We start from the raw sequence: 112,829 nt of genomic DNA, 5'->3' as shown, positions 1-112,829 counted from the left end.
TGAAGCATCCCGGGTTTCATGCACCCTCGGGGTTCTGTGAGCCGGCCGGTTGGTCGGTCACGTGCTGGGAATAGTACTGGGCTTCGGCTTCGGCGGGTGGGACTCGGCCGAGGCGGTGCATGAGGCGTTGCTGGTTGTACCAGGCGACGTAGTCAGCGGTGATGTACTCGACGTCGCTCAGGGTGTTTAGTGGGCCGCGATGGAACGGGGAATCAGACCGGATGCACTCGGTCTTGTAGAGTCCGATCGTGGTCTCGGCCAGAGCATTGTCATAGGCATCGCCGACACTGCCCACGGATGGCCTGATGCCCGAAAGGCTTAGTGTTTCACCGAATCTCACGCTGGTGTACTGGGTGGATTCAACTGGTCGTCGCAACACCTTGAGTGCGGAGGTGTCAGATGGGCAGGCCTGCGGGGTGGATGACGACGTTGACTGGGCGGCCGGCGATGCGCTCACCGGGGTGCCCGCCGATTCGTCGTGATGTGGAACGGGCGTTTTGGGTCAAGATCGCTGATGGGTTGACCAGTGAGGACGCTGCGGTGGCGTGCGGCGTGTCGGGACCGGTCGGCTCGCGGTGGTTCAGGGAGCGTGGCGGCATGCCGTCTATCCAGCTCACTGCACTATCAGGCAGATATCTGTCGTTTACCGAACGCGAGGAGATCGCGTTGCTGAAGGCGCAGGATCTCGGTGTGCGCGAGATCGCCCGCAGGTTGGGTCGATCCCCGTCGACGATCTCGCGCGAGCTTCGGCGTAATGCCGCTACTCGCAGTGGATATCTGGCTTATCGGGCTTCGATCGCGCAGTGGAAGGCTGAGTTGATGGCGCGTCGCCCCAAGCCGGCCAAGCTGGCGGCCAATGCGGCGCTGCGCGAGTACGTGGCCGATCGGCTCACTGGAGTGATCCGCCTGGCCGGCGGATCGCCGGCCCCGGGGCCTGCTGCTCCGCAGTGGAAGGGCCGCAACAAGGCCCGCCGACAGGACCGACGATGGGCCACGGCGTGGAGTCCCGAGCAGATCGCCCACCGGTTGCCGATCGATTTCCCCGATGATGAATCCATGCGGATCTCTCATGAGGCTATCTACCGGTCGCTGTATGTCCAGGGGCGCGGCGCTTTGCGGCGAGAGTTGGTGGCGTGCTTGCGGACTGGGCGTGCGCTGCGGGTTCCCCGTGCTCGTGCCCGTCAGCGGGCCAACGGCCACGTCACGGATGAGGTGATGATCAGCGCCCGGCCTGCTGAGGTCGCCGATCGCGCCGTACCTGGGCATTGGGAAGGCGACTTGATCATCGGCTCGGACCGCTCGGCGATCGGTACCTTGGTGGAGCGCACCACCCGCTTCACGATGCTGCTGCATCTGCCGCGGATGGCCGGTTACGGCGTCATCGCGCCGGTCAAGAATGGCCCCGCTCTGGGCGGTTACGGCGCCCACGCCATGAAGGACGCGATCGCCGCCAAGATCACGACATTGCCGCAGTATCTGCTTCAGTCTCTGACGTGGGACCGCGGCAAGGAGATGGCTCAGCACGCCCAGTTGACCATCGACACCGGGCTGCCGGTGTACTTCGCCGATCCGCACAGCCCCTGGCAACGAGGAACAAACGAGAACACCAATGGCCTTCTGCGGCAGTATTTTCCGAAGGGAACCGACCTATCGCGTTGGGATGCCGACGAGATCGATGCCGTCGCGATGGCTCTCAACAACCGACCTCGCAAGACACTCAGCTGGAGAACACCCGCCGAAGCCTTCAACGACCATCTAATATCGGTTCAATCAGCCGGTGTTGCGACGACTCATTGAACCTGGGCTGCGATCCGGCGTCGCTGTGATGGATGGCTCCCTCGATCGGATGACCCTGACGCGACCGCAATGCGACGGCCTGACGGATCGCTGATTCCACGAACCGGGTCTGCTTGGAGGCCGAAGCCTCCCATCCCACGATCGCTCCGGCGTAGGCGTCGATGACGAATGCGACGTAGACGAACACCCCTGTGACGAGCTTGACGTAGGTGAAGTCCGCGACGAGCAGCTGGTTGGGTGCGCCCACCCCGAACTGGCGATCCACCAGATCCGGTGGCCTCACCGCCGCCGGGTCGGCGATCGTGGTGCGTACGGTCTTCTGGCGGCGCACGCCCTGCCAGCCGTTTCGGCGCATCAGGCGTTCCACCGTGGATTTGGCCACCGGGATGCCCTCGCGCTGCAGGTGCGCCCACATCTTCAGCGACCCATACAGCGACTCGGGCTTGCGCCGGCCGTGCTCATCGGGTTCGTAGTAGCCGGCCAGGATCTCGGTGATGGTGGCGTCCCACAGGGACCGCTTCGAGGGCGCCCGCTTGACCCAGGCGAAGAACGTTCGTGGGGCAATCGGCACACCGTGCTCGGTCAGCACGCGGCAGATCGGAGCGACCCCGAAGCGGTCCCTGTTCTCGGCAATGAACTCGCAGACCGAACCGGTCAGCGGCGGTTGCGCGGGTCGCTCTCCCGCACGAAGAAAGACGTTGCCGCCTTGAGGATGTCGATGGTCTGCTCGAGCTCGGCGTTGCGGCGCTTGAGGGCGCGGATCTCAGCAGCCGCCGCCGAGGAGACACCGTCACGCTGCCCGTCGTCCACCTGCTGCTGACGGATCCAGCTACGCAGCGTCTCGGCCGTCATCCCCAACCGCTTGGACACCGCCGTGATCGCCGCCCACTCGCTCGAATAGTCCTCACGGTGCTCCAACACCAGACGGACAGCCTTCGCCCGCGTCTCCGGGTCGTACTTGCTCGCCATGACATGCACCTTCCCAAGGAAGGAGGTGCGCATCAAACGCGGGACGGTTCACCCGAGTTCTGATTCTTTGCCCAAGTTGGGTGAATGTCAGGGGCCATTTTTGGCTTCGACACTGTTTTCGGGGGCCGGCGGAGGTGCCCGGTAAACCAGCAGAAGCTTCCCGTCGCAATGAATCTTGCCGGCGTCGCCGGTGCCAGTCCGGCCATGCCTGCCAAAGCACAAGTGCCTCAACAGAATGCGAGCATTGCCATGAAAATGACAGCGATTCAGGCGGTGTCGATGGTGTCGGCCGCCACCTTGATTGGATTCCCGGCAACCGCATACGCTGGCGGGCCCCCAAACCCGGCACCATCACCGTCGCCCACGCCTGCGCAGTTCCCCCAATTTCAAAACTCGTCACAGAACATCTCATGCAACCTGGGCAGCGGCGGCGCCGTCTGTGAGATCGGCAACCGCGCCTACACGATCTCCACGCCGCCACCACCATGTGTCCCAGCACTCCGCGTGGGGGGACCGCTTCTCGCTTGATCATAGTGGCGTCACGATGGACTGTCACAACGACAAAATTCACGTGCAGGGCGAGCCAGTCGTCAACAACGGGCAAACACAGTCCGCTGGGACCTTCAGCTGCACCGCCGACACCGAGTCGGTCAGATGCACGGACTCGAGCAGTGGCCACTTCTTCTTCATGTCACCGAATTCCTACCAGGTGGGGTGACGGGCTGCGTTAGAAGAAATTCTGCTGCGCAACCGATTCGGCTGGCTTAGCTTGGCCGAATGTCAGGCAGCCGCATCCTTGTCTCGTCCGGGACCGATTTCGAGTCGACACTGGGCTATTCGCGGGCGGTCCGAGTCGGCCCACACATCGTCGTAGCCGGGACAACCGGCCCTGGGCCTGTAGATGACATCGGCGCCCAGACGCGAGAAGCGTTGCGCCGCATCGAGGTCGCTCTCAATCAGGCGGGAGCGACGCTCAGCGACGTGGTCCGCACTCGCATCTACGTGACCGCCATATCCCGTTGGCGACAGGTCGCGGCAGTCCATTCCGAGGTTTTCGGTGAGATCCGCCCCGCGGCCACCATGGTGGAGGTGGCCGCGCTGATAGCGCCCGAGCTGTTGGTGGAGATTGAAGCCGACGCCTACTCGACAGCCGATTCGCCGACCGGCGGGAAGCTGCCGTCAGCGCCCGGCCGGTAGCTAGTGACGCTGATCACAGCAGCGACCGGCAGTGCTCCGTACAAGTGCGGGAACAGCATCGACTCCGGATCCGTTGCCACTCCCGGTTCCCACCGAATGGGTGAGTCCAGACGGTCCGGATCGATGTGCAGCAACACCAGGTCGTGGCGACCGCGGTAAAGACGGTTAGCCGGCAGGTGTACCTGCTCCGGCCTGGACAGATGGACGAATCCGACGCTGGCAAGCGACTCGGGTCGTAACTCGCCCTGAACCCTGGCGGACGACCACTCGTCAGAGGGACATAGGTGCACCAGCACCGCCGGACGGTGGCCCATACCGCCATCCTGCACGGAGCGCCAAACGCACAGACGTGAGGAACGACACAGCGGGTAAACGCGTGGTGAAGACGACCAAACGCGTTGATATCTGAGACAGTGGATTACGGCCAGAAGGAGTAGCCATGAACGCGACCCTGACCACTCCAGAGTTAACCAGGGCTGATCGGTGCGATCGGTGCGGCGCTGCTGCCCGTGTACGCGCCAAGCTGCCATCCGGCGCGGAACTCCTCTTCTGCCAGCACCACGCCAACGAGCACGAGACGAAGCTGATCGAGCTGTCGGCCGTGCTTCACGTCGATGCCTCTGCGCTGGAGTCTTAAAACACGACTCGCCACCAGCGATCCTGGCGGGATGACCATTCGTCGGGAATCCTGAACGGGTTATGAGCGACCGAGCAGTGAAGCCCTCGCGCCATCACATCTGGCGCATCACCAAGCGGGCGTTGTCGAAAAGTTGGGACGACTCGATCTTCTCCGAGTCTGCGCAGGCCGCGTTCTGGTCGGCGCTGTCACTGCCGCCGCTGTTGTTGGGAATGCTGGGCAGCCTCGCCTACGTGGCGCCGTTGTTCGGGCCGGACACGATGTCCGTGATCGAGCAACGCCTGGTGTCGATGTCGAACAAGGTTTTCTCCCCGAGCGTGGTCCACGAGATCATCGAGCCGACGATCGCCGACATCGATCGAGGTGCCCGCGGTGAAGTGGTGTCCCTGGGCTTCTTGATTTCTCTGTGGGCCGGATCATCGGCGATTTCCGCGTTCGTCGATTCGGTGGTCGAGGCCCACGACCAGACCCCGCTGCGCCATCCGGTGCGTCAGCGGCTGTTCGCGTTGCTCTTGTACGTGGTGATGCTGCTCTTTCTGATCGTCACTGCCCCGCTGATGGTGCGCGGCCCACGCAAGCTTGCCCAACTCATCCCCGACGGTTTGCAGGATGTGCTGGCCTACGGCTACTACCCGGCGTTGATCACCGGCCTGATCATCACCGTGGTGATCCTTTATCGGGTGGCCTTGCCCGAACCGCTGCCGTCGCATCGGCTGATCTTCGGGGCGGCGCTGGCAAGCGTGGCCTTCCTGATCGCGACGCTGGGGCTGCGCATCTACCTGTGGTGGATCACCGGCACCGGCTACACCTATGGCGCGCTGGCCACACCGATCGCGTTTCTGCTGTTCGCCTTCTTCGCCGGCTTCGCCATCATGCTGGGCGCGGAGTTCAACGCCGCCATTCAGGAGGAGTGGCCGGCCCCCCGCACCCATGCCCACCGGCTGCGGCGCTGGCTGATATCACGCACCACGGCCGAGGGCCGCGACGACACCGACGGCGCAGCCGACGAGCCGCCCCACGTCAGCGCCGATCGGGTCAGCTCTTCTTGAGCGTCTCGTAGATCCGCTTGCAGTCCGGGCATACCGGCGAGCCCGGCTTGGCCGCCTTCGTCACCGGGAACACCTCGCCGCACAGCGCCACGACATGCGTGCCAATCACGGCGCTCTCCGCGATCTTGTCCTTCTTGACGTAGTGGAAGTACTTGGGAGTGTCGCTGCCGGTCCCGTCGTCGACGCGTTCGTCGGTCTCGGTGCGCTCGATCGTCTGGGTCTGCATGTTTCATATTGTGCCGGAATCGGCTTCGACGGGGTCACCGAAGTGTGGAACAGTGGAGAAATGAAGCGCGGCACTGAGCTGGGTTTCGACGACGACGGCCGGCCGGTACTGATCACGGCCGCCGAACCGGCATACGACGTGCAGCACCGCCAGCGGGTGCGGAAATACCTAACGCTGATGGCCTTCCGGATTCCGGCGCTAATACTGGCCGCCGTCGCATATGGCATGTGGCACAACGGTCTGGTGTCACTTCTGATCCTTGCCGCGTCGATCCCGTTGCCCTGGATGGCGGTGCTGATCGCCAACGACCGACCGCCGCGCCGCGCCGACGAACCCCGGCGATTCGACGGCGTCGGACGGCGCACCCCGCTGTTCCCCACCGCCGAACGCCCGGCGCTCGAGCGCTACGGTCGCCCAGCGCCGCAACCGGGATCACCGCCCACCGACGCTGACGGTCCCGAATAACCCGCTGCTACACTAGCTTCTCAGCACATTCTCAGACCGTGCGGACATTCGCGCACGTCAACGGGTGTGAGATGGCCGCCCGGTGGGAACTCATCCCCCAAGTAGGTCGTTGTACCTCATGACAGCTCACGCCTATCAGGAGGCCGCTATGGCGAACGCCACCACAAGCCGGTTCGACAGCGATTTGGATGCTCAGAGTCCCGCCGCGGACCTGGTGCGTGTGTATCTGAACGGCATCGGCAAAACCGCATTGCTCAATGCGGCCGATGAAGTCGAGCTTGCCAAGCGCATCGAGGCAGGCCTGTACGCCCAGCATCTGCTCGAGACCCGCAAGCGCCTCGGCGAGAACCGCAAACGCGAGCTGGCGATGGTGGTCCGTGACGGCGAAGCGGCACGAGGCCACTTGCTGGAAGCCAACCTGCGGTTGGTCGTGTCGTTGGCCAAGCGCTACACGGGCCGCGGAATGCCGCTGCTGGACCTCATCCAGGAAGGCAATCTGGGGTTGATCCGGGCGATGGAAAAGTTCGACTACGCAAAGGGATTCAAGTTTTCGACGTATGCGACGTGGTGGATCCGGCAGGCGATCACCAGGGGTATGGCCGACCAGAGCCGCACTATCCGGCTGCCGGTTCACCTGGTTGAGCAGGTCAACAAGCTGGCGCGGATCAAGCGCGAGATGCATCAGCGCCTCGGCCGTGAAGCCACTGACGAGGAACTCGCCGCGGAGTCCGGCATCCCGGTCGAGAAGATCAACGACCTGCTGGAGCACAGCCGCGACCCGGTGAGCCTCGACATGCCGGTGGGCTCCGAGGAAGAGGCCCCGCTGGGCGACTTCATCGAGGACGCCGAAGCGATGTCCGCGGAGAACGCGGTGATCGCCGAACTGCTGCACACCGACATCCGCACGGTGCTGGCCACCCTCGACGAGCGCGAGCATCAGGTGATCCGGTTGCGCTTCGGGCTCGACGATGGACAGCCCCGCACGCTTGACCAGATCGGCAAGCTGTTCGGCCTGTCGCGCGAGCGGGTTCGCCAAATCGAGCGCGAGGTTATGGTGAAGCTCCGCAACGGTGACCGGGCGGACCGACTGCGGTCCTACGCAAGCTGACCACCCAAATCAACACGAAGCAGTATGCCCGCCGCGCCAGTGGCGGGCATACTGCCATGCTGGAGTGTTAGCGGACCATTCACGCAGCTGGGCAAGTAGACTCGGCGGCAATGGAGGGTGCGGAATGAACGACCTGGTTGATACCACCGAGATGTACCTGCGGACCATTTACGACCTCGAGGAAGAGGGCGTCACTCCGCTGCGTGCCCGGATCGCTGAACGGCTTGACCAGAGCGGACCCACCGTCAGCCAGACCGTGTCGCGGATGGAGCGCGACGGGCTGCTGCACGTGGCCGGCGACCGCCATCTCGAGCTGACCGACAAGGGCCGGGCACTGGCCATCTCCGTGATGCGCAAGCACCGGCTCGCTGAGCGGCTGCTGGTCGATGTCATCGGATTGCCATGGGAAGAAGTGCACGCCGAAGCTTGCCGGTGGGAGCACGTGATGAGCGAAGACGTCGAGCGTCGGCTGGTGCAAGTCCTCGACAACCCGACGACCTCCCCGTTCGGCAACCCGATTCCGGGGCTGTTGGATTTGGGCGTCGGGCCCGGGTTCGGCGGCGAGGAGCCCAATCTGGTGCGGTTGACGGAGTTGCCGGCCGGATCGCCCGTCGCAGTCGTGGTGCGTCAGCTCACCGAACACGTGCAGGGCGATATCGACCTGATCACCCGTCTCAAGGACGCCGGCGTCGTTCCCAACGCCCGGGTGACCGTCGAAACCAACCCGGCCGGCGGCGTGAAGATCGTGATACCGGGTCACGAGAACGTGAGCCTGCCGCATGAGATGGCTCACGCCGTCAAGGTCGAAAAGGTTTAGCCCGGCCGCATCCTTCAGACCGCTCGTCGGCCGAACGCCCGGCGAGGCGGCAGCCGCACGCCGAGCCGCTCGGCCAGCCGGTATCCGGTGACCGCCAGTTCGCGAATGTGCTCAGGCCGCAAGCCCGATTGCAGGGCCGTGTCGAGCATGCCTGCCATCCGGTGGCCGGGTTGGCAGCGCAGCGCGGCCTCCAGCGACACCCCGGCCAGCGGGCCGTCGCCGCGGACGTAGGCACTGAACGCAACCAACACCAAGGCCTCCACCCGCCACGGCGCAGGCAGGCTGCGCGACAGCAGCGCCCACAACGACTCGGCCTCCCCCGCGCTCTGGCCGACCGCCAGGGCATACAGCGTGTCACGCACCTCCACATCCGCCAGCGCGCAGGCCAGGCCGGCCAGCTCCGCATCGGAGAGCTGTTGTCCCTCGCCGACACGGGCGGCGGCAGCTATGGCGTCCTCGACGTCGCGGCGAACGCACGCAGCAGGGTCGGTGCGGTGTGCGGCGTCCCGTGATACGGCGTGCTTGCCGATCAGATCGGCCAGCGTCGCCCTGCCGGCCCGGTCGTCGAGCGCGATGACTGCCTGCAGGTCAGCGCGCCGCGCATACAGGCGGCGGCCGTCGAGCACCGCCGCCACCGCCAGCGGCGACGCGGAGGGGTCATCGACGACACCGCCCGCACCGCAGCCGTCCACGCAGTGCCAGCGACCCCCGGCCGCCACCCGGTCCACGACGTGCGCGGCCCACAGCACAATGTCGCGCTGCGACAGCTCCTTGGTGAGCGTCGCACATAGGTCGCGGTACTCCTCGTTGCACATCGGGCAGCCGGCGCCGTCGGCGTCGACGATGACCACGATGGCCGCCTCGGGGCCGGCGGCCGAGGCCACCTCCGCGAGCGGCCCGATCCGGTCAGCGAGCGCCTCGGACAGGTCGACCCGCATCACCGATCCCAGTTCGCCGTCGTCGATCGATATCAGCACCAACGATTTCTCCGGCACGAAGCCCAGCACGGCCGGGAGCGCGGCGATCACCGCGCCGGGGCGATTCAGTTCAAAGTCAGGTCGCTGCTTGGTCATGGCCCAAACGCTGGCAATCGGCACCGTCAGCGCGTCGACGGTGCGGACCGCGCCACTCGTGCGCTGTGGACAAACTCGCCGCTGGGGACAACCCGCGGGCCGGCAGGGCAGGCGTCGGGCAAACGCGGAACAGATTGTTCACATGTCTGTCGCCTGGCTCAGCGTGCGCGCGGCCGGGAACCGGCGTAGATGTTTCCTCATGGGTTCGATGCTGGAATACGAGATGGTCGTCATCGGTTCAGGTCCCGGCGGGCAGAAGGCCGCCATCGCCGCGGCCAAGCTGGGCAAATCGGTCGCGGTCGTCGAGCAGCGGCAGATGCTGGGCGGGGTCTGCGTCAACACCGGCACGATCCCGTCGAAAACCTTGCGCGAGGCGGTTCTGTACCTGACCGGGATGAACCAGCGCGAGCTGTACGGCGCGAGCTATCGGGTCAAGGACAAGATCACACCGGCTGATCTGCTGTCGCGAACCCAGCATGTCATCGGCAAGCAAGCCGACGTGGTGCGCAACCAGCTGATGCGCAACCGGGTCGATCTCATTCCCGGGCAAAGCCGGTTCCGCGACGAACACACCCTGCTGGTCGAAGACCATTCCCGCGGTGAGCGCACCACGGTCAGCGGCGAACACATCATCATCGCCACCGGCACCAAACCGGCCCGCCCCGAGGGGGTGGAGTTCGACGAGGATCGGGTGCTCGACTCCGACGGCATCCTCGACCTCAAATCGATACCGGCCTCGATGGTCGTGGTCGGCGCAGGCGTGATCGGCGTCGAGTACGCGTCGATGTTCGCCGCGCTGGGCACCAAGGTCACCATCGTCGAAAAGCGGGACGCCATGCTGGAATTCTGCGATCCCGAGATCATCGAGGCGTTGCGTTTCCACCTACGCGACCTCGCGGTCACGTTCCGATTCGGCGAAGAGGTCACCGCCGTCCAGGTCGGCGCGCAAGGCACCGTCACCAGCCTTGCCAGCGGCAAGAAGATCCCCGCCGAAACGGTGATGTATTCGGCGGGACGCCAGGGCCAAACCGAGCACCTCGACCTAGAGAACGCGGGCCTGGAAGCCGACAACCGCGGACGGATTTTCGTCGACGAGGACTTCCGTACCAAGGTCGACCACATCTACGCCGTCGGCGACGTCATCGGCTTCCCCGCCCTGGCCTCGACCTCGATGGACCAGGGCCGGGTGGCCGCCTGCCACGCGCTCGGCGAGCCGGTGCACGGGCTGACCGCCCTGCAGCCGATCGGCATTTACTCGATCCCCGAGATTTCCTACGTCGGCGCCACCGAGGTTGATCTCACCAAGGACTCGGTGCCCTATGAGGTGGGCGTGGCCCGCTATCGCGAACTGGCCCGCGGCCAGATCGCCGGCGACTCCTACGGCATGCTCAAGCTGCTGGTTTCCACCGAGGACCTCAAGTTGCTCGGGGTGCACATTTTCGGCAGCAACGCCACCGAGATGGTGCACATCGGACAGGCCGTGATGGGCTGCCAAGGCACGGTCGAATACCTGGTCGACGCGGTGTTCAACTACCCGACGTTTTCCGAGGCCTACAAGGTGGCCGCACTTGACGTGATGAACAAGGTGCGCGCGCTGAGTCAGTTCAGCTGAACGTCACTGCCCGGCTCCCCCCGCAAGCGGGCGGTACCCCAACCTCTGCCGCTCTGGCAGCATCGTCGCCGGGCGATCCTCAGCACTCGTCGTCGAAGGCAGTCGGCGGCACGTCACCCGGGCCACCGGCCTCGGCGCGCGCCAAAAGGTCGGTGATGTGCTGGTCGAACGGTGACGAGTAGGACAGATTCTCCTCGCAGCCGCCGGCGTGCAGACCGCCGATCACCCCGGTGACCGTCGAGCCGCTGATCCAGGGCCCGCCGCTGGTGCCCTCGGCCAGGCCCGCGCACGGCAGTTCCGGGTAGCCGCCGTCGGTGATTCCCGTGCTGACCTGGCAACCGATCGGCATGCCGCCGACGCCCACAGGGTAGGCGACGACGTTGACCCGGCTGCCTTTGGCCGGGGCGGAACCCAGCGACAGCGCCGAACCGACCTGTGCTTCGACCGATCCGCCGTCGGCGCGGCTGACCCGGGCGATCGCGTAGTCGGCCCGCGGATCCTTATTGGCTACCCACCGCGGATCCAGGTACAGCACATCCATGGACCAGAGATCGGCCGGCGCGGCTTTGCCGGCGAAACCGGGGACGAAGGTCGCCGGGCCGGCGCCCAGGCAATGCGCGGCGGTCAGCACCAGATCGCCCGCCGCCGAGTGCAACACCGAGCCGGTGCAGGCGTGCAGATCGCTGCCGCCGAGGAAAACCGCGCCCACCCGCGGATCGGGATTCACCGGTGCTGCGATGACCTGGTTCGCGGCCTCAACGACGGCTTGTTTGGGTTTGCTGGCGGGCGGTGCAGCGGGTGACTGGTGCCCGCAGGCCGCCAGTAACGAGGCAAGGCCGAGGGTCGAGCCCATCGCTGCTGCCAGAATGCGCATCGCTGTCGATCATGCCCGATGGGGCGGGTGCAGGCGACGCAGAGCAGCGCCCCCCTGGCGAATTCGGCCTCGCGCGAAACGGCCACCTGGGTGGAATGCGGTCGGAAGCGACCGCGTTGCCAAACAAACAGGCATGCGATCCGGCGGCGGGGCCGGTATCCGTGGGCAGTCGAATTGAGAGACACTATCTGACACGGTGCGGCACACCGCGCCGTGTCAGGAGGCAACAGCGATGGGCTACAACCAGCCCCCCGACAGAGACCCCCAGAAAGAGCAGCGTTACCAGCCCGAGCAGAACGGCATGTACGAGCTCGAGTTCCCAGCGCCGCAGCTGTCGTCGTCGGATGGCCGTGGCCCGGTCTTGGTGCACGCTTTGGAAGGCTTTTCCGACGCCGGTCATGCGACCCGGCTGGCCGCCGGCCACCTCAAGGACACGCTGGACACCGAACTGGTGGCCTCGTTCGCGATCGACGAACTGCTCGACTATCGGTCACGGCGGCCACTGATGACGTTCAAGACCGATCACTTCACCTACTACGACGATCCCGAGCTCAGCCTGTACGCCATGCATGACAGTGTCGGGACACCGTTTTTGCTGCTGGCCGGCATGGAGCCAGACCTGAAGTGGGAGCGGTTCATCACCGCGGTGCGGCTGCTGGCCGAGCGTCTGGGTGTCCGGCAGACCATCGGCCTGGGCACCATCCCGATGGCCGTTCCGCACACACGACCGGTGACGATGACGGCGCATTCCAACAACCGTGAGCTGATCGCCGACTTCACGCCGTGGATCTCCGAGGTCCAGGTGCCCGGCAGCGCGTCGAGCCTGCTGGAATACCGGATGGCTCAGCACGGCCACGAAGTGGTCGGCTTCACCGTGCATGTCCCGCACTATTTGGCACAGACGGACTATCCGGCGGCCGCCCAGGCGTTGCTGGAGCAGGTCGCCAAGACCGGGTCGCTGCAGTTCCCGCTGAAGGCGCTGGAAGAGGCGGCGGTCGATATCCAAGCCAAGGTCGACGAGCAGGTTGAGGCCAGCTCGGAGGTCGCTCAAGTGGTGGCTGCGCTGGAGCGACAGTACGATGCCTTCATTGCCGCTCAGGAGAACCGGTCGCTGCTGACGCGGGATGAAGATCTGCCTAGCGGCGACGAGCTCGGCGCGGAGTTCGAGCGATTCCTCGCCCAGCAGGCAGAGAAGAAGTTCGACGACGACGATACGACCTGAGCGCCCCTCCCGGGCCCGACAGCGAAGTTGGCGACATGACCCAGCGGAAGCCCAATCTGCGCCCGGTGCGGGAGGTCACGCCGTCACTGGAATTCCGCACTGTGCACGGCTATCGGCGTGCGTTCCGGATCGCAGGGTCGGGTCCAGTCATCCTGCTGATTCATGGGATCGGTGACAACTCCACCACCTGGGAGACCGTTCAAGCCAAGCTCGCGCAGCGATTCACGGTGATCGCCGTCGACCTGCTGGGCCACGGGCAGTCGGACAAGCCACGGGCGGACTACTCGGTCGCGGCCTACGCCAACGGGATGCGCGACCTGCTTTCCGTGCTCGACATCGAGCGGGCCACCGTCGTCGGCCATTCGCTCGGTGGCGGGGTGGCGATGCAGTTCGCTTACCAGTTCCCGCATCTGGTCGAGCGGCTGGTCCTGGTCGGCGCGGGCGGCGTCACCAAGGACGTCAATATCGTGTTGAGGCTGGCGTCGTTGCCGATGGGCAGCGAGGCGCTGGCGCTGCTGCGCCTGCCGTTGGTGCTGCCGGCTCTGCAGCTCGTCGGGCGCGCGGCCGGCCTGATGTTGGGATCAACCGGAGTGGGCCACGACCTGCCGGACGTGCTGCGGGTGCTGGCCGACTTACCGGAGCCGATGGCGTCGGCGGCGTTCACCCGGACACTACGGGCGGTGGTGGACTGGCGTGGTCAGATGGTCACCATGCTGGACCGATGTTATTTGACTGAGTCCGTGCCGGTGCAAATCATCTGGGGCACAGACGATGTCGTTGTTCCCGTCAGCCACGCCCGGATGGCGCACGCCGCGATGCCAGGTTCCCGTTTGGAGATTTTCGAGCGCTCCGGGCACTTCCCGTTCCACGACGATCCCGACCGTTTCATCGAGGTCGTCGAGCGCTTCATCGATACCACCGAGCCCGCCGAGTACGACCAGGCTGTCCTTCGCGAGCTGCTCCGCAGCGGCGGCGGCGCACGAACTGTCTCCGGGCCGGTCGACACCCGTGTCGCCGTGTTGGAGGCGATGGGCTCCGACGAACGCAGCGCCACCTGATCCTCGCGTCAACCCGACGCCGTACAGTCGATTTCATGAGCATCGATGTCACGGTGTTGCGCGTTTTCACCGATGCGCAGGGCAACTTCGGCAACCCACTGGGCGTGGTCGACGCCGCCACCGTAGCGCCTGAGTATCGCCAGCGGCTGGCGACCCAATTAGGTTACAGTGAAACGGTTTTCATCGATTTGCCCAGCGCCGGATCCACCACGGCGCACGCTCGCATCTACACCCCGCTCACCGAATTGCCGTTTGCCGGGCACCCGACCATCGGGGCTTCGTGGTGGCTGCGTGCCAGGGGTACGCCGATCCGCACATTGCAGGTGCCGGCAGGGATTGTGCAGGTGAGCTACGACGACGACATCACGGCCATCAGCACGCGCTCGGAATGGGCTCCGGAGTTCGCCATTCACGATCTCGCATCTCTGGACGAACTCGCCGCCGCCGACGCCGCCGACTTCTCCGACGATGTGCCGCACTACTTGTGGACGTGGATTGATGAGTCAGCCGGGTCCTTGCGCTCGCGGATGTTCGCGGCCAATCTCGGTGTGGCGGAAGACGAAGCGACGGGCTTCGCCGCCGTGCGGATGACCGAATATCTCAGCCGCGACTTGACCATCACCCAGGGCAAGGGATCGGTGATCCAGACCACCTGGAGCCCGGAGGGCTGGGTGCAGGTCGCCGGTCGCGTCGTCGATGACGGCGTCACGCACTTCGTCTAGAGCGCCATTTGCGTCGCGCGGATCAGCAACTGCCCCTCGAGCCCGGCGGCGCGGTGGACGCCGATCTCCGCGACTTCCGGCGACGTCACTATCGCGGCAAATGCGGCGGCCGAAGGATATTCGACCAGCACGCAGGTGTCCCACAGATCCTCGACATCGCCGATCACCAACGAGGCGATATCGCCGCCGAACAGCACCTTTCCGCCACCTTGTTCGATGACGTTCTGCATCGGCGCGGCGTAGAGGTCGTAGGCCTGGCGGCCGGTCAGGTCACTGGGGCGTCCGTCGGGATAGACCGCCTTAGCCCGGAACGTGAGCAAGTTGACCATCACAACAGGACCGCCGGAATCGTCGGCCATCAATGCTTCGACGCGGGAAGCCGTTGGGTAGGCCGCATTTTCGACGTCCACGCTATCGTCTCCTTGCTTTCGGACCGTGCCGCTCAGCTCTTACGGTGCAACACCGCGGCCAGGTGGTGTTGCACCGGTTGTCCGACCGCACCCATCTGCAGTGAATACGACAGCTCGTCGGCGTCCACTCGGAAGCGGCGGCCAAGGGCGGTCACTTCTTTGGCGGTCGGTGTCAGACCGATATTCGAGGTAGTCATCTCGAGATCGATCGTCGTGCCGTCGGCAGTGTATGTGCCGACCTCGATTTCGGTGATGCCGCTTGGGTGTGCGAGCACCAGTTCAACGTGACCGGGTCGCGGTACCCGAAGGTATCCCGTCTCGGCGTGCAGCGGCTTCCCGTCCGTCGCGGCCCTGGTCTTTTGCCCGTACACCAAAAACGGCTTGCCCACATGGGAAAACGCGACTTCCTCGAGGTACTCGAACGGCTCGATTGTGGGGTATTCCCCGGACCCACGACCCTCCCATGCGCCGAGCAGCGGAGCGAGCTCTTGCAGGTCGGGGTGCAGTTCAGGCGCCATCCGGCCAGCCTAGCCAGCGTGGATGTCCGGCGTGCGTACATGCTCGGGACGGAAGCCCCGACCGACGACAATCGGCGGGATGTACTGCAACGGACCGCGGCCCACGAACTTCGGGATACGGATCGGCGACAGGTCACCGGTCAAATACGGTTCGGCCGCCCTGTTCTGGATGAATACCTGACCGGCCTGGATGATCCGAGCGGGTAACTCGCGCCGGCGCTGCACCTTGGCGAGGTCGGCATCTATCAACCGACCTTCGCGCAGCGGCGCACAGAGAATGTTGGCCGCGGCCACAGCATCAGCAACAGCGAGGTTGATGCCGATTCCACCGGCCGGTGACATAGCATGCGCGGCATCGCCAATGCACAGCAGGCCCGTGCGCCACCATGTCTTGAGCCGATCCACCCGTACATCGAGCTGGCTGGTGTCGTCCCAGGAGTGCAAATCGTTGACGTGTTCGCGCAACTTCGGCTGCGCGGACACCAGACGCTCTTTGAACGCCTCCAGTGAGCCGTCTCGCGGGTTCTGGCCCTTCGGCATGACATGCGCGACCTGCCAGTAGTCACCCCGGTAGATCATGGCCATCAGCAGGCCCCTACGGAGTACTCCGACCAGCTCTTGAGGATCGCCCGGGCGCCACTTCAGCCGGAACCACAAGACGTCTATCGGGGAGGCCGCGCTGGCGATCTCCAACCCCGCCGCGGCGCGCACTGCCGATGCGCGCCCGTCGGCGCCGACCACCAGCTCGGCACGCACCTCCAGTTCCGGCGTGCGCACCCCGACGACCCGACCACCCTCGACGATCACATCCTTGACCTCGGCGTTGCGGATCAAGGTGAATTCCGGGTAAGCACTTGCCTTTTCGGCGAGAAAGTCGAGGAAGTCCCACTGCGGCATCAACGCGATGTACGGCTGTTTGAAGCCCAGCCATTTGAGCGCGGCGAAGTTACCGAAAGTGCGAAGTGAGCCGTCGGTGTCGAAGGCAACGCGGGTGATCTTGGTGTGCGGTAGACGCAAGAACTCATCGATCAACCCCAGCTCGTCCATGATCCGCAGGGTGGTCGGATGCACGGTGTCGCCGCGGAAGTCGCGCAGGAAGTCATTGTGCTTTTCCAAGACAACAACCTGGACGCCGGCGCGGGCCAGCAACAGAGCATGAACCAGGCCCGCGGGACCGCCACCGACGACACAGACCTGGGTTCGCAGAACTCGGGTCATGCCCCGACACTACCTACGGAAAGTTTCTCGAGACTGTTGACGGACCGATCAACCGGAAGCGGACACCTCGCGGTGGGCGCGCAGCGCCTGGATCTCGCGCTCGAAATCGTCTGCAGACGAAAAGGACCGGTACACCGAGGCGAATCGCAGATAGGCCACCTCGTCGAGTTCTCGCAGCGGACCGAGGATCGCAAGCCCGACCTCATGGCTGGGCACTTCCGGTGACCCGCTGGCCCGCACGGCGTCTTCGACCTGCTGGGCCAGCAGGTTCAGCGCGTCGTCGTCGACCTGGCGGCCCTGGCAGGCCCGACGCACACCGCTGATCACCTTCTCGCGGCTAAAGGGTTCGGTGACGCCGCTGCGCTTGACGACCGCTAACACGGCGGTCTCCACAGTGGTGAATCGCCGTCCGCACTCCGGGCATGACCTGCGGCGCCGGATGGCCTGACCCTCGTCGGTCTCCCGTGAGTCGACCACCCGGGAATCGGGATGGCGGCAGAACGGACAGTGCATGACCGCTCCTTCGCCGCGCCGACAACGGGATGTCTGAGACCACCCCGAGCGTACCTGCGCACTCCCCCGCGGGCCTAGCGTCATCGGAGGTCGTGCCCGATATCCGCGGCCGTCATGACATTCGCCGACGACCATTGAGCCATGCGGATTTCGGCGCTGCACGGCGGAGCCGTCAGCCCACCGGGGCGATGAGCGTCTGGCCGGCGGTCACCGTCGCGGAGTCGAGATCGTTGAGCTCGCGGATGCGTGCGGTGACCTGACCGGTCGGTGCATCGGGTGCGACCCTGGCGGCCAAGTGCTGAAGCGTCTCCCCGGGCTCGACCCGCACCACAGCGAGCTGGTCGGGCATGTGGCCCGCCGTCTGGTCAGAGCCGCCATGCAGCATGCCACCGAAGTGCGCCACCAGCCCCAGCCACACGGTGGTCAGCGCCGCGAGCAGGGCCAGCGCCACCGTGGTCGCCGGTGTGATCGGACGTGGCCGATGTGGCGCCGTCGACATCAACACTCCGGTACCCCGGTAACCCGGCGGCGCAGCGACCGGTCTCGACGGCTGCGGACCCCGGCTTCCGGGCCGGCCACGGCGGCCTGCCGGACGCACCTGGACCGGCCGACAACGGATCGGCGCGTTCGGCGAAATCGTTTCGATGGGCATCATGTGCGTTTCCTCCAGTCGGCTCGTACTCGATCACTTGTTCGAAGCATAATCGATAGTGTGTTCGATTTTCGAACATGTGATCGAACTGTTGCACACGCAGCAGACGATAGGACACCGCACCGACAACTTTCGCCGCCGCAGCCAGGGGCGACACCGCGACACGCCTCGAACACATGTTTGATATCGAAGCTCAATGCGGCTACATTCGTCCATATGAGCGACAGCCATACCCCGGGCGGCGACCCTGATCGCAGTGCGCGATCTGCGGATTCAGGGCTCACAGAGCGCCAGCGCACGATTCTCGACGTCATTCGCGCTTCGGTCACCAGCCGCGGATATCCGCCGAGCATCCGGGAAATCGGCGATGCGGTAGGTCTGACGTCGACGTCCTCGGTGGCTCACCAATTGCGCACACTCGAGCGCAAGGGCTATCTCCGGCGTGACCCGAACCGCCCACGCGCTGTTGATGTTCGCGGCGCCGACGACATCGCCAGGCCGACGGTCCTCACCGATGTTTCGGGCTCGGACGCGCTGCCCGAGCCCACCTTCGTTCCCGTTTTGGGCCGCATCGCGGCGGGCGGCCCGATCCTCGCCGAGGAAGCCGTCGAGGACGTCTTTCCGCTGCCGCGCGAACTCGTCGGCGAGGGGGCGCTGTTCCTGCTCAAGGTGGTCGGTGACTCGATGGTCGACGCCGCGATTTGCGACGGCGACTGGGTCGTGGTCCGTCAGCAGAACGTGGCCGACAACGGCGACATCGTGGCAGCGATGATCGACGGGGAGGCCACCGTCAAGACCTTCAAGCGCACCGGTGGCCAGGTTTGGCTGATGCCGCACAACCCGGCCTTCGACCCCATCCCGGGCAATGACGCCGCCGTGCTCGGCAAGGTCGTCACGGTGATCCGCAAGATCTGACTGCTGCGGTCCAGTCGGCTAGTCGGCCTTGGTGAACCCATTCGCTTGCGCGATTTCTTCGGTGGCGAACCAGATTTCGGCGAGTGTGTCCCCATATAGTTCGCTGTCGGGCATGTAGTAGACGCCGAAGCTGGCATTGGCCTTAACGGGGTATCCGTCGGGGACCTGGTACGGATCCTCCATCGGAAGGTGAATCGCCAACTGACCGGGCGCAATTGGCGTAGCCGCAGCGAAATGAGTGGTCTCGGCTTCGGCGTCCGCGGCGGCATGTCGCCCGCTTCGCACTTCGCCCGGTGTTGGGATCCGCGTCGGAACTGTGTCCACCGCGTCGGGATCCTCGTCAAAGGGCTCGTCGAAGTGTTCGTCGAGGTGCTCGTCAAGGTGTTCGTCGAGGTGCTCGACCAAGTGTTCGTCCAAGTCGGAAAACTTGGCAGAACCTCCGATTTGGTCGACCAGCGGCTCGTCGACCAAATCGGCACGCCCTGGTAGCGTCCAGTCGCTGGCCGACTGACTGGGCAGCCGCACGGTCCGCGGACGCAGCGCCCGGTAGCCGTCGGACAAGGTCGACGACTCGAGATCGCCGTCGGCATCCGGTGACCACCGTGAAACAGACTCGGTGACGGCCTCATAGCCGGCCTTGTCACCACCGCCAAGTTTGGCGGCCTCGGCCTTGCGCCAGCCGGCACGGCGGCGACGCCCTATCCAGGCCACCAGCGCGGCCAGCCCGATCAGCGCCACCGCCGGGACGCCGACCGGCAACCACCATCGCCGCCAGTCCAGCAGGCTCCCCGCACCGGCGGTCGGCGCACCGGACGGCATCTTCTGGCCGGGCACCTGCAGGCCGGACAGCGACGACGCCAAGTTCGCCGGCTGGGTGCTGAACGTGTTCTTGGCCTGATTCCAGGCGATCTGGCCGCCGGTGAACTTCTGCGTGATCACATCCTTGTTCACGGTCTGATCGCCCACCGGCGCGCCCAGTTTGCCGGTCGGCCCGCCGAGTTTGTCCCACGCGGCATTGATGGCGCCGCGAACCACAAACGCGCCGTGGTCGGGCGTCCAGAAGATCACCGGTTTGTCGTTGGCGGCAAACGCGCTCACCCGGCTGGCCGGCTTGAGACCGCCGTCGGCCTCATTGGCGATCGGGAAGCCGAGGGTGCTGCCGCCCGGGCCGCCCAACGACTCGTATTTCGCCAGAATGTCGCTCTCGACGGCGTTGGCGCCGGTGGCCGGGCTGAAGAAGACCTTGCCGCCGGCGAAGTTTTGGCCCAGCCCGTCGCCGGCTACCGGATACTGATCGCCTTGTTCGGCACCCAACGGACCCGAGGGGCCGCCCGACGCGCGCCACGCCATGTTGATGGCCGCGGTCGGATCGATGGGTACCTGCAGGTCGGTGAGCTGGTTCGCCAGATCGGGTGGGACGGTGGTGAACGTTTTCGTCAGCCTGTTCCATGACACCCTGCCGGTGCTGAAGGCCTGGGTGGCGACTTCGCCGTCGTAGGTTTCGTCGCTGACCGGGACACCGAGAGCGCCACCGGAGCTGCCCAATTTGTCCCACGCGGCGTTGATCGCCCCGCGCACGACGAATGCGCCGTGCTCGGCGGTCCAGTAGATCAGCGGCTTGTCGCTGGCCGAGAAGGTGCTGACCCGGCTGTCGGGGCCTGCCAGCCCGCGTGCTTCGTTCATGGTAGGAAAGCCCAGGTCGCTGGCCGCCGGGCCGCCGAGGGCCTCGTACTTGTCCAGGATGGCGCCCATCATCGACCTGGGGCCGGTAGCCGGCGTGAAGAACATCTTGCCGTGCACGAAGTCCTGCGCGAATCCTGCGCCGGCGGCGTACGCCTCGCCCTGTTTGGCGCCGAGATCCGAATTGTCGCCGCCGGCGGCCTTCCACGCCGCGGTCATCGCGTCGTCGGCCTCGCCCAGCGGGGATGCCGCCGCGACGGGTGCCAGCAGCGCCATGCAGGCCAAGCCTGCCGCCAGTGCCACCAGACCACGCGTCACGCGCCGCGCGACGCCGCCCGATCCACCTTGCTGCCCTGTCATCCCACCTCCCGGCGGCCGCCCAGTCCGAGGCCTGTGGCCAGTTTCAACCGCCCGGCGGGCCGCCACAACTCTGCTGCGGCCAACGACGCATGGGAAGTCATACGAAGACCCTACGGAATGGATATCCCGTCGATGCTGAATTGATGTCCACAAGGCTGGTTGGTGTCGCACCCTGCTCGTCCGATTTTGCGTTACGGTGCCGGATACTGCGGGTAAACGCCGTGGGGACGGGACACAACAAATCGGAGCAGGCATGGGTGTTTCCGGACCGGTCTGGTTCGTGATCATCGCCGTGATCGTCGCGCTCGTGCTGCTCGACTACCTCGTCAACATCCGCCGCACACGCACCCCGACGTTGCGCGAAGCAGCGGTGTGGTCGGCCGTCTACGTCGGAATTGCGATCGCATTCGGCGTCGGCGTGTGGGACTTCGGCGGAATATCCATGAGCGTCGAATATTTCGACTGTTATGTGAGCAATGAAGCCCTCTCTATCGACAATTTGTTCGTCTTTTTATTCATCGTGAGCAGCTTCGCTGTACCGCGGATCGCCCAGCAGAAAGTGCTGTTATTCGGCATTGTCTTGGCGCTGGCCGCGCGCACCGTATTCATCTTTATCGGCGCCGCACTGGTCGCGATCTTCGACTGGGCGTTTTACCTGTTCGCGATCGTCTTGCTGATCATGGCGACCAACCTCGCGAAATCCTCGGAATCGAGACGCCGCGACACGGATACGGTGCTTATCCGTATCGCCAGACGGTTGGTGCACACCTCCGAGGACTATGACGGCGACCGGTTGTTCACCGTCGAGCACGGCCGACGGGTGATGACACCGATGTTGCTGGTCATGCTCGCCGTCGGCGGGGCGGACATATTGTTCGCGTTCGACTCGATCCCGGCGCTGTTCGGCCTGTCCCAGAACGTCTACCTGGTGTTCTCGGCGACCGCGTTGTCGTTGTTGGGCCTACGGCAGTTGTATTTCTTGATCGACTGTGTGCTCGACCGGCTGGTGTACCTGTCCTACGGTCTCGCGGCGATCTTGGCTTTCATCGGTGTGAACCTGATGCTGCAGGCCCTGCACGACAACAACATTCCGTTCATCAACGGCGGCAACCCGGTCCCCGTCGCCGAACCGAGCACGACGCTGTCGTTGACGGTGATCATCGTCATCCTGCTGATCACGACGGCGGCGTCACTGCTGTCACCACGCGGACGGGCGCAACACGCGCTCGCCGGGGCCCGCCGGCACGCGGCGGAGTACCTCGATCAGGCCGACGCGGCCGACCCGGTCGAACGGGAGAAGCTGTTCACCCAGATGCTTGCCGAAGAAGGCGAAATCACTGCGCTCCCGACGAAATACCGTAGGAGAATCCGGCGCAAGCAAGAGCTGATGAAGCTGCTGGGACAAGCCCACCGCGCGCACGACGCACCTGCGCCCGGGTCCCGGTCCGCATCGTCGCCGCGCTAGACGCCGAGGCTGCGGCCGATGATTTCCTTCATGATCTCGGTGGTGCCGCCGTAGATCGTCTGCACCCGCGCATCGAGGTAGGCCCGCGCGATCGGGTATTCGCGCATGTAGCCATAGCCACCGTGCAACTGCAGGCAACGATCGACCAGGTGCACCTGCTTCTCGGTGGAGTACCACTTGGCCATCGCGGCCTGCTCGGCGGACAGCTTTTCATCGAGGTGCAGCCGGATGAACTCGTCGACCATCATGCGGACCACGGTGGCCTCGGTGGCCAATTCGGCGAGTAAAAATCGGCTGTTCTGAAAACTCCCGACCGGCCTGCCAAAGGCCTTGCGCTCCTTCGTGTACTGCAGAGTTTGCTCCAAGACGGCCTCCATGGCTGCGGCCGCCGTGATGGCAATCGAAATGCGTTCCTGCGGCAGGTTTTGCATCAGGTAGATGAAGCCCATGCCCTCTTCGCCGAGCAGATTCTCGGCGGGAACTTTGACGTCGGTGAACGACAGCTCAGCGGTGTCCTGGGCCTCCAAGCCGATTTTGTCCAAATGCCGGCCGCGCTCGAAGCCCTCCATGCCGCGCTCCACGGCGAGAAGGGAAAAGCCTTGCGCGCCTTTGTCCGGATCAGTCTGGGCCACCACGATCACCAGATCGGAGTTGATGCCATTGGTGATGAAAGTCTTCGACCCATTGAGTACGTAATGGTCGCCCTGCTTGACCGCGCGGGTTTTGATGCCCTGTAAGTCGCTGCCGGTGCCCGGCTCGGTCATGGCGATCGCGGTGATCAGCTCGCCGGTGCAGAACTTGGGCAGCCAGCGCTGCCTTTGCTCCTCGTTAGCCAGTCGCAGCAGATAGGGCGCGACGACGTCGTTATGCAGGCTGAACCCGATGCCGCTGAAGCGGCCGGCGACGGTCTCCTCGACGATGATCGTGTTGTAGCGGAAGTCGGGGTCACCACCGCCGCCGTACTCTTCGGGGACCGCCATGCCCAGGAAGCCCTGCTTGCCGGCCTCCAACCACACCCCGCGGTCGACGATCTTCGCCTTCTCCCATTCGTCGTGGTAGGGGGCCACGTGACGGTCCAGGAACGCCCGGTAGGACTCCCGGAACAATTCATGCTCGGGTTCGAACAGCGTGCGCTGATACTTGACGGCGCTACCCATGGATGACCTCCGGCGGGTTGGGGACTCTGCCGCCAAAGATATACCAACCGGATGGTTGGGCGGCCCGCGTGCCCATGCGGGCTTACAGTCAGCGAGGTGGACGAGACGATCCTGGTGGAGGAACGTGGGCAACTGCTCGAGTTCTCCTACACCGACATGCTGTGCTACGCCGGGCCGTACTCGCCGGCGGGTGTGGCCAATGCGTTCAAAGTGATGCAGCGGGCATTCGCGGCGTTATCCCCCAACCAACCGCCGCAACGGCGCTCGATCGTCATTCGCACCGCCTTCCAGGGGCCGGGGGCACGCGACGGCTTCGAAGCGGTCACCCGTGCAGTGACCGACGGCCGCTACACGGTCGACCTGGCCCTGGCGCGGCCCGACCGCGGGCGGCTGCTGCAACGCTTCGTCTTCCAGGTCGCCATCGCCGGCCGCGCGGCGACACTGCTTCTGCGTAAGGGCTTCGTCACCGCCGAATTCATCGATCTCGCAGGAAAATCCGACCGCAGCCAGGCCGAAGAAGCCCACCTCGATCAGCTCAAGGCCGACCTGGCGCAGCGGGTGCTGGCCGCGCCCGCCGAAGACGTCTTCGACCTGGCCGACTGAGTCCAACCGACCGGATCTGCACGCCTCCGGAAGGCATGCTGAAAAACGTGCGCTGTCGGTTGGTCCCGCTGAGTTAGCGGGGACGGACCGTGACCTAGAGCCCGCCGCAGACGGGAACCCAGCCAGAACTCCGGATACGCATAGCTATAGGCGTCGCTGGCAAGCGATGCGTCGAGACGGCGCCGTCGGCCTCGGGATAGCTTCTGGCGCCGGTGGAGGTGCGTGCATCGCTGGCGGTGCTGGTGCGCTGGCAGGCCCAGCCGAGCGAGGCCACGAGCGTAGGCGGCGGCTCTCCCTTTCGCCGAACGCACCCTGACGGGCCCGCGCATTGCTAACAGCGCGGGCCCGCCAGGAGGGCAGTGACTTTAGAACAGCGACGCGAGGTCGGCCAGGAAGTTGCTTCCCGAAGAGGCGGCGCTCTCACCTAACGACGGCAGGAGGTCGGTCAGGAAGCTGCTGCCGCTAGTGGCCTCGGCACTTAACGCCGGCAGGATGGTGGTCAGGTCGTCGCCGGGGCCGGCGGTGGCGGTGACGCCGTCAGTCCCCAAGACGCCGGCGAGGTCGGAATTGCCGCCGAAGGCGTTGGCGTTGCTCCCCATGGTGCCCAATGGGTCGAGGACGAAGGCGATGTCGCTGTTGCCGTCGAAGGCGCCAGCGCTGCTGTTGGTGCCCAGGACGGAGGCGATGTCGTCGTTGCCGAAGCCCGCGAAGGAACCCAGGTTGGTGCCGGTGCTGTCGCCGGACTGGCTGGCGAAGTCGTCGGTGCCGTCGACGGCGGCGGGGCCGTCACCGAAGCCGTTGTCGTTGCCGAAGTTGATGGCGGTGTCGCTGTCGCCGTTGCCGCTGGCTCCGATGAGGCCGCCGGCGCCGGCGAAGGCGCCGGTGTTGCCGCCGTCAAGGGTATCGGTGTCGACACCGTTGTTACCGATGTCGATGGCGGTGTCGCCGGTGCCGGTTCCGCCGTTGGTGTTTCCGATAAGGTCGGCGTTGCCGGCGTAGGCGCCGTCGGGGGCGCCGACGGTGCCTACGGGGTTATTGCCGATGTCGATGGCACTGTCGTTATTCGCACCAGTGTCGCTGGCGATCCCCCCGGCATTGGCAAGAGCGTTGGTGCCGTCGGCCAAGGCGTAGTCGCCGGTGCCGCCCTCGGCGTTGGCGGTGGAGTCGGCGCCGGAGGCGATCGCGATGTCCCCGGTTCCCGAGTGGGCGACCGCGCTGCCGTCGGAGACGAGCGATTGCCCGTCGATCGAGATGGCCAGATTCAGACCTGATGGGTCCGAGAGGGCCGAGAGACCCCCACCACCCAGCAGACTATCGATCGACGACAACCAGTCGGTGGACGTGTCGGCCGAGGCGACCGGCGTGTGGGCCACTGCGGCCCCAATGCCCAAGCCCACCGCCAGGATGCCCAGCCGAGCGAGACCACGAGTGTTCACCATAGGATTTTCCTTCCCCCACGCCGCACCCTAACGGGTGCGGGAATTTTGACCATAAGTCATCAGCGAGTCGACAGCTGACGGGTTGCAGCTTAAGCACTGGCTTAGTGAAACGTATGAAAAAGTCCAAAATTTCCATAATTTATACATGTTTCACATGTATAGAGGACGGCACATGGCCAGTCGACGCAGCAGCGAGGGGTTCAGAGATGGCTGCGATTGCGTTTTGGCTTCCTGGATGACTCCGCTGGCAACCGCGCCGGCAGCCCACACCGATTTCGGGGTCGACGTTGCTACACGTGTACGCAACCGCCGCACACCGGATCAGAACCGCGAAAGGAAGATTATGCACTCCGCGACTTCGCGAACGATCATCGCCGCGACCGCGCTTGCGGCGACAGGGCTCTTCGCGTGGCCACCAGGCGACGCCACCACAGGCACAACAAGGGGTGCCGACAGTGCACCGCGATGTTGCGTTGGTGGATGACACCATTGTGGTCACCGACGAGATTCCTGCTGACAACAGTTTCTGGAACGGCGTGTTGGGACTAGACGGATCGGAATATCAATGCTATCTGCGGCAGTCTCAGGTCGCCGAGAACTGGCGCAGACTGGCGGCCAGCGCCACCGGCACCCGGGCTTTGATTCGGGTGCCGTCGCTGATGTGCTCAGTCTGCTGAACCCGACCGTCGGCATGCACACGCGACACCAAATCACCGCGGTCATACGGGATTACGACGTCGATCGCAGTATCGGTCGGCGCCGCCAACTCGGCCATCCGGCGGCGCAGCGCATCGACGCCCTCCCCGGTGCGCGCCGAGACGAACACCGCCCCGGGCAGCGCGCGGCGCAACTTGGCCAGCGCCAAATCGCCTGCGGCGTCAACCTTGTTGACCACCAGCAGCTCCGGCGCCGGATCGCCGTGATGGTCGGCGGTCACCTCGGAGATCACCTGGCGCACCGCACTGATCTGAGCCAGCGGGTTGACGTCGGAGCCGTCGACGACGTGCACCAGCAGATCGGCGTCGACGACCTCTTCCAGCGTCGAGCGGAACGCCTCGACCAGCTGCGTGGGCAGGTGCCGCACGAAACCCACGGTGTCACTGACCACGAACGCGCGTCCGTCGTCGAATTGTCCACGGCGAGTAGTGGGTTCCAGGGTCGCGAACAGGGCGTCCTGCACCAGCACGCCGGCGCCGGTCAGCGCGTTGAGCAGACTGGACTTGCCGGCGTTGGTGTAGCCGACGATCGCGATGGATGGCAGGTCGCTGTCTAGCCGTCGGCTGCGCTGAGTGTCGCGGACCTGCTTCATGTCCTTGATGTCGCGGCGCAGCTTCGACATTCGCTCGCGGATGCGGCGTCGATCGGTCTCGATCTTGGTCTCACCGGGACCGCGCAAACCCACCCCGCCGCCGCTGCCGCCGGCGCGACCACCGGCCTGCCGCGACATGGACTCACCCCAACCACGCAACCGCGGCAGCATGTACTCCATCTGCGCCAGCGTCACCTGCGCCTTGCCTTCCCGGCTGGTGGCGTGCTGGGCGAAGATATCCAGGATCAGCGCGGTGCGGTCGATGACCTTGACCTTGACGGCCTTCTCCAGCGCGGTCAGCTGCGCCGGGGACAGTTCGCCGTCGCAGATCACGGTGTCCGCACCGGTCGCTAGCACCACCTCACGCAGCTCCTGCGCCTTGCCCGAACCGATGTAGGTCGACGCATCCGGCTTGCTGCGGCGCTGGACCATGCCTTCGAGCACCTCAGAACCGGCAGTCTCGGCGAGCGCGGCCAACTCGGCGAGGCTGGCATCGGCGTCGGCGGCGCTGCCGTCGGTCCACACGCCGACCAGCACGACCCGCTCAAGGCGCAGTTGCCGGTACTCAACCTCGGAGATGTCGGCAAGTTCGGTGGATAACCCGGCGACACGGCGCAGCGCTGCGCGGTCGTCGAGCGCAAGTTCGCCCGTGCTGGGGGTGTCCTGATCGGGAAATTCCGGAAATGTCATAGGCAATTACATGGTGCACGCCGGAGCGGCGACACGCACGCGAATTAACGCCGCGCTGCCTGCCACCATTCCTCGCTGAGTTCGCCTCGGGCCACCAAGACCGACGGGCCGCGCAGGTAGCTGGTGGCCTCGGTGATGGTGACGACGACGTCACCGCCCGGAACCCGCACGGTGAGAACGCCGCTGGCCGTTCCGGCGTGCGACAGCCCGGCAACGGCAGCGGCGACGGTTCCGGTGCCGCAGGAGCGGGTTTCGCCAACACCACGCTCGTGCACTCGCATGCTGACCGCGCCGTCGGCCGGGGCGGTGAGAACCTCGACGTTGACCCCATCCGGGAACTGTGCCTTGTCGAACGTCACCGGCGCAGCGACGTCGAGTGCCGCCAGCGCTTCGACGGTCAACCTTGGGTCGACACAGGCCAAATGGGGGTTGCCGACATCGACCGCCAACCCGCTGAAGGTGCGGCCGCCGACGACGGCCTGTCCCTCGCCCAACGTGTTCACCTTGCCCATGTCGACGCTGACGTCGGCGTTGGTCGCATCGACGTGATGCAGGACGACGGGTCGGGGGCCGGCCAGCGATCCGACGACGAACTCGTTACGGGATTCCACACCGCTGGCGTGCAGGTAATGCGCGAACACCCGCGCGCCGTTGCCACACATCCGTGCCGTCGACCCGTCGGCGTTGCGGTAGTCCATGTACCAGTCGTCGGCGGTGACGCCGTCCGGCACGCGATCGAGCGCTCCGGCGGCCAGCAGGGCACCCGCTGTGGTGACCCGCAGCACCCCGTCCGCACCGAGCCCACGGCGGCGATCGCACAACGCGGCCACCACCGCGGGCGTCAGCGTCAGCTTGGCGTCCAGATCGGGCAGCAACACGAAGTCGTTCTGGGTGCCATGGCCTTTGGCGAAGATCATGTGCACCACTCTCCCCGCAAGCGGGGACCCCCCGCGTTCATGCCGGCATCATCGTCGTCGGCGCGGATCACCTGCTCAGGATACGTGCCGCCAGGCTCGCAGCGCGGCGTCGGCATTGTCGGACGCGCTCGCATCCAGCCATCGGATGCGGTGGTCGCGGCGAAACCACGACCGCTGGCGCCGCACATAGCGGTGGGTGCCCATGAAAGTCGGTTCTCGTGCACCGTCGCCGTTGCCGCCCGCGTCGAGGTCGGCGATCACCTGCGCGTAGCCCAACGCGCGTGACGCGGTGACGCCGTCACGTAGCCCGCATGCGAGCAGTCTGGTTACCTCGTCGACCAGACCGGCAGCGAACATCGCCTCGGTCCGACGGGCCAGTCGCTGGTCGAGAAGCTCAGTCTCGCAATCTAATCCGACGATCGCGGTGTCCCAGCGCGGTGTGCCGATGACAGGCGCCGACGCGGCGAACGGCTGACCGGTGAGTTCCACCACCTCAAGCGCACGCACGATCCGCCGACCGTCGGTCGGCAGGATCGACGCCGCGGCCGCGGGATCGCGATCGGCCAGTTCGGCGTGCAACCGGTCTGCGCCGACCTCGGCAAGCCGCTGCTCCCATTTCGCCCGCACCGCCGCGTCGGTCGTCGGGAACGACCAGTCGTCGAGCAGCGATTGGATGTAGAGCATCGAGCCGCCCACCAGCACCGGCACCCTCCCCCGGGCCGCGATCGCCTCAATGTCGGCGGCGGCGGCGCCCTGATAGCGGGCGACGGTCGCGGTCTCGGTGACGTCGAGGACGTCGAGTTGGTGATGCGGGATACCGCGGCGTTGCGCGACAGGCAGTTTCGCGGTGCCGATGTCCATGCCGCGGTAGAACTGCATCGCGTCGGCATTCACGATTTCCGCGCCGGCCGCACCCCCGAGCCGCTCGGCAATCTGCAGCGCGAGCGGCGACTTACCGGTGCCCGTCGGGCCGACGATCGCCAGCGGCCTCACAGCTGCCAGACACCGGCGAAGTACCCGACACCGTAGGGCGCCGCCCGGTAGAGCTCCTTGGCCGACCGGGGTACCGGCTCGGCCAGACCCGCGAGCACCTGGAAGGCCACCCGCCCCACGACTTGCCGGGGCAGCCGGGTCAGCGCAGCCACGTCACCGCAGCTCAGCGCGTCGTCCAGGGCACGCTGAACAGCCACGTCATTGGGGTGGTGGCCGCCCGGGGCAGCCGGGGTCAAGGTGTTGGCGCCATCGGCGACGACCACCACGCCCGCCGGCTCGGCCAATCGGTCGATCTCGTTGCGCAGTTGCCTGCCGAGGGTCAGCGCGGCTTCCCGATCGTGGTTCGCGGCGTAGACACGGACTTCGGCGCGAGCGTCTGGCTGAGCCTGATCCCGCATCCACCCGGTGATCAACGCGCACAGCGGCAGCTCGACCGGCCGACCGCTTGCCTGCGGCGAGAGCCGCACCACCAGGTCGGCGCCGAAACCCGCAAAGGTGCCAACGCTTTCCGGGCCGACGACAACGTCCGCTGCGTCGTTTGAGCCCACCCCGACGACCACCCAGCGCGGTGGCAGCGCGGCGACGGCGGCCACCATGGCCGCCCGCAGCTCAGCCACCTCGTCGGCCGCGGCCCCGGCGAGCTCGGGGACCAGCACCGGCGCAGACGGAATGATCGCGATGGTGCTCAACACGTCACCAAACTAACGTTCCGAAGGCGCCAAGGGCTGCCCAGCGGCTTTCGACCGCCGTCTGCCGAACGCCTCCATCCCGGCGGCCTCACCCCTGGCCAGCGCCACAGTCGACACGACCATCACGATCACCGCTACTACCAGGACAAACAACTTTTCGTTGTCGACGCGCAAGTCCTCGGAGAGCACGGTGATCCCTAGGATCCATCCCACCACCGGTTTCGCCAACGTCATCGTCGGCAACGACGCCGTGAGGGCGCCGGCGCGAAAAGACGCCTGCTGAAACACCATGCCGGCCAGCGCGACGGCGAGCCAGGCATACAGTTCGGGCGCGCGCAAAACCGCCCCCAAGCCGCCCTCGGCGGCTTCGACGACACCCTTGGTCAGCACCGCAAACAGCGCCAGCGACGAGCCCGCCACCACTGCCAGCAACACCGCGGCGACGGCACCCGACCAGATTCGGGCGCCCAACACGCAGAACACCAATGCCGGGCCCATCACAATGGCCACCACCACCCACGTTTCCAGCGGGGCGCGCTGCTGGTCGGACGCCGGATTGCCGACCATGACGATGACCGCCACCGCGCCGGCCAGCAACGCCGCCCAGAACCATTCCCAGGCGGTTACCCGGTGCTGGGTGATCCGTGCGTTGATCGGCAACGCGAATAGCAACACCGTCACTTGCAACGCGGTCACCAACATCACCGACCCCAGGCTCAGCGCCGCGGCCTGCAGAGCGTAATTGGCCACCGCGGCGACGGCGCCCAACCGCCAGCGGGTGTCGCGTAATGACAAGCAGAACAACTCCCACGCGCCGACCGGTTTGTCGACGATCTCGTGTGCGGAACGCTGACGGATGACGGAGCCGATCGCCGATACCAGCGCGGCGCCCAACGCCAGCAGTATGGCGACGTCTGCGCCGGCCATGGCGACCTCCTCCCCCGACTGTCGGCCAACTGTTTCATCCACACGCTACTGAGTTGAGCAACGGCGACTCCGGCGCGCCGCGTCGCCGCAAACGCCACAACTGTCGATCAGCTGCGACGAACAGGCTGCAGCTAACGTTACGACGGCGCCTTCTCGACGACGATCACATCACGTCCGGCGCCGGCCGCGATGCTGGCCGCCTCGCCGCGAGCCAGGCCAATGGTCGAGACGAGCACCACGACCGCGGCGGCGATCAGCACAAATACCTCGGGGCCGTCGGCGCGCAACGTCTCGCCGAGCACCAGGACCCCGAGCAGCGACGCCACCACCGGCTTCGCCACGGTCACCGTCGGCAGCGAGGCGGTCAGCGCACCGGCACGAAATGACGACTGCTGAAAGATCATCCCGGCCAGCGCGGCCGGGATCAGACAGTAGGCTTCAGGCGCCCGCAGCAATGCCTCGAAGCCGCCGGAAAACGCACCGACGGCGCCCTTGGTCAGCACCGCGAACAACGCCAGCGACGAGCCCGCCACCACCGCCAACAGCACCGGCGCCACCGAACCACCCGACCAGATACGGGCGCCGAGCACACACAACACCAAGATCGGTCCCATCACAGCGGCCACCGCCACCCAGGTCCCTAGCGAACCCCGCCAGTGGCCGCCACCCGGATGGCCGACGGTCACCAGGACCGCCAATGCGGCGGCCAGCAGTACCGCCCACATCCACTCCGAGCGTGTCACTCGGTGATGAGCCAGCCGCGCGTAGATCGGCAGTGCGAAGAGCAGCGAGGTCACCTGCAGCGCGGTCACCAGCATCACCGAGCCCAGCGCCAGCGCAGCGGCCTGCAGGCTGTAATTGGCGACGGCGCCGGTGGCGCCCAGCCACCACCGCCTGTCACGCACCGACAACCGGAAGAGCTCGAGGTGGCCGACCTGCTTATCGGTGATCTCTTGCGCCGACCGCTGGCGGACCACGTCGCCGATCGCGGACGCCAGCGCGGCGCACAGCGCGATCAACGCCGCCAAATCCGCTTTCGACATGCACGATCTCCTCGCCGAGGCCAGCCCGCAATCGGTGACTGCACCGACTTTTCACCATCAGTTTTCCAGGAATACCCCTGGGGCGCCGGAGGCGCGCAGCGGCGCGGGCCGGCTGCGCCTCTGCTAGGCGTCGACGCCCGTCGCCGCCGATGGTGCCATTGCACGGACCTCTAACAGCTCTGGGTTCCGGTCGGAGAACGCCGTGCGGCCGTCGCCGTCAGCGGTCATGGTGGCCGCTTCGCCGCGGGCCAGCGCCGTCGTCGCGACCACCACCGCGACCACCGCCGCCACCAGCACAAAAATCTGAGGACCGGGCGTGTCCAACGTCTCGCCGAGCACGGTGACACCTAGCACCGAGGCCACCACCGGCTCGGCGACGGTCATCGCAGGCAGGGAGGCGGTCAGCGTGCTGGCACGAAACGCCGACTGCTGAAATACCGTCCCGACCAGCGCCGCCAGTATCCAGCCATACAGTTCGGGCGCTCGCAGCAATGCACCCGGGCCGTCGCGGACCACCTCCATGACCCCCTTGGTCAGCACCGCGAACAACGCCCACGACGACGCCGACACCACCGCCAGCAGCACAGCGGCGACCGCTCCTGACCAGATCCGCGCGCCCACAACACACAACACCAGTGCCGGTGCCATCACGACGGCGACGACGATCCAGATCTTCAAAGAGCCGCGCTGGTAGCCGGCCGCCGGATCGCCGACGGTAATGAACACCGCCACCGCCGCGGCCAGCAAAACCGCCCACAGCCATTCCCAACGGGTCACCGGGTGACGGGTCAAACGCGCATTGGTCGGCAATGCGAACAGCAGCGCCGTCACCTGCAGCGCCTGGACCAGCACCACCGACCCGAGCACCAGCGCGATGGCTTGCAGTCCGAAGCTGGCCGCCGCCGCCAGGCCGCCCCACCACCAGCGGATGTCGCGTAACGACAAGCGGAATAACTCGAAGTGGCCGACCCGTTCGTTGGTGATTTCCTGCGCAGACCGCTGACGGATCACATCCCCAACCCCGGATATCAACGCCGCGACCAACGCCAGTAACGCCGCGATATCGACCTTCGCTATGGGAGACCCTCCTCGTCCAGGTCCGGCCGGAATGCCGCTATTTACACATGCCAACCATAAATTGTTTCACGAACGAGGGGTATTTCCGGCTAACGCCACGCCCCGAATCGGCGCCGCAAAACCTGGGCACTTCAACGGCTAGCGCCAACTGGGAACGCACCGCCCAACAAGCTGCTTCAATACTGGTGAGATCCAGACGGGAGTACCTGTAGCTTCTCCCGCGAGTGCAGTTGACGGCGCCGCAATGCGCGGCAGGTGCGCGGCCAATCACCGCGCGAAGGGTAGGTGACGGTAGCTCATGACGCCTGAAGAGCCCCATAACGAACCCCGGCCCATACCACGGCCGGGACCGCGACCCGGGCCCAAACCAACACCCCGCCCCCACCCCCACCAAGTCCCCGGGCCGCTGGTCAACGATCCACACCGATTCGGACGCGTCGACGCCGACGGGACGGTATGGCTGATCGGCGCGGCCGGCGAACGGGTCATCGGATCCTGGCAGGCCGGCGACGCCGAAGCCGCGTTCGCCCATTTCGGTCGGCGATTCGACGACTTGAGCACCGAGGTCACGCTGATGGAGGAGCGGCTGGCTTCGGGCACGGGCGACGCGCGCAAGATCAAAGCCCACGCGGTGGAGCTGAGCGAGACGCTGCCGACCGCACATGTTCTCGGTGATGTCGATGCGCTGGCCGCGCGGCTTGCCGGCATTGGTGAGCAGGCCGACGCTGTCGCCGCCGCCGATCGCTCCCGTCGGGACGAGCATCGGGCAGCCCAAACGGCCCGCAAGGAGGCCCTGACCGTCGAGGCCGAGGAACTGGCCAACACCGCGACGCAGTGGAAAGCTGCCGGCGACCGGCTGCGCGCAATCCTCGACGAATGGAAGACGATCAGCGGTTTGGACCGCAAGACCGACGACGCGTTGTGGAAGCGCTACTCGGCTGCGCGGGAAACCTTCAACCGGCGACGCGGATCCCATTTCGCAGAATTGGACCGCGAGCGGGCGGGTGCCCGCGAGGCGAAAGAGCGGCTCTGCGTGCAGGCAGAGGAGCTCGTCGATTCGACGGATTGGGGTGCGACCGGCGCCGAGTTCCGCAAGCTGCTCACCGACTGGAAGGCTGCCGGACGTGCGGCCCGCGATGTCGACGACGCGCTGTGGCGCCGCTTCAAGGCCGCCCAGGACACTTTTTTCAAGGCGCGGAACGCCGCGACCGCCGAGCGAGACTCCGAATTGCAGGCGAACGCCACCGCCAAAGAGGCGCTGCTGGCCGAAGCGGAAAAGCTCGACACGAGCAATCACGAGGCGGCGAGGTCGGCGCTGCGGACGATCGCTGAGAGGTGGGACGCGATCGGCAAGGTGCCCCGGGAACCGTCGGCCGAGCTCGAGCGGCGGCTGCGCGCGGTGGAAAAGAAGGTGCGCGACGCCGGCGAATCGGACTGGTCGGACCCGCAGGCTCAGGCCCGTGCCGAGCAGTTCCAGGCGCGTGCCGAGCAGTTCGAACGCCAGGCCCAGAAGGCCGAGGCGGCCGGGCGCAGCAAGGAAGCCGAGGAGGCCAAGGCCAACGCCGAGCAGTGGCGGCAATGGGCTGACGCCGCCGCTGATGCGCTGACCCGCAAGCCTTAGCCCGAGCGACCCCTAGCCGTTGCCGTTGTGGTCGGGCGCCTGGGGCGGCTCGGCGTCGTCGAGAGTTTCCAGCAGCGTGCGGGACTGCCGGTGCGCGGTGGCTCGACGGCGCTGCTCCTCGGCGGCGAGTTGCACGATCGTTCGCGACCACACCACCCGGGCCCAGTGAAACGTCAACAGGATGACCGCGATCCAGGCGACCACCAGACCTGCACCGGGGCCCGGATGACCCGCGGCCACGGTCTGCCGCGACCAAACGGCCAGCAATCCGGCAGCGCTGCCCACCGCCGAACCCGCCAAAGCCACCCAGGCCAACGCCCAGCGCCGGGTCAACAACGCCAACATCGAGAAGCCGACGCCGAAAACCAGTGCCAGCCAGGCGAATACCCTTGACGGCAGCGCCACCGCCGCCGCCGCGGAACCATGGGTGGAAAACAGCACATCCCATCCGCGTACGTGACCCGTATGCGGCAGGATGAACGACGCAATCAGCACGAATACTAGGATGGCAACGACCAAAGCCCTTGCGCCCGGTTCGATTTCGCGGGCAATCCGTTGCTCTGCCGCCTCGATATCGGAGCGGAAAGCGTCGAACTCGCCGTCCTTGGGCTCGTTTTCGCTCATCGAGAGCACCCCGCGGGTTCCACCGCCGCGGCCGGTTGTCCGACGCCCGGCATGCCCAGCCCGACACCGCCGGGACGTTGCCCGCCGTCGTAAGCATCACCGGCGCGGGTGCGGCGATGGGTGATGACGTCGCCGTCGGCGATGAGGTGATGCGGCGCGGCATCGGTGACGATCGTCGTGACGATGTCGCCTGGACGCACCTGCTCTCCGCCAGGCGTGAAATGCACCAGGCGACCGTCTCGCGCGCGCCCGCTCATCCGGGCGGTGCGGCTGTCCTTGCGGCCTTCCCCGGTGGCCACCAGCAACTCAACGCTGCGTCCGATCTGGTCGCGGTTCTCTTCCAGCGCGATCTGCTCTTGGAGCGCGACCAGTCGCTCGTAACGTTCCTGAACGACGGCTTTCGGCAGCTGACCGTCGAGTTCGGCCGCGGGAGTACCGGGGCGCTTGGAGTACTGGAAGGTGAACGCGCCGGAGAACCGGGCCCGCCGCACGACGTCCAGCGTCGCGGCGAAGTCCTCCTCGGTCTCACCAGGGAAGCCGACGATCAGGTCGGTGGTGATGGCCGCGTGCGGCATGGCCGCCCGCACCCGGTCGATGATGCCGAGAAAACGCTCGGCCCGGTAAGACCGCCGCATCGCCCGCAACACCCGGTTCGACCCCGATTGCAGCGGCATGTGCAAGGCCGGGCAGACGTTCGGCGTCTGCGCCATCGCGTCGATGACGTCGTCGGTGAACTCGGCCGGATGCGGCGAGGTGAACCGCACCCGCTCCAGCCCGTCGATGCGTCCGCATTCGGTCAGCAGTTCGGCGAAGGCGCCACGATTGCGCGGTAACCGCGAATCGGCGAACGAGACCCCGTACGCGTTGACGTTCTGACCCAGCAGGGTGACCTCCAGCACGCCGGCCTGCACCAGCGACCGCACCTCGGCCAGGATGTCGGCCGGACTGCGGTCGACCTCCTTGCCCCGCAACGACGGCACGATGCAGAAGGTGCAGCTGTTATTGCAGCCGACCGAGATGGAAACCCAAGCGGCGTAGGCAGATTCGCGAGCAGCAGGCAGCGCCGACGGAAACTCCTGTAATGCCTCGGCGATTTCTACCTGGGCAACCTTGTTGTGACGGGCCCGGTCAAGCAGCGCAGGCAACGATCCGATGTTGTGGGTGCCGAAAACGACGTCGACCCACGGCGCCCTGCGCAGCACCGCGTCTTTGTCCTTCTGGGCCAGACAGCCGCCCACCGCGATCTGCATGTCCGGGTCGCTGCGCTTACGCGGAGCCAGATGGCTGAGGTTGCCGTAGAGCTTGTTGTCAGCGTTCTCGCGCACCGCACAGGTGTTGAAGACCACCACATCCGCGTCGGCGCCGTCGGGCGCGCGCCGGTAGCCCGCCGCCTCCAACAGGCCTGCCAGCCGCTCCGAATCATGGACGTTCATCTGACATCCGTAGGTGCGGACCTCATAGGTGCGGCGCGACGCCACCGGCGAGCGTTCAGCCGCCACGTCCGATGCCACCGTCGAAGTCACGGGGCCATGGTACGGCGATCGGGCACAGCCTCGAACCGCAGGCGATCAGCCGAAGTGGTGAGTCGATTCTCGTCGGTGACCGACCGGGCATGCTTGATAGTCCGCGAGACGGTCGAAACCTCGACGTGTTCCACACCGTTGACTCGTCCGAGCGTGGCGGTGACGTAGTCGTAGATCTCGGCCACGTCCCGGCACCGTATCGCGCCGACCATGTTGGCCGAACCTCCCACCGCGGCGACGAACGCGGTCGGCTGGTGGGCGGCAAGCAGAGCGCCGACCGCCGGCACTCTTGACGGGGTCACCTCCAGATACAACGTCGCCCCGGCTGGATAGCCCAACATTTCTGGTGCGATGTCCACGTCGCTGTACAGGGCGCCCGAGCCCACCAGCAGCTCGACGCGTCGTGCCGCGGCGGATTCCGACATGCCGCTGACGTGGGCCAACCGTGCGTAGGTGGCCCGCCCGTCGGCGGCGGCCGCGTTTCGGTGATGCGCGCCTAGACGCGCCTGCGCTCCCATTCGGCGGCCAGCTCGGCGCTGACCACCTCATAGGCCATCGTCTGGCTGAACCCGCGGCGCGCCAGCATTGCCACCAGCCGACGGCTCACCCGAGCGTCATCGGCGTCGCTGAGGTTCTCCCGCCGCAGCCTGGCCCGCACCAGCTGCTCGGCGCGGCCGCCCTCTTCAGCGGGGTTGATGCCGCCGAGCACCGAGGTGATCACGTCGTTGTCGACCCCTTTGGTGTGCAGCTCAGCGGCCAACGCGCGCTTGCCTTTTCCGGCGTTGGCCCGACGCGAGTGCACCCACTGTTCGGCGAAGCCGGCGTCGTCCACCAACCCAACGTCAGTCAGCCGGTCCAGCACCCGGGCGCTGACATCGTCAGGATAACCACGCTTGGCCAGCTGACCGGCCAACTCGGCGCGGGTGCGTGCCCGCGCGGTGAGCAGGCGCAGGCACAACGCCCGCGCCAGCTCCTCGCGAGACGGCTCAGAAATCGACGGGGGCGGGCAAGACGCTGTCATCGGTCAAACCATCGGTCACCACCGCGCCAATGCCGAGCTTTTCCTTGATCTTCTTCTCGATCTCGTTGGCCACCTCGGCGTTCTCCATCAAGAAGTTGCGGGCGTTCTCCTTGCCCTGACCCAGCTGCTCACCCTCGTAGGTGAACCAGGACCCGGACTTGCGGATGAAGCCCTGTTCCACGCCCATGTCGATCAGCGAGCCTTCCCTGCTGATGCCCTTGCCGTAGAGGATGTCGAACTCGGCCTGCTTGAACGGCGGCGATACCTTGTTCTTGACGACCTTGACCCGGGTGCGGTTACCCACCGCATCGGTGCCGTCCTTGAGCGTCTCGATCCGCCGCACGTCCAGTCGAATGGAGGCGTAGAACTTCAAAGCCTTTCCGCCCGTTGTTGTTTCGGGCGAGCCAAACATCACTCCGATCTTCTCACGCAGCTGGTTGATGAAGATCGCCGTGGTACCCGAATTGTTCAGCGCGCCGGTCATTTTCCGCAGCGCCTGACTCATCAGCCGGGCCTGCAGTCCGACATGGCTGTCGCCCATCTCGCCTTCGATCTCTGCCCGCGGCACCAGCGCGGCCACCGAGTCGATGACCAGAATGTCCAGCGCGCCGGAGCGGATCAGCATGTCAGCGATCTCCAGCGCCTGTTCGCCGGTGTCGGGCTGGCTGACCAGCAGCGAATCGGTGTCCACACCAAGCTTGTTGGCGTAGTCGGGGTCCAGCGCATGCTCAGCGTCGATGAACGCCGCGATGCCGCCGGCGGCCTGGGCGTTGGCCACCGCGTGCAGTGCGACAGTGGTCTTACCCGAGGACTCCGGGCCGTAGATCTCCACGACGCGGCCACGGGGCAGGCCACCGATGCCCAGGGCAACGTCCAGTGCGATCGACCCGGTCGGGATGACCGAGATCGGCTGGCGCACCTCGTCGCCGAGGCGCATCACCGAACCTTTGCCATAACTCTTCTCGATCTGGGCCATCGCCAGTTCGAGGGCCTTCTCGCGGTCAGGGGCTTGCGTCATGGTGCTACCTCTCGGTGTAGTCGGTGTTCTCTCGACCGGTATCGGTCAGTTGGCCGCGACGCTAGAGGCAGGGTCTGACAAGTGGCCTGACCAGCATCTGACCGTCGAACACCGACCACATTAACGAACGTGTGTTCGATGACAAGTAGGCGCGCCGTACTGCCGTTGCGGCGAGCATCAGCGCCGGCTAGTCGCGGTATAGGTCCGGGAAAGTCGACTTGAGCGCGTCCAGCTTGGGCATGTCGTAACTGGCGATGTACGGGTTATCCGGATGCAAGTTGAGGAAGTCCTGGTGGTAGGCCTCCGCAGGGAAGAACTGGGTTGCCGGCGACACGTTAGTGACGATCGGCGCGGGGAAGGCGCCCGCCTGGTTCAGCTGGGCGATGTAGGCATCCGCAATGTTCCGTTGGGTCGCGTCCTGAGCAAAGATCACCGAACGATACTGAGTGCCCACGTCGGGCCCCTGACGGTTAAGTTCGGTCGGATCTTGCACGACGGCGAAAAAGATCTGCAACAGCTTGCCGAAGGTAACCTGAGCCGGGTCATAGATGATGCGCACCGACTCAGCGTGCCCGGTGCTCCCAGTGCTGACAGTCTCATAATCAGCTGTCGCCGCATCTCCTCCCGCGTACCCGGATTCGGCCACTGCCACCCCTTTGACGTGCTGGAAAACGCCCTGCACACCCCAGAAGCAGCCACCGGCCAGGACCGCGGTCTCAGCCTTAGGGCGCCCCGTCGCCGGTTCGTCGACCATAGGTGCCGGAATTGCGCTCGACGACGTCGCGCTCGCGGACGGCATCACGGGACATCGGACGAGGAACACGGTCGCGGCGAGTCCCACCACTGCCAGCCCAGCCGCCAGGATCGCTCGCCAGCAAAAAGTCGCAACATTCACGGCAGCCTCCGCATTCGGTTGCACATCATTGAGTCCCTTTCGTGCACGAAATACACGTATAGAAAGTTCAGCAACCGACGCCAAACTTCACCACTGTTCGCGGGGAACGTCGAAGTCGACGCAGAGCGCCCGCCACACGTCGCGCGGGTCCACGCCGTCCTCGATCGCCTGCGCGCCGGTGCGGCCGTCGAAGTCGGTCAGCACGTGATCGGACAACACCGAGGCGCCGTAGGTCGCGCCGAAACGCAAAGTGACCCGCTCGTGAAATTCCGTCAGGCGCACGCCGATCAAGCTACCTGGGCCCAAGCCGACCAGCGGGCGCGAGCGCATCGTGGCACACCCATACCGGATCGGTGACATCGGTAACGCTGGCCGCGGCCCGCTGGGCGGCTTCGCGGTAGCTCGGCGTCGTAAGCACCTCATCGACGGCCTTGACCAGCGCCTCGGCCGTCAACGGCCGAACCAGCCGTCCACTGCCCTGGCGCGCCACCCGGTTGGCGATCTCCCACTGATCCCCGCCGCCGGGAACCATCACCAGCGGCACACCGGCCAGCAGTGTCTTGGCCACCATTCCGTGCCCGCCGCCGCAGATCACCAGGTCGGCCTGCGCCAGCAGTTCGTCTTGACGCCCCAGCCCGGCCACCGCCCACGGCGGCACCGTCAGGTCAGGACCGTTCAGCCGCGACACCACCACCCGTGCGCCGACGGGCAAACCGGTTCCGGGCACCAGGCAGTCCAGCGCGTTCTGGGCCATTCCCTGCGTCCCGGTCAACGCCGTCGACGGCGCGACCACCACCACCGGGCCGGCGCCCGGTGGGATCGGCAGCAGTTGCTCGGTCGGCTCGAAGTGCAGCGGACCCACCAGCACGGCTTCGGCCGGCCAGTCCGGGCGGGGAACCTCCAGGGCGGGCAGCGTAGCGATCAGCCGCCGCAGCGGCCCGGGATCGGTGGCGGGCAAACCGATCTCGACGCGGACCTCCGCGCGCTGACGTATACCGGCGCGCCAGGATCGCGCGGTCAGCGCCCGCATCGCGGCGTCCCGCAGCCGGCCCCTGATGCCGGTGCCCGGCGCAAGCCCGCTACCCAGCGGCGGCAGCCCCTTCGACGGCAGGTACAGCGGATGCGGGTTCAGTTCGATCCACGGAATCCCCAGCAGCTCGGCGGACATCCCGCCGCAGGCGGTGATGACATCCGACACCACGAGGTCCGTCGCCAGCTCCCGGAGCTGCGGAAGATTCAGCACCGCCATCCGCGCAGCGCGCTGATGGATCTTGGCGCCGGCGTCACGGTCGTCGTCGTCTGAGGTGGGGTCGAGCCCCGCCAGTTCGACGGCGTCGACACCGGCCGCGCGGGCGGTTTCGAGCCATTCGGCGCCGGTGAGCAGGGTCGGCGTGTCGCCGGCTGCCGAAAAACGCCGGCACAGCGCGATGGCCGGAAACGAATGCCCGGGGTCTGGTCCGGCGACCACGGCAACGTGCATCGCCCTACCCTGCCACAGCGCCCGGCGGCTCGAATCGCCGTTAGGCTGGTGATCATGACCGAGCAGATTCTAGAGAACACCCGCACAGTCGAGGTCTTCCTGAACGCGCTGCAGGACGCGGATCTCGACACCGCAGGCGCCGCATTGGCCGAGGACCTGGTGTATCAGAATGTCGGGTTGCCGACGATCCACGGGCGCAATAGAGCGATGAAGCTCTTCAGCTCGTTGGGCGGTGCCAGCGCGTTCGAGGTGAAGATCCATCGCATCGCCGCCGACGGTGCCGCTGTGCTCACCGAACGCACCGACGCGCTGATCTTCGGCCCGCTCCGGCTTCAGTTCTGGGTCTGCGGCGTGTTCGAGGTTCACGACGGGCAGATCACGCTGTGGCGGGACTATTTCGACTTCTTCGACATGCTCAAGGCGACGGTACGGGGCCTGGTCGGCTTGGTGGTGCCGTCGCTCAGGGCGTCGTTCTGAGCCCGCGAGTCGAAAGGACAGTCCAGTGAGCGACAGCACACGGCCGAGCGCGCTCCAGTATGTCCGGTACTGCTACGGGCGGCGGCTACCCGACTCGATGCGGGACTGGGTGCGCAACGACCTGGCCGGCAAGGGCGCCGCCGCGCGGATGATGATCCGCGTCGCCATTCCCGCGGTGTTGGTGCTTGCCCCGTTCTGGCTGATTCCGGCGACGCTGGACGTCCACCTGACCATGACGCTGCCGATCCTCATCCCGTTCGTGTATTTCTCGCACGCGCTCAACAAGGTGTGGCGCCGCCACATGCTGCAGGTGCACGACCTCGACCCGGATCTGGTCGACAAACGCCGTCGCCAGCGCGACGCGCACCTCCATCAGGCCTACATCGAACGCTACGGCCCCAGGCCCGACTCGACCCCAGACAGCCACGACATCTAACGAACGCGCGGCAACCCGCCGAGTTCGTCGAAAGCCTGTGACCAGCCGATCAGACGATCGGTCGCGCCGGCCAGCTCGTCGCGATAGCGCTGCCGTGAGGCCACCAACGCGACGCCGCGATCTCCGTTCGCCGACGAGACCAACTGCGCTGCGGCGGTGACCATTTCGTTGTATTGACGCACGCCGGCGCTCAACTGCGCGGTAAACGCGTTGATGGTGGGGGCCAGGTAGGACCGCGACTGCGGGGTGCCGTGGGCCGCCCGCTCCATCGACACCACCTCGGCGGCGGTAGCCGCCATGGCGGCCGAGCTCTTGTTAGCGGCTGCGGTCAGGTCACGAATCTCGTTGGCGGGCAACATGTTTCCTCGCTGGATAACCCCGAGTAACGAGAAGAATCCCCGTTCGGAGGCTCCCAGCGCCGACATCGCCGATCGTGCCGCCGAACTCGGCGGTGGCAGGCGTCGGCCACTGGCCGGCCGCTGCGTGGGCAGTGGCTCGGCTCGCAGCCACCGGTAGCGAATCAGCAGCAGCGTCGCGATCATCGCCTGCCCGACCGCGATCCCACCGGTGATCTCCAGCAGCAACGCGAACCAGCCCCACGCCGCCAGGACCGCCGTCACCACACCCCAGAACGCGCACCCGGCCGCGAATATCAGGCCCCACCGCAGTGCACGGCTGCGTCGGCGCAGCAGCTTTTCCCGCGGATCGGTGGCGGCGCTGATCTTCTGCGCCACCAAGTCGGAAAGCGCGTCGGCCGTGTCGAGACCACGCAGCAGCAATGCCCGCCATGAGGCGCTGCGACCGGACTCCATCGCCATTTCGCTCCGCTCGTCTACTGCTGGCCGATGGGCTTCTCGGCGGGGGCGGCTTGAGGGACCGCCGCCGGAGTGGCCGGGGTTCCCGCAGTGCCCGGAGTTGCCGCGCGGTCGCCGACCGCCCCTCCAGCCGGCAACGCGTCGCCGCGCATCGATGCGCGGATCTGCTCCAACCGCGAGTGGCCGGCCATCTCCACGCTGGCCTGCTCGACCTCGAGCATGCGGCCCTGAACCGAGTTCTGCGCCAACTCAGCCTCACCCATCGCGTTGGCGTAGCGGCGTTCGATCTTGTCGCGCACCTCGTCGAGGCTCGGGGTGGTTCCCGGAGCAGCGATCTCGCTCATCGACCGCAGCGACGCGCTGACCTGCTCCTGCATCTTGGCCTGCTCGAGCTGGCTGAGCAGCTTGGTGCGCTCGGCGATCTTCTTCTGCAGCACCATCGCGTTTTGCTCGACGGCCTTCTTGGCCTGCGCCGCCGCGCCAAGCGCCTGGTCGTGCAATCCCTTGAGGTCTTCCACGCTCTGCTCGGCGGTCACCAACTGGGCCGCAAAAGCCTCCGCGGCATTGTTGTACTCGGTGGCCTTGGCGGTGTCTCCGGCCGCGGTGGCCTGGTCAGCCAGGGTTACCGCCTGCCGCACGTTGACCTGAAGCTTTTCGATGTCGGCCAGCTGCCGGTTGAGCCGCATCTCGAGTTGGCGCTGATTGCCGATCACCTGCGCGGCTTGCTGGGTCAGCGCTTGGTGCTGACGCTGCGCTTCCTCGATGGCCTGCTGGATCTGAACTTTGGGGTCGGCGTGCTCGTCGATCTTCGCGTTGAACAGCGCCATGACGTACTTCCACGCTTTGACGAACGGATTGGCCATGGATTAGCTCCGCCTTCGTGTGTAGGTGTCTGCACTCGTCCTGAAGCTCAATTTATCGGTTCCACGCCGATTACCACACCCTTGCGGTGCGGCTAGGCGCGGGCTGATAGGGCCAGAGCGACAACCGGCGGGATGACGACCTTCGTGCTGACATCGATATTCGCCGCGCTGGCCGGCGCGACCGTGCCCTCGCGGCGTGCCAATTGCTCGCCGGACTCGACGAGCAGCTGTGACAACGGGACATCCAGCGCAGTGCAGATCGCGCTCAGCAGCTCGCTGGACGCCTCTTTACGACCGCGCTCGACCTCGGACAGGTAGCCCAAGCTGACCCGCGCAGCGTCTGACACTTCACGCAGGGTCCGGCCTTGTTTGGTTCGGGCCCGACGCAGCACGTCGCCGAGAACCTCGCGCAGCAACGACGCCATCGCGCTCTCCTTAAGTCCGCTCAGCTGAGATGGTTCATCAGGTCAACGACCGCCGCGCGGCCATTGGTTCCCGCGCGGCCGCTTTGGGTCGGCGGATTCACGCCGCCGCGACGAGTGCCCGCAGCCTGCTGATCGACTCGCGCACCGCCGAGATGCGGATATCCCAGCGCGTCCCGCGCAACTGCAGCTCGACTACCTCGGTGTCGATAGGCCCGGCCAGGCCCATGAACACCGTGCCCACCTCGTGCCCACCATGCGGCTCGGGTCCGGCCACACCGGTCAAACCCACGCCCCAGGTGGCGTCGCATCGTTGGCGCGCGCCGACGGCCAGCGCCCGGGCGGTCGGCCCGGCCACCGGCCCAACCTCGTCGAGGATCTGCGGCGCGACCCCGGCCAGCACGACCTTGGTGTACTCGGTGTAGGTGATCAGGCCGCCGCGCAGAACCTCGCTGGCGCCGGCCACTCCGGCGAGCGTGGCCGCGAGCAGCCCCGCGGTCATCGACTCCGCGGTGGCGACGCTCTGCTTGCGGACCGTCAGATCCGCTACCAGTCCTCGGGCGTCGTCAGTCAGCAGCGGGTCGTCCACGGACATCCCTCACGGCGGAAGCGACGTAGTCCACGCCGGTGACCAGGGTCAGCACGATCGCGGCCACCATCACCACCGACGCGGCCACCGACCACGATCCCGACAGCGGCAGGATGAAGAGTCCGATCGCGACGGCCTGCACGAGGGTTTTGAGTTTGCCGCCGCGACTGGCGGGGATGACGCCGTGGCGCAGCACCACAAAACGCAACACGGTGATGCCAACCTCGCGGGACAGGATCACCACCGTCACCCACCACGGCAGGTCACCGAGCATCGACAGCCCGATCAACGCCGCGCCGACGAGCGTCTTGTCCGCGATCGGGTCGGCCAGTGTGCCGAATTCGGTCACCATGCCGTAATTGCGAGCCAACGAGCCGTCGAGGCGATCGGTGATAACGGCGACGGCGAAAACCACGAAAGCCGCAATTCGGCTGACGGTTTCGTGACCATTCCCGGCGAACAGCACCAGCAGAAACACCGGGACCAGCACCAGCCGCAAAAGCGTGAGCACGTTGGCGAGGTTGGTGACGCGGACGCGCGGGACCACTGGACCGGTTTGAGGCTGCCCCGACACCGCAACAGAATATCGGTTGCTCGTCCGATTGGCTGAAGCCATTACTGTGCAATTCGTGAACGCAGCAGGCGGTCCACCGACCAACCGGCCGGTTATCCGGCGCGCGCGGACCTCTGACGTACCGGCGATCAAGCGGTTAGTCGACACCTACGCCGGCAGGATCCTGCTGGGAAAGAACCTGGTGACGCTGTATGAAGCCGTCCAGGAATTCTGGGTGGCCGAGCATCAGGACGAGGTGGTCGGCTGCGGCGCGTTGCACGTGCTGTGGTCCGATCTCGGCGAGGTGCGCACCGTGGCCGTCGCCCCCACGATGACCGGGCAAGGCATCGCCCACGCCATCGTCGACAAGCTTCTCGATGTCGCCCGCGAACTGCAGCTGCAGCGGTTGTTCGTGTTGACCTTCGAGACGGAGTTCTTCGGCCGGCACGGGTTCACCGAGATCGAAGGGACGCCGGTGACCGCAGAGGTGTACGACGAAATGTGCCGCTCCTACGACATCGGTGTCGCCGAGTTCCTGGATCTCAGCTACGTCAAGCCCAACATCCTGGGCAACTCGCGGATGCTGTTGGTTCTCTAGATGCGCGAGCAGACGCAAAAGCCCCCGACACGCCGCGCGAAAAGGGGCTTTTGCGTCTGCTCGCCGGACTACTCGTCTTCCTCGTCGTCGGCGCCACTATCGGTACCCCGGATGGACGCCAGGGTCGCGGCCAGCTCATCGGGCTTGACCAGCACGTCGCGGGCTTTCGAGCCTTCGCTGGGGCCGACGATCCCGCGAGTCTCCATCAGGTCCATCAACCGGCCGGCTTTGGCGAACCCGACCCGAAGCTTGCGCTGCAGCATCGACGTGGAGCCGAACTGGCTGGACACCACCAGCTCGACGGCCTGCAGGAAGACGTCCATGTCGTCGCCGATATCGGGATCGACATCGGTGCGTTCACCGGTGGGCTTGGCGGTGGTGACGCCATCGGTGTATTGGGGTTCGGCCTGTTCTTTACAGGCGGTGACGACGGCGTGGATCTCCTCGTCGGTGATGAACGCTCCCTGTAGGCGGATCGGTTTGTTCGCGCCCATCGGCAAGAACAGGCCGTCGCCCATGCCGATCAACTTCTCGGCACCCGCCTGGTCCAGGATCACCCGGCTGTCGGTGAGCGACGACGTCGCGAACGCCAGCCGGGACGGCACATTGGTCTTGATCAGGCCGGTGACCACGTCGACCGACGGCCGCTGGGTGGCCAGCACCAGGTGGATACCGGCCGCGCGGGCCTTCTGGGTGATCCGCACGACGGCGTCCTCGACGTCGCGAGGCGCGGTCATCATCAGGTCGGCCAGCTCGTCGACGATCGCGACCACGTAGGGGTAGGGCCGGTATTCGCGTTGGCTGCCCAGCGGTGCGGTGATGGCGCCGGATCGCACCTTGTCGTTGAAGTCGTCGATGTGACGCACCCGCGACGCCTGCATGTCCTGGTAGCGCTGTTCCATCTCCTCGACCAGCCAGGCCAGCGCGGCAGCGGCCTTCTTCGGCTGGGTGATGATCGGCGTGATCAGATGCGGAATGCCTTCGTAGGGCGTCAGTTCCACCATCTTCGGGTCGATCAGGATCATCCGGACTTCTTCCGGGGTGGCCCGTGCCAGCAGCGACACCAGCATGGAGTTGACGAAGCTGGATTTACCGGACCCAGTCGAACCCGCGACCAGCAGATGCGGCATCTTGGCCAGGTTCCACGAAATGTATTCGCCCTCAATGTCTTTGCCAAGCGCGACGACCAGCGGATCGTGGTCGCGTCGCGTCGACGGCGCGGTGAGCACGTCGGCCAGCCGCACCATCTCGCGATCGGTGTTGGGCACCTCGATGCCGACGGCGGACTTGCCCGGGATGGGTGCCAGCATCCGGACGCTCTCGGTGGCCACGGCGTAGGCGATATTGCGGTGCAGCGCGGTGATCTTCTCCACCTTCACCCCGGGTCCCAGCTCCACCTCGTAGCGGGTGACCGTCGGCCCCCGGGTGCAGCCGGTGACCGCCGCGTCGACCTTGAACTGCTCTAGCACCGACGTGATCGCTTCGGCCATGTGATCGTTAGCGGCGCTGCGTTTCTTGGGCGGGTCCCCGGCCACCAGCAGGCTCAGCGACGGCAGCGTGTAGGGCCCCTCGACGACCCGGTCGAGCAGCACGGTGTCCTGCTTGCCGGCGGATTTGGCGCCCCGACGGCGGCCGCGCGAGACGGCGGGCTCCGGCACTGTCGGGCTGTCGTCCGCAGCGACGGGCGAGGGCCATGCCTGCGCTTCGTCGTCGCCGTATGCCGACGGGTCGTCGTAGTAACCGTCGGAAAAGTCCTCGGCGACGGGGCTTTCCACATCTGCGTCGGCGTCGAAGGCCTCCGTCTCAGCTTCGGCGCCGTCGAACATCCGGGTACCGAACATGAACCGCAGCGTGTCGGGCACTTCCCGGATCGTGGTGCCGGTCAACAGCAGTAGTCCGAACAACGAGCCGATGAACAGCAGCGGTGCGCAGATCCATGCGGTCAACCCCTCCGAGAGCGGTCCCCCGATGGCGAAACCGATGAATCCCGCCGCGTGCGCGCGCCCGACCGGACTGTCCGGCGAGCCGGCCCACAGATGCCACAGGCCCAGCACCGGCAGCGCGACCATCGCCGCACCCAGAACCAGCCGCGGCCGGGCGTCGGGATTGGGCTCGGTGCGCATCAACAGCAGCGCGATCGCCGCGGTGACCAACGGCAACACCACGACCGCCGAGCCGATGAATATCCGCAGCACCGAGTCGACCCACGCGCCGACCGGGCGGGCGGCGTCGAACCAGGAACTGGCGGCGACGACGACGGCGAGCCCCAGCAAGGCCAGGGCAATCCCGTCCCGGCGGTGCCCCGGGTCGATCTCGCGGGCCCGCCCGACCGACCGCGCCGTGCTGCCGGTCCCCTTGGCCACCATCAACCATGTCGCGCGCACGGCCCGCCCGCAGGTCAGACCGGCGCTGGTGACCAGCGAGTGATTGCGGCGTCTGGCGGGCCTGCGCGGCGCGTTGGCGGGCCGGCGCCGAGGCTGCGCCGACCTGGGCCCACCCCGCGAAGCAGCCTTTGACCTGGTCGTTCGAGCGCCGGACCGGGCGACAGCCTTGCTAGCCATACTGGCAAGCCTAATCGCAAATGCCTCATCTGCACCATCCGCCACACTGGTTAGCACCGTCTCGCGGCCCAACCGGGCGCTTAGTCCCTGCAACGGCGCAGTAGGGTGACAGCCGTCACGTAGCTATCCACTGCGTACCGACCCGCAAACCGCCCAGGAGGCCCCCATGCCCGTCGTCGTTGTCGCCACCATGACCGTCAAGCCCGAATCCGTCGACGCCGTCCGCGAGATCCTCACCCGCGGGGTCAAAGACGTGCACGACGAGCCCGGTTGTCAGCTGTACTCCCTGCACGAATCGGGCGACACCTTCGTCTTCGTCGAGCAGTGGGCCGATGCCGATGCGCTGCAGACGCACAGCACCGCACCCGCCATCACCGCGATGTTCAAGGACGTCGGCGACCATCTGGCCGGCGCGCCCGACATCAAGATGCTCACACCCGTCGTCGCCGGCGATCCGGACAAAGGTCAGCTGCGCCACTGATGGGCCTGTCGCCGGACGGCAGCCTTAACGGAAAAGTTGCGCTGATCACCGGCGCGGCCCGCGGGCAGGGCCGTGCCCACGCGGTGCGACTGGCTTCCGAGGGCGCCGACATCATCGCCGTCGACCTCTGCGATCAGATCGCCAGCGTGCCGTATCCGCTGGCCACCCCCGACGATCTCGCCGCGACCGTCAAGCTTGTCGAGGACACCGGCGCGCGCATCGTGGCCCGCCAAGCAGACGTCCGCGATCGGGCTGCGCTGGCGACTGCGCTGCAGGCTGGTCTCGACGAGTTCGGCCGGCTCGACATCGTGGTGGCCAACGCGGGAATCGCTCCGATGCAATCGGGCGCCGACGGTTGGCGCGACGTCATCGACGTCAACCTCACCGGCGTTCACCACACCGTGGAGGTGGCGATACCCACGATGATCGCCCAAGGCGACGGCGGATCGATCGTGCTGATCAGTTCGGCCGCCGGCCTGGCCGGTGTCGGCAGCGCCGACGCGGGCTCCCTCGGTTACGCCGCGGCCAAACACGGCATGGTCGGGTTGATGCGCGTGTACGCCAATTTGCTTGCTCCGCATAGCATCCGGGTCAATTCGGTGCATCCGGCAGGCGTCGACACGCCGATGATCAACAACGAGTTCACCCGGGGTTGGCTGGCCCGGCTGGTCGCCGAGTCCGCTTCGCCGCCGGACATGGGCAACGCGCTGCCGGTGCAGGTCCTCGCACCGGACGACGTCGCCAACGCGGTGGCGTGGCTGGTGTCCGATCAGGCGCGCTACATCACTGGCGTCACCCTGCCGGTCGATGCCGGCTTCCTGAACAAGCAGTAGCGTGGCGCGAAATCCCGCGGCGGAGACCGCGTTCGGCCCCATGGTGCTGGCCGCCATGGAACAGAGCGAACCGCCGGGGCGACGGCTGGTGGACGACGATCTGGCGGCGCGGTTTTTGCCGGCGCCGACCCGGTGGCTGGTCACCGCGACACCACCCGCTCTGATGCGACGTCTGATGATGGCGGCGATGGAGCGCGACGGTCCCGGGTTGTGGGCCAACATGACCTGCCGTAAGCGCTATATCGCCGACAAGGTCACCGAAGCACTCGACAGCATCGACGCGGTGGTCGTCCAGGGCGCGGGGTTGGACACCCTCGCTTACCGATTGGCGCGAACAAGTGTCATCCCGATCTTCGAGGTGGACCAACCGGTCAACATCGAACGAAAGGCCGCCGCCGTGCGACGAGTGCTGGGCACGATACCGAGCTCGGTTCACTTGGTGCCGTTGGACTTTGAGCGCGACGACGTCCTCACGGCGTTGGCCGAACGAGGTTACCGCGCCGACTACCGCACGTTTTTCGTCTGGGAGGCCGTGACCCAGTACCTCACCGCCGACGCCGTCCACGCCACCCTCGAAAGCCTGCGGCCGGCGGCGCCGGGGAGCCGTCTGGTGTTCACTTATGTCCGGCGGGATTTCATCGACGGCGTCGACTTCTATCGCGCCAAGCAGCTGTACCGCAGGTTTCGGCAACGGCAACAGCTGTGGCGTTTCGGGTTGCAGCCCGCGGAGGTTGCGGCTTTTCTGGACGGACACGGTTGGCGGTTGGTGGAGCAGCTCGGACCCGAGCAGATCGTGCAGCGCTACGTCGAGCCGACGGGCCGTAACCTGACCGCATCACAGGTTGAGTGGTCGGCGTACGCGGACAAGGCTTAGCCACCGCGAACCCGGATCAGCGCAATACCGGAATTCCCTAAACGGCACTGCACCACCGACCGGCCTGCACACCATGGGCGGGATGCAGATGGGCGTGAACCCGATGGCTCTAACCCCACCAACACGATCATGGCGGTCGCGCTGCGCACCGCGCGCGCGGGCTCACCGGCAGGCGCTACCCCACACCGACCCCCGCCTACGCCGGACGGAGCTTAGGTAAAACTGGCGGTATGCCAATCATCGGTGTCGATCACGTGCAGCTGGCCATGCCCGCCGGCGGGGAGGACCGGGCCCGCTTCTTCTACCGCGACGTGCTCGGCCTGCCGGAGCAGCCCAAGCCGCCGAACCTCGCCACGCGGCGGATGCTGGTTCGGCACCGACACCGTGCGCATCCACCTCGGGGTGGATCTGCAGTTTCACCCCGCCACGAAGGCGCACCCGGGGCTGCCGGTCGCCGACTTGGAGTCGATGCTGCGCACGTGCCGCGAGCACGGCCTGGAAATCGCCGACGCCGAGCCGCTGGACGGGTTCATCCGCGCCTACGTCAACGACCCCTTCGGCAACCGGCTGGAATTGATGGAGCCCAACGCATGAAAGCTCAGACTTCGATGACGGTTGGCACGATCATCGGTTGCCGACGATAGGTCTCCCCCACCCACTTGCCGACCGTGCGGCGGACCGCCTGCGCGATCCGGATCGGGTCGGTGACGTTTTCGGCCGCCAACGATTCCAGCTCGGCCTCGACCTTGCGGACGGCCGGCTCCAACGCCTTGGGATCCTCGGAAAAGCCGCGCGAGTGCAGATGGGGCACGGCCGCCGGACGTCCCGTCCCGCGCTGCACTACCACGGTGACCGCGACGAAACCCGACGACAGGATGAGCCGCTCACCCAACGTAATATCGCCGACGTCACCGGTGATGAGCCCATCGACGAACATCTTGCCGACCGGTACCGCACCGGCGATGGCGACCTTGCCGCCAACCAGGTCGACGCTGACCCCGTTCTCCGCCAAGACAATCGAGGAGTCGGGCACTCCCGTGCTGGCGGCAAGCTTGGCGTTGGCCCGCAGCATCCGCCAGGTGCCGTGCACCGGCATGACGTTTCGGGGCCGTATCCCGTTGTACAGGAACAGCAGCTCGCCGGAATAGGCGTGACCCGAAACATGTACGCGGACTTGCTGATTGGTGACGATGCGGGCTCCAATTTTGGCCAGCGAGTCGATGACACCGTAGACGGCTTCCTCGTTGCCCGGTATCAGCGACGACGAGAGGATGATGAGGTCCTCAGCGGTCAGCGTGATGCTGCGGTGCTCGCCGCGGGACATCCGCGACAGCGCCGACATCGGCTCACCCTGAGTTCCCGTGGTGATCAGCACAATCTGGTCGGGCGCCATCATCTCCGCGGCGCCGATGTCGATCAGGTCGGAGTCCGCCACCCGCAGAAAACCCAGCTCCCGGGCGATCCCCATGTTGCGCACCATCGACCGCCCGACGAGGGACACCCGCCGGCCCAGCGCGACCGCGGCGTCGATGATCTGTTGCACCCGATCCACATTCGAGGCGAAACACGCCACGATGACGCGGCCGTGAGCACCCCGAATCAGCCGATGCAAGGTCGGCCCGACCTCACTTTCCGACGGCCCAACACCGGGAATCTCGGCGTTGGTCGAGTCGCACAAGAACAGGTCCACGCCGGCGTCGCCGAGCCGGGACATCCCCGGCAAGTCGGTGGGACGCCCGTCCAACGGTGTTTGATCGAGCTTAATGTCGCCGCTGTGCAAAACGGTTCCGGCGGCGGTGCGCACGGCGATAGCCAGCGCGTCGGGAATGGAGTGGTTCACCGCGAAGTACTCGCATTCGAACACCCCGTGCGTGCTGAGCTGTCCCTCCGCCACCTCCACGAACACCGGTTTGATCCGATGCTCACGGCATTTCGGGGCGACCAACGCCAAGGTGAACTTCGAGCCGACGACCGGAATGTCGGGACGCAGCTTGAGCAGAAACGGAATCGCCCCGATGTGGTCCTCGTGCGCGTGGGTCAGCACCAGCGCCTCGACGTCGTCGAGCCGGTCCTCGATGTGACGGAGATCGGGCAGGATGAGGTCGACGCCCGGCTCGTCGTGGGTGGGAAACATCACCCCGCAGTCGATGATCAACAACCGGCCCAGATGCTCGAAAACCGTCATGTTGCGGCCGATTTCGCTGATCCCGCCCAACGCGGTGATCCGCAGACCGCCAGTGGTCAGCGGACCCGGCGGCCGAAGGTCTACATCCACTGATGAGCCACTTTCCGGCTTACCTGAGCACCGAGGCCGCACGCATGTCGACGGCGAGTGCGTCAATCTGTTCGGCAGTCGCGGCCACCTGTGGCAGCCGCGGGTCGCCGACCTCAACGCCCTGTAGGCGCAACCCCGCCTTGGACATCGTCACCCCGCCGAGGCGACTCATGGCGTTGCACAGCGGGCTGATCGCGACGTTGATCTTGCGGGCAGTTGTGACATCTCCGGAGGCAAAGGCGGACAGCAAGTCCCGGAGCTGACCTGCCGCCAGGTGGGAGATCACGCTGATGAATCCGGTGGCGCCCATCGCCAGCCAGGGCAGGTTCAAGGCGTCGTCGCCGGAGTAGTACACCAGACCGGTTTCCGCCATCAGCTGCGCCCCGGCGTGCAGATCACCCTTGGCGTCTTTGACCCCGACGATGTTCGGGTGCGCCGCCAGCGCACGGAGAGTCTCGGACTCGATCGGTACCACCGAGCGTGGCGGGATGTCGTAGAGCAGCACCGGCAGCGGAGTTGCGTCGGCGACCGCGGTGAAGTGTGCGATTAGCCCGGCCTGCGGTGGTCTCGAGTAGTACGGCGTCACCACCAGCAAGCCGTGTGCGCCCTCGGCGGCGCACGCCTTGGCCAAATGGATGCTGTGCGCGGTGTCGTAGGTGCCCGCTCCGGCGATGATCCGGGCCCGGTCTCCCACCGCCTCCAGCACGGCCTGCAGCAGAGCGAGCTTCTCGGCATCGGTCGTGGTCGGCGACTCGCCGGTGGTGCCCGATATCACCAATCCGTCGCAGCCGGCGTCGACGAGGTGATTCGCCAATCGCACCGCGGCCGGGATATCGAGGGAGCCGTCGGGTCCGAACGGCGTCACCATGGCGGTCAACAGCGTGCCCAAGCGTGTATAGACGTCGAATCCGCTGGTACTCACGGACCCAGGTTACCTGGCGGCGCCAGCCTTTTTAGTCAGCGCCGACGACCACGCCGGCTCAGGCCTCGGTGGCTAGCGGACTTGTCGCCACCTCGGTGCCGTCGGCCAGCGTGGCGATCTGGAAATCGCCGAAGACCGCGGGCGCGACGTCGATGAGCTGGCGTAGACACGCGATCGCCAGCCGCCGGATCTCCACATCGGCGTGCTCGCTGGCCCGCATGGCGATGAAGTGCCGCCAAGCTCGGTAGTTTCCGGTGACCACGATGCGGGTCTCAGTGGCGTTGGGCAACACAGCGCGGGCGGCCTGACGGGCCTGTTTGCGCCGCAATATCGCGTTGGGTTGATCGGCGAACTTGGCTTCCAGCCTGCTCAGCAGCTCGGTGTAGCTGGCGCGGCTGGCGTCGGCGGCCTGGGCGAGGATCTGCTGCAATTCGGCGTCGTCTTCCATGCCCGGCGGTACGACGACCTGCGATTCCTTTTCGGGAACGTAGCGCTGCGACAACTGCGAGTAGGAGAAATGCCGGTGCCGGATCAGCTCGTGCGTGCATGAGCGTGAAATGCCGGTGATGTAGAACGACACACTCGCGTGCTCGAGCACCGAGAAATGCCCCACGTCGATGATGTGCCGCAGATAGCTGGCGTTGGTCGCGGTCTTGGGATTGGGCTTGGACCAGCTCTGATAGCACGCCCGCCCGGCGAATTCGACCAGCGCTTGGCCGCCGTCGGCGTCGGCGCTCCACGGCACGTCCGGCGGCGCGAAGAACTCGGTCTTGGCGATCAGTTGCACGCGCAACGGCGCGGTCTCGGCCACGGCGATCTACCCTAGCCCGGCGGTTAACGCCAGCGCGCCCAGACGTAGGGCACCAGCGCTCGCAGAAAATCAAGGTCCGGACCCGGTTCGGCACCGGCAAAGGCGTGCTCGAAATACTCCTCGGCGACCAGCAGAATGCCTTCGGCGTATTCGCTGGTGAACGTGATGCTGCCGTAGACGTCCATCAAGTCGCGGACCGTGCGGACCAGTTCGGACGATCGTTCCGGTCGCTTCAGGTGCAGGTATTCGCGGACCAGCGCGCGATCTGAGCCCTGCGCGACGCTGAGGAGGTGCATGAGCGGCAGCGTGCGTTTGCCCTCATAGAGGTCGCCCAGAATTTCCTTGCCGTACATGCGCTCGTCACCGACCAAGTTGAGCAGGTCGTCGCGGATCTGAAATGCCGCGCCGAAGTGAAAACCGAACCGCACCAATGGACCTAGCTCCACCTTGCCGCGCGAACCGACGATTGCGCCGACGCGCAGCGGGTGGATGGTGGTATACCAGCACGTCTTGTGCATGATGAGGTGCAGGTAATCCTCCGGGATCAGATCCTCCACTTGGTCAAGCTGCCAACCGATCTCGGTAGCCTGCCCCTCGAGGGTGCGCATTGCCATGGTGTCGAACTCGCCCCAAACCAGGTCGGCCAGATCGCGGTCGAGGCGGCGAGTAGCCCGGCGCAGCACCTGGCTGGCCACGATCGCCAAACCGTCACCGGCGTTCAGCGCCGCGGCTATCCCGTACGTCGTCGCCAACGTGGGCCGGCCACGGCGCATCTCGCTGCCGTCAGCAACATCGTCGTGGACGAGAAAAGCGTTATGCATTAACTCGATTGCCACAGCGATGCCGAGCAGGTCGTTCGGGTCTGCTCCAAAAGCACGGCCGGCGGACAGGCACAACGCCGGACGTAACGCCTTGCCTGGCCGGGACGGGTACTCCCGCATCGGCGCGTAGAGCCATTGACTTGGTTCCCCGTCGGGCATTGCGTCCAGCATCGAGTGGCGCACCACTTTGCCAACCTGCCGCAGCCGGTCTTCGACGGTGGAAATGAGTTCAGATTGGTCGGCCGTACTGGTCATGAGCCCTGCGGCAGCACGCTCAACACGACCGGCAACCAGATGTCGGGATAACCGTCGGCAAGCAACGTGCCACGGTAGTGGCCGGGACGGATGTCGTCGGGCACATCGACCTGAATCGTGACGCCACGGCTGCATCGAGCCACCATCGGCACGGCGTCGGGCTCGAAGCGCACCATCGAGGAAGCGATCACCGCGCCGTCATGGGCCAACAAATCGCTGCACCGCAACCGCACTTTGCCGAGATCCTCGGCGCCGGCGTTGTGCAGCCAGACTTCTGTCGACACCGCGCCGGATTCGCTGGCCACCAAGGAAACAGCTCCGCTCGACGTCGCGTGCTCGACATCAAGCGTCGCAGTCCCGCCGTGCGGTTGGACCACCCCGCGCAGCGATTCGAGGGTCTGGGCGGCCAACCGCTGCCATAGCTGCAACACTTGGTCGACGTCCGGCGGCGGTGTGGCTCGATCGCCCCGCGGGTCGGCCGCCGGCTCGGGAGAAGGCGCCTGTTCGCCATCCGTCCGGTCGGCGACGGAATTGGTGCCGGTCATCCGTACGAACCGATTGACGATCTCGGTGGCGGCCCGAAACCCCCGAGCCTGAATCTCACCCAGCGCCCGTATGTTCAAGGCTGGGTCGAACACCGAGGCCCACGGAATGTCGGAGACATTGCCGTCGTCACCACGCCGTTCGGTCACACGCACCTCCCTTGGGCTCCCCTGGATCGCCGCACATTTGGCCTGCTCATCGGTATGCTAATGGCACAAATAGCGAGAGGGTCGGTCTTGCTGAATCTGTTGCAGAGCCAATTGGCGTTTTACGGCGCGATTGATGACGCGGTCGTCCACGCCCAGCAGGGCGGCGGGGAGAACTCGGATGAGGTGCTGCGCACCGTGGAAGCCATGCTGCCGGGCACTACCGGCTTCGGGCAGGCCGGCTGGTATCGGGAACTCGAAGATTTCGCCAACCGTCCCGGGGTGCGCAGTTCGGACGTGCCCGTAACATTTCCCAGTTTTACGGACTCGCTGGCCTATGTGGCGGAACCGACCGCTGCCGGTCGCGACGAGGTCGCCGTCGCCGCGTTTCAGGGCGACCTCGATCCGGAGCGGGAACGGTTGGCGGAACACGTTAGCGGTTCCTATTACCCGAACGATGATCCGGCGCTGGCCCGTTGCGCCTACGCGGCACTGGTGCTGCAGCAGATCGCCCAGCTCGGCGGCCTGCCCCCCACACTTACGACTCAGCAGGATGCGCCTACGCGAATCATGGCTTATGCGATCAACGCTTGGGGCGGCTCAACCAAGAAGTTGACCGACAGCAAGGTGAAATCGAATAAGAGGGTTCAGCGTCTGCTGACGCAGGCCGGCGCGGTCCACTCACGGGAGAACTGGCATAGCCTTGCCGCGAAAGAAGTCAGCAAGAAGTTTGCCGATCAGTCGCTGCCGTGCTTCGGCACACTCGTGAACGTGGACGGTCAGTACTGCAGCACCATCTACACCGACGCGACGGATGACACGCTGTCGGTTGACGATATCGAGAAAATCATCGACCCAACGAATTGGAGCCTTTGCTGCAAGTTTTTCTGCAACGTCGCTGCCCAAGCTCCGCCGTACACGCCACGCGGATGGTCACGAATCCTGGAAACGATCGGCCCCGACTGCAGTGAGTGGTGCCTGAAAACAGCACTGGTCTTCTATTACGGAAGCGACAGCGGCAGCGGCAGCATCTTCATCAATTACGACCTCGACCCTAACCGCCAGAACGACTCGGGCCTTGTTGAGGTCGATAACGGCTACATCTGGATCACACCGACGAACGGTACCGATCCCTCACAAAATGGCGTGCAGATCCGCACCAGCAAACAGGAACGCGTGCAGGGACTGAGCCCTACTGCAACCTCTGCGCTCGGCTGCCTGCTGGGTTGGGGCGACGCCGCCTACGAGCTGCTGGGCGGAACGGCTAAAAAAATTCTCGACGGCACGATTTCGGCCAACTTGCAGCCGTTCCAGGAAACCCCGCCGGCCGGGTACCAGTCGCAAACGGACTCAGGCGGCGCGCAGCCTCCCGTCGCCGGCGCACGTCGCACGCTGCCACCGAATTTTGCCGATGCGGTTAAGGATGCCCGCGACTTACTCAACAATCTGATCAACCGCACGCGCGACGTCACGGGCGATGCCGCCAACCGGTGGATGGACGGCATGACTCGTGAAGATGTCAAGGAAATCACCGAAGGCATCGGCACCAATCTGGAAGAGTTCGCGCTGGACGTCTACCAGACTGCGGAAAACGACGTGAAACCCCAAGTGACGAAGGCGAATTAGGATGGCGCCGATGGATGACCCGATGGTGATCGCCACCCGTTTCGCGACGATCACCCGCAAGATGGTCAATGACGCGGCGCAGGTCGCGATCGATGCATTCGACAAGATCAACAAGACTGGCGGATCTACCTACACCGCGGCAGACGCGATCGAATCGATGACCACGCTCGCCGGTATCGCCATCTCTGGCGGCTCGGCGCTGGCGCGGATCCCGCTGCAGATCCAGCCGGACAACGGCCCGATGCTGGTCGCCGACGAGGTTGCCGCGGTCATCACACGTGCCCTGACCGACGCGACGGCGGTCGCCGGCGATGCCGCCGAACAGATCAACGACGGCACCTTCAGAGCCAACTGGGTCGACTCGGCGGTCGCGTTGACCGGTATGGCGGTGCTTCGCGCGGCCGAGGCCGGGGAAGCGATCGGTGCCGGACCGGGCGTGCTGGGCGATCCACGAAAGGTGTTCCCGTACACAATCAACGGTGTTAATCTCACAGACCAGCTCGTGCTCAAGATGGCCTCCCCGCTGGCCCGCCCCGACGTCGCCGACGAGGACATCGCCCGCCTTGTCCGTTTCGATCCTGACGGGGGTGTGTTGAAAGCGGGTCGTGGTAACAGTGATTTCTCGTTGACGATCAACTGCGCGGGAATTCCCAGCGGGATCTACCTTGGCCAGGTGGAGGTTTCCGGTGGTGCTCAGCCGATCCCACCTATAAAGGTCACTCTCAACCTGTGAGCCGACCCGACCAACCGCCCGGCGTTGACGAACTGCTCGATCGTGCGCTGCGCGCGCTCGCCGCGGGGCAACGGGCGACCGCCAACCGCCTCGCCGAGCAGGTCCTGGCCGTCGACCGTCACAACGTCGATGCCGAGGATCTGCTTGCCGCCCCGGCCGATCCGGGCGAAATCCGAAGGATAACAATCCTTTTCGCGGACCTCGTTGATTCAACTGCGCTGTCGACCCGAATCGAGCCCGAGACATATCGCACTGTGGTTGGACGCTACCGCGACGAGGTGCTACGCGTCGTCCAGCATTATGGTGGCCACCTCGGCAACACCAAGGGCGACGGGCTGCTCGCCGTCTTCGGCCATCCGGAAGCACATGAGGACGATGTCCAGCGCGCCGTGCAGGCCGGACTGGACATTACGCGCGAGGTCGCCGTACTCAGCGCCCGTCTGCGGCGCCGCTTTGGTTTCGACATCGACGCGCGGGTCGGAATCCACCGTGGAATCGCGTATTTGGATACCGCCCAGGATGACGTTTACGGCTTCGCCGCCAACCTCGCCGCTCGGATGTGCAGCCTCGCCGAACCCGGCACCGTCGCCGTTTCTCAGGCCGTCGAGCAACTCATCCGTAGCCGATTCGAACTCAAGGCACACCTTCCCAGGGCCGTCAAGGGCGTTGACCAACCGGTCCGCTATTTCCTGGTTGTGGCCGAGCGCGACCTGACCCAGACTCCGGCAGGCCCGCTCGTCGGACGAGAATCCGAATTCGCCTACTTAGAACAAGCGTGGGCTCAGGCCAGCGTCGGAGAGTTGCGGACCACCGGAGTCGTCTTTGTGGGTGAGGCCGGGATCGGCAAGAGCCGCCTCGCGTGGTCGGCCGTCGAAATGGCGGAGCGGTCGCACGGCGTCGTTCTTCAGCTGATCGGCTCGCCGTTCTATACCGACGTCGGTTTACGCCCGGTCCGTCGGCTGTTGGAACGCCGCTGTGGCATCGGCCGCACTTCCCAACCGGAGGAACGACTGCGGCATCTGCGCCGCGAGCTCGAGGAACGTGCACTTGACCCGGCTACCAGCGTCCCGCTGTTGGCTCCGGTGCTGGGCATCGGTCCGGAAACCGGCTATAGCGCTGTACCCGCCGAGGGCCGCAAGCTCTATCAGCAAATTACCGTCGCGGTCCACGAATATTTAATGGCATGCAGCCGAGATGCGCCCACGCTCATTCTCGTCGAGGACATGCACTGGTTCGATGAGGACACCTTCGACGTGGTTGGTTCACTCTTGGACGCCGACCTCGGCGGGCACGTCCTTGTCGTGATGACCAACCGCAACCGAATGTCTCTGCCCGACGTCGCGAAAGCGCAATTGTTCGAACTCCAGCCGCTCGGCGACGACGAAGCCGACCAGTTGATCACCGCCTTGCACCCAGGGGTACGCGCAGAGGAACAACGCGCGATACGCCAACGCTGCGTTGGGATTCCGCTCTACATCGAAGAAGTGGTCGCAAAGCTCAAGGAGCAACCTTCCGACGCGTCCAACTCGCACGTTGTGCCCGACACTCTGTACGAGGCGTTGTTCGCGCGTCTTCGGTCCAGTCAAAGCGCGGTGCAGGTGGTCGAGGCGGCCGCCATTATCGGCAGCCGTATCGAGCGTGGGTTGTTGCTATCAGTGCTCGACTTGCCCGAGGGCGAAATCGATGCGGTGATCGACGAACTAGTGAGTGCTCGTGTGCTGGAATCACTTAGCCAAGAGAGTTTCCGCTTTCGCCATGAGCTACTCCGCGAAGTAGCAGAGGAACTGTCGCCACCCACGCTTCGCCGCAGTTTGCACAGCCGCATCGCAGACGGCCTGGCGTCGACGCAGGGCAATCCCGACTGGCCGTTGATCGCGCGTCACTACGAGCGTGCCGAGCGCTTTTCCGAGGCGGCATCGGCCTACGCCGCGGCGGCGGCCAATGCCAGGCTGCGCGGCGCACTCCGGGAGGCACTGACCTACCTGGCGCATGCCATTTCACAGGCCGAGCGCTGCCCGTCCGGAGGCGAACGCGACCGCCTTGAAATCGCGCTTCGACTCGGGCGCGCGTTCCTAGCGCAGGCGGCCGAGGGTGTGGCGAGCCAGAACGCCGCCGCCGACTTCGAACGTTGTCTAGCCCTGTGCAGCAGCGACTTAGCCGACGACGAGCTCTTTTCGACCGTAATGTCGCTCTACCCGTACTACACGATGCGGGCCGACCTCGACCGTGCCGAACGGCTGGTCAGGTCGGTGCGTGCGCAGCTCACCGGTCCGCGGGAGTGCTTCCTGCCCATCAACGAATTCGGGCTGGGGATGTTGGCCTGGTACCGAGGCGAATTCGGGTACGCCCACAAGAAGCTTGAGGTGGCAGCCAATACACTGACCGAGGCATGTACCCGCGACCTCGAAGCGATGTTGTTCATGCCCAACGACGCCACCGCGGGGCTGTACACGCATCTGGCACTGGCCCGCTACATCGACGGTGACCTCGCCGGCGTGGCCGCCGAGCTGGATCGAGCCGAACAGCGGTGTGCCGAAATACCTTTTCCCAAGGGTGCTTTCAGTTTGGCCTATGCGCGACAAATGGAGTTGTTGATCCGGGTGGAAGCCGGGCAGCTGCATCGTGCCGCAGAGATCGCAGTCGAGCTGATTACCCTGGGCGAGCAGCACGGCTTCGATTTTTGGGCGCTGGTCGGGACGGCCCAGCAGGCCACAGTGGCAGCCGCATCAGCCTTGGCGGACAATGCCGATCGGGTGATGTTGCAGCCACACGTAGCAGCGCTAACCGCATTCGTCGAGGTGTCGCGATCGATGGACACAATCTCGCTCGTCACCTTCTACGACGCCATCTTGGCACGCCTGCTCATTGCCAGCGGCGAATTGGCGAAGGCACGCGAGCGCTTGCAAATCGGGCTGGAGTTGGCCGAACGAACCAGGATGCACTTCTACGACGCGGAGTTGGTGCGGCTGCGAGCCCACACCACGGACGACATAGGCGCACGCCGCGAGGATCTCGAGGCGGCCTTGGAGTTGGCCCGGCGTCAGGATGCGCCGATCTTCCAGCTACGCGCCGCGACAGATCTTTTCGCGCTCGACGGTGCACCGTCCCGGCACGCGGTATCGGGCGCGCTGAGTGGGTTTTCCGAAGGGAGCAGTTGGCCGGAAGTCGCGCCCGCCCGGGCAATGCTCGAGTGAGACGGCCCGGGGGGAAGGTCGCCATCATTGGTGGCGGCATGGCGGCGTTGAGTGCCGCCTGGCGGCTAAGTGAGCCCGCTTCGCGTGATCGCTTCGAGTCCATAACCGTGTACCAGCGCGGCTGGCGGCTCGGAGGCAAGGCGGCATCCAGCCGCGGCCCCAACGGGCGCATCGAGGAACACGGGCTACACATCTGGCTGGGATCGTATGAGAACGCATTCGCCCTGCTGCGCGAGTGCTATGCCGAATTAGACAGAGCTTCAACAGATCCCACGGCCCCGATACGAACCTGGGAAGAGGCGATCGCGCCAGCCGACAATCCCGGGCTGGCCGATAGGTGGAACGGCAGCTGGGTGACATGGCAGGGTACGCACCCGCGCGACGACAAGCTCCCCGGCGACCCGACCAGTACGGGCCGCGAACTTACCGCGGCAGCGTTCGTCGAGCGGGCCCTAGGACTCGTACTTGCCTTCGCCGACTCGCTGCGGGATGCGGCCCCGGGGCGTCTGATGCTCAGCGCGTCGGCCGATCCCCCAGCGCCGCCGCCGTCGCTGCCGTCGGACGCGACGGTGCGTGCGACGTTGGCCGCGCTACTGGCAGTGGTGGATCCGCAATTCAGCCAAGCCCCGCCGTCCGACGTCCTCGAACACACGCTCCTTGCGGTACGCGACGCGATCGACGCTGACAATCGGGTGGACCGCAGGCGCAGTTGGGTGTTGATTTCGCTGGTCGTCGCCGCCGTACGCGGCATCATCGCCGACAAGCTGATCACCGATGCCCGCGGCTTCGCTGCCGTCAACGACGAGGACTTCTACGACTGGGTCCTTCGTCACGGCGCACATCGCGACGTTCTCGATTCCGCAATGGTGCGCGGCGTATATGACTTGGTATTCGGTTACCGCGATGGTGATCCGCGGCGCCCCGCGGTTGGTGCGGGGGTGATGACATTCCTTATCGGCCAAGTTCTTTTCGGCTACCGGGGAGCGATTTTCTGGAAGATGACGGCCGGGATGGGCGACGTCGTGGTCGCACCCCTGTATCAGGCACTGCGCAGGCGCGGTGTGGAATTCGAGTTCTTCCATCGTCTCGACGGGCTCCATTTGGATACCTCGCGTCAGTCGGTCGCCACGATAACGATGGGCCGACAAGCCCAACTCGCCGAAGACCTTCACCATTACGAACCGCTTACCAGAATTCGCGGTCTCCCGGTGTTCCCGAAGCAGCCCCTTACGGAACAGCTCCGGACAACCGCTGGGCTGGATGCGACGGAATCGCATTTCGGCGCGCATGACGATGTCGAAACACGAACTCTGCGAAGTGGTGTCGATTTCGATCACGTGGTGCTCGCCGTGTCGATTGGGATGGTCCCGATCGTGGCCGGCGAGCTCATCGAAGATCGCCCGGAATGGCGCGACATGACAGCGCACGTCCGCACAGTCGCCACCCAGGCCTTCCAGATCTGGCTGCGACCGGACGAGGCGTCGCTCGGCTGCAACACCCCCGGGGCGACCGTCAGTGCCTACCTGCCGCCGTTCGACACCTGGGCCTCGATGCCGCAGACGTTGTCGGCCGAAGATTGGCCGCACACAGAACCGCCCGGTGCCGTCGCATACTTCTGCGGCAGCCTCGACGCGCCGTGGCCCACAACGGATGACCATTCGCGTTACGTGAGTCGATTTACCGATCAGGTCCATGCCGCGGCCGTAAGATTTCTCGATCACCATGTCGGGCTGTACTTTCCGAACGCCGTCACCGAGCATGGCTTCGCATGGCATCTGCTCTGCGGAGTGAACGGTCAACGAGGACGCGAAGCGCTGGCGACCCAGCACGTCAGCGTGAATATCGACCCGTCGGACCGCTACGTGCAGTCACTGCCCGGCAGCGACCAATATCGGTTGCGGCCGGACGAAAGTGGTTACGACAACTTGGTACTGGCCGGTGACTGGACCGATTGCGGGATGAACGCGGGCTGCATCGAGGCCGCTGTAAGGTCGGGGTTGCAGGCAGCTAATGCACTGCTGGGGCGTCACCGCTATCACCGCATTCGTGGTTTCTATACGCCGTGAGGAGTCGCCTTTGCGAATGCCGATGACCCCGAGACTCGCCAGGCCTTGCCGGTATGGCTACCCGTAGCGACGACGATATCCATTGCTCGTCAACGGTTCGGCCGCAGCGCAGACGGCCACGCAGACGGAGGGTTCTGCGTGTCGTTAGCCGGCTCGTCCGGCTTCCCAGTCAGCGACTCGCCGAGGTTGCCGATCAGCTCTCCGGCGGCGCACGTTGACGACGGCCACCCGGTACAGAAACGCGGGGTGCAGCAGGCGAATCGGGGAGTCGATCAGGCTGTTGACTCTGAAGAAGCGCACGGCGACAACGAGATCGGACTCAGAGGCTGCCATCGCCCAGTCCATCAGCCGGGTGGCAATGCGCATCCATCTCGACCGTCGACCTGCCACCGCCGGGAAAGCCAGGTCCAGGCTCGCTACCATCTGCCAGGCCACCTCAATCGGTTTCGCGGAGGCGCGAAAGTATCGCCGCGCGAGATCCGCGCCGCCAGCACGCAGAGATTCCCGCAGCGCGACAGCCTGCAACGCGGCGAGCGTCATTCCTTGCCCGTAGATGGGGTTGACACTGCAGATGGCATCCCCGCACACCAACAGACCATCGGGTAGTTCGGGCATTTTGTCGTAGCGTCGCCACTGGCTGGACGGCATATGGTGATGCGCCACCTCGCTGACCGGTTCGGCGGCCCGCATCGCGGCGATCAGGTGGTCGGGGCAGTACTCCTGGGCGAATGACAGCATCCCGGCCAAGTCACGAGGCGGCTGGTGCCCCACCATCCCGAAGACCGTGAACATCCACGTGTCGTTCTCATAGCCGGTCAGAAACATTCCGGTTGGCCTGTCCGGCGCGGGGCCGATGTCGACAAGCATCTCGCGAAAGGTGCCGTGCGGGATTCGGAGCAGTTGGCTTACGTAGTTCGTGTGCATGACGATGTGGTCCTCGACCGGCCGGCCATAGCCGAATCTCTCCAGCAAAGCCGGTGTATGCGCGCCGCGTCCCATCGCGTCCATGACGACATCGGCCGTTAACTCTCGTTTGGCACCGTCGGAATCGACCACCCGCACTCGGCTGACGCGCCTACGATCCGGAGTCGTCGTCACCTCGGCCACCTCGTGGCCGCTGAGGATCGTCACGTTGCTCATCGCCCGCAGGCGCCGCCGGACATGGCATTCCAAAAACGGCCTGCTCGGCATGTGGATCGCCAGTGCCTTGGGCTCCTTGGCCACCGTGCCCGAGCGGAGTATGTCGTGGCCGCCGAAAGACAGGTGCAACTTGGACAGCTCTCCGTCGTCCCAAACGGGAGCTCCGTCGGCAACCAGTTCATCGAGAAACCCGGGGAAGAGCTCATCCAAGATCTGCGCTCCGCGGGCCAGCAGAACATGAACATGACGCGCCTGCGGTACCCCGCGTCGGACAGCGGGGTCGTCGTCCGGCAGCGCATCCCGCTCGACGACAGTGACGGTTTCAAAGAAATCGGCCAGGACCCTCGCGGCCAGCAGCCCACCCATGCTCGCACCGAGAACGACGGCGCGTTCGCCCAGCCCTGTCATCACTCGCCCACCGAATTATGCTGTGCTGCGGTTAAATTCGAGTCCATATCGGTTATCAGAGCATCGAAGCCTGCGGCTGCCGCCTTGGCGCGGTGTTGTTCCAAGAGTTTTCGGCAGCTGCTTTCGTCGCGACGCGCAAGCGCGAGCAGCGCCCGCGAGCGCAACAGCGGCAGTTCGTGGAGCACGAAACCGGGATCGGTGGGTACGGCGGCCAGTTGGTCGATCGCGGCCTGTGCTTCGCTCTGGTCGCCACTGGAGCCGCGTCGGACCAGCAGTTGCACCAGAACTTCGGTGGCCCTGCCGCGCCAGATCATATCGCCGCTTTCGTACGCCCCACCCACGACTCCCCGCATCAATTCAATGGCGCCATCGAGATCGCCGGTGCGGGCCCCCTCCAGTGCGAACTCAGGCTCGACGATCGTCAGCGCGCTCAGCGAGAACCGCTCCGCCACGGCCATATCGCGGGCTTGGCTGAATAGGTCGAGACCCGCCTCACGTTGCGGGCCTTCGCCGACAACCAGAACGAGGCCCCGGCAGAGTCGACCCATGCCGAGGACGAAGTCGTCGCTGGAACTTTCGGCGATGCGCAGTGCCTCGGTGGTCTCACGCATAGCGGTCGCATCGGCCGGCAGCGCCCCGAAAGGTATAGAGGCGACGTATTTCCAGAGCAGGGCGAACACGTAACTGGTCGGATCCAGCGGAGCAGCCATCGCGATTGAGTCGGCGGCGTCGTCCAGCCATCCTCGGATTCCCAGGCACATCTTGACGTGTCCGCGCATCGCGATCGCGGTACTCAGCGGTGAACCGAAGATCAAGTCGCCCTTCGTGGCGTCGCCATCGGCCAAATCGATGAGCCGGTTCGACAATCGCAGCGCCTCGGTCATCTCGCCCGCCTGACATTTGGCGTAGATCGCCGCGAACAGCAGAGCGACGGTCAGCGTCGGATCTCCGATCGATTCCAGCAGCTCGCTCTGCTCGGAGGCCACCTGGGCCGCCTCGCGGAAACGGTTGTGAAACGTCAGCGCCATGATGAACCCGGTCATACCGATCGCCAGCGACACTTTGTCATCAGCCGCTGTGCACAGATCTCGCAGTTCGTCGAAACCCGTGGCGGCGACGCTGCCACCGGTTCGCCACAGGGTGCCGCAGAGCAGGTTACGCGGCGCGATCTGCAGCGATGCCCGATACGGGACGTCGGCGGGTAGCCGGTCAGCGACCTGGCGTGCACGCTGCCAGTTGGTGCGGGCCGCGCGAATATCGCGAAAGGCCGACCAGGCGCCGGCGCGCATATGCCAGTCGAACGCCGCACGCAAATCCCCAGCGGCTTCGAGGTTTTCGGCAATCAAGGCGGCGTTCTCGTCGGCCGCCCCGGGATCCTGCTGTTCGATCGCGACGGCCAAGCGGCGGTGCAACTCGGTGCGTCCGGCCTTCAACTGTGACTCGTAGGCGACCGTTCGGATCAGCGGGTGCCGAAACGCGTACTGGGCCCGCGGAGTGAACATCACCTGATCGATCAGCTCCACCTGGAGCAACTCGGCAATCGCCTCCCCAACGTCGATGTCATCGATCACGGGGGCCACCAGCTCAGCCCTGAATCGCGCGCCGACAACCGCGGCGGCGTACAGGAAGTGTTTGGCCGGCCTACCGAGGCGGTCGATGCGGGCGGCGATGGTGGCCTGCAGCGTGCCCGGCACAGTGATGTCGGCGGCGTCATCGCGGCAGAGGTAGGCGCCGCGATCGCCATCGAGCACCCCGCGTTGAGCCAGATCACGAACCATCTCCTCGGCGAAGAACGGGTTCCCGGCGGCTCGTTCGGCGATTTGCCCGGCCAGAGCGCGCACCGACGAGTCGGTACCCAGCAGCTCGGTGGTCAACGCCGCGGTCTGCGCCGCGTTGAGCGGCGCCAGGGAGATCGTCTGTGCGCCCGGTGTCCGCGACAGCGCGCCCCGGTATTCGGGTCGATAAGCCATCAACACGAGCGAATGGCTTTGCGGTACAACGGTGACGAACTCAGCGAGCATGGCCTCGCTGACCTCGTCGATCCAGTGCAAGTCCTCGATCACATACAGCGCCGGCGTGGTGCGCGCCAAGAGGGCGGCGTTCAACAGAGCTGCCAACCGTCGCCGACGGGCATCGGCGGTTATGGCGGGCGCCGCGGCGTCGGAGTCGCCGATTCCGAGCAGGTCGTCGAGCAGCAGCAGATCCTCGGGGTTGGCGTCGGGGATGCGGGCCCGGACCTGCGCCCGACCCGCCTGATCGTCGAGCCCGCTGACTCCGAATACCGTGCGCAGCAGTCGCGCGACCAGACGGAACGGGACATCGCGAGTATGGGATTCGCAGGCGACGGAAAACACGTCGACCCCGCGGCCGGTCGCCAGCGTCACGGCCTCGCGCATGATGCGACTCTTGCCGATACCGGGTGGCCCGACCACGCCGGCCACACATCCCGCACCGCTGATCGCCTGCTCGAGGATGCCGGCGACGGTGTTCATCACCCAGGTGCGTCCTACCAGGGTCGGCTCGCGTCGGCCGATCCCGATGCGCTCCGCCGCGGCCCCAAGCAGTCGACGCGCCGGTAACGGCTCTTCGGTGCCCTTGACGTGTACCGACTCGGGCGCCCCCAGCACGGTGACGTGTTCGACCAGCCGCGCGGTGGACTCGCTGAGCATCACCCCGCCGGGCGGGGCGACGGATTCCATCCGCTGCGCCAACCCGACCTGCTCGCCGACCGCGGTGTATGCCCTCGCGTCAGAACTGATTTCCCCGGCGATCACTCGGCCCGAGTTCAGCCCGACCCGCAGCCGCAGCACGACGGCATCGCGGCGCTGTACTTCGTCGGCCAGCAGCGCGATTTGCTCTTGGATATCCAAAGCCGCCAGGCAGGCTCGAAAAGCGTGATCTTCCAGCGCAACTGGCGCCCCGAACAACGCCATGATGCCGTCGCCGGTGAACTTATCGACCGTGCCACCGTAGCGCCGAGTAATCGCCGCCGCGCAGCCGAAGACGTCGGCCATGATCTCGCGCAACCGCTCCGCCCCCACCGCCGAGGCGATCGCCAGAGAATTCACCACATCGGCGAACAACACCGTCACCTGCTTGAACTCCGGCTGTTCTCCAGCTTGTGGCGCAGGCGCTCCGCAGGAGTCGCAGAACCGGGCGCCGTGGCGAAGCTCAGTGCCGCACGCTCGGCACACTGCGCCTGCTGGCCCCATCCGCCTCTCCCGCCACTAAACCCGTGGTGCGGACCCCCCCGATGCACCAACACTGAAGATTATCGACCCACGGGGCTGCGGAAGCAGGCGTTTGGCCCACGACACACGCGGGCAACACTTTTGGCCGGCACCATCCAAGTAACCCTCCTATGCTTTTCACCTAAATGATTAAGCAAATTGGCGATAATCAGCCTTCCCGCTGGTGAATTGCGGGTTTTACGCCGTAATTTCCACCCACATCGAGTACGTTTTAGTTCGGTTATTTGCCACGCAAGGAGCTTCTTATGTCCCCCAACGCGGGGCCGGTACCACCGAACGGCAATCAGGACGCGCAGGCGGGGCTGGATTGCTTCAAGGGTGAGGATTACCTCGGCGCTGTGCGTCACTACAAAGCGGCGATCCAAGCCGGCGGGACGCCCGACGACTGCCGGGACTGGCGCGCCATGCTCGCCCTCGCGGACGCCAACGCCACCGCCAAGATCAACGTCGAGATACCGAAACCGGTGTACTTCAAGCGCGAGACGCTGCTGGAGCGTTCTCCGGTACGCGACGGTGACCTGCCCAGGCCTCCGCGTCACCGTCCGGGACACGGTTGCTTCAGGCGACTGCGTCTCTTCCTGGGCAATGCGCTCGGTGTTGTATCGACGAAGGTCATGGATTGGATAATCGAGCTGGTGGGCCGGGTATTCGGCTACCGCGGGGAGGTATGGACCAACTGGTACCGCCGCCCGTGGCTGCTGGGAGTCCTGATATTGGCGTACATGCGTGAGCAACTGAACGCACACAACTTGAAAAGCACCTACCCGGCCGGGGCTCTGGTTGCCTTCCAGGAAGCGGGCCAGCGACCGCCGCTGGGCGTCACCCATTTCCGCACTGCCGACGGAAGCTGGAATAACCTTACGGATCCGAAGGAAGGCGCCGCCTGCACGCGCTTCCTGCGCAACGTCGACCTATCGGCAACCTGCCCCGAGCCGGACGAGCGACTGCTCACGCCGGATCCGCGCAGGATCAGCCTTGAGCTGCTCGCCCGCCCGGACGACGAAGACGGCAAACCAAAAGTAGAAACGATTGATTTCCTTAACCTGTTGGCCGCGTCGTGGATCCAGTTCATGAACCACGACTGGATCAATCATGGCGACACCGACCCTAAGGCATCCATCACGGTGACGCTGCCCAATGACGACCCGGCACACCGTCGCTACCAGCAGACCGAATTGGTGATCGGCAAGACCCAGCCCGACCCGACGCGCGATGGTCCGGAGGAGCCGGCTTGCACGAGTTCGATCAACGAGGTCACCCATTGGTGGGACGGCTCGCAGATCTACGGCAGCGACCAGGCCACCCAGAACCGCCTGCGCAGCCGCCAGATGGGCAAGATGAACTTGCGCGAGGACGGCACGCTGCCGCTTGAGCGCGGCACCAACGTGGAGGACACCGGCTTCAGGCGCAACTGGTGGGTGGGCCTGACGATGTTGCACACCCTTTTCGTGCGCGAACACAACGCAATCTGCGACATGTTGTACGACGCCTACCCCACCTGGGACGACAACCGCCTCTTCAACGTCGCACGGCTGATCAACGCCGGGGTGATGGCCAAGATCCATTCCATCGAATGGACCCCGGCCATTCTGCCCAACCAGGCGCTCGAAACGGGGCTGAACTCAAACTGGTACGGCTTGCTGACCTACAAATTTTGTAAGGGCAAGGCGCGCAAGACATTGTCCGAGGTGAACATACGAAACCCCGAGCTCGGTGGCATTGTCGGCAACCCAATCAACAGACACGGCTGCGTGTTCGGGCTGTCCGAAGAATTCGTTGAGGTCTACCGTCTGCATTCGCTGCTGCCCGAGACGCTGCAGCTGCTCAGCCGCGACCAAAAGGGCCCCCCGCAGGAGGTGCCTCTACCCGCCACGCGCCAGCGCGGCTCCGTCGTAATAACGAAGGCCCACGCGATGTCGGACCTGTTCTACTCGTTCGGCAACCAGCACCCGGGGAAGTTGGTGCTCAACAACTATCCGCGCTTCATGCAAGAGCTCAGCGTCGCGGGCAACCCGTTCTTGGACATAGGCACCGTGGATATCGTGCGTGCACGCGAACGCGGCGTACCGCGTTACAACGATTTCCGCAATCAGCTGGGGCTGACTCCGATTCAGAGCTTCGACGACCTGACGGACGACCCCGATGTTCTGACGAAGTTGAGGACTGTTTACGGCGACGTCGATCGGGACAAGGTCGAGGACCTCGATCTGCTGATCGGCACACTGGCCGAAGCCAAAGACCGCCGGCCCACAGGCTTCGGTTTCGGCGAGACGGTGTTTCAGATCTTCATCGTGAGCGCGAGCCGCCGCCTGCAGGCTGACCGTTTCTTTACCGACTGCTACAACGAAGAGGTCTACACCCCGGAAGGTCTGCGCTGGATCGACCGAACCGACTTCAAGACCGTGATCCTGCGTCACTACCCTGAACTCGCGGATACCGGACTGGCCAATATCAAGAACGCCTTCGAGCCCTGGGACGAAGCACCCGAGCTCGATCCGAAGCGGCATCCACTACGCGAGTGGGACGCCGATTTGAAGCCTGACCCGTGGCGCGGCGACGCGTACCGCCAGGCCTGAGGAACTTCGGGAGCGCGAATGCTGAGATGGTTTGTCCGACGCAAGATTTGGGATTTCATCACCTTCGTAAAATTTTTCTTTGCCAAGCCGGTCAAAATCCCAAAGCCGCCGGCTAAGTCGGGGGGCATCGAGCCGAAGCCGATGAGCGAGGCGATTCCCTATGTGGAGGTGCACAAGGTGATGGTTTGCCCGCGCGCCCAGGTTCCCCGTGATGAACGCACCCCAGTGCCCGCCAAGTTCTATGACTTTCAGGTCCGGCTTTACAGCACCGCCCTTTCACCCATGCTGCCGGGCCTGCCACCAATCAGCGCCGACCCGCAGGTGGCGTTGAAGCGAGCTTTCAACGGTCTGCGCCGCAGACTCTTCCATGACCCCGAACTACCGGCCGAATATCTGGGCAGCCCGGACCTCGGCTCGCTGGCGGTACGCGGTCCGTTCGCCTGCTACACCCGCCGCCCGAGAATCAACGCTCCGTGGGAGTGGGACCTTCGCATGCTCAACGACTACGAGCACCACCCGGGGCTGGTAAAGATCGGTTCGCGGGTGGTGTTCCGCGAGGATCCAGTGCGACATGAGCTGCAGGCCTATCGCATCGAGTGCGCGCTGGGAAAAATCGAGCCCACCGATCCAGAGTGGGACCAGGCCTGCAAGATCGCATTGTGTGCCGCATCGACGCACCTGTCGCTCGTGCGCCACTTCAACTGGGTGCACTTGGCAGGCGGCGCGCAGTTGGCCATCGCGACCCGCAACAGACTCCCCACCAAACACTCGCTGTTCAGGCTGCTGTGGCCATACATTTTCGGCACCATGCAAAGCAACGACATGGTCACCCGGGGGCAGATGGCACCCGGTGGCGACTTCGAGACCACCTTCAGCTTCACTTTCAAGGGCATGTGCGAATTATTTGACGACACCTACACGCAATATCAGCACAGCGTCAACGACCCCGAGAAGGACGGTAATTCGCGCTATGTGCGCGGCGTGAGCTTCGCGACACCGACGCAAGACAACCTGAAGCAGCTGTTCGATGTCATGCACCAATTCGTGTGCGACTATCTGAAGATTTACTACGCCGACACCAAGGCCCTGCAAAACGACGCCAACGTGATGGGTTGGCTCGATGAACTTAACGTGCTTCTTCCCAACGGCGTTGACGTCAACCGCAAGAACGTCACCTGGGACACGTTCGCGCGGATGCTGGCCGGCCAACTGTATTTGGTGACCGTGCAACACGAGATCCTCGGCAGTCATATGTGGAACTATCAGCTGTGGATACACCGCCAGCCGGCACGGATATATCAAGATTTCCGGTCCGAGCCACTCGACGTTTACCAGCGCCTGGTCAACGCAAACTACATCCTGAATGTGCACCGGCGCCGACTGATGCATAACTTCAATGACATCGCGCTGGACGACTATGCAAGGGCAGCCATGTTGCGCTTTCAGGGCGAGCTCCTGGCGCTGCAGGCGAGAATGGACAGCCACCCGCATGCGATATGGCGACTCTACCCACGCGAATTGAAGGTCAACATCAACGCCTAACTGCCGTGCGCCGGTGAGTCCGGCTGCCCGGTCAGCGGCTCACCGCGGCGCAGTGAGCCGATCCAGGCGTCGCGCCGCTCGCCGCGCTGTTCGAGCAGACCGCGGACGGTCCCGTCGATCCGGAACCCGCATCGCCCGGCGACCCGCCGCGACGCCCAGTTGCCCACCTGCGCACGCCAATACACCACCTCGATGCCCGGCAGCCCGAAACCCCAAGCCAGGAGTAGCCGGAGCGCGCGAGTCATTACGCCCGTGCCCCGTGCCCACGGGGCAAGTCCGTAACCGACTTCGGCACCACCGATGCCGTCGAACCGCAACTCCACGCTGCCCGAGAACCGTCCCCGGTACGCGACGGCAAACATCGCCACATTGGCCCGCCAGCCCTCGGCGACCCGTTTCAGGAAGTCGTGCGCGTCTGACTCGTGGTACGGCACCGGGACCCTCGTCCAACGCTGAAACTCCGGGTCTCGGCATTGCGCGACGATATCGTCCACGTCGCCCGGAAGCGGTTGCCGCAGAACCAGATCCGGCCCGTCGGTCAGCTCGGGAGCCACCGGCAGCCGCACGCGTTTGCCCGAAGTCATGCCGAGCGCAATTCGCCAGCCAAATCGCCGCGGTCGCCAACGGTTACGCCACCCAATCCCAGCCACGACGCCATCGTCGCAAGCTCCGATGTCAGCGCTGCGGCCACCCGCGACGGCGAGCGACCCGGCTCGACGAACGCCCCCACGACGTGAAGGGCATCCGCGGCACGGTCGGCCTTGAGGTCGACCCGCCCGACCAACTCACCGTCCAGCAGAAACGGCCACACGTAATAGCCGAATTGCCGCTTGTTGGCCGGCGTGTAGATCTCGATACGGTAGTGGAATTCGAAGAGCCGCTCCACCCGCGGACGGAAAAAGATCAGCGGGTCGAACGGGCACAACAGCGCCGTGCCGCGATCACGCCGCGGAATCGTCTGCCCCGCTGGCAAATACGCTGGCGCCGACCAGCCGTCGACGTCGACGCGCTCCAGCTCGCCGTCGGCCACCAGTTTGGCGATCGCCGGCTTGGCCTGTCCTGCGGCCAGCCGGAAGTAGTCGCGGATGTCGGCCTCGGTGCCCACACCGAGCGCGGTCGCCGCCCGCCGCGTGAGCTCTCGGACGGCGTCGTCCTCGTCGACCTCCCGCGCCAGCACATCGGGCGGCAACACCCGCTCCGTCAGGTCGTAGTGCCGCGCGAACCCGACCCGGGTCGATGTGGTGAACACCCCGGCGGCGAACAACGCCTCGGCGACCCACTTGGTGTCGCTGCGGCTCCCCCACCAAGCTCCCCTCGGACCGCGGGGCTCGGCGGCCAGATGCGCCTCGATTTGCCCCGCGGTACTCGGACCGAGTTCGGTGACGGCGGCGACGATCTTGTCGGCGAGCTGCGGGTTGGCCTTCACGATGTGGGTGCCCCACCGGCCGTGCCGGTATTGACGCATCCGCCAGCGCAGCAACGGCCAGTCGTCGACGGCCATCAGCGCGGCCTCGTGCGCCCAGTACTCCACCAGCAGCCGCGGCGAGCGGGCGGAGTGATCCCAGGCCGCACGGTCCAGAACAGCCCTGTCATAGGGACCGAGCCGGCTGAACACCGGTGCGTAATGGGCGCGCACCGCGACCGATACCGAGTCGAGCTGCAGCACCTGGATGCGCGAGATCAGCCGTCTCAGGTGCGCGCGGGTGATCGACCCACCGGGCCGCGGCTCGCTAAATCCTTGGGCCGCAACGGCTATCCGCCGGGCCTGCGCGGCGGTCAGCCTAACGGGCAGGGTCACAGCGCCGAGATTATCGCGAGCTCAGCCAGCGGTGACTTTCTCGTCCGACGGCGCTGCGCTGCTTTCCTCCGGCGGATTCTTGAGTTCCTGGTAGGCCGTCTCAAGAGTGGCCGGAACCCCTTCCAGGTCGCGGTACACGCCCATCAGTTGCTCCAGAATCGTGATCCGCTGCTGACTCGCCTCGTCCACCGCCCGCCGGGCCTCCTCACGATAGTGATCAGCCTCCAACTTCGCGTCGGCGAGAAGCTGCTCACGTTCCTGCTGGGCGTCCTGCCAGGCCTCCTCGATCGCCGATTGAGTTTCAGCGGTCATCCTGTCCAATTCGGCCGCGACCTTTGCTTTGGCTTCGTCATATTCCGCTTGGCGGGCGTTTAGCTGCGCACCCAAGTCCGCCAGTAGTTCTTTGTGCTTTTGCTGCTCGGCGTCGGCCTCGGCCTGGGCATCCGCGATCAGCGCCGCTGCCTCGGTGCGCGCTTCCGCCCGCATCTCCGAGACCTCGTCGACGGCCTGCCGCAGCATCTTTGCCATCCGTTGTTGGACCGCGTGCGGCGACGGTGAAGTGTCCGTGAGGAGGGTCACCTCCTTGCGCAAGCCGGCTGATTCATCGTCGAGGTCTTTCAGCCGGGCCCTCAGGCTCTCGACGTCGTCGAACAGCAACTGCTGCTTGGTGGTCAGCATCTCGATGTAGGCGTCAACCGCAGCCGGTTTATAACCCCCCAACGTGCGAGAAAACCTCCTCGCGGCTTCGGGCTCCACTGTAACTCCCCCTTCTGAAATCGCCTGGTAACGGACCCTAAGTCGAGTATGTCACGGTCATGCCGCGCGCGCCGAGGTGAGCGCTACCGCCGACGGTAGCTGTGGAACCGGTAGCGCAGTCCCGTGCGGCTGGTCTCCCACTCCCCTGTCGTGCCGACCCACGTCTCGTCGAGCACCGGAGCGACGACATCGCCGTCATCGCGTGGCAGATCGATGTCGACCTCGGTAACCTCGCAGCGGCCGGCACGCGGTATCGCCAGCGTATAAATCTGTTCGCCGCCCACGACCCAGGTGTCCGGGTCGGTCAGTGCCTCGTCGAGACTTCGCACCACCGTCGCGCCCTCAGCAACGAAGCCGGTCTGATGGGTCAGCACGACATTTCTGCGGCCCGGCAAAGGCCGAAACTTTGCCGGCAGCGACTCCCAGGTGCGCCGGCCCATCACCACGGTGTGACCCATCGTGACGGCTTTGAAGCGGATCAGGTCCTCCGGCAACTGCCACGGAATACCGCCGCTGCGGCCGATGACTCCCGACGTCGACTGAGCCCAGATCAGGCCCAGTTGGCTCACGCGCGGCTCATACGGCGACGGGGGCTTTGATCGCCGGATGTGGGTGGTAGTTCTGCACGACGATATCGTCGTAGGTGTAGTCGAAGATCGAATCGCGATGCGCCAAAACCAGTTTCGGGTAAGGCCGCGGATCGCGGCTCAGCTGCTCGGTGACCTGCTCGACGTGGTTGTCGTAAATGTGGCAGTCACCGCCGGTCCAGATGAACTCGCCGACCGCCAAACCGGATTGCGCGGCCATCATGTGGGTCAGCAGCGCATAACTGGCGATGTTGAACGGCACACCGAGAAACAGGTCGGCGCTGCGCTGGTAAAGCTGACAGCTGAGCCGGCCGTCGGCCACATAGAACTGAAACAGCACATGACACGGCGCCAACGCCATCTGCGGGATCTCGCCGACATTCCACGCCGACACGATGATGCGTCGGGAATCCGGATCGGTCCGCAGCAGCTGCAACGCTGCGCTGATCTGGTCGACCTGTTCACCGGAAGGCGTCGGCCAGGATCGCCACTGCACGCCGTAGACCGGACCGAGATCGCCTGTGTCGCTGGCCCATTCGTCCCAGATCGTGACTCCGTGCTGCTGCAACCAGCCGACGTTTGAGTCGCCGCGCAAAAACCACAGCAACTCGTACACCACCGACTTCAGGTGCACCTTCTTGGTGGTGATCAGCGGGAAGCCGGCCGACAGGTCGTACCGCATCTGGTGGCCGAACAGGCTGCGAGTTCCGGTGCCGGTGCGGTCGGCCTTCGGTGTGCCCCGCTCGAGTACCAGGCGCAGTAGATCCTCGTACGGCGTGGCGATAGGCACGCGGTCAGCTTAGCGGCGATCACAAGCGCGGCGAAGCCGGGCACGGCGGGTCGACGCCGATTAATTCGCGGCGATCGCAACCGCGGCGAAGCCGGGCGCGGCGGGTCGACGCCGATGAACTCACGTCCAACTCCGGGGGGTAGAACGGATGGCATGCCGAATATCACCGACACCGTCACCACTCCCGACGGCACCTGTACCGTCCGCCTGTTCACCCCCGAGGGCGAGGGGCCCTGGCCCGGGGTGGTCATGTATCCCGACGCCGGCGGCGTGCGCGATACCTTCGACGAGATGGCCGCCAAGCTGGCCGACTTCGGTTATGCGGTGCTGCTGCCCGACGTCTACTACCGCCTCGGCGATTGGGAACCCATCGACATGAAGACCGCTTTCAGCGATCCCGAGCAGCGCAAACGGCTGATGTCGATGATCGGCAGCATCACCCCGGACACGATGGCCACCGACGCCGCGGCGTTCTTCGACTACCTGGTCGCTCGCCCGGAGGTGAGCGGGGACAGATTCGGCCTCACCGGCTACTGCATGGGCGGACGGACTGCGGTGGTGGTCGCCGGACGTCTTCCGGACCGGGTCGCCGCCGCGGCGTCTTTCCACGGGGGCGGGCTGGTAACCGACTGCGAGGACAGCCCGCATCTGCGCGCCGACGACATCCAGGCCGTGGTGTATGTGGCCGGCGCGGAGAACGACGGATCGTTCACCGCCGAACACGCCGAACAGCTCGAGAAGGCGCTGACGGCGGCCGGCGTCGACCACAAGATCGAGACCTATCCGGCCGCGCACGGGTACGCCGTGCCGGACAACGCGTCCTATGACGCCGCCGCCGCCGACCGGCATTGGACGGCGATGCGCGAGTTCTTCGGGGCGAACCTGGCAGGTTGATCCGCGTCCGAGTCGACATGCGCGCCCTAGGCTCCCACCATGCGCATCGATGCGATGACGACTCCGGCACCGCTGGGCCAGATCGGTGACCTCGCCCGACGAATACAATCCGCCGGGTTCTCCGGTCTGTTGTTCACCGAGACGGGCCGCACCGCCTACCTCAACGCCGCCGTTGCCTCGCAGGCCGCGCCCGCCCTCGAGCTATCCACCGGCGTCGCGGTGGCTTTTCCGCGCAGTCCTTTCGTCACAGCGGCTGCGGCATGGGAGCTTCAAGAAGCAACCTGCGGGAAGTTTCGGCTTGGTCTGGGCACGCAGGTGCGCACTCATGTCGTGCGGCGCTATGGCGTGGACTTCGAACGGCCCGGCCCACGACTGCGCGACTACCTGCTGGCTGTCAAGGCGTGCTTCTCCGCGTTTCGCACCGGGAAGCTTGATCACCACGGCGAGTTTTACCACCTCGATTTCATTACGCCGCAGTGGAGCGCCGGGCCCATTGACGCGGCTGATCCCAAAGTGGATATTGCGGCCGTGAATCCGTGGATGCTGCGGATGGCGGGCGAGGTGGCCGACGGGGTGCATATCCATCCGCTCGGCGAGCCCGGCTACCTCATCCGCCGCGCTCTGCCGAACGTCGCCGAAGGCGCAGCGAAGGCGGGGCGCGCGATGTCGGACATCGCCGTCATCGTCCCGGTGATGACGATCGTCGGCGACAGCGACGAAGAGCGCCACAAAGAACGAGAACTCGTGCGAGCCAGCATGAGCTTCTACGGAAGCACACCCAACTACGCGTTTATCTGGGACGAAGCCGGCTTCGAGGGGACGACCGCTCGGATTCGGGAGAAGCAAAAGGTCGGCGATTTCGCCGGCATGGCGGCGCAGATCACCGACGAGCACATCGCGGCCTTTGCCACCGAATCGACCTGGGACGGTTTAGCCGACGCGCTCACCGAGAAATACGCCAACATCGCGACTCGGCTCGTGCTGTACAACTCTCTCAGCGCCCTGGGCGATCAGCGGCGCGTCGAACGGTATGGCGAGGTGGCGCGTCGGGTCAGCGTCCGATCAACCGCTGCATGAAGTCGGGATAGCGCGCGCCCTGCACCTCGATATGCGCTGCGGCGTCGTCGATCTCGCGCAGGTCGTCGGCGCTCAGCTCGACATCGGCTGCCCCGAGGTTTTCCTCCAGTCGTTCCAGGCGCCGGGTGCCGGGGATCGGCACGATCCACGGCTGCTGCGCGAGCAGCCAGGCCAAAGCAATCTGGCCGGGTGTCGCACCCTTGCGGGAGGCGATCACCTGCAGTAGGTCAACCACGGCACGGTTGGCCCCCCGGACATCCGCGGCAAACCGCGGAATGCTGGTGCGGATGTCGGAGCTGTCGAATTGCGTGTTCTCGCCGATGCTTCCGGTCAGGAAGCCTTTGCCCAGCGGGCTGTACGGCACGAAGCCGATGCCGAGTTCGGCCAACGTCGGCAGTATTTTCTCCTCGGGTTCGCGCCACCACAGTGAGTATTCGCTTTGCACAGCCGTCACCGGTTGCACGGTGTGGGCGCGACGAATGATCTCGGCCGACGCCTCTGACATCCCGAAATGCTTCACCTTGCCGCTTTGGATCAACTCCCTGACCGTTCCGGCCACGTCCTCGATCGGGACCTCCGGGTCCACCCGGTGCTGGTAGAGCAGGTCGATGCTCTCAACGCCGAGCCGCCGCAGCGAGTTGTCCGCCACCTCTTTGATGTGCTCGGGTCGGCTGTCCAGTCCCGCGATGTTGCCGTCGGCGCCGAAGGCGAAGCCGAACTTGGTCGCGATCACCACCTGCCCCGCGAATGGCGCCAACGCTTGGCCGACCAGTTCTTCGTTGTCCCCATAGGCTTCGGCGGTGTCGAAGAAGGTGACGCCGCGCTCGACGGCGGCGCGGATCACCGCGATCATCTCGGCTGTGGACCCCGACGGTCCGAAGCCCCGGCTCATGCCCATGCAGCCCAATCCGATCGCAGAGACCGCGAGGTTGCCTCCGAGGATGCGCTTGTCCACTTTTGCTCCTGTCGTTCGTCAGGACACCGGCAAGTCAACCAGGTCGGCCAGTCGGGCGCGGTGACGGTAGGCGGTGCCAAAAGCCAATTGATCGCTCTTGGCCCGCTTCAGGTAAAGATGCGCCGGGTACTCCCAGGTCATTCCGATGCCGCCGTGCAACTGAACGCATTCCTCGGCAGCGTGCACAGCGACGCCGCTGCAGTAGGCCTGCGCGACGGCCGTGGCAATCGTGGCGTCGTCGTCTCGGCGAGCACAGGTGCCGGCGGCGTATCGGGCGGCGGCCGTGGCGGAATTGACTTCGATCCACAGATCCGCCAGCCGGTGCTTCATGGCCTGATAGGACCCGATCGCCCGGCCGAACTGCTTGCGCTGCTTGACGTAGCCCAGGGTGGTATCGAAACACCACTGCGCGATGCCCAGCTGCTCGGACGCGAGCAGAGCCGCACCCGTCTCTAGCGCCGCCCGCACCGCGGGATCGGCAGACGCAGTCCCGACGCGCGACGACGCAGCTGAAGAAAACTCCACATTGGCAAGGGGTCTCGTCATATCCAGGGTGAGCACCGACGACACGGCGACGCCTGTCGCGTCCCGGGGGATGGTGTGTAACTCCAGCCCGTCGGGTCCGGCCACCGGCACCACCAGCACGTCGGCCTCGCTCGCGCCGGCCACGCTGGTGACCCGTCCGGTCAGCCCGTCGCCGCTGACGCCGACACCGGCAACCGCGTCGTCGGGCGTGGTGGACAGCGGCAGGACCAGCGCCGCGGTGAGCGAACCCGCCGCTAATCCCTTGACCGTCTCGGCGTCGCCGGCTTCCAGCAGCGCAACGGTGGCCAGCACCGCGCTGGACAGAAACGGCACCGGCGCGACGGCCCGGCCGATCTCCTCCATCACGACGGCTGCCTCACGGGCGCTTGCGCCCGCGCCGCCGAATTCCTCGGGCACCAGCAGGCCGGCCATGCCAAGATCGGCAGCCAGTGCGTGCCAGACATCGGAAAAGTCGTGCGGCGCAGGCCCGTAAGCGCCCATCACCGATTCCGGCGGGCACCTGTCGGCGAACAGGCGGCGCACGCTGTCGCGCAATGCCTCCTCGGTGTCGGAGTACAGCAGGTCGATCATCGAGCTGCTCCTTTATCTAAATCCTTGAATGCGATGTCTTTGTCGACTCGATGTTCCGGGGGCAGGCCGAGGATGCGCTCGGCGATGGTGTTGCGCAGGATCTCCGACGTGCCGCCCTCAATCGAGTTGCCCCGCGCACGCAGGTAGCGATACCCGGGCTCGCGTCCGGTGAAATCGACAGCTTCGGGTTGCCGCATCGTCCAATCGTCGTAGCGCAGGCCGGATTCCGGGTGCAGCTCGATCTCGAAGCCTGAAATCGCCTGGGCCAGACGGGCAAATGTCACCTTCATTCCGGCGCCTTCCGGTCCGGGCTGACCGGAGGTGAGCCGCTGGCGCAGTCGCAGCCCGGTCAGCCGGGCGACCTCCGCTTCTACCCACAGCCGCATCAGCTCGTCATGCATCGCCGGATTGCGCAGCCGCGGTTCGGCCCGCCAGGCTGCGGTGACCTTGCCGATCATCCCGGTTTCGCGCGTGATACCGGCCATCGAGCCGATGGCAACGCGTTCGTTGTTCAGCGTGGTTGTCGCGACCTTCCAGCCACCACCCTCGGGGCCGAGCCGGTTCGCGTCGGGCACCCGGACATCGGTCAGGAACACCTCGTTGAATTCGGCTTCACCGGTGATCTGGCGCAGCGGACGCACGTCGACCCCGCCGTCGGTCATGTCGCAGATGAAGTAGGTCAGGCCTTGATGCTTGGGAACGGTCGGGTCGGTCCGCGCGACCAGGATCGCCCGCTGGGCTTTCTGCGCGCTCGACGTCCAGACCTTCTGCCCATTGACGATCCAGTCGTCGCCGTCGCGCACCGCGCGGGTGGAAACCCCGGCCAGGTCGGATCCGGCACCCGGCTCACTGAACAACTGACAGTAGAAGTGCTCTCCGGTGAACAACGGCCGCAAGAACTTTCGTTGCTGCTCCGCGCTACCGAAGGCGGCAATGGTCGGCGCCGCCATGCCCATGCCGATGCCGTTGTGTGGTCCGCCTCCCGGCGGCGCGCCCGCCGCGGCCAGGTCGGTCTCGACCTGCGACTGAAAGCTTCGCGGCAGATCCAGCCCGCCGGAACCGCGTGGGAAGTGCACCCACGCCAGACCGGCGTCGAAACGCGCCGCCAGGAATTCCCGCGGGTCACTGCTTGCCGGATCGTGCTCGTCGAGCAGCGCCTGCACTCGCCCGCTCAGATCAAGTGCTATCGCTTGTTCGTCGATGCCCATCGGCGTCTCCCATCGATTCAGATACCCGCATCCTCCGCCACTTCACGCGCCTTGCATACCAGCGCGTCGATCCATCGCAGGGTCGGCGTGCCGGCAGCGGCCTTGTTCTGTGGCACGTCCATCGCGCGCCGCATCACACCTTCGGCGATGACGGCGATCTTCCACAGCCCCAACGCGTGCCAGTACTTTAGCGTCGCCGCGTCCCGCCCGGTCTGCGCCAGGTATACCCGCGCCATCTCGGCACGGTCCGGGAATCCTTCCAGCGCGGTGGCAGCGAAGCCGCCCGCGATGTCTTCCTCGCCCGGTTGGGGCCAGTACGCCAGCAGGCTGCCCATATCGGCCAACGGGTCGCCGAGGGTGGACAGCTCCCAGTCCAAGACGCCGACGACCTCACCGGTCATGTGCGAGGTGATGACGTTGCGCAGGTGAAAGTCGCCGTGCACCAACGTCAGCTCCTGCTGCTGCGGTGCGGCGGTGATCAGCCGGCGGGTCAAGTCGTCGAGGTCGGGCAGCTCCCGGGTTTTCGACTGCTCCCATTGCCCGGCCCAACGTTTGAGCTGACGCTGCGCGTACGGCTTGTGGCTGGCCAGGTCATCGAGGCCAGCCTTTTCGAGGTCGACCGCGTGAATCTTGGCCAGGGTGGTGGGCATCGAGAGGCCGATTTGCCTGCGGCGCTGCGGCGTCAACGATTCGGCGATCGGCATCCGGTCCACCACCAGGCCGTCGACGAACTCCATCAACAGCAGCGGGACGCCGGCGGCATCCCGACTCAGCCCGTACACCCGCGGCGTAGGCACGGGGGTGTCCTCCAGCGCCGACAGGATCCGCGCCTCGCGGGCGACGTCGTGCGCCGACGCCAACAGGTCTCCCAGCGGCGGACGGCGCAACACCCACTTTCGCTCTTGGGCGTCACACACCAGGTAGGTCAGGTTCGACTGCCCCAGCCCGATCCGCTCGAAGGTCAGCGGGGCAGTGAACGTGATCGCGAGCTGCTCGATCCATTCCGCGACTTCGGTCGGATCGATTCCGACAACGCCGGAGCTAGCCACCGAGTCCGGCCCCGGCGCGGAACATGAGCGCATTGCCGAGCCGCTGACCGCCGTCGAGCACCAGGGTCTCGCCGGTGATCCAGCTGGCCTCATCCGACACCAGGAACGCGACCGCAGCCGCCACGTCGGCCGGTTCACCGATCCGCCCCACCGCAGTGGATGCCGACAGAGCCTGCTCATGGTCCTTCCACAGCACCTCGGCAAGCCGGGTGCGAACCACGCCCGGGCAGATCGCGTTGACCCGAACCCGCGGTGAAAGTTCCAGCGCCAGTTGCTTGGTGACGGAGATCAGCGCGGCCTTCGTGGCGTTGTACATGCCCATGTTCGGCGACTGATGCATGCCGCCGATGGATGCGGTATTGAGCACGGCGCCGCCGTGCTCGGCCATCCAGGCCTTGACCGCCAGCGAGGTCCACAGCAGCGGCGCCCATAGGTTGACCTCAAAGGTTTTAGTGAACCGGCCGTGGTCTTGCTCGATCAACGGGCCGTATGCCGGGTTGGTGCCGGCGTTGTTCACCAGGATGTCGATGCTGCCGAACCGGTCAAGTGTCAGGTCGACGCAACGTTTGGCGGCATCTTCCTCGACCGCATGCGCGGCGACGCCCAGGGCCTTGTCACCGATCTGCGCCGCGGCCGCATCCGCGCTCTCCTGCTTGCGGGAGGTGACTACGACGTTCGCCCCCGCGTCCGCCAGTTGCTGCGCGATCGCCAACCCGATCCCGCGCGACGCCCCGGTGATGATCGCGGTGCGGCCGGTCAGGTCCAATGACATGTCAGCTCACTTTGGCGATCTGGACCGCGGCGGGTTGGTCTCGGTACTTGCGCAGTTCCTGACGGGCGATGGCACGCTTGTGCACCTCGTCCGGGCCGTCGGCGAGGCGCAGCGTGCGCAGGTGCGCCCACGCCAGGGCAAGCGGGAAGTCGTCGGTCACCCCGCCGCCGCCGTGCACCTGAATCGCTCGGTCGACGATCGTCAGCGCGACCTTCGGAGCCGCCACCTTGATCGCCGCGATCTCCGTTTGCGCTGCCTTGTTGCCGACCGTGTCCATCAGGTATGCGGCCTTGAGCGTGAGCAGCCGGATCATCTCGATGTCGATGCGTGCCTCGGCGATCCAGTCCTGGATGTTGGCGTTCTCGCTGATCGGTTTGCCGAAGGTGACGCGGGACTGCGCCCGCTTGCACATCAATTCCAGTGCCCGCTCGGCCATGCCGATTGCACGCATGCAGTGGTGGATGCGGCCGGGCCCGAGGCGTGCCTGGCTGATCGCGAAGCCCTCGCCTTCGCCCTTGAGCACGTCTTTGAGTGGCACCCGCACGTCCTTGAAGTCAATTTCGGCGTGGCCCTCGCGGTCCTGATACCCGAATACCGGTAACCCGCGCATCACCGTGACACCGGGGGCGTCGATAGGAACGACCATCATCGACTGCTGCCGGTGCGGGGCGGCCGTCGGGTCCGTCTTGCCCATCACGATCATGACCTTGCAGTTCTTGTGTAAAGCGTTGGAGGCGAACCATTTTCGTCCGTTGAGGACGTACTCGTCGCCATCGCGCGTCATCGACAGCTGGACATTGGTGGCGTCCGAGCTGGCGACCTGCGGTTCGGTCATCGCGAACGCGGAGGCCATGGTGCCGTCCAGCAGCGGCTTGAGGTATTTCTCCTTGTGCTCGTCGGTGCCGAACAGCGTCAGCACCTCCATGTTGCCGGTGTCCGGCGCGTTGCAGTTGCACGCCTCGGAGGCGAGGTGGCTGCGGCCCATGATCTCGGCGAGCGGTGCGTACTCGAGATTGGTGAGCCCGGGCCCCCACTCGGGGTGCGGGTGGAACAGGTTCCAGAGTCCCCGTCGACGCGCCTCCGCCTTGAGCTCCTCCAAGATCGGCGGCTGGAAGTGCGGATCGCCGGATTCACGCATCTGCCGGTCGTAAACGGGCTCGGCGGGATAGATGTGCGACTCCATGAACTCCAGCAGATCCGCCTGGTATTTCTTGGTGCGATCAGACATTTCGAACACGGACATACGAACTCCTCACGGTATTCGGCGAAATCGGCCGGTCTAGGAAGAACCCGCCGAATCTGAGTCGAGCAGGCTGCGTTGGTAACGGCGCATGCCGCTCAACCAACGGTCATAATCGGCCGCCTTCTGGCGGTACATGTCCAGCACGCTCGGATGCGGAAGGATCAGGAATCGCTCCTCATCGATTGCCTCAAGGACGATGTCGGCGACCGCGGCCGGCTCCAGCACATCACCCGCCGCGGTGACTGCCCGGGTGGCGAGGGTGCCCAGCACGCCGCCGGTCTCCTCGCCGGAATACAGCAGCTTGGTGTTCACCCCCATCGGGCACAGACAGCTCACCCGTACTCCCTGGTCGCCGTAGGTGATGTTCAGCCACTCCGCGAAGCCGACCGCCGCGTGTTTGGTGACCGCGTAGGTGGCGGAGCCGAGCTGGGTGAGCAATCCGGCCGCCGAGGCGGTGCTCACGAAGTAACCCTCGCCGCGCTCAACCCAAGTGGGCACCAGCAGTTGTGCGGCGCGGGTGTGAGCGCGCAGGTTGACGTCGATGGATTGGTCCCATTCGCGCTCGCTGATGTCGAGTCCCGCGACGCCGGTGATGCCCGCGTTCGCGAAATAGAGGTCCACCGGGCCGAATTCGCTGTCCGCGAGATCGATCAGCCGTTGGATCTGGGCGGTGTCGGATACGTTGCCGCCGGCGCTGACGGCCGTGCCGGGCCGGTCGGCGTTGACACTTTCCGCCACTGCCCGCGCGGCGCCCGCATCCAGGTCGGCGACGACTACCCGGGCACCCTGCTGAGCCAGTTTCGCGGCCAGCGCGCCGCCGATGCCGCCCCCGCCGCCGGTGACGACAGCGACTTTTTCGGCAACCTTCACAACAGCGTCCTCATCGTCGGGGGCAAGGAATACGGCCGAAACGAACTTCCGTCCGATCGATCGGACTGTAGTTGAATTTGGAGCCAAATTCAACTTCGTCTCGATGATGCTGGGGACTCAACGGTGGCCGGGAAACCGGAGCGCGTTGGCCCAGAGCCGGGTCAGGGTGGACACCATCACCTCGAACTCGGGCGGCTCGCCGTAGCCGTCCTCGCTCTCGCCCAGTGTGAACACGCTGTACGCGAGCCGGCTGACCATGCCCGACAACGCGCTCGAGGCGAGCAACGGATCGATGTCGGAGTCGGCGATCCCACGCGCCTGCAGGTCGGCGATCCCGCGGGCGTTGCGCTGGATGAACGCTTCTGCACGGCGCCGGCGGAACTTGCGGAACTCGGGATCCACCTGCGCGACCTGCTCGAGCAGTCCCATCAGCTTGGCATTGCGTCGATATGCCTCGAGATATGCCCGATTACTGGCCTCGAGCACCGCGTACGGATCATCATCGTCAGCCACCCGGCCCATGCCCGGGTGCATCATGTCCCGCTGCGCCTCGTCGAGCACCGCGGCAAAGATCTCCGCCTTGTTGGCGAAGTAGGTGTAGAAGGACCCGGTCGCGCACTTGGCCACCTTGGTGATGTCCGTGAGCTTGCAGTCGACGTAGCCGTCCCGCTCGAACACTTTCCGCGCGGCGGCGATCAACGCGGCCCGGGTGCGGGCTCCGCGCACCGTCGCAGGTCGTTGCCGCGATGGCGCCGCGGGCTCCATCGACAGCACATTCTCGTGCGCATCGAACGCAGTCGCATCCATTCGTCCAGACTACTTGAATCTGGCCTCAGATTCGAAAATGAGGATCGCGTTCAGTCGCGCAACAGCAGCCGAGTGATCCACGCCCGCGAGTCCGCCGGGTCGATCACGTCGTCGAGCTCGAAGGTGGTGGCCGATGTCAGCGCCTTGCCGTGCTGGTAGGCCGCTTCAACCAACTTGTCGAACAGGTTCTGGCGTTCGATCGGGTCGATGACCGCGGCCAGCTCCTTGCTGAATCCCAGCCGCACAGCACCCTCGAGGCCCATCCCGCCGATCTCCCCCATCGGCCAGGCGACCGTGAACTCCGGGGCGTGGAAGGAGCCGCCGGCCATGCCCATTGCTCCCAGCCCGTAACCCTTGCGCAGGATGATCATCCCGAACGGCACCGTCAGTCGAGCGCCGACAACGAACAGCCGGCTCATCCGGCGGACCGCGCCATCGACTTCGGCGTCTGGGCCGACCATGAAGCCGGGCGTGTCACACAACGAAATGATCGGCAGCCCGAATGATTGGCAAAGCATGAGAAAGTCGGCGATTTTATCGGCGGCCTCGGCGTCGATGGCCCCGCCGAGATGATGACTGCTGTTGGCCAGCAAGCCGAATGCCGCACCTTCGACGCGGACCAGCGCGGTGACCACTCCGACTCCATAGTCGGCCCGCAATTCCAGGACCGATCCGACGTCGGCGATCGACTCGATCGCGTGGTGCACGTCGTAGGCTCGTAACCGGTTCTCCGGCACGACATGTCGAGCGTGTCGCGGGTCCGGGGCCTCCCAGTCGTCGAGCTTACCCAGGAAATACGACAGGTACTGCTTGGCGAGCGACACCGCGTGCGCTTCGTCACGCGCAACCAGGCCGACCACTCCATTGCGCCGCTGGATATCGATAGGCCCGATGTCCTCCGGCCGGTACGCGCCGAGTCCGCCGCCCTCGATCATGGCCGGACCGCCCATACCGATGTTGGCGTCGGGGGTCGCGATGATCACGTCGCACGTCCCGGCCAGGGCGGCATTACCGGCGAAGCACCGCCCGGAGACGATAGACACCAACGGGACTCGGCCGCTCAGCGCGCCGAGCGCGCGGAAGGTCGGCACATCGAGACCGGCCACATTGGCGACGTCGGTGTCGCCGGGCCGGCCACCGCCGCCTTCGGCGAACAGCACCACCGGCAGCTTTCTGCGGGCGGCCAGGTCGAAGACCCGATCGGTTTTGGCGTGGTTGCGCATGCCCTGGGTGCCCGCGAGCACGGTGTAGTCGTAGGACAGCACGACCGCCTCGGCTCCGCCGATCGTCGCGACCCCGGCGACCAAGCCGTCGGCGGGAGTGTTGGCGATCAGGTCTTGCTCGGAGCGCCTGCTGCGCTGCGCCGCCAGCGTCAGCGCACCGTACTCGACGAAGCTTCCCGGATCCACCAGATCGGCGATGTTCTCCCTGGCGGTGCGTCGATCCTGCTTGTGCCGCTTAGCAATTGCCGCGACTCGCCCCTCGTCGAGAGTGAGCTGGTGACGACGACGGACCTCGTCGAGGTCCTCACGAGCGCGGTCCAGATCGACGTCGGCAAGGCCCTCGACCTGCGCGCCCGCGCCGGTGCGGGTGAAGACCACCAACGGGTCTCCGGTTCCGACGACCTGCCCAGGCGCCACCAGAGTCCGGACCGTGCATACCGCGTCCGGCGCGATCAGCACGTGCTGCATCTTCATCGCCTCGAGCACGACCAGCTGCGCGCCCGCCGCGAACTCGGCGCCTTCCGGCGCCACCTCGACCACGGTGCCGGCCAGTTGTGCGCGCAGCACCTCCTCACCCGGATACAGTTCGAGCGGCGCCACTCGGGTCTCGTGCCGAGACTGTGCGACACCGACCAGGGCGGTGAGGTTCTCGTCGACGAAGCTCGTTGTCAACCAGCCTGATTGCAGTCGGCTGTCGGACAGCATCGCGCGCAGTAGATCGATGTTGGTGCGGATGCCCTCGATACGGAAGTCCGCCAACGCTACGCCTGCCTTGCGTAGTGCCGCTGGGAAGGACGAGCCGCGTACGTGAGCGATCACCTTGGCCAGCAACGAGTCATACCGCGGGCTCGGTGTCAGTCCGGGGCAGCCGTAGGTGTCGACGCGCACGCCGGGTCCGGTCGGCGGCGAGAACACCGTCAGGGTGCCCGCCGTGGGTATCACCGACCCATCGGGTGCAAGAGTCTCCATGTTGACCCTGGTCTGGATCGCAATGCCCTGTGCTGCAGCCGGATCGCCGATGACGTCGTTGCCGTCCGCGCTGATTCCGCTAGAGAGTCCCAACTCGTCAAAAGCGGCACCGCCGGCGATCGCGAGCTGTAGCGACACCAGGTCCAGCCCGGTGGTTTCCTCGGTGATGGTGTGTTCGACCTGGATTCGTGGGTTGACTTCGAGGAACACGAATTGCTCACCGGCAACCAGGAATTCAACGGTAGCCAGGCCGCGGTAGTCGCTCTGCGAGCATAGCCTGGCCGCGGCCGCGTGCAGCTCGCGGCGCAGGGTATCGGAAACACCTTGTGCCGGTGCGATCTCGATGACTTTCTGATAGCGCCGCTGAATGCTGCAGTCCCGGTCGCCGAGCGCCAGCGCTCGCGTTGCCTGACCGGCGGGCGCGGCGACGATCTGCACCTCGATGTGCCGCGCGTTGGCCAGATGCGCCTCGGCGAACACCGCCGGGTCGCCGAAACCGAGTTGGGCTTCGGCGGCGCACTGCCGGTAGGCGTCGTCAATTTGGTCCGCGCTGTGGACTATTCGCATCCCGCGGCCGCCGCCCCCGGCGAGCGCTTTGATCACGATCGCGCCGGCTTGGGCCGCAGCGAACGCACAAATATCCTCGACGGTGCTGGGTCCCTCGGTGGCCCGCAGTACCGGCACGTCGGCCGCTGCCGCGGCGCGACGGGCCGACGACTTGTTACCGAACCTTTCCAGCGCGGCGGCGTCCGGCCCGACGAACGTATACCCCGCCGTCGCGCAAGCACGCGCGAATTCCGGCTGTTCGCTGAGAAACCCGTAGCCGGGATGGATCAGCTCGGCGCCGGACTTCTTGGCTGCCGCGAGGATCGCGGCGTGGTCCAGATAGGCGGCCGGACCGGCGCCGGGCAGACCGATCGCCTCGTCGGCTGCGTGCACATGTGGGGTGTCGGCGTCGTCCTCGGCATAGACGGCGACCGTACCGAGTCCCAATTCGGTTGCGGTTCTGATGATTCGGAGCGCGATCTCACCACGATTGGCGATCAGCAGGCGCATCACATCCGGTCCTTCGTCGGGTTGACCATATCGCATCCGGATCACATCATCCGCTACTGCTGCTCAGCAAACTTCCGTCAAACACAGCAAACGCTGCGCACCTGACCAGTAGTGTCATGGCCAGCGGCGATGTAAAGGAGAGAGCCATGAAGCAATACCTCGTCGCGGGTCTGGCCGCCGCACTGATCACCGGAGGGCTGGTTGGCTCAGCGCCCCCGGCCAGCGCCGGCTGCCTGTACGGAGGATGGATGGCCGCCAGCAGGTGCGACGGACCCGTCCAGCCTGACGGCACCTGGCAACGTTGCGTGGTATTCAACTCGACGTATGGCGCCCCGCCCGGCACCACAAACAATTACGGCGTGCTCGACCACCGCTCCGATGTGATGGGCCCTGACCTGCATCCTTGGGGTGCCGCCTTCAATGACCCTCCGACGCACATCGACGACTGAGCCGGCAACCCTTCGTGGAAGGAGAGAACCATAAAGCGATACATCGTGACAGCACTGGCTGGCATGGTGACGGGAGGCGGGCTGATCACCGCGGCACCCCCGGCAAGCGCAGGATGCATAAACCCGGACTGGGCGGGGCACCCACTTGCACAGATGTGCGACGACCCCGTCACCTCTGACGGCATGTGGCAACGCTGCGTGACGTATTACCCGAACGGGGTTCGCAATCTCGGCGAGACCGACTGCTACCTGATGAGCGACGGCAATCCACCTGCCGGTGACCCCGTCTTGGGCACGCCCCCAACGCACATCGACCCGTAGAAGACCTACTCATTCCACGAGCTGAGCCGGCATCCTCATTCCACGAGCTGAGCCGGCATCGCTGCACTAACCAACTCTGGGCGCGCCGCCCCGGAGCCGGACGCGCACCGGGTCCGTAATGGCCACGCAAGCTGACGCAGGTAACCAGCCGGCTCGGTGTCGTCAATACCGTACTGCGCCGGCCAGCGGTCCGCGGGAAGGTACAGGGTCCCGAACAAGGCGTCCAGGACTGGGAACTCGCCAGCGAAGTTGGTGTTGTAGGCCTGCGGCTCGCGGGCGTGATGCCAGTGGTGGAACTGCGGGGTGGCGATCACCCAGCGCAGTGGGCCCAACCTGATCCGCACGTTGGCGTGGATGAAAATGGCCTGCACCGTGAGCAGGACGATGAACGCACCCAGGCTGACTCGGCCGAAGCCCAGCGCGTACAACGGCAGGACCGCAACGGATCGACCAAAGATCTCGTCAATGGGATGCAGGTGATTGGCGGCGAGCCAGTCCATCTCGCGCACACTGTGATGCACCCGGTGGAATCGCCACAGCAGCGGCACCTCGTGAGCGGCACGGTGTCCGGCGTACCCGCCGACCATGGCGATCGCCAATCCCGCTGAGATCTGCACCCAGCCCGGACTCGCGCCGACAGCCGTGCGCAGCGGCCCTGGGACGAATACCCGCAACGCGCCACCGACCACGACCACCGAGACGACCAAGCCAAGCTTCAACGCGGCACCGTTGACCAGATAGTGCACCAGATCGGTGCGCCACCCTGGGCGCAGCACCCGACGCGGATGCAGCGCGCACAGCCGCTCGAGCGGAATGAAGATGACCGCCAAAACGACCAGCCCGAATACGATGCCGCTGCGCACGCTCAGCGCGGCCAGCACCACCAACGTCGTGAGCACCGCCAGCACCGCACCGCTGATCCCGATCTGTGCGGTCGAACCAGTCGATGCCACATACACGGTCTGCGGCGAAGGCTCCGCACTGACCGAACCGGTCTTAAGCGAACCGGTCTTGGCCAACCGACCCCAACCGGCCAGCACCGAGCACCCCACAACGATCCCGAATCCACCAACAGCTGGGTTCTGGGTGGCCACCGCGATCGCAACCATAACGATCCCCGACTGCACGGCCAGCCCGGCCACGTTGAGTGATCTGCGCCCGGCGAGTAGCCGGTAACCCTGCCATCCGACCGGCAGCATCGTCACCAACAGCAACAGCGTCGCCAGCCCCATGCCGCGATCAGGAAGCGAGTGCGCCAGACGCGCGGTGACGACCACGGCGCCCAGGAGTCCAGCCATCTCGACTGCGTGCAACACCAGCAGCGCTGCCATCACACGGCGTCCGGAGTGCATGACATTCAGCATGCTCACTCCATCAGCGTCGCCGCAAGCGTTTCTCCCGCGTTTCGACCGGTGAGACCGCCAGCGCGGGCTGCCTGCACCACCTCCAGGCGGTCAGGACGCGCCCGCCACGCCGGCGTCGCTGCGGGCTTCGATGGCCTTGACGCTGTGGGCGAAGGCCTTTCCCAACGAGCGCTTGCCGATGGTTCCCAGCACGCCAGACAGCACCCGTCCCTTGAGGTTCTTTCCCTCGCGGACGATGACGACGTCTACATCAGTTGTTCCGTTGGGCTGCCTACGCAATGTGTAGGTGTAGCCCGACGCGCCGCCAAACATATTGGACTCGGTGGTCGTGACCTTCACGTGGTTGCGATCCGACCAGTCGTAATGCAGACGTTCCCAGATGCCGCCCGAGCCCTCGGTGACGTCCGCGTCATGAGGTCCCCAGTGATGAACCTTGAGGTACGAATCAGCGCTGTTTGGAAAGACCTTCGCGCGGCCCGGTCCGAAATCGGTGAGCCCGGCGATGAACTGCTCGGGAGTGGAGGTGGTCGCCTCATGGAAGTGGATCGTGGACATTGCGTCCTCCTTGCTTGGGTGAGTTGATCCTTTACGACCACCATGAGCGCACCGCACGCATTGCGAATTCCGCGAGACGGGTTGGCAAGGGGTCCCAATTAATCGTGGTATTGACAGGGACAGCCTTAGCATCGGGTGGTGGCGGTGAGGACCAACCCGCTGGGTGATTACCTGCGTGCGCGACGCGAGCAGGTTCGTCCCGCAGACGTCGGGTTAGATGCTGGCGCGCGGCGGCGTGTTCCGGGTTTACGCCGCGAGGAGCTGGCAACCCTGGCCGGCATCAGCTCCGCGTACTATTTGCGACTCGAGCAGGGCCGGGACACGCACCCGTCCGCACAAGTTGTGGACGCCCTCGCGCGCGCTCTGCAACTCGACCGCCAGGCGACGGAGTACTTGTACCAGCTGGCGACTGCGACCGACGGCCGCCGGCCTCAGCCAGCCGCAGAAACAGCTGCGAATGGGCTGGATCAACTGATCGATCAGTTTTCAATGCCGGCGATTGTGGCCAGCAGATGCCAGGACGTGCTGGCCGCAAATCCCTGCGCCCGCGCGCTGTCACCCGGCTTCACACCCGGACAAAACTTTCTGCGCTGGCGCCTTCTCGAACCCGCCGCCCGCGAGCTCTATGTCAATTGGGACGAGGCGACCGAAATCGCGGTGAGCGGGTTACGCGAGGTCGCCGGTAGCGACATGGACGATCCGCGGTTGCGTGAGTTGATCGACGAGCTGGCAGCTGCAAGCCAGCGCTTTCGCGAGCTGTGGGCACGCGCGGATGTCGGTTACCGCAAGGGCATCATCCACATGCGTCACCCGCTAGTTGGCGATCTTCATCTCCACCGGAACCGGCTCGTCGTACCGCACTCGGGTGGGCAGCACCTGCTGATTTATTACGCCGAGCCTGGCAGCGAGTCAGCCAAGGCGTTAGAGGCGCTTCGATCACGTCCCGACCGAGGCGAGTGATACGGCGAGGGTGTCAACGTCACTGCATCAAATGCGCGGCAACCGTCGCACCGAGGTTCCAACACGCCTCGACATCGGCCTTGTCGGGCTTGCCCGCAACGACAACCGTCTCTGCGGCCTGCACCCAGCCCAGCCCGGTGGTGATGGCGGCTAGGCCGCGCTCGGCTCCCTCGGTTCCCTCGTTGCCGTGCAGCCAGACACCGAACGGTCGGCCCTGGGTGGTGTCCAGAATCTGGTAGTAGGCGCAGTCGAACGCGTGCTTCAGAGCGCCCGAAATGTAGCCCAGGTTCGCCGGGCTGCCCAGCAGGTAACCGTCGGCTTCCAGCATCTCGACCGGCGAGACCGTCAGCGCCGGTCGGCGCACGACCTCTACGCCCTCGATCTCGGGATCGGTCGCGCCAGCCAGCACTGCCTCGAACAGCTCCTGGCAATGCGGCGACGGGGTGTGGTGAATTACCAACAGCGTCTTGCTCATTCGCGCCCTTGCAGTTCGACGGCTTTCCTCATGGCTTCCCGCGCGCGACCGCGATCTCCCGCGTAGTCGTAGGCGCGCGCCAGCCGATACCAGCGCCGCCAGTCGTCCGGATCATTGTCCAGTTCAGCACGGACCGTGTCGAACAGGGCGTCGGCCGCGTCGCGCTCGATGCGACCGGACGGCCGCCGGGGCAGCGCGCTGACGTCGAGCTCCATCCCGTCTTCGACGACGAGTCGGGCCAGCTTCTGGTGGGTGAAGCCGGCGCGCAACGTGGCGATCATCGCCCATAGGCCGATGGCGGGCAGTATCAACAGCGCCACACCCAAGACGACGGCGACGGCCCGCCCGGAGCTGATCATCAGCACGGCAGTCCGGCCGAGCAACACCAGGTACACCAGCAGCGCCGCGCACATGAACGCGATCGTCAGCTGGATGCGCGGACTGCGCGACGTCCCGGTCATTGCAGGTTGAGCAGAGATTCAATCCCAACCGTCAGGCCCGGCTGTTCGGCGACCCGACGGACCGCCAACAGCACCCCGGGCACGAACGACGTGCGGTCCATGCTGTCGTGCCGGATGGTCAGGGTCTCTCCCGCGGTGCCGAACAAGACTTCCTGGTGGGCCACCAGCCCGGCCAATCGCACCGAGTGCACCGGGACGCCGTCGACGTCGGCGCCGCGGGCGCCGGGCAAGCTCGCCGTGGTGGCATCCGGGTTGGGCGGCAACTCTTTTCGTGCCTCGGCGATCAGCGCGGCCGTTCGGGCGGCCGTTCCCGAGGGTGCGTCGGCTTTGTGCGGGTGATGCAGTTCGATGACTTCGACCGATTCGTAGAAGGGTGCCGCCTGGCGGGCGAAGTGCATGGATAACACCGCGCCAATGGCGAAATTGGGCGCAATGAGCGCCGATACGTCGGGTTTAGCGGCCAGCCATGCCCGCACCTGTTGCAGTCGTTCGTCGGTGAAGCCGGTGGTTCCGACAACAGCGTGAATCCCGTTGTCGATCAAGAACTTCAGGTTGTCCATCACGACATCGGGGTGGGTGAAGTCGATGACGACCTCGGTTTTGTTGTCGGTCAGCAGGCTCAGCGGATCACCGGCGTCGACCTCTGCGGACAGGGTCAGATCCTCGGCGGCCTGCACCGCCTGGACCATGGTCGCGCCGACTTTGCCCTTCGATCCCAGCACCGCTACCCGCATGGTTTCACCCTAGACGGGGCTGCCGTGGTGTCAGTTATCCACAGTTCGGCGGTTATCCACAGTTGGGGATTCGGCGGCGGCCAACGTCCATGGACGTAGGTAATGTTTCGAACATGGGTTCGACTTGCATCGCCGCGCCGCCTGAGCTGGCTGCTGCCTTCGATGCGCTCGACGCGGCCGCGGCGGCGATCGGCGAGTTAGACTTCGACATCTACGCGCCTGAGGTTCGGTTGCAAGCACTGCAGCGGCTTGAAACCGCGCGACGTCGGCAGGCGGTGCTCAGCCACGATCTCATCGCCGGCTTGACGAAGGAGGATCCGGCCGACGTCGGCGGCCCGGTCCACAAGGTGATCGCGGACTGGTTGCGAATCAGCTGCGCAGAAGCACGCCGTCGGATGCGCGATGCCGAACAGCTCACCCCGCGGATGACGATTACCGGCGAAACGCTGTCGCCGGAGTTGCCAGCGACTGCCCAGGCATGGCGGGCCGGGATGCTCGATCAGCAGCACCTGCGGGTGATCCAGACGTTCGTGCGTGACCTGCCGGCGGACACCCCTGTCGACACAGTTGAGTGCACGGAGCGCTTCCTGGCCGAGCAGTCAGCCCAGCTGCGGCCAGACCAGCTGGAGAAGGTGGCGAACCGGTGTGCCGTGCTGATCAATCCCGATGGGAAGTTCTCGGACGTCGACCGCGCGCGTCATCGCGGCTTTACCTGGTCGGCAGAGCGGCCCGACGGAATGAGCCTCGGCAAGCTCGTCGCTTCTCCGGAGCTGCGGGCCAACCTCGACGCCTGGCTGGCCCGGTTCGCCGCCCCGGGCATGTGCAATCCCGAAGATGAAAGCCCATGCGTCGTAAGCGAACCCGACCAGGATGTCGTCAGTAAGGATGTGCGCAGTCATGCTCAGCGTCAACACGATGCACTCAACGCGTTGGTGCGCGGCCAGCTGGGCGACCCGAAACTCGGAATGCACAACGGATTACCGGTAACTGTCATCGTGTCGACCACGCTGCAGGAACTCGCCGCAGGCGCCGGACAGGCGGTGACGGGTTGCGGGACACTGCTGCCCATGCGCGACCTGATCCGCATGGCCGGCCACGCCTACCATTACCTGGCGGTGTTCGACGAACACCAAAGCCGCCCCTTGTATTTAGGACGCACCCGACGCATCGCGTCCGCGGATCAGCGTGTGGTGCTCTACGCCAAGGACCGCGGGTGTACGGCCCCCGGCTGCGACGTGCCGGGATACTGGACCGAAGTCCACCATGTCGAGGATTGGGCCCGCGGCGGCCTGACCGATATCGATAACCTGACTCTCGCCTGCAAACCCGATCACACGTTAGCTGATAAAGGCTGGCGGACAATGAAGCTCGCCAACGGTCAAACCCAGTGGATTCCACCTCCGCACCTCGACCACGGCCAGGCCCGGACCAACGACTATCACCATCCCGAACGCTTCTTCGGCGACGAGCTGGCGGGCGCCTGACCGCTGTCGGCGATCAGGCGTCGATCACCACACGGCCGCCAGTGGCGCGTGAGACGCAGACCAGCATCTCGCCGTCGGCCTCTGCGGTGCGACCGCGGCGATTAATCTGCCCGCTGAGAACGTTGACCTTGCATGTCCCGCAAAACCCTGGCCGGCAGGAATATGCCGTCGTCGGATCATTGTCGAGCATGACATCGAGCGCCGACCGATTGGCAGGAACGTCGAGCACCCGCCGGGATCGCGCAAGTTCCAGCTGGAACGGCACACCGTCGACAACGGGAGGCGTGCTGAACCGCTCGTAATGCAGTGGCGCATTGGCGTACTCGTCGCGGGCGATGCGCACCGATTCCAGCATTCCGGTCGGCCCGCAGACGTACACCGCAGTCGTCGGCCCGGCGCCGAGGAGCAAATCGTCGGCACTGGCGAATCGACCACGCTCGTCGTCGGCCCACACGGTGACCCGGTCGGGAGCCACCGACACCACCTCGTCGAGCAGCGGCATGTATTCGCGACTGCTACCCGCATAGACTGCGCGCCAATTGATCGCGCGCATTGCAGCCGCGCGTATCATCGGCAGGATGGGGGTCACCCCGATTCCGCCGATCACGAATAGCACATCACGCTCGCCGGCACCGAGATAGAACGCGTTGCGCGGACCCTCGAACACCAGCGAGTCGCCGACGTCGAATGCGTCATGCATCTCGATCGAACCGCCGCCGCCGTCAGCGATCCGGCGTACCGCGATGCGGTAGTCGATCCGCCGCCCGGGCGGACCGCACAGCGAGTACTGGCGACGACGGCCGGAAGGCAGCTGCACGTCGATATGCCCACCGGGCGTCCACGACGGGAGCACTCCCCCGCCGGCGTCGGCCAGGGTCAACGCGACCACGTCCGGGGTGAGGAGCTCGCGCTTGGTTACGACGGCGGTATGCGTCCGGCCGACCGGCACGACCCGCGACGGTTTCCATCGCGTCGCCGAGGCGAACCCGCCGAGCACCACGCCCACACCCCACAACGCCGTGCAGAAACGGTCCCGCTTACGGGGACCGTAGATGTCGGCGGACCTGCTAGCCCAGATACTTTGCGGCACGGCCAATGTCAATTCTTATTACTGCCGGATGTCGTAGCGCGCCAACAGCCGGACCAACGACGGACTGATGCGGCGCATCGCATAACCAACCCTCGATTCGGCCGCGATCGGCAGCACCGGTGGGCCCGTCTTGACGGCCTTGACGATCGCCTTAGCGGTGGCTTCCGGCGTGTAGTTGCGACGCCGGTACGCGGCGTCGGCCTTCCGCCGGGCACGTTGCTGCTCGTCGACCGTCATCCCGGCGTAGACGGTGCTTTTGGCGATATTCGTGTTGACGAACCCCGGGCACACCGCCGTGACGGTGATGCCTTCGTCGGCCAGGTCGGCGCGCAGTGATTCGCTGAACGCCAGCACCGCGGCCTTGGTCGTGCCGTAGGCGATCATCGACTTCGACGGGAGAAACGCCGCGGCCGACGACACGTTGATGATGGTGCCGCCTTGGCCGCGGTCGACCATCTGCGTGCCGAACGCCCGGCTACCGTTGAGCACGCCGCGCAGATTCACCGCCAAGATGTTGTCCCAATGCGCCGGCGTCGTCTCCAGGAACCGACCCGCCATCCCGATGCCTGCGTTGTTCACCAGGATGTCCACCACGCCGTGCTCGTCGTTGACTTGTGCGGCAAGCTTGTTCATCGCTGTTTCGTCGCCGACGTCGGCCTGGTAGACCGCGGCATCGCCACCGGCGTCTCGGACAGCCGCCGCAGTCTCCTCCGCCGCGGCGAGATCGCGGTCGACGATCATGACGGCGCGGGCACCTTTCCGGGCCAGTTCGAGCGCAGTGGCCCGACCTATCCCGGCACCCGCCCCGGTGACCAATGCGAGCTTGCCACGGACGTCACGCCGCCCGGTGCCCACGACGGACGCGCTCGGCGACGCCGCGCCGCTGACGACTCGGTCGATCCATTCGCTGGTCAGCCTGGCGATGACGTCCGGACGCGAGGTCACCACCCAATGGCCGCCTTCGATCGGAATGACCCTGCTGCCCAACGGGATTGATCCGGTGAACCGCTGCAGCGCGGGCGTGACGAAGATGTCCTTGCGCGGCACCAGCACCTGGACCGGAACTTTGGTCGCAGGCAGCTGAGCGCCGGGGGCAAGAAATGGCGCGGGCATGTTGGCCCGGTACAGGTTGAGGCCATTGACGTAGTCGCCCGTTGACCGGACCGGCGCACGAGATTCGGTCCGGGTGCTCGAGTTGCCGATACGCCCAAAGGCGTCAATGACTTTCACTCCTAATCCGGACCGGATCATCAACTCCGGCAGACCGGGGCTCAGAAAGAACCAGATGTAACCCGACGCCAAGAACTGCCTAACCACGTCAAAGACGCCGCGCGGAGTGCGCGGTGACCGCAAGAACTTGCCCGCATAATTCAAGTGCGGTCCCGAGATCGACGTGAACGATGCGATTTTGCTCATCACCGCGTCGTCGGTGACCGCGGCCCAGCCCTGAATGGAACCCCAATCGTGGGCCAGCAAGTGCACCTGATCGACACCCAGGCTGTCGATCACCGCACCGACATCAGAGATCAGTTGGGGGAAGCGGTAGCCGGACCGGCCGGGCGGGCGGGCGGATTCGCCCGCTCCACGAACGTCATACGCCGCGAAGTTGTACCGGCCGTTGTGGTGGCCACCTAGGTGCGCGGCCACCCCGTCCCACAGGTGATGGTTATCGGGGTAGCCGTGAATCGCGAGAACGGTCGGACGCTGCCGGTCGATTTCGGTATAGGCGTGCACGGCCAGCGTGACGCCGTCGGAGGCGGTCACGGTGGTACGGGTCGGCGGCGCCGAAATGGTGGTCATCGATTCCTCTTGGCTCAGTGGGAGGCGCGGGCGGCGGGCGAAATGGCAAGGTAGTCAACCGCCCGCTCGACCCCGCCCAGCTGTGACGGATGGAAATTCGGCTTGTAGTAGGCGGCGATAACCCGTATGAACCGCAGCGGCCCAGGCATCAGACCACGTCGCGCGGCCTTGAAGTAATCTCGCCACCGCGCTTTGGCTCCGGGCGTTCGCTGCGGGTCCACCGAATACATGAATCGCACCCCACGCATCCACATCAGCAGCATCATCGGCATGACCACCAGCTGGGTCCGCACCTGCCGCCAGTACCCGGCCCGCAGATGCTTCATCACGTCGAAGGCGACGGCCTTGTGCTCGACTTCCTCCGCACCATGCCAGCGCAGCATGTCCAGCATCACCGGGTCGGTGCCGACCGCGTCAAGCTGCGGAGTGTCCAGAATCCATTCGCCCAGGATCGCGGTGTAATGCTCGATTGCCGCCACGGTCGCCACCTGCTCGAGCAACCAGCTGTGCCGTCGTCGCAGACTCCACCGGGGCCGGTCGCCCATCAGCTTTCCGAACAACCAGGCGATCTGGTCGGTGAACGGCGTCACGTCGACATTGTTGGCGGCGAAGTAGTCCAGCACACCAGAATGCGCTTGAGAATGCATCGCCTCCTGGCCGATGAATCCCTGCACGTCAAGCCGCAGTTGGTCGTCCTTGATCAGCGGCAAGGTCTTTTTGAATACGTCGACGAAGAACTCTTCGCCGGCGGGCAGCAGCAGGTGCAGGACATTCAGCATATGGGTGGTGAACGGCTCACCCGGCACATAGTGGAACGGCAGCTTCGCCCAGTCGAAGTCGACGTCCCGCGCCTCGAGGACCAGTCGTTCGTGGTCGTCCCGCGCCCCCCGACGTGACAGATGCGGACCGACGGCGTGGTCGTTGACCGTGAACATCGTGCATCCCTGCCTTCAGCTCAGGTTTACAAAGTCGAGCCTAATGTCTAAGGCCCGTTCGCACAGCAGCGTACCCGGTACCCCCGGTATCGGGAAATATTCAGATGGGCGCGGCCCCGCGCAGGTGCTCGAAGATCAGCGACGTCTGGGTGCCGGCCACGTCGGCGTCGGCGTTGAGGTTTTCCACGACGAATGAGCGCAGGTCCTCGGTGTCGCGAGCGGCGACGTGCAAGATGAAATCGTCGGCACCGGCCAGGAAGTAGACATCCATCACCTGGGGCCTGCGACGAATGTGCTGAATGAAGTCGCGGATCTTGCCGCGGGCGTGGGACTGCAGGCTGACCGAGATCATCGCCTGCAGCGGCAATCCGACCGCGACCGGGTCGATGTCCGCGTAGAAGCCGCGAATGACACCCAAGTCCAGCAACCTCCGGACCCGGCCGTGACAGGTCGACGCGGCGATGTCGAGTTCGGCGGCCAGCGCGCTGTTGGTGATGCGGGCGTCCGCGTGCAGCAGGCTCAAAATTCGGCGGTCCACGTGGTCGAGACCGGCCGGCCGAAGATCGTTCGGCGCGACCCCGGTGTTGGCCGCGTTTTCCGTGATTTCTGCGGGCATCAGGCAATCTTACAGATGTGTCTTCATGGTCTTTGAATGATGTCCGAACTTTCTTCACAATTGAGTTGAGGTCATTTCCTCCGATTCAGGCGATTCAGGGAGCGATCATGCACGTCGGAATTCCAACCGAGACCAAGAACAACGAGTTCCGAGTGGCGATAACCCCCTCCGGCGTCGCCGAGCTGACCCGCCGCGGCCACGAGGTGTTTATCCAGGCCGGCGCCGGCGAGGGTTCGGCAATCGCCGACAGCGATTTCAAGGCCGCGGGCGCGCAAGTGGTCGCCACCGCAGAGGAAGTGTGGGCCCAGGCCGATCTGGTGCTCAAGGTCAAGGAACCGGTGCCGATCGAATACACCCGGATGCGGTGCGAGCAGACCCTGTTCACCTACCTGCACCTGGCCGCCTCCCGTGCCTGCACCGACGCGCTGCTGGCTTCGGCCACCACCTCGATCGCCTACGAGACCGTCCAGACCGCCGACGGCGCATTGCCGCTGCTGGCCCCGATGAGCGAGGTCGCCGGGCGGCTGTCCGCTCAGGTCGGTGCCTATCACCTGATGCGCACCCACGGCGGCCGCGGCGTGCTGATGGGCGGCGTGCCCGGTGTCGAGCCGGCCAACGTCGTCGTGGTAGGCGGCGGTACCGCGGGCTACAACGCCGCCCGTGTCGCCGACGGGATGGGCGCAACGGTCACGGTCCTCGACGTCAACATCAACAGGCTGCGCGATCTCGACACCGTGTTCGGCGGCCGAGTGCAGACCCGCTACTCGACCGCCTTGGAGCTCGAGGAAGCCGTGAAACACGCCGACCTGGTCATCGGCGCTGTGCTGCTGCCCGGCGCCAAGGCGCCCAAATTGGTGTCGAATTCTCTTGTCGCGCAGATGAAACCGGGTGCGGTGCTGGTCGACATTGCCATAGACCAGGGCGGCTGCTTCGAGGGCTCCCACCCGACCACGCATGACACCCCGACGTTCGCCGTATACGACACGCTGTTCTACTGCGTGGCGAACATGCCCGCTTCGGTGCCGAAAACGTCGACGTTCGCGTTAACCAACGCAACGATGCCCTATGTGATCGAACTCGCCGACCACGGTTGGCAAGCGGCTTGCCGGTCGAATCCTGCTCTCGCTAAAGGCCTTTCGACACACGACGGAGCGTTGCTGTGTCGGCGAGTGGCCGCCGACCTGGCGCTGCCGTTCACAAACCCCGCCGACGTGCTGACCTGACGGACTCCCCGCAGTAGCCGCGTGCTACACAGACCGCGTGAGTTCACTCGCCGACGAGACCCGTTGGATGGATGCGGTCGACCAGGCCGCCCTGGTGAGAAACGGTGAGGTGACGCCGCTCGAATTGCTCGAAGCGGCCATCGAGCGCATCGAGCGCATCGACCCCGTGCTCAACGCAGTGGTGATCCGCTGGTTCGATCATGCTCGCGACACGGCCCGCGCTGAGCTGCCCGACGGGCCTTTCCGTGGCGTGCCGTTCCTCATCAAGGACCTGTTCGCCGGCTATGCCGGCCAGCCCATCAGCAACGGCAACCTCGCATTCAAAAACGAGAAGGTGATATCGGATGCCGACACCACGTTGGTCGCCCGCTACCGTCGCGCCGGTTTGGTGATCGCCGGCCGGACCAACAGTCCCGAACTCGGAAGCGTGCCGACCACCGAACCGCTCGCCTGGGGCGCAACGCACAACCCGTGGGACCTCAGTCGTTCACCCGGCGGGTCGAGCGGCGGCGCGGCGGCCTCCGTCGCCAGCGGCATGGTCCCGTTCGCGCACGCCAGCGATGGTGGCGGCTCGATCCGCATTCCCGCCTCGTGTTGTGGGCTGGTTGGCCTGAAGCCCAGCCAGGGGAGGATCTCGTTGGGTCCGATCCGCGACGAAACCGCGCTGTCGGTTGAGCTTTGCGTGAGTCGTACGGTGCGCGACACCGCGACACTGCTCGACGCTGTTCGGGGACCTGCCATCGGCGACACGGTGATCGCGCCCGCCCCATCGCGCCCGTATGTCGACGAGGTCGGTGCCGACCCGGGCCGGTTACGCATCGGCCTGCTCGACCACCATCCCCAAGGAGCAGGCGTCGCGCCCGAATGCACCGCGGCCGCGCGGTCAGTCGCCACGTTGCTCGAATCCTTCGGCCATACGGTCGAACCAGCTTGGCCCGCAGCGCTCGAGGACACCGGGCTCAGCTTGCGCTTCGGGGCCATGTGGAGCACGAACGTGGGCGTCAGCCTGCGGCGGTTCGAGGAACAACTTGGACGGGCGCTCGGCGAGGACGAGTTCGAACCCATGAACCGCGTGCAGGCAGAGTTCGCCGCCCACATCAGCGCCGTCGACTATGCACTCGCACTATCGGCCACCACCCACTTCCGGCGCGCGTTGCAGTCGTGGTGGGCCGATGGCTGGGATCTGTTGCTCACACCGACGGTGGCCGAACTCCCGCTGCCGCTCGGGACCATCGGCAACAATCGGGATCACCCGATGGATGCCATGGAACGGTCGGGCCAGTTCATTCCGTTCACTCCGCCGTTCAACATGAGCGGCCAGCCCGCGATCAACGTGCCCGGTGAGTGGACCGCAGAGGGGCTGCCGGTCGGGGTGCAATTGGCGGCCGCGTATGGCCGCGAAGACGTTCTGCTCCGAGTGGCCAGCCAACTGGAATTGGCTAAGCCGTGGGCACACCGCACGCCCCAGGTGTGACCGCTCGCTAGACGTCGCCGAGCTTTTTGACGATGTCCGCCGCAGGCCCGGACCGGGCCGCCCGGTACGCCGTGCCCGCCCACAGGTTGGTGCCGTGCGGGTCGTCCAAGGCGGCCGAGGCCTTACGGATCGGCGAGGTCATCTGGTTGACCTCGGGGTAGCCCAACGGCGCTACGTCGTCGAACAGCCGGGCGAAGTCGTTCTCCAGACCGCGCGCGTACCGGCCCGAAAATGCCCGAGTCACAACGGTGCTGACGAACTCCGGATGCTGCAGGGCGGCCCGGTGTGCGGCGTTGGTCCCGGCTTCGTCGGCGAGCAACAGCGAGGTACCGATCTGGGCGGCCACCGCTCCCCGGTTGATCACGGCGGCAACGTCTTCGGTGGTGCCGAGTCCGCCGGCTGCGATGAGCGGTACATCGCGCGCGTTGCGGCGAATCCGGGCGAGCAACTCGTGCAACGACTCGGTACCCGGTTCCATGTCCGGCGCGAAGGTACCGCGGTGCCCGCCGGCATCCGGGCCCTGGACGATCAAGCCGTCCGCACCGGCGGCCAGGGCCACTCCGGCCTCGTAGGCTGATGTCACGGTGTTGAAAAGCAGCATTCCCAGTGCACCCAACCACCGCATGACGTCCGGTGGCGGGGCGCCGAAGGTGAACGACACCATCTCTGGCCGTAGGTCGGCCACCACCTCGAGTTTTTGCTGCCAGCCGTCGTCGTCACCAAAGTGCGGGTAACCGATCTCGACCCCGTAGTGCTCGGCGAGCTCGTCGAGCGCCTCGGCGTAGTGGTCCAGCTGATAGACGTCGGCGACGCTGGGTTGCGGCACGAACAGGTTGACGCCGATCGGGCCGGTGGTCGCGGCACGCGCGGCTGCGATGTCGTTGGCGAGGCGTTCCGGGCTCACATAGCCACTAGCGATGCAACCAAGGCCGCCCGCGTTCGTCACCGCCGCGGCCAGTGCCGGCGTACCCGAGCCACCCGCCATCGGCGCGCCCACGATCGGCACGTCGAGATCCCAGAACCCCAGTACCATGGCGTTACCCCGCTATCGCCCGAAGCTGTTGAGGCAGCGACCTTTTCGACTGGTGAGGACCAAGAACGGCCACGCCGTAGGGCTTACCCAGCAGCTGGCGGGCCGCCGCATTAACCTGGTCCACGGTGACCTCGCCGAGCTCCTGCAATGTGCGGTCGATACTTCGGTGCTCAGCGTAGTTGAGTTCGCTTCGGCCGATGCGGTTCATCCGGGAATTGGAGTCCTCCAAGCCGAGCACCAGCCCGCCGCGCAGCGAACCCTTGGCGATCCGGCATTCCGCCTCGGTGATGCCGTCGCGCGCCACCGTCTCGAGCACCTCGGTGGTCACCCGCGCCACTTCGCCGAAACGCTCGGGCAGGCACGCGGCGTACACCGACAGCGCACCGCTGTCGGAGAACATGTCCAACGACGAGTAGACCGAGTACGCCAACCCGCGGGATTCCCGAACCTGTTGGAACAAGCGCGAACTCAAGCCACCGCCGAGCGCGGTGTTGAGCACCGAGAGGGCCCAGCGGTGCTTCCAATACCGGCCAGGCGTGCGCACCCCCAGACAGACATGCGTCTGCTCGGCGTTCCGGTTGGCCAACATCAACCGAGGGCGACCGGCGATCCGGCCGGTGCCCTTGCGCGGCGGCACCGGCCGCCGATCCCTGATCAACCGCGGCCCAAAGTGCTCGCGGACCAACGCCACCACGTCATCATGGTCGACATTGCCCGCCACGGCGACGACCATCCGCTCGGGTGTATAGCGCCGCACGTGAAACGAATGCAGTCGAGCGCGCGTCATCGCCGACACAGATTGCACGCTGCCGATTACCGGACGGCCCACCGGGTGGTCACCGAACAGCGCCGCCAGGAACATGTCGCCCAGTGCGTCCTCTGGGTCGTCGTCACGCATGGCGATCTCCTCGAGCACGACGTCGCGCTCGAGCTCGACATCGTCGGTGGCGCAACGCCCGTTGAGCACCACGTCAGCGACCAGGTCGACGGCCAGCTCCAGATCGCTGTCGAGCACATGCGCGTAGTAGCAGGTGTGCTCCTTGGCGGTGAACGCGTTCAGCTCGCCGCCGACCGCGTCCATCGCCTGCGCGATGTCGACAGCCGTTCGCGTCGGGGTGGACTTGAACAGCAGATGCTCCAGGAAGTGCGCGGCCCCGGCCACGGTCGCACCCTCGTCGCGCGATCCGACGCCCACCCAAACCCCGACCGACGCGGAGTGCACCGCCGGAAGGTATTCGGTGACGACTCGCAATCCCCCGGGCAGGGTGGTGCGGCGGAACGCCGAAGACGGCTCGGCGCTATGCCGGCCGCGTCGCAGCGGCTGCGTCCCCGGACTAACTGCTGGCCGTTGCGGCATCGGCTTCCGTCGGCGACGATGCGGGCCGGTGGTCGGCCCGCTGAGAACCCGACGAATCGGCTTCCGCGGTCTCCGAGGGAGGTGCTGCGTCACCGTCGCCGGATTCTCCGGCTTCTTCGTCGACGAGTACCAACGAGATCTTGCCGCGCTTGTCGATGTCGGCGATTTCCACGCGCAACTTGTCGCCGACGTTGACGACGTCCTCGACCTTCGCGATGCGCTTGCCCCTGCCGAGTTTGGAGATGTGCACCAGCCCGTCGCGACCCGGCAGCAGCGACACGAACGCACCGAAGTCGGTGGTCTTGACCACTGTTCCGAGGAATCGCTCGCCGGTCTTGGGCAGCTGCGGGTTGGCGATCGCGTTGATCCGGTCGATCGCGGCCTGTGCCGAAGGTCCGTCGGTGGCGCCGACGAACACGGTGCCGTCGTCCTCGATGGAGATCTGCGCGCCGGTTTCCTCGGTGATGGCGTTGATGATCTTGCCCTTGGGACCGATGACCTCGCCGATCTTGTCCACCGGCACCTTGATCGTGGTGACCCGCGGCGCATACGGGCTCATCTCGTCGGGTTTGTCGATGGCCTCGGCCATCACCTCCAAGATGGTGAGCCGGGCGTCTTTGGCCTGCTCGAGCGCGCCCGCGAGCACCTGCGACGGAATCCCGTCGAGTTTGGTGTCCAGCTGCAACGCGGTGACGAAGTCCTTGGTACCGGCGACCTTGAAGTCCATGTCGCCGAACGCGTCTTCGGCCCCCAAGATGTCGGTGAGGGTGACGAAGCGGCGCTCAGTGCCGCCGCCTTCGACCTCGACGTCGTCAGACACCAGACCCATCGCGATGCCGGCGACCGGCGCCTTGAGCGGAACCCCGGCGTTCAGCAGCGCCAGGGTCGAGGCGCATACCGAGCCCATCGAGGTGGAACCGTTGGAGCTTAAGGCTTCCGAGACCTGACGGATGGCGTAGGGGAACTCTTCGACCGGGGGCAGCACCGGCACCAGCGCCCGTTCGGCCAGTGCGCCGTGACCGATCTCGCGCCGCTTGGGCGAGCCGACCCGACCGGTTTCCCCGGTGGAGAACGGCGGGAAGTTGTAGTGGTGCATGTAGCGCTTGGAGGTCTCCGGCCCCAGCGAGTCGATCTGCTGAGCCATCTTGACCATGTCGAGGGTGGTCACACCCAGGATCTGAGTCTCGCCGCGCTCGAAGAGCGCGCTGCCGTGCGCCCGTGGCACCACCGCGACTTCCGTTGACAGGGCGCGGATGTCGGTGATGCCGCGGCCGTCGATGCGGAAGTGGTCGCTCAGGATGCGCTGCCGCACAAGTTTCTTCGTCAGCGCGCGAAACGCCGCCCCGACCTCTTTCTCCCGGCCCGCGTAGGTGTCGGCCAGCCGCTCGAGCACCTCGGCCTTGATTTCGTTGGTGCGGGTATTGCGCTCGTTCTTGCCGGAGATCGTCAGGGCGGCGGACAGCTCGTCGGTGGCCACCGAGGACACCGAGTAGTACACGTCGTCGCCGTAGTCGGGGAACACCGGGTATTCACCGGTGGGTTTCGCCGCGGCGTCGGCCAGCTCCTGCTGCGCGGTACACAACGCGGCGATGAACGGCTTGGCGGCCTCCAGGCCTTGCGCCACAACGGCTTCGGTCGGCGCTTGGGCGCCGCCCGCGATGAGCTCGATGATGTTCTCGGTGGCCTCGGCTTCGACCATCATGATGGCCACGTCGGCGTTGGGGCCTTCGGTACTAGACGAGCCGGATACCACGCGCCCGGCCACCACCATGTCGAACACCGCCCGCTCGGCCTGCTCGACCGTCGGGAATGCCACCCAGGTGCCGTCGATCAGCGCCACCCGGACGCCGCCGACCGGGCCCGAGAACGGCAGACCGGCCAGCTGGGTGGAAGCGGATGCGGCGTTGATCGCCACCACGTCGTAGAGCTCGTTGGGATCCAGGCTGAGGATCGTCACCACGACCTGGATCTCGTTGCGTAACCCGTCGACGAACGACGGACGCAGCGGCCGGTCGATGAGCCGGCAGGTCAGGATCGCGTCGGTGGACGGCCGGCCCTCGCGACGGAAGAACGAGCCGGGGATGCGGCCGGCGGCATACATCCGCTCCTCGACGTCGACGGTCAGCGGAAAGAAGTCGAATTGCTCTTTGGGACTCTTGCCGGCGGTGGTAGCCGACAGCAGCATGGTCTCGTCGTCGAGGTAGGCGACGACGGCGCCGGCGGCTTGCAAAGCCAGCCGACCGGTCTCAAAACGGATGGTGCGGGAACCGAAGCTCCCGTTGTCGATGATGGCGGTCGCTTCGAACACGCCTTGGTCAATTTCAGCTACAGACATGGAAGTCCGTGCGGCCTCTCTGGGTTTATTCAGCTGTTTCGCGTGGTCACGCTCAACCCGGAGGTTCGGAGAGCCTGGATGCGGCTACGGCCGTCGATCGAAGCTGCCGACCTGCCCCGATTCGGGAGCCCGGCAGCCACTACCGAAGACCGCGCGATGCAGGTCCCTTGTGACTCGCTGGGACGGTGCGCGCGGATCGCGCGCGCCGCACCTGCTCGGGCCGATACGGCCCAGAACGCCCTCACTCTACACGCCGACCTGGCGATTCCTACCCGCGCGGGGCAGGGTCAGCGGCGCAGACCCAGCCGGTCGATAAGCGAGCGGTACCGCTCCACATCGATCTGGGCCACGTACTTCAGCAGCCGGCGCCGCCGTCCCACCAACAGCAGCAGACCCCGCCGCGAGTGGTGGTCGTGCTTGTGCACCTTGAGGTGCTCGGTCAGGTCGGCGATCCGCCTAGTCAGCAGGGCGACCTGCGCCTCAGGGGATCCGGTGTCGGTCTCATGCAGGCCGTAAGAGCCCAGGATTTCCTTTTTTTGCTCGGCAGTCAGCGCCACGAAATATCTCCATCAATCGGTCCGCGATCGTCGATCTGGGCTGCGGCCGCCGCGAACTGCAGCACGCGCCGTGTCGTCGGGAAGTCTAGCAGCGGCCACCCCGTGAACCTGAAAAGGCCAGGTCAGCGACGATGCGGGCTGCCGAGCAGCCCGAGGTGGGGGCACCCCCAGCCGCGTAGCGGCGAGGGGGCGAGCTGGCCAATCAAGGCCAGGTCAGCCCGCAGACAGCAAGGAGCGGGCGCGCTCGGTGTCGGTGCCCATGGCGGCGACGAGATCCTTCACCGATCCGAACTTCTTCTGCCCGCGGATACGCGCGACGAAGTCCAGCGCCACATGCTGGCCGTACAGATCGGCGGCGGTGTCGAGCACAAACGCCTCGACCGTGCGGGTGCGTCCAGAGAAGGTCGGATTGGTGCCCACCGAAACCGCCGCCTGGTAGCGCTCGCCCGGCACCACCGTGCCGGTCACGGGTCCGTGCCCGAGGACGGTGAACCACGCGGCATAGACGCCGTCGGCCGGGATGGCCGAATACATCGGCGGCGCCACGTTGGCGGTGGGGAAGCCCATCTCGGTGCCCCGCCCGTCGCCGCGCACCACCACGCCTTCGACGCGGTGTGGACGGCCCAACGCCTCGGCCGCCGCTACCACGTCTCCGGCGTCCACGCAGGACCGGATGTAGGTCGCCGAGAACGTCACGGTTTCGGTATCGTGGTGCTCGGAAACCAATGACATCGACTCCACCGCGAACCCGAACCGCTCGCCGGCGCGGCGCAGCGTGTCGACAGTGCCGGCGGCCTTTTTGCCGAAGGTGAAGTTCTCACCCACCACGACCTCCACGACGTGCAGGTTTTCGACAAGCAATTCGTGGACGTAGCGCTCCGGCGTGAGCTTCATGAAATCCGTGGTGAACGGCATTACCAGAAACACATCGATGCCGAACTCCTCGGCGAGCTCGGCACGCCGGGTCAACGTCGTCAACTGAGCGGGGTGACTGCCGGGAAAGACCACTTCCATCGGGTGCGGGTCAAACGTCATCATCACCGCCGGCACTCCCCGCGCGCGGCCCGATTTCACCGCATGCGCGATCAGCTCGGCGTGCCCGCGGTGCAGACCGTCGAACACCCCGATGGTGAGCACGCATCTGCCCCAGTCCGTCGGTATCTCGTCCTGGCCGCGCCACCGCTGCACAAGAGCAAGCCTACGGTGCAAGGTAGCTGCTGATCGTGCGAGAGCCCCAGATCAGGTGAGGATTGCTTAAACTTCCGTTGTGCGCCCTGCCGACGAGCCCAACGAGCTCACCGCGGTTGCCCAGGACTATCTGAAAGTCATCTGGAACGCCCAGGAGTGGTCGCTGGACAAGGTGAGCACGAAGATGCTGGCCGAGAAGCTCGGGGTTTCGGCAAGCACGGCCTCGGAATCGATCCGCAAACTCGCCGAGCAGGGTCTGGTCGACCACGAGAAGTACGGCGCGGTCACGCTGACCGAGTCGGGGCGCCGGGCGGCGCTGGCGATGGTGCGCCGCCACCGGCTACTGGAAGCCTTCCTGGTCACGGAGCTCGGTTACCGCTGGGACGAAGTGCACGACGAGGCCGAGGTGCTCGAGCACGCGGTCTCCGACCGGCTGGTGGCGCGCATCGACGCCAAGCTGGGTTACCCGCAGCGCGATCCGCACGGCGACCCGATCCCGGGCTCCGACGGGCAAGTGCCCACGCCACCGGCTCGCCAGCTGTGGTCATGCGCCGACGGCGACGCCGGCACGGTAGCGCGGATATCCGACAAAGACCCCGAGATGCTGCGCTATTTCGACAGCATCGGTATCAGCCTCGACTCGCGGCTGCGGGTGCTGACCCGCCGCGAATTCGCCGGGATGATCTCCGTGGCGGTCGAATCGGCTGACGGCGTGCCCACCACCGTCGACCTGGGAAGTCCAGCCGCGCAAGCGATCTGGATGGTAGCGCAGTAGTTTATCGTTCGGCGCGCTGATAGGCAGTGACGACGGCCGCACCACCGAGCCCAATGTTGTGCTGCAAGGCAGCGGTCACATTGTCGACTTGACGTTTGTCGGCGGCGCCGCGCAGCTGCCAGGTCAGTTCGGCGCATTGAGCCAAACCGGTCGCGCCCAGCGGGTGCCCCTTAGAGATCAGGCCACCGGAGGGATTGACGACCCAGCGCCCCCCATATGTGGTGTCGCCGTTGTCGATCAGCTTGGGCGCCTCACCCGGCCCACACAGGCCCAGCGCCTCGTAGAGCAACAGCTCGTTGGCCGAGAAGCAGTCATGCAGCTCGATCACCTGAAAGTCTTCTGGGCCAAGGCGGGATTGCTCGTAGACCTGTTGTGCGGCTTGCACATTCATGTCGTAGCCAATGAGTGCTTTGGCGGTGCCGTCGAAGGTCGATTCGAAATCGGTAGTCATGGCTTGTCCGACGATCTCGGTCGCCTGGCCGGCCAACCCATGTTTGTCGACAAACGACTCGCTGGCCAGGACCGCCGCACCCGAGCCGTCCGATGTCGGCGAACACTGCAGCTTGGTCAGCGGGTCGGAGATCATCCGCGCTGCCAGGATGTCGTCGAGGGTGTAGGACTCCTGGAACTGCGCCAATCGGTTGTTAACCGAGTGCTTGTGGTTTTTGTAGCCGATCTTCGCGAAATGTTCTGCGGTGCTGCCGTATTGGCGCATGTGTTCGCGGCCGGCGGCGCCGAACATCCACGGTGCGACGGGCATCGCAAACTCGTCGATCTCGGACATCGCCTTGACGTGTCTGGCCATCGGCGATTCGCGGTCCTGGGCGCCACCGCTCAGCGAGCCGGGTTGCATCTTCTCGAAGCCGAGCGCGATGGTGGTCAGAGGATAAACGACGATTGCGAAACCAACTTCGCTGCCGATTCCAGGGGTCAAGCAGCGTGGACCGCTCGCGAAACAAAGCCACGGCACTCTGCGAAAACGCTGCCGATTCCAACGGCTTCAACGGCCAGAGGATCAGCGACGATTATGAAACGATCAACGCTGCCGATTCCAACGGTCAACCAGCCAGGAACGCTTG

Annotated in this window: 107 protein-coding genes and 3 pseudogenes; 38 read left to right on the top strand and 72 right to left on the bottom strand. The window is 65.7% G+C overall.

Translation table 11 applies throughout. The annotated features are described in order from the left end of the window. Window positions 1-16: 16 nt before the first annotated feature. Window positions 17-355: pseudogene (locus ACLQI9_RS18825) on the bottom strand (integrase core domain-containing protein); the annotation flags it as partial. Here ACLQI9_RS18825 and ACLQI9_RS18820 point away from each other — a divergent pair. Together ACLQI9_RS18820 and ACLQI9_RS18815 are read left to right on the top strand one after the other, a co-directional pair. After that, window positions 306-482, top strand: a complete 177-nt coding sequence (locus tag ACLQI9_RS18820; protein ID WP_442378799.1) for a hypothetical protein — start codon at window positions 306-308, stop codon at window positions 480-482. The pseudogene ACLQI9_RS18825 and the gene ACLQI9_RS18820 sit on opposite strands and share 50 nt — an antisense overlap. After that, window positions 421-1,797 carry an IS30 family transposase gene (locus tag ACLQI9_RS18815; protein ID WP_442378798.1) on the top strand — a complete coding sequence of 459 codons (1,377 nt, stop codon included), beginning with the start codon at window positions 421-423 and terminating at the stop codon, window positions 1,795-1,797. Before ACLQI9_RS18820 ends, ACLQI9_RS18815 begins: the two co-directional genes overlap by 62 nt. On the opposite strand, the pseudogene ACLQI9_RS18810 reads toward ACLQI9_RS18815, so the two are convergent. Continuing rightward, window positions 1,763-2,766, bottom strand: a pseudogene (locus ACLQI9_RS18810) (IS3 family transposase); the annotation flags it as partial. The gene ACLQI9_RS18815 and the pseudogene ACLQI9_RS18810 overlap by 35 nt on opposite strands. Before the next feature lie 777 nt (window positions 2,767-3,543). Between ACLQI9_RS18810 and ACLQI9_RS18805 the strand changes: the two are divergent. Beyond that, the gene (locus ACLQI9_RS18805; RefSeq protein WP_442384580.1) at window positions 3,544-3,963 is read left to right on the top strand and encodes a RidA family protein; all 420 of its coding nucleotides are present in this window, start codon (window positions 3,544-3,546) and stop codon (window positions 3,961-3,963) included. Here the strand turns inward: ACLQI9_RS18805 and ACLQI9_RS18800 are convergent. Then, window positions 3,906-4,277: a DUF952 domain-containing protein gene (locus ACLQI9_RS18800; RefSeq protein ID WP_442384582.1), complete on the bottom strand. Its 372-nt coding sequence runs from the start codon at window positions 4,275-4,277 to the stop codon at window positions 3,906-3,908. The two genes, ACLQI9_RS18805 and ACLQI9_RS18800, sit on opposite strands and share 58 nt — an antisense overlap. Before the next feature lie 125 nt (window positions 4,278-4,402). Between ACLQI9_RS18800 and ACLQI9_RS18795 the strand changes: the two genes are divergently transcribed. After that, complete coding sequence (locus ACLQI9_RS18795; RefSeq protein WP_442384584.1) at window positions 4,403-4,600, top strand: DUF7455 domain-containing protein; 198 nt, start codon at window positions 4,403-4,405, stop codon at window positions 4,598-4,600. A gap of 62 nt (window positions 4,601-4,662) precedes the next feature. Further along, complete coding sequence (locus tag ACLQI9_RS18790) at window positions 4,663-5,649, top strand: YihY/virulence factor BrkB family protein (protein WP_442384586.1); 987 nt, start codon at window positions 4,663-4,665, stop codon at window positions 5,647-5,649. Here the strand turns inward: ACLQI9_RS18790 and ACLQI9_RS18785 are convergent. Then, window positions 5,636-5,875 carry a DUF3039 domain-containing protein gene (locus ACLQI9_RS18785; RefSeq protein WP_442384588.1) on the bottom strand — a complete coding sequence of 80 codons (240 nt, stop codon included), beginning with the start codon at window positions 5,873-5,875 and terminating at the stop codon, window positions 5,636-5,638. The two genes, ACLQI9_RS18790 and ACLQI9_RS18785, sit on opposite strands and share 14 nt — an antisense overlap. Before the next feature lie 42 nt (window positions 5,876-5,917). On the opposite strand from ACLQI9_RS18785, the gene ACLQI9_RS18780 reads away from it, so the two are divergent. The 3 genes from ACLQI9_RS18780 (at window position 5,918) to ACLQI9_RS18770 (ending at window position 8,265) form a co-directional block, all read left to right on the top strand. Further along, window positions 5,918-6,340 carry a DUF3099 domain-containing protein gene (locus ACLQI9_RS18780; RefSeq protein ID WP_442384590.1) on the top strand — a complete coding sequence of 141 codons (423 nt, stop codon included), beginning with the start codon at window positions 5,918-5,920 and terminating at the stop codon, window positions 6,338-6,340. 118 nt (window positions 6,341-6,458) lie between these two features. Further along, window positions 6,459-7,448: a sigma-70 family RNA polymerase sigma factor SigB gene (gene sigB, locus ACLQI9_RS18775; RefSeq protein WP_442384592.1), complete on the top strand. Its 990-nt coding sequence runs from the start codon at window positions 6,459-6,461 to the stop codon at window positions 7,446-7,448. A gap of 124 nt (window positions 7,449-7,572) precedes the next feature. Then, on the top strand, window positions 7,573-8,265 hold the full coding sequence (locus ACLQI9_RS18770; RefSeq protein WP_442384594.1) for a metal-dependent transcriptional regulator: 693 nt from the start codon (window positions 7,573-7,575) through the stop codon (window positions 8,263-8,265). A gap of 14 nt (window positions 8,266-8,279) precedes the next feature. Here ACLQI9_RS18770 and ACLQI9_RS18765 read toward each other — a convergent pair whose 3' ends face one another. After that, complete coding sequence (locus ACLQI9_RS18765; protein WP_442384596.1) at window positions 8,280-9,338, bottom strand: DUF4192 domain-containing protein; 1,059 nt, start codon at window positions 9,336-9,338, stop codon at window positions 8,280-8,282. 208 nt (window positions 9,339-9,546) lie between these two features. Here ACLQI9_RS18765 and sthA point away from each other — a divergent pair, with 208 nt between their 5' ends. Then, entirely contained in the window at window positions 9,547-10,950 is a 1,404-nt protein-coding gene (gene sthA, locus ACLQI9_RS18760; RefSeq protein ID WP_442384643.1) for a Si-specific NAD(P)(+) transhydrogenase, read from the top strand. Window positions 10,951-11,029: 79 nt separating this feature from the next. Here the strand turns inward: sthA and ACLQI9_RS18755 are convergent, their stop codons facing one another. After that, complete coding sequence (locus ACLQI9_RS18755; protein WP_442384598.1) at window positions 11,030-11,824, bottom strand: trypsin-like serine peptidase; 795 nt, start codon at window positions 11,822-11,824, stop codon at window positions 11,030-11,032. 232 nt (window positions 11,825-12,056) lie between these two features. On the opposite strand from ACLQI9_RS18755, the gene ACLQI9_RS18750 reads away from it, so the two are divergent. Genes ACLQI9_RS18750 through ACLQI9_RS18740 form a run of 3 tightly spaced genes read left to right on the top strand, consistent with a single transcriptional unit; the run spans window position 12,057 to window position 14,826 of the window. Then, the gene (locus tag ACLQI9_RS18750) at window positions 12,057-13,046 is read left to right on the top strand and encodes a proteasome assembly chaperone family protein (protein WP_442384600.1); all 990 of its coding nucleotides are present in this window, start codon (window positions 12,057-12,059) and stop codon (window positions 13,044-13,046) included. Window positions 13,047-13,081: 35 nt separating this feature from the next. Beyond that, window positions 13,082-14,104 (top strand): alpha/beta fold hydrolase, encoded by a 1,023-nt coding sequence (locus tag ACLQI9_RS18745; RefSeq protein WP_442384602.1) that lies wholly within the window; start codon window positions 13,082-13,084, stop codon window positions 14,102-14,104. 35 nt (window positions 14,105-14,139) lie between these two features. Continuing rightward, window positions 14,140-14,826 carry a PhzF family phenazine biosynthesis protein gene (locus ACLQI9_RS18740; protein ID WP_442384604.1) on the top strand — a complete coding sequence of 229 codons (687 nt, stop codon included), beginning with the start codon at window positions 14,140-14,142 and terminating at the stop codon, window positions 14,824-14,826. Here ACLQI9_RS18740 and ACLQI9_RS18735 read toward each other — a convergent pair. The 5 genes from ACLQI9_RS18735 to ACLQI9_RS18715 form a co-directional block, all read right to left on the bottom strand. Continuing rightward, a complete protein-coding gene (locus ACLQI9_RS18735; protein WP_324442047.1) occupies window positions 14,823-15,236 on the bottom strand; it encodes a DUF1330 domain-containing protein in 414 nt (137 codons plus the stop codon). The genes ACLQI9_RS18740 and ACLQI9_RS18735 overlap by 4 nt on opposite strands. Window positions 15,237-15,268: 32 nt before the next feature. Next, complete coding sequence (locus ACLQI9_RS18730) at window positions 15,269-15,754, bottom strand: peroxynitrite isomerase (RefSeq protein ID WP_324442049.1); 486 nt, start codon at window positions 15,752-15,754, stop codon at window positions 15,269-15,271. 9 nt (window positions 15,755-15,763) lie between these two features. After that, entirely contained in the window at window positions 15,764-16,972 is a 1,209-nt protein-coding gene (locus ACLQI9_RS18725; RefSeq protein WP_442384607.1) for an FAD-dependent oxidoreductase, read from the bottom strand. Window positions 16,973-17,020: 48 nt separating this feature from the next. Further along, a complete protein-coding gene (gene nrdR, locus ACLQI9_RS18720) occupies window positions 17,021-17,485 on the bottom strand; it encodes a transcriptional regulator NrdR (protein ID WP_324442052.1) in 465 nt (154 codons plus the stop codon). A gap of 172 nt (window positions 17,486-17,657) precedes the next feature. Beyond that, window positions 17,658-18,140: a LysM peptidoglycan-binding domain-containing protein gene (locus tag ACLQI9_RS18715; RefSeq protein WP_442384608.1), complete on the bottom strand. Its 483-nt coding sequence runs from the start codon at window positions 18,138-18,140 to the stop codon at window positions 17,658-17,660. A 213-nt stretch (window positions 18,141-18,353) separates the two neighbouring features. On the opposite strand from ACLQI9_RS18715, the gene lexA reads away from it, so the two are divergent. Then, window positions 18,354-19,052, top strand: a complete 699-nt coding sequence (gene lexA / locus ACLQI9_RS18710) for a transcriptional repressor LexA (protein ID WP_442384610.1) — start codon at window positions 18,354-18,356, stop codon at window positions 19,050-19,052. Window positions 19,053-19,070: 18 nt separating this feature from the next. On the opposite strand, the gene ACLQI9_RS18705 is transcribed toward lexA, so the two are convergent. Then, the gene (locus ACLQI9_RS18705) at window positions 19,071-21,092 is read right to left on the bottom strand and encodes a sunset domain-containing protein (protein WP_442384612.1); all 2,022 of its coding nucleotides are present in this window, start codon (window positions 21,090-21,092) and stop codon (window positions 19,071-19,073) included. Between the two features lie 253 nt (window positions 21,093-21,345). Here ACLQI9_RS18705 and ACLQI9_RS18700 point away from each other — a divergent pair, with 253 nt between their 5' ends. Next, complete coding sequence (locus ACLQI9_RS18700) at window positions 21,346-22,557, top strand: TerC/Alx family metal homeostasis membrane protein (protein ID WP_442384614.1); 1,212 nt, start codon at window positions 21,346-21,348, stop codon at window positions 22,555-22,557. On the opposite strand, the gene ACLQI9_RS18695 is transcribed toward ACLQI9_RS18700, so the two are convergent. Further along, the gene (locus tag ACLQI9_RS18695; protein ID WP_442384616.1) at window positions 22,554-23,714 is read right to left on the bottom strand and encodes an acyl-CoA dehydrogenase family protein; all 1,161 of its coding nucleotides are present in this window, start codon (window positions 23,712-23,714) and stop codon (window positions 22,554-22,556) included. The genes ACLQI9_RS18700 and ACLQI9_RS18695 overlap by 4 nt on opposite strands. Before the next feature lie 96 nt (window positions 23,715-23,810). On the opposite strand from ACLQI9_RS18695, the gene ACLQI9_RS18690 reads away from it, so the two are divergent. Next, window positions 23,811-24,317 (top strand): hypothetical protein, encoded by a 507-nt coding sequence (locus tag ACLQI9_RS18690; RefSeq protein ID WP_442384618.1) that lies wholly within the window; start codon window positions 23,811-23,813, stop codon window positions 24,315-24,317. Between the two features lie 365 nt (window positions 24,318-24,682). Here the strand turns inward: ACLQI9_RS18690 and ACLQI9_RS18685 are convergent, their stop codons facing one another. From ACLQI9_RS18685 to ACLQI9_RS18650, 8 genes are all read right to left on the bottom strand, one after another. Beyond that, window positions 24,683-25,753 (bottom strand): hypothetical protein, encoded by a 1,071-nt coding sequence (locus ACLQI9_RS18685; protein WP_442391993.1) that lies wholly within the window; start codon window positions 25,751-25,753, stop codon window positions 24,683-24,685. Window positions 25,754-26,339: 586 nt separating this feature from the next. Continuing rightward, entirely contained in the window at window positions 26,340-27,755 is a 1,416-nt protein-coding gene (gene hflX / locus ACLQI9_RS18680) for a GTPase HflX (RefSeq protein ID WP_442384622.1), read from the bottom strand. A 44-nt stretch (window positions 27,756-27,799) separates the two neighbouring features. After that, complete coding sequence (dapF, locus tag ACLQI9_RS18675; RefSeq protein WP_442384624.1) at window positions 27,800-28,672, bottom strand: diaminopimelate epimerase; 873 nt, start codon at window positions 28,670-28,672, stop codon at window positions 27,800-27,802. A 75-nt stretch (window positions 28,673-28,747) separates the two neighbouring features. After that, the gene (miaA, locus tag ACLQI9_RS18670; RefSeq protein ID WP_442384626.1) at window positions 28,748-29,665 is read right to left on the bottom strand and encodes a tRNA (adenosine(37)-N6)-dimethylallyltransferase MiaA; all 918 of its coding nucleotides are present in this window, start codon (window positions 29,663-29,665) and stop codon (window positions 28,748-28,750) included. Continuing rightward, on the bottom strand, window positions 29,662-30,357 hold the full coding sequence (locus ACLQI9_RS18665) for a hypothetical protein (RefSeq protein WP_442384628.1): 696 nt from the start codon (window positions 30,355-30,357) through the stop codon (window positions 29,662-29,664). Before ACLQI9_RS18665 ends, miaA begins: the two co-directional genes overlap by 4 nt. Before the next feature lie 9 nt (window positions 30,358-30,366). Then, window positions 30,367-31,281 carry a DMT family transporter gene (locus ACLQI9_RS18660; protein WP_442384630.1) on the bottom strand — a complete coding sequence of 305 codons (915 nt, stop codon included), beginning with the start codon at window positions 31,279-31,281 and terminating at the stop codon, window positions 30,367-30,369. A gap of 137 nt (window positions 31,282-31,418) precedes the next feature. Continuing rightward, entirely contained in the window at window positions 31,419-32,324 is a 906-nt protein-coding gene (locus ACLQI9_RS18655; RefSeq protein ID WP_442384631.1) for a DMT family transporter, read from the bottom strand. Between the two features lie 123 nt (window positions 32,325-32,447). Further along, window positions 32,448-33,401: a DMT family transporter gene (locus tag ACLQI9_RS18650; RefSeq protein WP_442384645.1), complete on the bottom strand. Its 954-nt coding sequence runs from the start codon at window positions 33,399-33,401 to the stop codon at window positions 32,448-32,450. Window positions 33,402-33,699: 298 nt separating this feature from the next. Between ACLQI9_RS18650 and ACLQI9_RS18645 the strand changes: the two genes are divergently transcribed. Continuing rightward, window positions 33,700-35,022, top strand: coding sequence for a DUF349 domain-containing protein (locus ACLQI9_RS18645; protein WP_442384633.1), 1,323 nt, complete (start codon window positions 33,700-33,702; stop codon window positions 35,020-35,022). A 12-nt stretch (window positions 35,023-35,034) separates the two neighbouring features. Here ACLQI9_RS18645 and ACLQI9_RS18640 read toward each other — a convergent pair whose 3' ends face one another. The 8 genes from ACLQI9_RS18640 to ACLQI9_RS18605 all read right to left on the bottom strand — a co-directional run bounded on the left by ACLQI9_RS18640 (window position 35,035) and on the right by ACLQI9_RS18605 (window position 41,583). Further along, window positions 35,035-35,646, bottom strand: a complete 612-nt coding sequence (locus ACLQI9_RS18640; protein ID WP_442384635.1) for an Rv2732c family membrane protein — start codon at window positions 35,644-35,646, stop codon at window positions 35,035-35,037. Further along, complete coding sequence (miaB, locus tag ACLQI9_RS18635) at window positions 35,643-37,169, bottom strand: tRNA (N6-isopentenyl adenosine(37)-C2)-methylthiotransferase MiaB (protein ID WP_442384637.1); 1,527 nt, start codon at window positions 37,167-37,169, stop codon at window positions 35,643-35,645. The genes ACLQI9_RS18640 and miaB overlap by 4 nt, the downstream gene beginning before the upstream one ends. Continuing rightward, window positions 37,166-37,687 carry an Lrp/AsnC family transcriptional regulator gene (locus ACLQI9_RS18630; protein WP_442384639.1) on the bottom strand — a complete coding sequence of 174 codons (522 nt, stop codon included), beginning with the start codon at window positions 37,685-37,687 and terminating at the stop codon, window positions 37,166-37,168. Before ACLQI9_RS18630 ends, miaB begins: the two co-directional genes overlap by 4 nt. Beyond that, window positions 37,666-38,190, bottom strand: a complete 525-nt coding sequence (gene recX, locus ACLQI9_RS18625; protein WP_442384641.1) for a recombination regulator RecX — start codon at window positions 38,188-38,190, stop codon at window positions 37,666-37,668. Before recX ends, ACLQI9_RS18630 begins: the two co-directional genes overlap by 22 nt. Then, on the bottom strand, window positions 38,156-39,208 hold the full coding sequence (recA, locus tag ACLQI9_RS18620) for a recombinase RecA (protein WP_442391992.1): 1,053 nt from the start codon (window positions 39,206-39,208) through the stop codon (window positions 38,156-38,158). Before recA ends, recX begins: the two co-directional genes overlap by 35 nt. 187 nt (window positions 39,209-39,395) lie before the next feature. Then, window positions 39,396-40,103, bottom strand: a complete 708-nt coding sequence (gene msrA, locus ACLQI9_RS18615; RefSeq protein WP_442378525.1) for a peptide-methionine (S)-S-oxide reductase MsrA — start codon at window positions 40,101-40,103, stop codon at window positions 39,396-39,398. 87 nt (window positions 40,104-40,190) lie between these two features. Further along, entirely contained in the window at window positions 40,191-40,385 is a 195-nt protein-coding gene (locus tag ACLQI9_RS18610) for a DUF3046 domain-containing protein (protein WP_442378526.1), read from the bottom strand. A gap of 10 nt (window positions 40,386-40,395) precedes the next feature. Next, a complete protein-coding gene (locus ACLQI9_RS18605) occupies window positions 40,396-41,583 on the bottom strand; it encodes a glycosyltransferase (protein WP_442378527.1) in 1,188 nt (395 codons plus the stop codon). Window positions 41,584-41,637: 54 nt separating this feature from the next. Between ACLQI9_RS18605 and ACLQI9_RS18600 the strand changes: the two genes are divergently transcribed. Both ACLQI9_RS18600 and ACLQI9_RS18595 read left to right on the top strand, forming a co-directional pair. Next, window positions 41,638-42,060: a limonene-1,2-epoxide hydrolase gene (locus tag ACLQI9_RS18600; protein ID WP_442378528.1), complete on the top strand. Its 423-nt coding sequence runs from the start codon at window positions 41,638-41,640 to the stop codon at window positions 42,058-42,060. A gap of 25 nt (window positions 42,061-42,085) precedes the next feature. Then, window positions 42,086-42,496, top strand: a complete 411-nt coding sequence (locus ACLQI9_RS18595; protein ID WP_442378529.1) for a DUF5313 domain-containing protein — start codon at window positions 42,086-42,088, stop codon at window positions 42,494-42,496. On the opposite strand, the gene pspM is transcribed toward ACLQI9_RS18595, so the two are convergent. The 5 genes from pspM to pgsA form a co-directional block, all read right to left on the bottom strand. Continuing rightward, window positions 42,493-43,314, bottom strand: a complete 822-nt coding sequence (gene pspM / locus ACLQI9_RS18590; protein WP_442391991.1) for a phage shock envelope stress response protein PspM — start codon at window positions 43,312-43,314, stop codon at window positions 42,493-42,495. The genes ACLQI9_RS18595 and pspM overlap by 4 nt on opposite strands. A gap of 14 nt (window positions 43,315-43,328) precedes the next feature. After that, a complete protein-coding gene (gene pspA / locus ACLQI9_RS18585) occupies window positions 43,329-44,174 on the bottom strand; it encodes a phage shock protein PspA (RefSeq protein WP_442378531.1) in 846 nt (281 codons plus the stop codon). Window positions 44,175-44,266: 92 nt separating this feature from the next. Further along, a complete protein-coding gene (clgR, locus tag ACLQI9_RS18580) occupies window positions 44,267-44,599 on the bottom strand; it encodes a transcriptional regulator ClgR (protein WP_442378532.1) in 333 nt (110 codons plus the stop codon). Between the two features lie 97 nt (window positions 44,600-44,696). Then, window positions 44,697-45,185: a CinA family protein gene (locus tag ACLQI9_RS18575; protein ID WP_442378533.1), complete on the bottom strand. Its 489-nt coding sequence runs from the start codon at window positions 45,183-45,185 to the stop codon at window positions 44,697-44,699. Then, a complete protein-coding gene (gene pgsA, locus ACLQI9_RS18570; RefSeq protein WP_442378534.1) occupies window positions 45,163-45,759 on the bottom strand; it encodes a CDP-diacylglycerol--glycerol-3-phosphate 3-phosphatidyltransferase in 597 nt (198 codons plus the stop codon). Before pgsA ends, ACLQI9_RS18575 begins: the two co-directional genes overlap by 23 nt. A gap of 55 nt (window positions 45,760-45,814) precedes the next feature. Here pgsA and ACLQI9_RS18565 point away from each other — a divergent pair, with 55 nt between their 5' ends. Beyond that, window positions 45,815-46,336 carry an amino-acid N-acetyltransferase gene (locus ACLQI9_RS18565; RefSeq protein WP_442378535.1) on the top strand — a complete coding sequence of 174 codons (522 nt, stop codon included), beginning with the start codon at window positions 45,815-45,817 and terminating at the stop codon, window positions 46,334-46,336. 68 nt (window positions 46,337-46,404) lie between these two features. On the opposite strand, the gene ACLQI9_RS18560 is transcribed toward ACLQI9_RS18565, so the two are convergent. After that, entirely contained in the window at window positions 46,405-48,897 is a 2,493-nt protein-coding gene (locus ACLQI9_RS18560; protein WP_442378536.1) for a DNA translocase FtsK, read from the bottom strand. A gap of 166 nt (window positions 48,898-49,063) precedes the next feature. Between ACLQI9_RS18560 and ACLQI9_RS18555 the strand changes: the two genes are divergently transcribed. The 3 genes from ACLQI9_RS18555 to ACLQI9_RS18545 are packed head-to-tail and all read left to right on the top strand — an operon-like array spanning window position 49,064 to window position 51,085. Next, the gene (locus ACLQI9_RS18555; RefSeq protein WP_442378537.1) at window positions 49,064-49,378 is read left to right on the top strand and encodes a putative quinol monooxygenase; all 315 of its coding nucleotides are present in this window, start codon (window positions 49,064-49,066) and stop codon (window positions 49,376-49,378) included. Then, window positions 49,378-50,211 carry a mycofactocin-coupled SDR family oxidoreductase gene (locus ACLQI9_RS18550; protein ID WP_442391990.1) on the top strand — a complete coding sequence of 278 codons (834 nt, stop codon included), beginning with the start codon at window positions 49,378-49,380 and terminating at the stop codon, window positions 50,209-50,211. The genes ACLQI9_RS18555 and ACLQI9_RS18550 overlap by 1 nt, the downstream gene beginning before the upstream one ends. 1 nt (window position 50,212) lies before the next feature. After that, window positions 50,213-51,085 carry an SAM-dependent methyltransferase gene (locus ACLQI9_RS18545; protein ID WP_442378539.1) on the top strand — a complete coding sequence of 291 codons (873 nt, stop codon included), beginning with the start codon at window positions 50,213-50,215 and terminating at the stop codon, window positions 51,083-51,085. A gap of 212 nt (window positions 51,086-51,297) precedes the next feature. Here ACLQI9_RS18545 and ACLQI9_RS18540 read toward each other — a convergent pair whose 3' ends face one another. Next, window positions 51,298-51,468 carry a hypothetical protein gene (locus ACLQI9_RS18540; protein ID WP_442378540.1) on the bottom strand — a complete coding sequence of 57 codons (171 nt, stop codon included), beginning with the start codon at window positions 51,466-51,468 and terminating at the stop codon, window positions 51,298-51,300. 1 nt (window position 51,469) lies between these two features. On the opposite strand from ACLQI9_RS18540, the gene ACLQI9_RS18535 reads away from it, so the two are divergent. Further along, window positions 51,470-51,679: a hypothetical protein gene (locus ACLQI9_RS18535; protein WP_442378541.1), complete on the top strand. Its 210-nt coding sequence runs from the start codon at window positions 51,470-51,472 to the stop codon at window positions 51,677-51,679. Between the two features lie 4 nt (window positions 51,680-51,683). Here ACLQI9_RS18535 and ACLQI9_RS18530 read toward each other — a convergent pair whose 3' ends face one another. The 5 genes from ACLQI9_RS18530 to ACLQI9_RS18510 are packed head-to-tail and all read right to left on the bottom strand — an operon-like array spanning window position 51,684 to window position 56,861. Then, window positions 51,684-53,360 (bottom strand): ribonuclease J, encoded by a 1,677-nt coding sequence (locus ACLQI9_RS18530; protein WP_442378542.1) that lies wholly within the window; start codon window positions 53,358-53,360, stop codon window positions 51,684-51,686. 19 nt (window positions 53,361-53,379) lie between these two features. Beyond that, complete coding sequence (gene dapA, locus ACLQI9_RS18525) at window positions 53,380-54,282, bottom strand: 4-hydroxy-tetrahydrodipicolinate synthase (protein ID WP_442378543.1); 903 nt, start codon at window positions 54,280-54,282, stop codon at window positions 53,380-53,382. 58 nt (window positions 54,283-54,340) lie between these two features. Next, entirely contained in the window at window positions 54,341-55,093 is a 753-nt protein-coding gene (gene thyX / locus ACLQI9_RS18520) for an FAD-dependent thymidylate synthase (protein ID WP_442378544.1), read from the bottom strand. A 23-nt stretch (window positions 55,094-55,116) separates the two neighbouring features. Continuing rightward, entirely contained in the window at window positions 55,117-56,169 is a 1,053-nt protein-coding gene (locus tag ACLQI9_RS18515) for a polyprenyl synthetase family protein (protein ID WP_442378545.1), read from the bottom strand. Further along, window positions 56,166-56,861, bottom strand: a complete 696-nt coding sequence (locus ACLQI9_RS18510) for a hypothetical protein (RefSeq protein ID WP_442378546.1) — start codon at window positions 56,859-56,861, stop codon at window positions 56,166-56,168. Before ACLQI9_RS18510 ends, ACLQI9_RS18515 begins: the two co-directional genes overlap by 4 nt. Window positions 56,862-56,948: 87 nt before the next feature. On the opposite strand from ACLQI9_RS18510, the gene ACLQI9_RS18505 reads away from it, so the two are divergent. Genes ACLQI9_RS18505 through ACLQI9_RS18490 form a run of 4 tightly spaced genes read left to right on the top strand, consistent with a single transcriptional unit; the run spans window position 56,949 to window position 64,477 of the window. Then, window positions 56,949-58,484 carry a hypothetical protein gene (locus tag ACLQI9_RS18505; protein ID WP_442378547.1) on the top strand — a complete coding sequence of 512 codons (1,536 nt, stop codon included), beginning with the start codon at window positions 56,949-56,951 and terminating at the stop codon, window positions 58,482-58,484. Between the two features lie 10 nt (window positions 58,485-58,494). Next, window positions 58,495-59,217: a hypothetical protein gene (locus ACLQI9_RS18500; RefSeq protein ID WP_442378548.1), complete on the top strand. Its 723-nt coding sequence runs from the start codon at window positions 58,495-58,497 to the stop codon at window positions 59,215-59,217. Next, window positions 59,214-62,411, top strand: coding sequence for an ATP-binding protein (locus ACLQI9_RS18495; protein ID WP_442378549.1), 3,198 nt, complete (start codon window positions 59,214-59,216; stop codon window positions 62,409-62,411). The genes ACLQI9_RS18500 and ACLQI9_RS18495 overlap by 4 nt, the downstream gene beginning before the upstream one ends. Next, on the top strand, window positions 62,408-64,477 hold the full coding sequence (locus ACLQI9_RS18490) for an FAD-dependent oxidoreductase (RefSeq protein ID WP_442378550.1): 2,070 nt from the start codon (window positions 62,408-62,410) through the stop codon (window positions 64,475-64,477). Before ACLQI9_RS18495 ends, ACLQI9_RS18490 begins: the two co-directional genes overlap by 4 nt. Window positions 64,478-64,621: 144 nt before the next feature. Here ACLQI9_RS18490 and ACLQI9_RS18485 read toward each other — a convergent pair whose 3' ends face one another. Then, entirely contained in the window at window positions 64,622-66,025 is a 1,404-nt protein-coding gene (locus ACLQI9_RS18485; RefSeq protein WP_442378551.1) for an FAD-dependent oxidoreductase, read from the bottom strand. Continuing rightward, complete coding sequence (locus tag ACLQI9_RS18480; RefSeq protein ID WP_442378552.1) at window positions 66,025-69,237, bottom strand: adenylate/guanylate cyclase domain-containing protein; 3,213 nt, start codon at window positions 69,235-69,237, stop codon at window positions 66,025-66,027. The genes ACLQI9_RS18485 and ACLQI9_RS18480 overlap by 1 nt, the downstream gene beginning before the upstream one ends. Before the next feature lie 284 nt (window positions 69,238-69,521). Here ACLQI9_RS18480 and ACLQI9_RS18475 point away from each other — a divergent pair, with 284 nt between their 5' ends. Beyond that, complete coding sequence (locus tag ACLQI9_RS18475) at window positions 69,522-71,852, top strand: peroxidase family protein (RefSeq protein ID WP_442378553.1); 2,331 nt, start codon at window positions 69,522-69,524, stop codon at window positions 71,850-71,852. 141 nt (window positions 71,853-71,993) lie between these two features. After that, a complete protein-coding gene (locus ACLQI9_RS18470; RefSeq protein WP_442378554.1) occupies window positions 71,994-73,394 on the top strand; it encodes a lipoxygenase family protein in 1,401 nt (466 codons plus the stop codon). On the opposite strand, the gene ACLQI9_RS18465 is transcribed toward ACLQI9_RS18470, so the two are convergent. From ACLQI9_RS18465 to ACLQI9_RS18445, 5 genes are all read right to left on the bottom strand, one after another. Next, window positions 73,391-73,978, bottom strand: a complete 588-nt coding sequence (locus ACLQI9_RS18465) for a GNAT family N-acetyltransferase (RefSeq protein WP_442378555.1) — start codon at window positions 73,976-73,978, stop codon at window positions 73,391-73,393. The two genes, ACLQI9_RS18470 and ACLQI9_RS18465, sit on opposite strands and share 4 nt — an antisense overlap. After that, the gene (locus ACLQI9_RS18460; protein ID WP_442378604.1) at window positions 73,975-75,186 is read right to left on the bottom strand and encodes a winged helix-turn-helix domain-containing protein; all 1,212 of its coding nucleotides are present in this window, start codon (window positions 75,184-75,186) and stop codon (window positions 73,975-73,977) included. The genes ACLQI9_RS18465 and ACLQI9_RS18460 overlap by 4 nt, the downstream gene beginning before the upstream one ends. Window positions 75,187-75,213: 27 nt before the next feature. Next, window positions 75,214-75,948 (bottom strand): cell division protein DivIVA, encoded by a 735-nt coding sequence (locus ACLQI9_RS18455; RefSeq protein ID WP_442378556.1) that lies wholly within the window; start codon window positions 75,946-75,948, stop codon window positions 75,214-75,216. Between the two features lie 83 nt (window positions 75,949-76,031). Next, window positions 76,032-76,517 (bottom strand): dihydrofolate reductase, encoded by a 486-nt coding sequence (locus tag ACLQI9_RS18450; protein ID WP_442378557.1) that lies wholly within the window; start codon window positions 76,515-76,517, stop codon window positions 76,032-76,034. A gap of 7 nt (window positions 76,518-76,524) precedes the next feature. Further along, the gene (locus ACLQI9_RS18445) at window positions 76,525-77,325 is read right to left on the bottom strand and encodes a thymidylate synthase (RefSeq protein ID WP_442378558.1); all 801 of its coding nucleotides are present in this window, start codon (window positions 77,323-77,325) and stop codon (window positions 76,525-76,527) included. A 153-nt stretch (window positions 77,326-77,478) separates the two neighbouring features. Here ACLQI9_RS18445 and ACLQI9_RS18440 point away from each other — a divergent pair, with 153 nt between their 5' ends. Continuing rightward, window positions 77,479-78,219: a dienelactone hydrolase family protein gene (locus ACLQI9_RS18440; protein ID WP_442378559.1), complete on the top strand. Its 741-nt coding sequence runs from the start codon at window positions 77,479-77,481 to the stop codon at window positions 78,217-78,219. A 39-nt stretch (window positions 78,220-78,258) separates the two neighbouring features. Continuing rightward, window positions 78,259-79,296 (top strand): TIGR03617 family F420-dependent LLM class oxidoreductase, encoded by a 1,038-nt coding sequence (locus tag ACLQI9_RS18435; protein ID WP_442378560.1) that lies wholly within the window; start codon window positions 78,259-78,261, stop codon window positions 79,294-79,296. Here the strand turns inward: ACLQI9_RS18435 and ACLQI9_RS18430 are convergent. The 9 genes from ACLQI9_RS18430 to ACLQI9_RS18390 form a co-directional block, all read right to left on the bottom strand. Beyond that, window positions 79,271-80,251 (bottom strand): aldo/keto reductase, encoded by a 981-nt coding sequence (locus tag ACLQI9_RS18430; protein ID WP_442378561.1) that lies wholly within the window; start codon window positions 80,249-80,251, stop codon window positions 79,271-79,273. The two genes, ACLQI9_RS18435 and ACLQI9_RS18430, sit on opposite strands and share 26 nt — an antisense overlap. An 18-nt stretch (window positions 80,252-80,269) precedes the next feature. Beyond that, a complete protein-coding gene (locus tag ACLQI9_RS18425) occupies window positions 80,270-81,367 on the bottom strand; it encodes an acyl-CoA dehydrogenase family protein (RefSeq protein WP_442378562.1) in 1,098 nt (365 codons plus the stop codon). Beyond that, window positions 81,364-82,575, bottom strand: coding sequence for an acyl-CoA dehydrogenase family protein (locus tag ACLQI9_RS18420; RefSeq protein ID WP_442378563.1), 1,212 nt, complete (start codon window positions 82,573-82,575; stop codon window positions 81,364-81,366). Before ACLQI9_RS18420 ends, ACLQI9_RS18425 begins: the two co-directional genes overlap by 4 nt. A 17-nt stretch (window positions 82,576-82,592) precedes the next feature. Continuing rightward, window positions 82,593-83,624 (bottom strand): phosphotransferase family protein, encoded by a 1,032-nt coding sequence (locus tag ACLQI9_RS18415; RefSeq protein WP_442378564.1) that lies wholly within the window; start codon window positions 83,622-83,624, stop codon window positions 82,593-82,595. Beyond that, complete coding sequence (locus ACLQI9_RS18410) at window positions 83,617-84,396, bottom strand: SDR family oxidoreductase (protein ID WP_442378565.1); 780 nt, start codon at window positions 84,394-84,396, stop codon at window positions 83,617-83,619. Before ACLQI9_RS18410 ends, ACLQI9_RS18415 begins: the two co-directional genes overlap by 8 nt. Window position 84,397: 1 nt before the next feature. Continuing rightward, window positions 84,398-85,639, bottom strand: a complete 1,242-nt coding sequence (locus tag ACLQI9_RS18405) for an acyl-CoA dehydrogenase family protein (RefSeq protein WP_442378566.1) — start codon at window positions 85,637-85,639, stop codon at window positions 84,398-84,400. Between the two features lie 36 nt (window positions 85,640-85,675). Next, window positions 85,676-86,509 carry an SDR family oxidoreductase gene (locus ACLQI9_RS18400; RefSeq protein WP_442378567.1) on the bottom strand — a complete coding sequence of 278 codons (834 nt, stop codon included), beginning with the start codon at window positions 86,507-86,509 and terminating at the stop codon, window positions 85,676-85,678. Between the two features lie 117 nt (window positions 86,510-86,626). After that, window positions 86,627-87,274 carry a TetR/AcrR family transcriptional regulator gene (locus ACLQI9_RS18395; RefSeq protein ID WP_442378605.1) on the bottom strand — a complete coding sequence of 216 codons (648 nt, stop codon included), beginning with the start codon at window positions 87,272-87,274 and terminating at the stop codon, window positions 86,627-86,629. Window positions 87,275-87,366: 92 nt separating this feature from the next. Next, on the bottom strand, window positions 87,367-90,564 hold the full coding sequence (locus tag ACLQI9_RS18390) for a carboxyl transferase domain-containing protein (protein ID WP_442378568.1): 3,198 nt from the start codon (window positions 90,562-90,564) through the stop codon (window positions 87,367-87,369). Window positions 90,565-90,710: 146 nt separating this feature from the next. On the opposite strand from ACLQI9_RS18390, the gene ACLQI9_RS18385 reads away from it, so the two are divergent. Both ACLQI9_RS18385 and ACLQI9_RS18380 read left to right on the top strand, forming a co-directional pair. After that, window positions 90,711-91,013, top strand: coding sequence for a CDGP domain-containing protein (locus ACLQI9_RS18385; RefSeq protein WP_442378569.1), 303 nt, complete (start codon window positions 90,711-90,713; stop codon window positions 91,011-91,013). Window positions 91,014-91,058: 45 nt separating this feature from the next. After that, a complete protein-coding gene (locus tag ACLQI9_RS18380) occupies window positions 91,059-91,334 on the top strand; it encodes a CDGP domain-containing protein (RefSeq protein WP_442378570.1) in 276 nt (91 codons plus the stop codon). Between the two features lie 35 nt (window positions 91,335-91,369). On the opposite strand, the gene ACLQI9_RS18375 is transcribed toward ACLQI9_RS18380, so the two are convergent. Then, the gene (locus ACLQI9_RS18375; RefSeq protein WP_442378571.1) at window positions 91,370-92,698 is read right to left on the bottom strand and encodes a sterol desaturase family protein; all 1,329 of its coding nucleotides are present in this window, start codon (window positions 92,696-92,698) and stop codon (window positions 91,370-91,372) included. A 90-nt stretch (window positions 92,699-92,788) separates the two neighbouring features. After that, window positions 92,789-93,253, bottom strand: coding sequence for a hypothetical protein (locus ACLQI9_RS18370; RefSeq protein WP_442378572.1), 465 nt, complete (start codon window positions 93,251-93,253; stop codon window positions 92,789-92,791). Between the two features lie 138 nt (window positions 93,254-93,391). Here ACLQI9_RS18370 and ACLQI9_RS18365 point away from each other — a divergent pair, with 138 nt between their 5' ends. Beyond that, window positions 93,392-94,213: a helix-turn-helix domain-containing protein gene (locus ACLQI9_RS18365; RefSeq protein WP_442378573.1), complete on the top strand. Its 822-nt coding sequence runs from the start codon at window positions 93,392-93,394 to the stop codon at window positions 94,211-94,213. A 19-nt stretch (window positions 94,214-94,232) separates the two neighbouring features. Here ACLQI9_RS18365 and ACLQI9_RS18360 read toward each other — a convergent pair whose 3' ends face one another. Genes ACLQI9_RS18360 through dapB form a run of 3 tightly spaced genes read right to left on the bottom strand, consistent with a single transcriptional unit; the run spans window position 94,233 to window position 95,883 of the window. Next, on the bottom strand, window positions 94,233-94,688 hold the full coding sequence (locus ACLQI9_RS18360) for a flavodoxin family protein (RefSeq protein ID WP_442378574.1): 456 nt from the start codon (window positions 94,686-94,688) through the stop codon (window positions 94,233-94,235). Next, entirely contained in the window at window positions 94,685-95,149 is a 465-nt protein-coding gene (locus ACLQI9_RS18355; RefSeq protein WP_442378575.1) for a hypothetical protein, read from the bottom strand. The genes ACLQI9_RS18360 and ACLQI9_RS18355 overlap by 4 nt, the downstream gene beginning before the upstream one ends. Next, the gene (dapB, locus tag ACLQI9_RS18350) at window positions 95,146-95,883 is read right to left on the bottom strand and encodes a 4-hydroxy-tetrahydrodipicolinate reductase (RefSeq protein ID WP_442378576.1); all 738 of its coding nucleotides are present in this window, start codon (window positions 95,881-95,883) and stop codon (window positions 95,146-95,148) included. The genes ACLQI9_RS18355 and dapB overlap by 4 nt, the downstream gene beginning before the upstream one ends. A 113-nt stretch (window positions 95,884-95,996) precedes the next feature. Here dapB and ACLQI9_RS18345 point away from each other — a divergent pair, with 113 nt between their 5' ends. Beyond that, complete coding sequence (locus ACLQI9_RS18345; RefSeq protein WP_442378577.1) at window positions 95,997-97,367, top strand: HNH endonuclease signature motif containing protein; 1,371 nt, start codon at window positions 95,997-95,999, stop codon at window positions 97,365-97,367. Between the two features lie 13 nt (window positions 97,368-97,380). Here the strand turns inward: ACLQI9_RS18345 and ACLQI9_RS18340 are convergent, their stop codons facing one another. The 4 genes from ACLQI9_RS18340 to ACLQI9_RS18325 all read right to left on the bottom strand — a co-directional run bounded on the left by ACLQI9_RS18340 (window position 97,381) and on the right by ACLQI9_RS18325 (window position 101,808). Continuing rightward, window positions 97,381-98,463, bottom strand: a complete 1,083-nt coding sequence (locus ACLQI9_RS18340; RefSeq protein WP_442378578.1) for a PDR/VanB family oxidoreductase — start codon at window positions 98,461-98,463, stop codon at window positions 97,381-97,383. A 12-nt stretch (window positions 98,464-98,475) separates the two neighbouring features. Further along, window positions 98,476-100,257, bottom strand: a complete 1,782-nt coding sequence (locus ACLQI9_RS18335) for an SDR family oxidoreductase (protein ID WP_442378579.1) — start codon at window positions 100,255-100,257, stop codon at window positions 98,476-98,478. 14 nt (window positions 100,258-100,271) lie between these two features. Then, complete coding sequence (locus tag ACLQI9_RS18330) at window positions 100,272-101,192, bottom strand: metal-dependent hydrolase (protein ID WP_442378580.1); 921 nt, start codon at window positions 101,190-101,192, stop codon at window positions 100,272-100,274. A 100-nt stretch (window positions 101,193-101,292) separates the two neighbouring features. Next, complete coding sequence (locus tag ACLQI9_RS18325) at window positions 101,293-101,808, bottom strand: Lrp/AsnC family transcriptional regulator (protein WP_442378581.1); 516 nt, start codon at window positions 101,806-101,808, stop codon at window positions 101,293-101,295. A gap of 107 nt (window positions 101,809-101,915) precedes the next feature. On the opposite strand from ACLQI9_RS18325, the gene ald reads away from it, so the two are divergent. Continuing rightward, the gene (gene ald / locus ACLQI9_RS18320; RefSeq protein WP_442378582.1) at window positions 101,916-103,031 is read left to right on the top strand and encodes an alanine dehydrogenase; all 1,116 of its coding nucleotides are present in this window, start codon (window positions 101,916-101,918) and stop codon (window positions 103,029-103,031) included. 37 nt (window positions 103,032-103,068) lie between these two features. Beyond that, window positions 103,069-104,505: an amidase gene (locus ACLQI9_RS18315; RefSeq protein WP_442378583.1), complete on the top strand. Its 1,437-nt coding sequence runs from the start codon at window positions 103,069-103,071 to the stop codon at window positions 104,503-104,505. A gap of 7 nt (window positions 104,506-104,512) precedes the next feature. On the opposite strand, the gene ACLQI9_RS18310 is transcribed toward ACLQI9_RS18315, so the two are convergent. The 5 genes from ACLQI9_RS18310 to ACLQI9_RS18290 form a co-directional block, all read right to left on the bottom strand. Then, window positions 104,513-105,538, bottom strand: a complete 1,026-nt coding sequence (locus ACLQI9_RS18310) for a nitronate monooxygenase (protein ID WP_442378584.1) — start codon at window positions 105,536-105,538, stop codon at window positions 104,513-104,515. 4 nt (window positions 105,539-105,542) lie between these two features. Continuing rightward, complete coding sequence (locus ACLQI9_RS18305; protein WP_442378585.1) at window positions 105,543-106,895, bottom strand: M16 family metallopeptidase; 1,353 nt, start codon at window positions 106,893-106,895, stop codon at window positions 105,543-105,545. Continuing rightward, window positions 106,873-109,230, bottom strand: coding sequence for a polyribonucleotide nucleotidyltransferase (locus ACLQI9_RS18300; protein ID WP_442378586.1), 2,358 nt, complete (start codon window positions 109,228-109,230; stop codon window positions 106,873-106,875). Before ACLQI9_RS18300 ends, ACLQI9_RS18305 begins: the two co-directional genes overlap by 23 nt. Window positions 109,231-109,517: 287 nt before the next feature. After that, a complete protein-coding gene (gene rpsO / locus ACLQI9_RS18295) occupies window positions 109,518-109,787 on the bottom strand; it encodes a 30S ribosomal protein S15 (protein WP_085196319.1) in 270 nt (89 codons plus the stop codon). A 213-nt stretch (window positions 109,788-110,000) separates the two neighbouring features. Then, entirely contained in the window at window positions 110,001-110,975 is a 975-nt protein-coding gene (locus ACLQI9_RS18290) for a bifunctional riboflavin kinase/FAD synthetase (protein ID WP_442378587.1), read from the bottom strand. Between the two features lie 79 nt (window positions 110,976-111,054). Between ACLQI9_RS18290 and mntR the strand changes: the two genes are divergently transcribed. Continuing rightward, window positions 111,055-111,750, top strand: a complete 696-nt coding sequence (gene mntR / locus ACLQI9_RS18285) for a manganese-binding transcriptional regulator MntR (protein WP_442378588.1) — start codon at window positions 111,055-111,057, stop codon at window positions 111,748-111,750. Window position 111,751: 1 nt separating this feature from the next. On the opposite strand, the pseudogene ACLQI9_RS18280 reads toward mntR, so the two are convergent. After that, a pseudogene (locus ACLQI9_RS18280) lies at window positions 111,752-112,624 on the bottom strand (thiolase C-terminal domain-containing protein); the annotation flags it as partial. Between the last annotated feature and the right edge of the window lie 205 nt (window positions 112,625-112,829).

Origin of the sequence: Mycobacterium sp., from assembly GCF_052143115.1 — a bacterium.
GTDB lineage: Bacteria > Actinomycetota > Actinomycetes > Mycobacteriales > Mycobacteriaceae > Mycobacterium.
The sequence above is the reverse complement of the archived record's forward strand: the minus strand, read 5'-3'. Positions and strand labels throughout refer to the sequence as shown.

What these genes read in the sequence shown, in the direction of transcription:
- ACLQI9_RS18820 (WP_442378799.1), top strand. Translation starts at nt 306, where the DNA reads ATGCCCGAAAGGCTTAGTGTTTCACCGAATCTCACGCTGGTGTACTGG.
- ACLQI9_RS18815 (WP_442378798.1), top strand. Translation starts at nt 421, where the DNA reads ATGACGACGTTGACTGGGCGGCCGGCGATGCGCTCACCGGGGTGCCCG.
- ACLQI9_RS18805 (WP_442384580.1), top strand. Translation starts at nt 3,544, where the DNA reads ATGTCAGGCAGCCGCATCCTTGTCTCGTCCGGGACCGATTTCGAGTCG.
- ACLQI9_RS18800 (WP_442384582.1), bottom strand. Translation starts at nt 4,277, where the DNA reads ATGGGCCACCGTCCGGCGGTGCTGGTGCACCTATGTCCCTCTGACGAG.
- ACLQI9_RS18795 (WP_442384584.1), top strand. Translation starts at nt 4,403, where the DNA reads ATGAACGCGACCCTGACCACTCCAGAGTTAACCAGGGCTGATCGGTGC.
- ACLQI9_RS18790 (WP_442384586.1), top strand. Translation starts at nt 4,663, where the DNA reads ATGAGCGACCGAGCAGTGAAGCCCTCGCGCCATCACATCTGGCGCATC.
- ACLQI9_RS18785 (WP_442384588.1), bottom strand. Translation starts at nt 5,875, where the DNA reads ATGCAGACCCAGACGATCGAGCGCACCGAGACCGACGAACGCGTCGAC.
- sigB (WP_442384592.1), top strand. Translation starts at nt 6,459, where the DNA reads ATGACAGCTCACGCCTATCAGGAGGCCGCTATGGCGAACGCCACCACA.
- ACLQI9_RS18770 (WP_442384594.1), top strand. Translation starts at nt 7,573, where the DNA reads ATGAACGACCTGGTTGATACCACCGAGATGTACCTGCGGACCATTTAC.
- ACLQI9_RS18765 (WP_442384596.1), bottom strand. Translation starts at nt 9,338, where the DNA reads ATGACCAAGCAGCGACCTGACTTTGAACTGAATCGCCCCGGCGCGGTG.
- sthA (WP_442384643.1), top strand. Translation starts at nt 9,547, where the DNA reads ATGCTGGAATACGAGATGGTCGTCATCGGTTCAGGTCCCGGCGGGCAG.
- ACLQI9_RS18755 (WP_442384598.1), bottom strand. Translation starts at nt 11,824, where the DNA reads ATGCGCATTCTGGCAGCAGCGATGGGCTCGACCCTCGGCCTTGCCTCG.
- ACLQI9_RS18750 (WP_442384600.1), top strand. Translation starts at nt 12,057, where the DNA reads ATGGGCTACAACCAGCCCCCCGACAGAGACCCCCAGAAAGAGCAGCGT.
- ACLQI9_RS18745 (WP_442384602.1), top strand. Translation starts at nt 13,082, where the DNA reads ATGACCCAGCGGAAGCCCAATCTGCGCCCGGTGCGGGAGGTCACGCCG.
- ACLQI9_RS18740 (WP_442384604.1), top strand. Translation starts at nt 14,140, where the DNA reads ATGAGCATCGATGTCACGGTGTTGCGCGTTTTCACCGATGCGCAGGGC.
- ACLQI9_RS18730 (WP_324442049.1), bottom strand. Translation starts at nt 15,754, where the DNA reads ATGGCGCCTGAACTGCACCCCGACCTGCAAGAGCTCGCTCCGCTGCTC.
- ACLQI9_RS18725 (WP_442384607.1), bottom strand. Translation starts at nt 16,972, where the DNA reads ATGACCCGAGTTCTGCGAACCCAGGTCTGTGTCGTCGGTGGCGGTCCC.
- nrdR (WP_324442052.1), bottom strand. Translation starts at nt 17,485, where the DNA reads ATGCACTGTCCGTTCTGCCGCCATCCCGATTCCCGGGTGGTCGACTCA.
- ACLQI9_RS18715 (WP_442384608.1), bottom strand. Translation starts at nt 18,140, where the DNA reads ATGATGCCCATCGAAACGATTTCGCCGAACGCGCCGATCCGTTGTCGG.
- lexA (WP_442384610.1), top strand. Translation starts at nt 18,354, where the DNA reads ATGAGCGACAGCCATACCCCGGGCGGCGACCCTGATCGCAGTGCGCGA.
- ACLQI9_RS18705 (WP_442384612.1), bottom strand. Translation starts at nt 21,092, where the DNA reads ATGACAGGGCAGCAAGGTGGATCGGGCGGCGTCGCGCGGCGCGTGACG.
- ACLQI9_RS18700 (WP_442384614.1), top strand. Translation starts at nt 21,346, where the DNA reads ATGGGTGTTTCCGGACCGGTCTGGTTCGTGATCATCGCCGTGATCGTC.
- ACLQI9_RS18695 (WP_442384616.1), bottom strand. Translation starts at nt 23,714, where the DNA reads ATGGGTAGCGCCGTCAAGTATCAGCGCACGCTGTTCGAACCCGAGCAT.
- hflX (WP_442384622.1), bottom strand. Translation starts at nt 27,755, where the DNA reads ATGACATTTCCGGAATTTCCCGATCAGGACACCCCCAGCACGGGCGAA.
- dapF (WP_442384624.1), bottom strand. Translation starts at nt 28,672, where the DNA reads ATGATCTTCGCCAAAGGCCATGGCACCCAGAACGACTTCGTGTTGCTG.
- ACLQI9_RS18660 (WP_442384630.1), bottom strand. Translation starts at nt 31,281, where the DNA reads ATGGCCGGCGCAGACGTCGCCATACTGCTGGCGTTGGGCGCCGCGCTG.
- ACLQI9_RS18655 (WP_442384631.1), bottom strand. Translation starts at nt 32,324, where the DNA reads ATGTCGAAAGCGGATTTGGCGGCGTTGATCGCGCTGTGCGCCGCGCTG.
- ACLQI9_RS18645 (WP_442384633.1), top strand. Translation starts at nt 33,700, where the DNA reads ATGACGCCTGAAGAGCCCCATAACGAACCCCGGCCCATACCACGGCCG.
- ACLQI9_RS18640 (WP_442384635.1), bottom strand. Translation starts at nt 35,646, where the DNA reads ATGAGCGAAAACGAGCCCAAGGACGGCGAGTTCGACGCTTTCCGCTCC.
- ACLQI9_RS18630 (WP_442384639.1), bottom strand. Translation starts at nt 37,687, where the DNA reads ATGGGAGCGCAGGCGCGTCTAGGCGCGCATCACCGAAACGCGGCCGCC.
- recX (WP_442384641.1), bottom strand. Translation starts at nt 38,190, where the DNA reads ATGACAGCGTCTTGCCCGCCCCCGTCGATTTCTGAGCCGTCTCGCGAG.
- recA (WP_442391992.1), bottom strand. Translation starts at nt 39,208, where the DNA reads ATGACGCAAGCCCCTGACCGCGAGAAGGCCCTCGAACTGGCGATGGCC.
- ACLQI9_RS18605 (WP_442378527.1), bottom strand. Translation starts at nt 41,583, where the DNA reads ATGCACGTTGCCGTGGTCGCCGGACCAGACCCCGGGCATTCGTTTCCG.
- ACLQI9_RS18600 (WP_442378528.1), top strand. Translation starts at nt 41,638, where the DNA reads ATGACCGAGCAGATTCTAGAGAACACCCGCACAGTCGAGGTCTTCCTG.
- pspM (WP_442391991.1), bottom strand. Translation starts at nt 43,314, where the DNA reads ATGGCGATGGAGTCCGGTCGCAGCGCCTCATGGCGGGCATTGCTGCTG.
- pspA (WP_442378531.1), bottom strand. Translation starts at nt 44,174, where the DNA reads ATGGCCAATCCGTTCGTCAAAGCGTGGAAGTACGTCATGGCGCTGTTC.
- clgR (WP_442378532.1), bottom strand. Translation starts at nt 44,599, where the DNA reads ATGGCGTCGTTGCTGCGCGAGGTTCTCGGCGACGTGCTGCGTCGGGCC.
- ACLQI9_RS18560 (WP_442378536.1), bottom strand. Translation starts at nt 48,897, where the DNA reads ATGGCTAGCAAGGCTGTCGCCCGGTCCGGCGCTCGAACGACCAGGTCA.
- ACLQI9_RS18555 (WP_442378537.1), top strand. Translation starts at nt 49,064, where the DNA reads ATGCCCGTCGTCGTTGTCGCCACCATGACCGTCAAGCCCGAATCCGTC.
- ACLQI9_RS18550 (WP_442391990.1), top strand. Translation starts at nt 49,378, where the DNA reads ATGGGCCTGTCGCCGGACGGCAGCCTTAACGGAAAAGTTGCGCTGATC.
- ACLQI9_RS18515 (WP_442378545.1), bottom strand. Translation starts at nt 56,169, where the DNA reads ATGACCAGTACGGCCGACCAATCTGAACTCATTTCCACCGTCGAAGAC.
- ACLQI9_RS18500 (WP_442378548.1), top strand. Translation starts at nt 58,495, where the DNA reads ATGGATGACCCGATGGTGATCGCCACCCGTTTCGCGACGATCACCCGC.
- ACLQI9_RS18485 (WP_442378551.1), bottom strand. Translation starts at nt 66,025, where the DNA reads ATGACAGGGCTGGGCGAACGCGCCGTCGTTCTCGGTGCGAGCATGGGT.
- ACLQI9_RS18480 (WP_442378552.1), bottom strand. Translation starts at nt 69,237, where the DNA reads ATGGGGCCAGCAGGCGCAGTGTGCCGAGCGTGCGGCACTGAGCTTCGC.
- ACLQI9_RS18475 (WP_442378553.1), top strand. Translation starts at nt 69,522, where the DNA reads ATGTCCCCCAACGCGGGGCCGGTACCACCGAACGGCAATCAGGACGCG.
- ACLQI9_RS18470 (WP_442378554.1), top strand. Translation starts at nt 71,994, where the DNA reads ATGAGCGAGGCGATTCCCTATGTGGAGGTGCACAAGGTGATGGTTTGC.
- ACLQI9_RS18465 (WP_442378555.1), bottom strand. Translation starts at nt 73,978, where the DNA reads ATGACTTCGGGCAAACGCGTGCGGCTGCCGGTGGCTCCCGAGCTGACC.
- ACLQI9_RS18440 (WP_442378559.1), top strand. Translation starts at nt 77,479, where the DNA reads ATGCCGAATATCACCGACACCGTCACCACTCCCGACGGCACCTGTACC.
- ACLQI9_RS18435 (WP_442378560.1), top strand. Translation starts at nt 78,259, where the DNA reads ATGCGCATCGATGCGATGACGACTCCGGCACCGCTGGGCCAGATCGGT.
- ACLQI9_RS18425 (WP_442378562.1), bottom strand. Translation starts at nt 81,367, where the DNA reads ATGATCGACCTGCTGTACTCCGACACCGAGGAGGCATTGCGCGACAGC.
- ACLQI9_RS18420 (WP_442378563.1), bottom strand. Translation starts at nt 82,575, where the DNA reads ATGGGCATCGACGAACAAGCGATAGCACTTGATCTGAGCGGGCGAGTG.
- ACLQI9_RS18410 (WP_442378565.1), bottom strand. Translation starts at nt 84,396, where the DNA reads ATGTCATTGGACCTGACCGGCCGCACCGCGATCATCACCGGGGCGTCG.
- ACLQI9_RS18405 (WP_442378566.1), bottom strand. Translation starts at nt 85,639, where the DNA reads ATGTCCGTGTTCGAAATGTCTGATCGCACCAAGAAATACCAGGCGGAT.
- ACLQI9_RS18395 (WP_442378605.1), bottom strand. Translation starts at nt 87,274, where the DNA reads ATGGAGCCCGCGGCGCCATCGCGGCAACGACCTGCGACGGTGCGCGGA.
- ACLQI9_RS18390 (WP_442378568.1), bottom strand. Translation starts at nt 90,564, where the DNA reads ATGCGCCTGCTGATCGCCAATCGTGGTGAGATCGCGCTCCGAATCATC.
- ACLQI9_RS18385 (WP_442378569.1), top strand. Translation starts at nt 90,711, where the DNA reads ATGAAGCAATACCTCGTCGCGGGTCTGGCCGCCGCACTGATCACCGGA.
- ACLQI9_RS18375 (WP_442378571.1), bottom strand. Translation starts at nt 92,698, where the DNA reads ATGCTGAATGTCATGCACTCCGGACGCCGTGTGATGGCAGCGCTGCTG.
- ACLQI9_RS18370 (WP_442378572.1), bottom strand. Translation starts at nt 93,253, where the DNA reads ATGTCCACGATCCACTTCCATGAGGCGACCACCTCCACTCCCGAGCAG.
- ACLQI9_RS18360 (WP_442378574.1), bottom strand. Translation starts at nt 94,688, where the DNA reads ATGAGCAAGACGCTGTTGGTAATTCACCACACCCCGTCGCCGCATTGC.
- ACLQI9_RS18355 (WP_442378575.1), bottom strand. Translation starts at nt 95,149, where the DNA reads ATGACCGGGACGTCGCGCAGTCCGCGCATCCAGCTGACGATCGCGTTC.
- dapB (WP_442378576.1), bottom strand. Translation starts at nt 95,883, where the DNA reads ATGCGGGTAGCGGTGCTGGGATCGAAGGGCAAAGTCGGCGCGACCATG.
- ACLQI9_RS18345 (WP_442378577.1), top strand. Translation starts at nt 95,997, where the DNA reads ATGGGTTCGACTTGCATCGCCGCGCCGCCTGAGCTGGCTGCTGCCTTC.
- ACLQI9_RS18335 (WP_442378579.1), bottom strand. Translation starts at nt 100,257, where the DNA reads ATGACCACCATTTCGGCGCCGCCGACCCGTACCACCGTGACCGCCTCC.
- ACLQI9_RS18330 (WP_442378580.1), bottom strand. Translation starts at nt 101,192, where the DNA reads ATGTTCACGGTCAACGACCACGCCGTCGGTCCGCATCTGTCACGTCGG.
- ACLQI9_RS18325 (WP_442378581.1), bottom strand. Translation starts at nt 101,808, where the DNA reads ATGCCCGCAGAAATCACGGAAAACGCGGCCAACACCGGGGTCGCGCCG.
- ald (WP_442378582.1), top strand. Translation starts at nt 101,916, where the DNA reads ATGCACGTCGGAATTCCAACCGAGACCAAGAACAACGAGTTCCGAGTG.
- ACLQI9_RS18310 (WP_442378584.1), bottom strand. Translation starts at nt 105,538, where the DNA reads ATGGTACTGGGGTTCTGGGATCTCGACGTGCCGATCGTGGGCGCGCCG.
- ACLQI9_RS18305 (WP_442378585.1), bottom strand. Translation starts at nt 106,895, where the DNA reads ATGCCGCAACGGCCAGCAGTTAGTCCGGGGACGCAGCCGCTGCGACGC.
- ACLQI9_RS18300 (WP_442378586.1), bottom strand. Translation starts at nt 109,230, where the DNA reads ATGTCTGTAGCTGAAATTGACCAAGGCGTGTTCGAAGCGACCGCCATC.